We start from the raw sequence: 115,343 nt of genomic DNA on the forward strand, positions 1-115,343 counted from the left end.
CATAAGCGCCACCTCAAATCCCTCTACGTATGAAACAAGGTTTGTCCTCCTCGCGGAGGGCGATTTACGCGCTGCTGTTTGTCTGTGTCGTCATTGCCGTCACGGTTTTTACATTTCTTAGGCCCCGGCTCTCGTCCCCCCCCGCCTCTGAGAATCAAAGCGCCAGTGTCGGCAGCCACAAAGATCCAGCCCTGCTCGCTTCCAACCATGACAGTGCAAAGCCCGCATCGCCTCCGACCGCAGGCGCCGTGCCGACCCCGGGTGGGCGGGAGGCTCAGAGCGTTCCCACTCCTCAGCCAGCACCTTCGGCGAATAACGGCAGGACGGTGGAAAACCAAAAGCCCGAGCCGCTGAAGGAGATCACGCTCAAACAGATCGAAGCGCTCATGGCGGAAAAGGAGACGCGTACACCAGCGCAGATCAAAATGGATTCCGCGTTGATTTATCTCGTCAAAGATTCACGCGGGGAGAAGATCGCCGGCGCTCCGCAGCTGCAGCTGGATGTGCAGCCTGATGCTCGCGGTCTGGTGGAAGTGGACATCACCGCCACCGTCAGCCCCGAACTGCTTGCGGCCATCCAGTCCAGCGGCGGTGTGGTGGTCAATCATTTTGCCTCCGAAAGAGCCATCCGTGCCAGATTGCCGGTGGTCGCGATGGAGTCGCTGGCCGGGCGCAAGGATGTGCAGACGATCCGGCAGGCGGACAAGATGATCACCAATCTGGGCTCTGTCGTGACAGAAGGAGACAGAGTCCATCGAGCGGATACGGCCCGCACCACTTTTGGCGCGACCGGGGCCGGCATCAAAATCGGGGTGATGTCAAACGGGGTGGACACGCTGGCCGCTTCCATAGCCAGCGGAAACGTCAACAGCAACGTGAGCGTCCTGCCCGGACAGGCAGGCACCGGAGATGAAGGAACGGCCATGCTTGAGATCGTGCAGGATCTGGCGCCCGACGCACAGCTTTACTTCGCCACGGCCAATCCTTCCACGGCGCAGTTTGCCCAGAACATCCGGGATCTGGCCGCGGCAGGCTGCACGGTCATCGTGGATGACGTGGGGTATTTCAGCGAGTCGCCCTTCCAGGATGCCACCGTGGCAAAGGCGGTGGTCGATGTTTCCGCCGCAGGCGTCATGTACTTTTCCTCCGCAGGGAATTCAGGCAACAAGGATGTGGGAACCTCCGGCTGCTGGGAAGGGGATTTCGTCAGCGGCGGTACGGCGACGGTCGGCAGCAAATCCGCGCAGGTGCTGGACTATGGCGGCGGGGTGACGTCAAACATCGTCAACTCCGGCGGCACAAACTACCGCGTGGATCTCTTCTGGGCCGACCAGCTGGGAGCCTCCAGCAATGACTACGACCTCTTCGTCATCGACTCCACAGGGGCGGTGTTGCGCAGTTCCACCACAACCCAGAGCGGCACCCAGGATCCGTACGAGTCCTCCGGCACGCTGAATGCCGGGGAGCGTGTCGTGGTGGTGAAGACCGCCGCGGCCGCCAGTCGCTTCATTCATCTCGATACTGGACGTGGACGGCTGACGGTCACCACGCCGGGCAAGATCCGCGGCCACAATGGCTGCTCCGCCGTCAATGCCTTTGGCGTGGCGGCTGTCAGCGTGGCCAGCGCCCCCTCTCCGGCTGTTTTTGTCGGAGGTGCCACCAATCCCCTCGAAACCTTCAGCACTGACGGCCCGCGCCGCATGTTTTATTATCCAGACGGGACGGCGATCACTCCCGGCGATTTTTCCTCAACGGGAGGGCAGGTTATCCAGAAGCCGGATATTGCCGCGGCGGATGGAGTGACCACTACAGTGCCGGGCTTCGCCCCGTTTTTTGGCACGTCGGCGGCTGCTCCTCACGCGGCGGCTATAGCAGCCCTGATCAGATCCAGCAATCCGGCTCTGACTCCAGCGCAGGTGCGCCTCGCCATGACTTCCACCGCTCTCGACATTCAGGGGCCAGGGGTGGATCGCGACTCTGGAAGCGGCATCGTCATGGCGTATCCCGCGCTGCAGGCCGTCTCCACCCCTGCCATCAGCGGTTTCAGCCCGGCCAGCGGTCTGCCCGGTTCGTCCGTGGTCATTTCAGGCATTGGCTTGTCCACCGTCACCAGCGTCAAGTTCAACGGCGTCAGCGCGACGTTCACGGCCAATTCTCCTTCGCAGATCACGGCCACGGTTCCCGCCGGCGCCACCACAGGTCTCATCACCGTGGCCGGGCCGCTTGGCAGCGCCAGCAGCGCGACTCCTTTCACCGTGTTTGGCTTCAGCCCCGCCATCGGCATCGCCGGCACGAATGTGGTGCTGACGGGGAATGGGTTTACGGGCGCCACCGCAGTCAGCTTCAACGGCACCAGCGCCTCGTTCACCGTCGATTCCGACTCCCAGATCACGGCCGTTGTGCCAGCGGGTGCCACCACCGGGACCATCAGCGTCACCACGCCGGGAGGCATCATCACCGGCAGCAGCACTTTCACCGCACTCAGCGGCGACGGCACGCCCACGATTGCATCATTCACACCTTCCAGCGGATTTGTCGGATCCAGTGTCACGATCACTGGCACCAACTACGTCAATGTCACCAGCGTGGCCTTCAACGGCGTTTCTGCCACCTCTTTCACGGTAAACTCACAGAGCCAGATCACCGCCACGGTGCCGGTGCCTGTTGGAAGTGTGACGGGCAACATCACTGTCACCACGGGATATGGCACCGCCACCAGCAGTTCACCGTTCACAACGACGGCTACACTGGCCTCCTTCAATGCGGCGACGGATGTGACAGTGGCCGGGAACGGCTTCACGGCTTCCGGGAACGTGTATGTGTCGCTTAATTTTGCACCTCCCACAGGGACAAACCTGACCCTGGTTAACAACACAAGCCTCAATTTTATCAGCGGAGCCTTCAGCAACCTGTCCCAGGGGCAGCAGCTCACGCTCAACTACAACGGCGTGGCCTACAACTTCGTCGCCAACTACTACGGCGGCACCGGCAACGACCTGGTACTGCAGTGGGCCAGCAACCGTGCTGTCGCCTGGGGCCTGAACAACAACAGCCAGCTCGGGAACAACAGCCCGAGCAGTGTGACGCTGCCGACAGGTGTCACCACCACGGGCGCACTGGCGGGCAAAACGATCAGCAAGATCGCGGCAGGGGGAAATCATACGCTGGCCTTGTGCACGGATGGCACGCTTGTGGCATGGGGTCTCAACTCCAGCGGACAACTGGGCAACAACTCTACGATCACTGCGGGTGATGCGGTCACCGTCACCGTGAGCGGCACCCCGCTGGCGGGCAAAACAGTGACGGCCATCGCGGCTGGAAACAGCCACAATCTCGCGCTGTGCTCTGACGGCACCCTGGTCGCCTGGGGAAGCAACAACAGCGGTCAGCTCGGCAACAATTCCTCGACCCAAAGCTCGGTTCCTGTGGCAGTGATCTCCTCGGGTGTCCTCTCCGGGAAGACGGTCACCTCCATTGCGGCAGGCAGCACTCACAGTCTGGCACGCTGCTCTGACGGCACGGTGGCCGCCTGGGGGCTGAACAGCAATGGTCAGCTCGGCAACAACGGCACGACTCCAAGCCTGGTGCCGGCGCTGGTGACGACGACGGGCACGGCCCTGGCGGGCAAGACGGTGACAGCAGTGGCCGCAGGCGGCACCCACAGTCTGGCGCTGTGCTCTGACGGCACCTTAGCGGCGTGGGGGCAGAACACCAGCGGCCAGCTCGGCAATAACAGCACCATACAAAGCCTCGTGGCGGTGGCAGTCAGCACTTCTGGTGCGCTGTCGGGCAAGGTGGTCTCGGCGGTTTCCACAGTCGAGGGGGCGTCACATAACCTGGCCCTGTGCACCGATGGCACTGTCGTGGCCTGGGGACTGAATGTTTACGGCCAGCTTGGTATCAACAGCACCACGAACAGCCTTGTTCCGGCGGCGTTCACCACCACTGGCACAGCGCTGGCCGGGAAAAACGTCACGGGGGTGTTTGCCGGGACCTCCCATAGCCTGCTTCTTTGCTCGGATGGCACCGTGGCGGCATGCGGCTTGGGTGTGAACGGCCAGCTTGGCAATGGCGGCATCTCCCTAAGCACCACAGCAGTGGCGGCTTCCACCGCACTCTTCTCCGGCAAGACGCTTGCATCCTTGAGCGGTGGCGGCTCGCATAGTGTGGCTCTGTGCACGGACGGTACGGCGGCGGCCTGGGGTTATAATTTCTATGGCCAGCTCGGCAACAGCACCGTTTACGCTCTGACACCGGGGCCTGTCAGCACCGCAGGCACGCTGCTCTCGGGGAAAACGCTTTTGGCGGTAAGCACGGGCAGCAGTCACAGTCTGGCGCTGTGTTCGGACGGCACTCTGGCCGCCTGGGGCAGCAACAGCAACGGCCAGCTTGGCAACGGAACGGTCGTCAGCAGCTACGTGCCCGGTGCGGTGACTATGACCGGCGCACTTGCGGGCAAGACCGTGATCGCCATTTCGGCCGGGCAACTGCACAGCCTGGCGCTGTGCTCGGATGGAACTGTGGTTGCCTGGGGGTACAACGCCAATGGTCAGCTGGGCAACGGCAGCCCAACGCAAAGTTTGGTTCCTGTTGCCGTCACGACCACTGGGACGGCGCTTGCCGGTAAAACGGTCGTCGCCATCTCCGCCGGTGGATCGAGCAGCATGGCGCTGTGCTCTGACGGCACCGTCGTCACATGGGGACTCAACAGTAGCGGCCAGCTGGGAAACAACAGCACGACCGTGAGCCAGGTGGCCGTCGCTGTCAGTACCAGCGGAACAGCGTTGAGCGGCAAGTCCGTGGCTGCCATTTCCATGGGGCAGGCCTACAGCCTGGCTCTCTGCTCCGACGGCACGGTGGTCGCCTGGGGCTTCAATTTCTATGGGCAGCTGGGCAACAACAGCACCACGCAGAGCACCATCCCGGTTGCGGTCAGCACCAGCGGTGTTCTGAGCGGCAGGTCGGTGGCTGCTGTCAGCGCAGGCCTTTACCATAGCCTGGCTCTGTGCACGGACGGCACCTCGGTCGCCTGGGGTAACGACTCATATGGCCAGCTGGGCAACAACAGCCTCACCAACAGCCTTGTGCCGGTGGCAGTCACCACCAGTGGTGTGCTCAGTGGCAAGTCAGTGACCGCCATTTCTGCAGGTCAGTATCACAGCCTGGCCTTATGCTCGGACGGTGCGGTGACCGCCTGCGGCAACGCCGTTGACGGTGAGCTGGGCAACAACAGCCAGGTGCAGAGCAAGGTGCCCGTCCTTGTGAACTCCGCGTCTTTGGCGGCGGGCGAGCGCTTTGTTCAGGTCTCCAGCAGCGGGACGGCCTCCCACACTCTCGCCATCGTGGCCGGGCCCCCCGCTCCGCTGCTCGCGGTGCAGCAGCCGGCGGGAACCAGTCTGAGCAATGGCAGCAGCGGGGTCGATTTTGGCAGCTGCACCGTCGGAGCCTCCACCAAACGCACCTTTACCCTTCTCAACAACGGCACTGCGCCCCTGACGGTTGCAGGCATCACCTTTGATGGTGCGAACGGTTCCGATTTTGCTGTGACATCGGCTCCGGCCAGCACAGTCGCCGTGGGGGCAAGCACCACGTTTGCAGTTACCTTCACTCCTGGTGCGGCGCTGGGCCGCGGCGGAGTGCTGCACCTCAGCAGCAATGATCCTGTCAACGGCTCCTTTGCCATCAATGTCTCAGGCACGGGCGGGGGCACATTGGCCGCAGTGTACAATTCAGGGGCCGCCGTCCCCATCAGCGCCGCCAACTTTACCGCCACGGGCAGCACCGTGAACTTCAGCCTCAACTATGCCCCGGCCACAGGCGCGAGCCTCATGGTGGTGCGGAACACCGGCCTGAGTTTCATCAACGGCGCATTTGACAACCTGACGCAGGGCCAGACCGTCTCCCTCAACTACAACGGATACATCTACAGCTTCGTCGCCAACTACTATGGCGGCACGGGAAACGACCTCGTGTTGCAGTGGGCCGGCAACCGCCCCATGGCCTGGGGGCAGGACGTTTACAGCCAGCTTGGCAACAACAACCCGATCAACTTCCTGGTTCCCACCGGGGTCGTTACCACGGGGGTGCTGGCCGGCAAGACGGTGACAAAGATTGCCGCGGGAAGCTCACACACTCTCTTCCTATGTTCGGACGGCACGCTCGCTGCGAGCGGACTCAACTCCAACGGCCAGCTGGGAAACAACAGCACCACCCAGAGCATGGTGCCGGTGCTGGTGACGACGAGTGGCGTGCTCGCTGGCAAGACCGTCGCTGCCATTGCCGCGGGCACCTACCACAGCCTCGTACTTTGCTCGGACGGAACGCTGGCCGCATGGGGCTACAATTCCAACGGCCAGCTGGGCAACAACAGCACGACCCAAAGCACGGTGCCCGTGCTGGTGACGACAAGTGGTGTCCTCAGCGGCAAGACCGTCACGGCGATATCTTCCAATGGCTACCACTGCGTCGCCCTGTGTTCGGACGGCACGGTGGCCACCTGGGGCTACAACAACTATGGTCAGCTCGGCAACAACAGCACGACCCAAAGCACAGTGCCCGTGCTCGTCACCACCACCGGCACGCCCCTGGCTGGAAAAACCGTCACCTCAGTTTCTGGTGGCTTATACCATAACCTGGCCCTGTGCTCGGATGGAACCACGGTCGCCTGGGGCTACAACTCCAGCGGCCAGCTGGGCAACAACAGCACCACCAACAGCTCGGTGCCGGTCGCTGTGACCACGGCCGGCACGGGACTTGCGGGCAAAACCGTCACCGCATTGTCTGCCGCAGGCAGCCACAGCATGGCCTTGTGCTCGGACGGCACGGTGGCCGGCTGGGGAGACAACTTCTATGGCGTGATTGGCAACAACACCACGACTAATTCCAGCGTGGCAGTGCTGGTCAGCTCCTATGGCGCTCTGGTGGGCAAAACGGTGACGGCGATCGGAGGTGGCAACGTACACTGCCTCGTGCGCTGCTCAGACGGTTCGCTGGTATCCTGGGGCTACAACAGCAGCGGTCAGCTGGGAAACAGCAGTGTGATCGTGCAAAGCAACCTGCCTGTGCTCGTCACGACAGCGGGCACTCCTCTGGCGGGCAAAAGCGTGTCCTCCATCGGCGTCGGACAAAACCACAATTTCGCCATCTGCTCGGACGGCACGCTTGCCGGTTGGGGCGGTGACTTCAATGGTCAGCTGGGGAACAATACCCCGCAGTATTTCTCTGCTCCGGTGGCCACGGTCACGGCGGGCACTCCGTTGGCCGGGGTGTCTGTCATTGCGGAGGCGGCGGGGCTGTATCACAGTCTGGCGTTGGGTTCTGATGGCGTTATCAGTGCTTGGGGCTCCAACACCGCCGGCCAGCTGGGTAACGGCAGCACGACGAGCAGTCTGATCCCAACAGCGGTTTCGCAGCTTGGGGTGATGTCTGGCAAGACGGTGGTCGATCTTGCCGCAGGGCCGTCACATAGCCTGGCTTTGTCTTCGGATGGCATGGTGTTCGCCTGGGGCTACAATTTCTACGGCCAGCTGGGCAACAACAGCACCACCAACAGCAGTGTGCCGGTGGCAGTTATCACCACCGGAGCGCTGGCGGGAAAAACAGTCGTCGCCATTTCTTCCGGGCAGGGTCACTGCATGGCACTTTGCTCAGACGGAACTGTGGCCACGTGGGGGTATAATTCAAGCGGTCAGCTGGGCAATGGCACAACTACCAACAGCCTCGTGCCCGTGGCAGTGACCACCAGCGGTGCGCTGGCTGGGAAAACGGTCATCGCCATCGCCGCAGGGCAGTATCACAGTCTGGCGCTTTGCTCTGACGGCACCCTGGTGGCCTGGGGCTACAACACGTATGGCCAGCTCGGAAATGCCAGCACCTCCCAGAGCACGGTGCCCGTTGTCGTGACACCCATCGGAAAGACCGCAGTCGCCATCGCCGCAGGTCAGTCTCATAGCCTCGCTCTATGTGCCGATGGCACCGTCTTCGCCTGGGGCTACAATTTTTACGGTCAGCTGGGAAACAACACCACCAGCAACAGCTCAGTTCCAGTGGCTGTCAGCGTCGGCGGCACGGCGTTGTCTGGAAAGTCCGTGGCGTCGATCACGGCTGGAACGTACCACAGCACGGCTCTTTGCTCAGATGGCAGCCTCGCCTCCTGGGGATATAATCTGGAAGGAGAGCTGGGCAACAGCGATATCACCAACAGTTCCGTGCCGGTGGCCGTCAGCACCGCCTCGTTGGCCGCCGGAGAAGTTCCCGTGCAGACGGTCAGCGGCCAGAGCGCCTACCACACGCTGTCCGTGGTCGCCACCCCGCTGACACCACAGATCGGCGTGCAGCAGCCTGTGGGAACCAGCCTGGCCAGTGGCAGCAGCACGGTGGACTTTGGTGCCAGTCCCACAGGTACGGGCACCTCGCAGGTTTTCACGCTTCTCAACTCAGGCGCAGCTCCGCTCAATATTTCCGCAGTCACCATCAATGGCACCAACGCTGCTGACTTCGCGGTGACTACGGCGCCTGCCTCCGCCATTGCCGCCGGCGGCAGCTCCACCATGACCGTCACCTTCACCCCTTCGGCCACTCTTACCCGTACCGCCGTGCTCCACATCGTCAGCAACGATCCCGCGACCGGTTCTTTCGACATCAATCTCACCGGCTACGGCGCCCTGGCTCTGGCAGCCACCTATAATTCCGCCGCCACCGTCCCGCTCACCGCCGCCTCCTTCCTGGCCACCGGCAGCACCGTCAGCTTCACCCTCGGCTACGCCCCTACGGTCGGCACCAGCTTCACCGTCGTCAACAACACCGGCCTCGGCTTTATCGGTGGGCGATTCAGCAACCTGGCGCAGGGACAGGACGTGACCATGGTCTATGGTGGCAGGACCTACCACTTCGCTGCCAACTACTACGGCGGCACCGGCAACGATCTCGTCCTCCAGTGGGCCTACAACCGACCCATGGCATGGGGCATGAACATCTACGGACAGCTCGGAAACAATGCTCCCTCGACTTACACCTTGCCTGTGTCAGTGATCGGAACGGGTGCGCTTGCTGGCAAGAGGGTGGTCTCTGTTTCCGCCGGCGAAAATCATACGCTGGCACTCTGCTCCGACGGTACGGTGGCAGCCTGGGGACTCAACTCCAGCGGTCAGCTGGGCAATAGCAGCACGACGCAGAGCGCCGTTCCCGTGGCGGTCAATACCAGCGGAGTGCTGGCTGGCAAGACAGTCATTGCGATCTCTGCCGGAACTGTCCACAGCATGGCGGTTTGCTCCGACGGCACCTTGGTCACATGGGGCAACAACAGCAGCGGCCAGCTTGGCAACAACACCACCACCCAGAGCCCCTCACCGGTGCTGGTGACCACCACGGGGGTGCTGGCCGGCAAGACCGTCACCGCAGTAGCGGCGGGCTATTTTTACAGTCTGGCGCTGTGTTCGGACGGCACGGTGACTGCATGGGGATCCAACCCCTACGGCCAGCTGGGCAACAACAGCACCACCCAAAGCAACGTGCCGGTGGCAGTCGTCACCACCGGTGTGCTGGCAGGCAAGACCGCTGTGTCCATAGCTGCGGGCACTTACCACAGCCTCGCGGTGTGTTCGGACGGCACGGTGGCTGCCTGGGGCTACAATGCCTACGGCCAGCTAGGAAACAGCACCACCACCAACAGCTCGGTGCCAGTGGCGGTGACCACCAGCGGCGTGCTGTCTGGCAAGACCGTCACGGCAGCATCAACCGGCAGCTACCACAGCCTGGCGGTATGCTCGGACGGCACCACGGCTGCGTGGGGATACAACAACTATGGTCAGCTGGGCAACAACAGCCTCTCCTCCACCAGCAGCATTCCTGTGGCGGTGACCACCAGCGGGACGGCGCTGGCCGGCAAGACCGTCATCGCAGTGTCCGGTGGCAGTTACCACAGCGTGGCATTGTGTTCGGACAGCACCGTGGCCGCGTGGGGTAAGAACTCCACAGGGCAGCTCGGCAACGGCGGCTTCGGCACCAGCCTGGTACCTTTGAGTGTGAGCGCCGCGGGTGTTCTTGCCGGGAAAACCGTCACCGCTGCGGCGGGCGGGGGCAGTCACAGTGTGGCGCTGTGTTCTGACGGCTCCGTCGTAGCCTGGGGCAGCAACAACAACGGTCAGCTGGGCAATGACGGCTCCATCATTCCCATCATGCCCATACCCGTTGCCACTGCGGGGACGCTTTTGAGTGGAAAAACGGTCATCGCTCATGCAGTTGGCGGCAATCATTCACTGGGCCTGTGTTCGGATGGAACCTTGGCTGCGTGGGGCCTCAATGCCAACGGCCAGCTGGGCAACAATTCCACAATCAATACCAGTGTGCCGGTGGCGGTGACCACCAGCGGAGTCCTGGCCGGCAAAACTGTCATAGCGGTGTCTGCTGGTGCCTCGCATAGTTTGGCACTCTGTTCTGACGGCACCGTGGCTGCCTGGGGTCTTAATTCCACCGGCCAGCTTGGCAATAACAGCACGACGCAAAGCCTGGTGCCGGTTGCGGTCACCACCAGCGGTGTGCTGTCAGGAAAGACTGTCGTCGCGGTATCAGCCGGCTCTTCATACAGTTTGGCGCTGTGCTCGGACGGCACCGTGGCCGCCTGGGGCTTCAATTCATCGGGTCAGCTGGGCAACAACAGCACGACGCAGAGCCTGGTCCCGGTGCTCGTCAACACCAGTGGGGTGCTGTCGGGTAAGACCGTTGTTTCTTTGTCAGCGGGTTCTGCCCACAGCATGGCTCTGTGCTCAGACGGAACCGTGACTACCTGGGGCTACAACGGCTACGGTCAGCTGGGCAACAGCAGCACCACCCAGAGCTCCGTGCCAGTGGCGGTCACCACCAGCGGCGTGCTTTCTGGCAAAACCGTCACTGCGGTGTCTGCAGGCTATTATCACAGTCTGGCCCTGTGCTCAGACGGCACGGTGTATGACTGGGGCTACAATGTTTCCGGCCAGCTGGGCAACAACAGCACCACCAATAGCAGCGTGCCGGTGGCTGTGGTCACCACCGGAGTGCTGGCCGGCAAAACCGTCGTCTCCATCATAGGCGGGTATAACCACAGCACCGCCCTCTGTTCAGACCGCACGGCGGTCGCGTGGGGGTCCAATACGAATGGCGAACTGGGCAACAGCACCCTCGCCAGTTTTGTGCCTTCGGCTGTGACAGCCACTCCTTTGGTGCAGGGAGAGCAGTTTGCTCAGATCTGCGCCGGATCGAATGCATACCACAATCTAGCCATCGTCGCGCAGCCGCAGATGCCGGCCATTTTTGTGCAGCAAGGTGCCGGAGCCAACCTCGTCAGCGGAGCAAGCACCATCGATTTTGGAAGCACCACGGTGGGGGCTGGATTGACCCAGTCCTTCACCGTCGGCAACACCGGCAGGGCCGATCTGTCCATTGCTGCCATCACCATCGATGGCGCAAACGCCTCGGAATATGCCGTCACCACTGCACCAGCCAGCACTGTGACCGGTGGTGCCACCACCACGTTTGTGGTCACGTTTACGCCAGCAGGGCCGCTCAGCCGCAGTGCGGTGCTGCATCTCGCCAGCAATGATCCTAACACGAGCTCCTTCAATATCAATCTCGTGGGGACGGCTTCCGCCACTGTCACGGCAGCCTACAACTCGGCGGCGGACCTTTTGACTTCCGCACCATCCATCAACCTGACCGGCAGCTCGGTAAACTTTGCGCTCAACTATGCGCCTGTTCCCGGCACTGCCCTGACGGTCATCAACAACACTGGCGCCAGCTTCATCACCGGGCGCTTCATCAATCTGCAGCAGGGCCAGGATGTCGCCATGACCTATGCTGGCAAGACCTATCACTTTGTGGCGAACTACTACGGCGGCACGGGCAATGACCTCGTGCTCGTGTGGGCCGCCACCCGGCCCTTTGCGTGGGGACAGAACAGCTTTGGTCAGCTCGGAGAGAATGTGTCATCGACCTCCCTCGTTCCCGCGACGGTGAGCGCCTCCGGCGTCCTCGCGGGCAAAACAGTCACCTCTGTTTCTGCTGGAAACAACCACACCGTCGCGCTGTGTTCAGACGGCACGGTAGCCGCCTGGGGTTCCAACTCCAACGGCCAGCTTGGCAACAACGGCACGACGCAAAGCTCGGTGCCGGTGGTCGTCACCACGGGTGGAGCACTGGCGGGCAAAACCGTGACTGCAGTGTCAGCCGGTGGTTTTCACACGCTTGCGTTGTGCTCGGATGGCACGGTGGCGGCGTGGGGCTACAACCTCTACGGCCAGCTGGGCAACAACAGCACCACGCAAAGCAGCGTGCCAGTGACGGTGAACACAGGTGGCGCGCTGGCAGGCAAGTCCATCGTGGCGGTGTTTGCTGCCTATTACCACAGCGTGGCGCTGTGCTCAGACGGCACCGTGTTTACCTGGGGCTACAATGGCAACGGTCAGCTGGGCAACAACAGCACCACCAATAGCAGCGTGCCGGTGGCGGTGACCACCAGCGGCGTGCTGGCTGGGAAAACAGTCAGTGCGCTCGCTGTGGGGCAGTATCACAATCTGGCCTTGTGTTCGGACGGCACTTTGACTTCCTGGGGTTACAACTTTTACGGTCAGCTGGGCAACAACAGCACCACCAACAGCCTGGTGCCGGTGGCTGTGACTACCAGCGGAGCGCTGGCAGGCAAGACGGTGACCAAAGTGTCGGCCGGCTTCTCTCACAGCCTGGCGCTCTGTTCGGACGGCAGGCTCGTCTCCTGGGGCTACAACAACAACGGCCAGCTGGGCAACAACAGCCTCGTCCAGAGCACGGTGCCCGTGGCCGTCATCACCACCGGAGTGCTGGCGGGGAAGACCGTGACCCGCATGGCGGGCGGATTTGCACACACCCTTGCGCTTTGTTCAGATGGTACCTTCGCCGCCTGGGGCAACAACAGCAATGGCCAGCTGGGCAGCAACAGCAGTGCCACCAGCCTGGTCCCCGTGGATGTGAGCGGCGCGGGTGTGCTGGCCGGCAAATCCATCGCCGTACTCTCCGCTGGCAGCATTCATAGTGTGGCGCTCTGCTCAGACGGCACCGTGGCTTCCTGGGGCAGCAATTTCAACGGCCAGCTGGGCAGTGGCGGCGGCACCAGTTTCCCGGTGCCTATGCCCGTGACCATCACCGGTACACCGTTGAGCGGCAAAACTCTCATCTCTCATGCCGCAGGGGGCGCGCATTCTCTGGGGCTTTGCTCGGACGGCACCCTCGCCGCCTGGGGCAGCAACTCCAACGGCCAGCTCGGCAACAACTCCGCCTCCGACTCCAGCACGCCTGTGGCCGTGAGCAGCAGCGGAGTGCTGGCTGGCAGGACTGTGGTGGCCGTGGCCGCCGGCACCAGTCACAGCCTGGCCCTGTGCTCAGACGGAACCGTGGCCGCCTGGGGATACAATTCCAATGGACAGCTGGGCAACAACAGCACCACCGACAGCAGGGTGCCCGTCGCGGTCAGCACCAGCGGAGTGCTGGCTGGCAAGACAGTCGTTGCGGTCGCAGCTGGCAGCAGCCACAGCCTGGCACTTTGCTCAGACGGCACGGTGGCCGCCTGGGGGGCCAACTCCAACGGCCAGCTAGGCAACAACAGCACGTCGCAAAGCACCGTCCCCGTGGCCGTCAGCACTGCGGGAGTTTTGTCTGGCAAAACAGTCGTGGTGCTCACCGCCGGTTCGGGTCACGCCCTCGCCTTATGTTCAGACGGTACGCTCTACTCCTGGGGTTACAACGGTTTTGGCCAGCTGGGCAACAACAGCACTTCCAGCAGCAGCGTGCCCGTGGCCGTCATCAGCAGCGGCATCCTGTCAGGCAAAACGGTCTTGTCGGTCAAGGCGGGCACTTATCATAATCTGGCTTTGTGTTCAGACGGCACCATCGCCTCATGGGGCTATGGCGGCAACGGCCAGCTGGGCAACGGCACCACCACCAACAGCAGCGTGCCCGCGGGGATCGTCAACATTGGCGCGCTGGTGGGCAGGACGGTCACTGCAGTGTCCGCCGGTCTGACTCACAGCCTGGCGTTATGTTCGGACGGCACGGCCGCGACCTGGGGTTACAATCTCAACGGTGAACTGGGAAACAACAGCCTTACCACGAGCAGCGTGCCCGTTTTGGTAAGCACCTCTTCATTCGCCCCCGGCGAGCAGCCGGCTCAGCTCTTCTCCGGATCAAGTGCCTCTCACAATCTCGCCATCGTCGCGCAGCCTCTGCCATCGCCCCTGATTTCCGTGAAGCAGAGCGATGCCACCAGCCTCATCAACGGAGCCACGGTGGATTTTGGCGGTGCCACAACGGGGGCGAGCGTGACCCAGACTTTCACCGTGGGAAATTCAGGCGCCGTGGACCTCTCCATCACCGGCGCAACCATCGATGGGGTGAACGCCTCAGACTTCACCATCACCACTGCTCCTGCCAGTACGGTCGCCGCCGGTGCCACCACTGCGGTGGCCGTGACGTTTGCCCCCGGAGCCTCGCTGGGCCGCAGTGCGGCACTTCACCTTGCCAGCAATGATCCCTACACCAGCGCGTTCAATCTCACTCTCGTCGGCACCGGCGCCAGCAGCATCACCGCCACCTACAGCTCAGCGACGGACGTGCCCGTGACGACCCCTCTCATCAACGCGACCGGCACCGTGGTGAACCTCTCCCTCAACTACGTTCCCGTTCCAGGCACTCAGCTGATGGTGGTCAACAACACCGGTCTCGGACTCATCGGCGGCGCCTTCAGCAATCTGGCGCATGGGCAGGCCGTGAATCTCAGCTACAACGGAGTGACCTACAAGTTTGTCGCCAGCTACAATGGCGGCACCGGCAATGATCTCGTGCTCCTTTGGGCGGGCAGCAGGCCGCTCTCCTGGGGCTGGAACAACAGTGGGGAATTGGGGAACAATTCCACCACGGACAGCCTCATTCCCGCAGCGGTGACTACGGCAGCCACGCCACTGGCCAGTCGCACTCTCCTGGCTCTCGCGGCTGGCTATCAGCACAGTCTCGCGCTTTGCAGCGATGGTACTCTCGCCGCATGGGGCATGAACGCCAACGGCCAGCTCGGCAACAACGGCTTTGGCAACAGCAACCTGCCGGCGCCCGTGACCACCGTGGGCACTGCACTGGCTGGAAAAGTGCCGGCCGCCATCTCGACAGGCTACGGACACAACGTGGTTTTGTGCACGGACGGTTCTCTTGCTGCCTGGGGGCTGAATTCTTTCGGCCAGCTGGGGAATGGAACCACCACCAACAGCGGTCTCCCCCTGGCCGTCACCACGGCAGGCACGGCGCTTGCGGGGAAATCTGTCGTGGCCGTCAGGAGCGGTTTTTATCACAACCTTGTGCTTTGTCAGGATGGCAGCCTTTCCACCTGGGGGTACAATTTTTACGGGCAGCTTGGCAACAACACGACCCTCAACAGCGGACTGCCAGTGGCGGTGATCACCACCGGCACGCCGCTGGAGGGCAAATCCATCGTGGACATCGCATGTGGCTACACCCACAATTTGGTTTTGTGCTCAGACGGCACCCTCGCGGCCTGGGGTTACAATGCCAACGGCCAGCTCGGCAACAACAGCACCAGCAATAGCAGCCTGCCGGTCGCTGTGACGACAGCTGGCACCCCTCTTGCGGGGAAAACCATCGTGGACATGGCATGCGGCTACTGCCACAACGTGGTTCTGTGCTCAGACGGCACTCTTATCACCTGGGGCTACAACAACAACGGCCAGCTTGGGATCGGCAGCACCACCAACAGCCTTGTGCCCGTGGCGGTGACCACGGCGGGAACTCCGCTGGCCGGCAAAACCGTCATCTCAGTTTCGGCAGGCTATTACCAGTCTGCTGCCACCTGCTCAGATGGAACCGTGGTCACCTGGGGCTACAACAGCAATGGCCAGCTGGGCAACAACAGCACCACCACCAGCACGGTTCCCGTTGCGGTGAACAACAGCACGCTCGCCACGGGAGAATCCTTCATGCTCGTTGCCGGTGGCCCCGCTGCCTATCACGCTCTGTCTCTGGCAGCCGTGCCAAACCTTTCCTCCGCCGCCACGCTTGCCGCGACTTCAGTCACTGGCACCACAGTCACTCTTAATGGCACGGCCAATGCCAACGGTGGCGCTGCTGCGGTGTCTTTTGACTATGGTCCGGACACCTCCTACGGCAGCACGATTGTGGCAGTTCCCGCCACCATCACGGGCAGCACCAGCACCGCTGTGAGCGCGGCTCTCACCGGCCTCACTCCCGCCACGACCTACCACTTCCGCGCCATCAGCACAAACGGCGCGGGCACGGTCAACGGTGCAGACATGACCTTCACGACGCCAGACACCAATGCCAGGCTCTCCGGCCTTGCTCTGAGCACAGGTGTGCTCTCACCAGCCTTCAGCAGCAATGTCCTGGCCTATTCAGCGGGAATGCCGAATGCCACCACCACGTTCAGCGTCACACCTGCCGCAGTCAGCAGCAGCGCCTCCATCACGGTCAATGGCATTGACGTAACTTCAGGAGCCGCCAGCTCTTCCATCACGTTCGCTGGCACCAGCACCTCGGTTGCTGTCGTCGTCACAGCCCAGGACGGCACCACCACGCAGACTTACACGCTGAACGTCACCCGCAACACGACGTTCCAAGACTGGGCGTATGCCAACAATCTCAACGGCGCCACCGTCACTGCTTCCACGGACTCAGACGGCGATGGCGTCACCGACATGCTCGAGTACGCCTTTGGCTCCAATCCGACGACTGCCAGCAAGAACATCCTGCCCACCGCGGGCACCGGCCTCAATCCTGCGGATGGCAAGCACTACCTCTCCTACAGCTACCGCAGGCGCATTGCTCCAGGCAGCATGACTTACAGCATCGAGACCTCTGCCAGCCTCACCGGTTGGTCGGCCATTCTGCCGCAAAATCTTGAACAGGTCGGCTCCGCCACACCCACCGGAGACGGCGTCACCGAAGTGGTCACCTTCCGCCTGCTGCCCTCCATCGAGTCAGCACCGGCTGCCAGGTTCGTCCGCTTGAAAGTCACCCCTTGATCGGAGGCGGGTCGCCCCGTGCTTAGGCCGGCGTCTTCACATCCGCCATGTATTCGCGCACGGCTCGCATCGTCTCGCCAGCTACGTCGGCGCGTGCTTTGGCAAACGGTGGTCGAAACCACGGGAAGCTGCCCAGCAGGTCAGGCGTCACCAGCACCTGCCCGTCGGTTGCCGTCCCTGCGCCGATGCCGATGGTGCAGGCTTTCACCAGGCTTGTGATCTGCGTGGCCACGTCCGGCACAATGCTCTCCAGCACCATCGCCACGGCTCCGGCTTCATCCAGCGCCTTCGCATCCGCGATCAGATGATCGATCGACTCGGCGGTCTTGCCTTTCTTCTTGTACCCTCCTTCCTCCTTCACGCTTTGCGGCAGCATGCCGATGTGTCCCACAAACGGAATGCCTGCCGCGATGATGGCGCGCACCTGCGGCAGCACGCTGACTCCGCCCTCCAGTTTCACACATGCAGCACCGCAGTCCATCAGCCGCTTGGCATTCGCCACCGCCATCTCCGGCGTGGTGTAGCTGGCGTAAGGCAGATCGGCGATCACGGGCGCGCGCTTCACACCCCGGCACACGGCGCTGGTGTGGTGCAGCATCATTTCCATCGTCACACCGGTCGTGTCCGGCAGCCCCAGCACCACCATGCCGAGCGAATCGCCCACCAGCAGCAGATCCACGCCGGCCTCATCCAGCATGCGCCCCGTGGGGTAGTCATAAGCCGTGAGCACGGCCAGCTTCGGGCCGTTTTTTTTGTACTGGGGAAGTTCGTTGAGAGAAGTGAGCATGAACGGTCGAGTCAAAATGGAGAGCGCACCTTCGTGCGAAGGAGCAGGATGAAGGCAGTTAGAGGATACAGCACACCGAGCGCCACGCCGATGTAGCCCGAGGCGAGGGTGACGTTTCGCGTCGTGTTCACCATATCGGGATTTTTCACCTGCTCCAGAGTGTAGGCCAGGGTGAAGGGCAGGGTATAGCTGACGGTGAGCCAGCCCGTGAAGACTGCGGCCACGATGCCATAGAAAGCGCAGCCGATGGCGGCTTTGCGCGCAAGCCTGCTGGCGCGCAGCAGGCCCACGCCGGAAACGAACTGTACCACCGCGTAGAGCGCGCCCGGCAGAAAGAGCGCCCGCATCGTCGCGGCATAGCTGTCATTCCCGCGCATCATCTCCGCCATCAGCCCGGTCTGTCCTTCCAGCGGAGCAAAGCACAGCGCCGCGTTCCTGAGCAGGCTCACCAGTCCAAAGCTGCCAAACAGGATGAATACGCCGCCGATGATCTGCAGGAGGGCGTTGGGCTGGGCGGAAGACGGCGGGGAAGAATCCATGAATGCCGCACTAGGGCAGGCACGGCATTCTCTGTCACGCTGAAAATCATGCGTGACATATCAGAGCGTATGCGTTGAATAGTGCGGCTGCCTGTTTTTACCCAGCCCGACCAACCATGAAAACACTGCTTACCCTCCTCGCCTTCACGGCTTCTCTGACCCTTAACAGCATGGCCGCAGATGCGCCGGTGAACTCTGAGTGCCCCGTCTGCCACAAGGATGCCCGTCTGATTTTCCGCAGTAATACGAAGGACGGCCGCGTCATTTTCGCCACGTCCGAGTGCAAAGAAAAGTTCGACAAGACTCCTGGCAAATATCCGGTGAAGAAGAAATAAGCGGCCATAATCCGCGGCGTGGCGGCTGATCCCCTCAGCCGCCTTTTTCAAAACATCACTCCGCCCTTGAGTCGCTGGCAGGCTGGCGCATAGACTGCGGATTCTCTTCTCATGTCATCCAGCCTCACGGACACACTTCCTCATTCTGCAGCGCTCGACCGCGCTAGGCGCAAGGCCTACTGGCATCTCCTGCCACTGCTGTTCGTCAGCTACATGATCGCTTATGTGGACCGCCAGAATGTGGCGGTGGCCAAGCTGACGATGACCAAGGATCTCGTCGGCTTTGACAATGCGGTCATTGGTTTCGGTGCCGGCATCTTTTACATCGGCTACGTGCTGCTGGAGATCCCCGGCACGCTCATGGTGGAGCGCTGGAGCGCGCGGAAGTGGATCTGCCGCATCATGATCTCCTGGGGCCTGATGGCGGCGCTCACCGCAGCGGTCACCTCTCCCTGGCAGTTCTATTCGGTGCGCTTCCTGCTGGGACTTGCTGAGGCGGGCTTCTTCCCAGGCGTGATCGTTTACCTCACCCACTGGTTTCCCAGCCGCGACCGCGCACGCGCGCTGGCCATTTTCCTGGTGGCTGCCCCGCTGGCGCAGATCCTCAGCCCCTGGCTCTCCTTCAAGCTGCTCAAAATTGGCGCGGATGCAGCGCATCCGCCGCTCCTTGGCATGGTCGGCTGGCAGTGGGTGTATGTCTTCTGGGCGCTGCCCGCCATCGCCTTGGGAGCCATCGTCTTCTACAAGCTGGTGGACCGGCCCGGGCAGGCGGCATGGCTGACGGCAGAGGAGAAGACCGCGCTCGAAAACGAACTCGAGCGCGAGCGCGGGCTGACCACCAAAGGCAAACGCATGACGGTGCTCGAAGCTCTGCGGAATCCCAAGGTGCTGATGCTGGCGCTGGCGTATTTTTGCATGACCACCGGCAGCATCGGCATGGAGCTGTTCATGACCAGCATCCTCAAGGACTGGTATAAACTGAAGGATGAAATGCTGCAGTGGCTCATCATCTTGCCGCCCGCCGCAGCGCTGGTGGGGCAGTTGGTGGCCGGTTGGAGTTCGGACCGGTATAAGGAACGCCGCTGGCATGCCATCGTACCCATTGTCCTTGGCTCGGCCTCCATGGGCCTTCTGCCGCAGACGCAGGGCAGCCTGGTGCTGACGGTCATCTGCTTCATGGCCGCATTCACCGGGTTCAAGAGCTACATGCCCGCCTTCTGGGCACTGCCGAGCATGTTCCTCACTTCTGCCGCGGCTGCGGGCAGCATTGGCCTGATCAACTCACTTGGAAATCTCGGCGGCGCCTTTGGTTCCACGCTGCTCGGCACCGTGCAGACCATGACCGGGTCTTATGTGGGCGCCCTGTACTACATGTGCTGCTCCGCGCTCGTCTCAGCCTCCATCATCTTCGGCTTCTTTGCTCTGAGGAAAAAGGAGGCGGAATCAGATCGCTCATGAGGCGAGTGATGCGCCTCCTTCCCAATGAAACCCGGCCAGCATAACAAGCCAGACACGCCGCTGGAGCGCGACATCGCCATTCACATCTTCACCGCCTCCGCGGCCATGGTAGGCGTCTGCCTTACCGTCATCAGCATCGTGCAGACCTTCACCCGCTCCCACATGGTGCAGACGGTGGTGGACGAGATTCTCGCTGTGAATGCCATGCTGTTTCTCTGCGCCTGCTTTCTCTCCTACTGGGCGCTGCGTACCCGCAGCGTCAGGCGCATGCACCGCGTGGAGTCTGCGGCAGACGTCATCTTCCTGCTCGGCCTCTCCGGCACCGTTCTGGCCTGCGGCATGATCGTCTGGGCCGCCGCGGGTTGAGTGATTTGCTTCCTTTATTGGGCGGTCGCGTTACATTCTGCCCGCCTCCTTGATGCTTGGTGATAACTCACAAGCCTTTGCGAGGTTTAATGTCTGTCACCGTCCATGCGCTCCAACCCCGAGGATTTTGAAAACCTGCCGTCTGCGGATGACGAGTTGGGGAAGGGGATGCCACACGCCGCGCACCGGCAGCAGACTGACTTCAAAAAGAATCGCCCCACCGAGAAAGTCCCCGCGACTCGCGGCGCACCAGCCACTCCGCGTGACACGATCAAAAAGACGCCCAAGCTGCCTCCACTGCCTGCGCGCAAAGCACCGGTCAGACGCCACAACATCGCCCACGTGGATGCCTCCATCCTTCCTGCGGAGTCATGGCGCCAGCGCTGGGAAAAGTGGGGCGGACGCTCGCTCGCGCTGAGCATTGGTATTCATCTTCTCATTTTGACCGCCGCGGCGCTGATCGTGGTGCATCAGGTCACCGACCGGCAGATGGATTTCATCCCCGGTGGCAGCACGGTGCAGGGACAGCAGGCGGAGGAGGCCCTGCAGCACAAGATTCAGCAGAAGAAAAACCCCTGGTTGAAGCAGCCCGTGCCCAATCGCAAACTCGCCGTGGTCGGCAGCCTGAACAAGATCGTGCTGCCGACGGATATGCCTGACCTGCTCGACATGTCTCAGACGCCCAAGCTCCTGAGCGCTGGCGGCGCTCCCAGCAGCGGGACCAGCGGACTTGCTGGCGCGGCAGGCAGTTTTGGCAAGGGCATGGGCCTCGGTTCTCACAGCGGCACCACCCTCGGTCCTCTGTTTGGCCTGAACCTCAAATCGAAAAAGCTGGCTGTGGTGCTGGACGTCTCCGCGTCCATGACCCCGCACCTGGAGCGTGTGGTGAAGGAGGTGGACAAGGTGGCCAGAGGCAGCGTCGTCGTCCTGTATTTCGGCTGCGGTTTGGACGAACCCAAGAAGCCGCTCGTGGGCACGAAGGTCTTCCGCACCAACACCGTCGAGTTTGAAAAATTCTGGCGCATGGGGGGCGCCACCTTCATGGAGACGGCGGCCTACAAGATCAAACCCAATGACCCCATTCCCAGCAAGGATCTCTTCCTCCAGCTCTCCCGCCGCCCGCAGACCTACTTCATTCACAACGTCGGTGTCGGCTACGCCTGGCTGGCCCTGCTGAGCGATGAAGTTCGCAATGCCGACGGCCTCTACTGGTTCTCCGATTTTCAAGACACCGTCTCCTTCAAGCAGGTCTCCATCGTTCTCGAAAACCTGAAACGCCGGAAGCAGCGCCTCTACATTCACTCCTACGGCCGGGGGGCCAACTTTGACCTCATCAAAAACCAGCTCGTCATTCCCACCGAAGGAGATTCCTATGCCGAGGAGTGAGGAGGAGAGGTCTGCTGCCAGTTCAGGTCATCAAAGACGCGAGCGCCATCATGAGCATGAGGCCGTCCTCAATGATGGTGACGGTGGACATGGGAAGATTGAAAACCGTGCCGAGACATGCGCAGCGGATGCTCTTCTTTGACGCCACCGCCCTTAGCACGCCCACCAGGCTCACGAGCATGACCACTGCCGCAGCCACATTGACCCAGCGCGGCTGCCAGTCTGCCAGATAGGCAAGCCCGAGGGCAAATTCGATGAACGGATAAACAAGACCATAGGCTGGCACAGCCTGCGCCACCAGATCGTAGCTGCGATAGGCATCGCTGAAGCCGCGCAGGTCCAGCATTTTGAAAAATGAAAACGCGACGAAGAATCCGCCCATGAAGAGGCGCATCGACATCGCAGGATCAAAAACGCCGCGCGCAATGTTTGCTGCGGCGATGACCAGCAGCAGGTATCCAAGCAGAATGAGAAGCGGGCGGTAAGTCTGCGCGTTTTTTGCAGGCGCTGCCGGCGAGGCATCCGGCACGGGTTGGTCCACGCGGTATTTGCCGAGGGGTTTCAGCCAGTCGTTCATGGCCTCATCGCTCAAGGCCGAACGTGTGGTGATGCGGGCCTCCGAGGGCTGGAGCGTGACTGCGGCGTCCAGGATGTCCGCGTGTTCGAGCAGACGGGCAGTGACTTTTTGCACGCAGGACCCGCAGGAAAGTCCGGCAAGAGGGAATGTTTGAGGAAGTGACATGGTTGTTAGAGAATGGTTGGTCTGGATGCCGCCGAACGCGGCGCATCTTGTCTGGGCCGCCCTTGGCCGCCTGCGCGAGTGCGCAGGCGGCGGTGGCAGGGGCGTGGCTATTGAAGCTTGCTCAGATACTTGGAGGGATTGGCCTCAAACTTTTTGAGGCAGGGCTTGCAGCAGAATTTGATCTCCTGGCCGTTGTGCACGGTGCTGACAGGCCCGCCCATGCTGTTGAGGTCATTGCCCGTCACCAGACAGACTTTGAGCGGATAGGGCTTGCTCCCGCCAGAGGCGGAAGAGCCCGGCGTCGCCGCACAGGAGGCAAGGCCAAGCAGAAGAGTGATGAGGAAGAGGCGGGTGTTCGTTTTCATGGGTCGTTGTTGTGTTTGGTTTTGGTGTGTTGCGTAGGTTCGATGGTTTGTTGCCATCAAAAGCGGATGATCAGGCCGAGGCCGGGGCCGTAGTCGCTGTGGTAGCTGGCGGAGAGGGAGATGTTGCGCTTGAGCGTGTAGTCCGCCCCAGCACTCCATTCCCAGCGGCTGCCGGTGTCATAAAAGGCGTAGCCTGAGGTGCCCAGACGTGGCGTGAGCTGAAAGCGCTTGGAGATTTGAAAGCGGCCGTTGCCGTTGCTGTCCACCGTGACGTCTGCCAGAAACATGAGCGGCAGCCGGTAGTTGAATCCAGCGATGGCCCGGTTGCCTCCGCCGTGGTTTGCAAAGCGGAATCCCGCGTAGGCCTGGAAGTTCATATTGAAGTAGCGCTGATAGATGGCGTCCACTTCGTGCTCGGTGGTGGGCGTGCGCCGCCAGCCCAGCTCCCAGGAGAGGAGCAGGTTGTTCTTCGGATTCATCCAGGAGAGCAGGCCGTTGCTCATCTGCGTTTGCAGCGAGGCCGCACCCCAGAAGTAGCTCATGTCATGGCTGTGCTCGCCGAGTCCGCTTGAGTGATGGTGAGATGCCATGCCAGGAGTGGCTGCCTTCATGTCCGGCGTCAATCCCGCCGCATGGCCCAGGCTTTCCGCCGCAGTCGCGTGGGTGGGCTGGTCATCCTCATAACGAAACACACGGGCCATGCCGCTCATCATGTGATAGAGGATGTGGCAGTGGAACATCCAGTCCTTGTCCTCGTTGGCCTCGAACTCCAGAGTCCGTTTGCTCATCGGCGGCACGTCCACCGTGTGCTTGAGCGGGGAGCGCGCTCCATTGCCCACGAGCAGCCGGAAGAAGTGCCCATGCAGGTGAATGGGGTGGTGCATCATCGTGTCGTTCACCAGTTCCAGTTCGATGACCTCGCCCTTTCTGATCTTCACATAGGGGGCTTCGGCGATGGTTTTGCCATCGAAGCTCCAAACGTAGCGCACCATGTCTCCCGTGAGGTGGAGCGTGATTTTTCGATGCGGCAGCTTTGCGGGCAGCGTGGTGTCGTGGGTGGCCTTCAGCAGTTTGTAGGGAGAGCCGGGCCGCGCGAGCTTCAGCGGCGCGCGGGGATCGCTCTCCTGCTCTTCCAGTGAGAGTGAGAGCATCTGGTCCATCTGATAAAGATTCGGTCGCGGAGGGCTTGTGGCCGGGTGGGGCGCTCCCTGTCCCATCAAAGCGGAGGCATGGCCGCTCCCATCCTGCGCCGTGGCACGCAGTTCATACTCACCACTGGCTGGGATGGTGACTATGAGGTCGTAGGTTTCAGCGATGGCCATGAGAAAACGGTCCACCTGCACCGGCTGCACAGGCGGCCCGTCAGCGGCCACAATCGTCATCGGCCCGGCGCTGGAAGTCAGATGAAAATAGCTCGCCGCGGAGGCATTGATGACCCGCAGCCTCACGCGCTCCCCGGGGCGTCCTCCGATGCGGGTCTGCCGCTGTCCGTTGATCAAGAAGGCGTCATAGCCCACGTCCGAGACATCCATGGGCACCATGCGGCTCCACTCGCGGCGGAAATAATCCTTTAGATTCCCACGCTTCCAGGCGCCGAGAATGGATTGCGAATTGTGGCGCATGATGCCGAAGTAGTCGCTGCCCCGCATGAGCATGCGCATGACTTCGTATGGCTCGATGTTCGTCCAGTCGGAGAGGATGAGCACCTGCTCCCGGTCCGCCTTCACCGGTTCTCCGCCGCGTGGCTCCACCACGATCCCGCCATAGACGCCGCTCTGCTCCTGCAGGTGCGTGTGGGAGTGAAACCAATAGGTGCCGCTCTGCCGCAGCGTGAACTGAAAGGTGTGCGTCTGCCCTGGCAGAATAGGCGGTGTGGTGACGTAGGGCACGCCATCCTCCTTGTTCGGCAGCAGCAGGCCATGCCAGTGCGTGGATGTTTCTTCATCGCGCAGGTCATTGTGCACGCGAATGCGTGCGAAGTCGCCCTCGCGGAATCTTAGCACGGGGCCTGGGATGGTGCCGTTGATCGTCAGAGCGCGGACTTTCCGACCCGCCGGGGCAAGGCGCTGCTCGGAAATGTGCAGATCGTATTCCACGACCCGCTGGCCGGGCGAGGGCCTGCTGTCCGCAGACGCGTCGCGGGCATGGGTTGCGGTTTGCGCCATGAGCATGGCGCAGCCAAGAAGGGAGAGAGCTTTCACTGGAAAATTGAATCAGGTCGTTGTCACGGGAAACCACGTCCGGACATGGCGGTGCCTGTGAATCAGGCGCACGATGCGCGGACACAATGCGTGTGTGTCAGACCTGACTTCAAGTCAGCAGGGAGCAGAAGAGGACCGTAAGCCGGACCTGCGTTCTCGCAGGCGCCTGCATGTCCCATGTGGGCCGATTCGTGCGGCCCTGGACGGCTGAGAAAAGCTTGGCTTGCGGAGCAGCCGTGCCGGCCTCCACCCAAATAATCTGTGGCAGAAGATCGCGTCCCGTTGCCGGAGGCTGGCTACTGGAGCTGGGCTGCGGAGTCTCCCCGGCATCGCTGATGCACCCACAGGCCGCGGCACAACACGGCATCATGCAATGCTTCTCTGGCGAAGCCACACAGGTCGATGCAAACAGCGGTACCGTCTGCGAAAGCAGCAGCACCACGGTCATCAAAGCCTGAAGAAGCGTTTTCATCGACGTAACTTCATTACGTCGCCCGAGGCCTGTCTTCAAAATTTTTTTTGCTTGGAATGTGCGGCAATTGCCACGTGGCGATCCATCCATGCCATCACCGCACCGGCACAAAACGCACGATGTTCCGGTGATACACCTCGCACTCCTTCTTGTGCATCCAGATGCTGAACCAGAACAGGAACGCACCAAAGATAACGACCACAAAGACGGGCACTCTGCCCTTCGGCGAGCGGGTCATAGCCAGCGCCGTGGCGCTGCACAGTGACATCAGGTAGTACGGCCATGACCAGTCCTTGCGCCGCTGCGTCTGCTCCTGGATCAGAGGCGCAAAATCCGGCGAACGCGTGGCAATGATGCGCGGCGTGGCCTTGTCGCGCAGATCAATGTAAGGCCACACACTCGCGCAAGAGACGCAGATCACCGCCAGCGCCAGCATGCGGCACTTCTTCTCGCCAAACAGGAAGGAGACGATCAGGAACGTCAGCCCGATCCCCAGCCCATACAATGGCAGCGGCTCCAGCAGCAGGTGCAGGTACTCGGGGTCGCAGATGCTCTGCCAGAGGGTGGTGAGTTCGCGCCACATGGTTGGGAATGGCGGATGCTGAATGACGAATGGGGCTGGTGCAAGAGCTTGCTCAATTCAGCCCGGCTTCCGCCAGACGCTCCTTCAGGTCACTCGCCAGCAGGGACTGCAGAATCTGCTCCACGCGGCCTTCCATGAACTGATCCAGATTGTACAGCGTCAGCTCGATGCGGTGATCGGTGACGCGGTTCTGCGGGTAATTGTAGGTGCGGATCTTTTCTTCACGACCACCGCTGCCAATGAGGCTCTTGCGGTTGGCGGAATACTTCGCGGCCTCCTCCTGCTGCTTCTTTTCCAGCAGGCGGGAGCGCAGGATGCTCAGCGCCTTCTCCTTGTTCTTGATCTGGCTGCGACCGTCCTGGCAGCGCACGATGGTGCCGGTGGGGATGTGCAGCACCTGCACGGCGGAGTCCGTGGTGTTCACGCCCTGTCCACCCGCGCCTGAGGAGCGGCAGACCTCGATGCGGACTTCATCGGGCTTGAGTTCGAAATCGACTTCCTCGGCCTCCGGCAGCACGGCCACCGTGGCAGCGGAGGTGTGGATGCGCCCCTGCGCCTCCGTGGCAGGCACGCGCTGCACGCGGTGCACGCCGCTCTCATACTTCATGACGCGGTAAACATCCTCACCGCTGATTTTGACGATGACTTCCTTCAGCCCGCCCACCTCGGAAGGGCTGCTGTCCAGAGGCTCGATCTTCCAGCCGCGCCCTTCCGCATAGCGCGTGTACATGCGCAGCAGGTCGGCGGCAAACAGAGAGGCCTCATCTCCGCCCGTCCCGGCGCGGATTTCCAGAATGACGTCGCGGCCTTCCAGCGGATCAGGCGGCAGGATGGACTCCTGAATGGCCTTCTCCAGATCCACCAGACGCTGCTCCAGCACCGGGATTTCGGCTGCCGCCATCTCGGCGAACTCCTTGTCCTCCTGCGACTTCGCCATCACCTTGTTCTCGGCCAGTTCTGCCTGCGTCTTTTCAAAGGCATCCCAGCTCGTGAGCAGGTTTTGCAGGCTGCGGTGCTCGCGCAGCATCTCGCCCGCCTTCTTGGCGTCGTCGTAGAAATTGGGGCGGCCGATGATGTCTTCGAGATCCGCGAAGCGGGTGCGTTTGCCGGCAATGACGCCTGAGTAGTCCATGGAAGAAAAGGGAAGGAAAAAGGAAGAGCTGAGACAAAAAGAAAACGGTGCCCAGCACGAGGCATGGGCACCGTTTGACTAAAAACAGGGAACTGGGAGCTACGCTTCGGCAGCGGCAGGAGCAGCGGACTCCAGCTTCGGAGCCGTGCGGCGGGCGCGGATGGAGCCGTAGCGCTGTGCGAACTTGTCCACGCGGCCGGCGGTGTCGATGAAGCGCTGCTCACCGGTGAAATACGGATGGCAGGCGGAGCAGATGCCGATACGAAGGTTCGGCACGGTCGAGATCGTGTTATACACAGCACCGCAGGTGCAGGTGATGGTCGTCTCTTGGGTTTTGGGATGGATGTTTTCTTTCATGGTGGTGGGGTCCCACGTGGTTCGACGAGGCGCGGTACGCAGCTTTCGCCGGGGCGTGGGGGCATTCAGAGTAATGGATTTTGAGGTTTGGTCAAGGGGGAGGAAAAGGGAATGCGGAGTTGCGGACTGCACTCTGTTTGATAGCTCGGACTTTTCTCCCGCGTTACCGCGCACAACCATGATCCACCGCTTCTGTCTCTTCCTCGCCTGCCTCGTTTTTTCCCAGCTCCAGGCGGCTCCGCCAAACGTGGTGGTCATGCTGGCAGATGACTCCGGCTGGGGGGATTACTCGATCAATGGTAACACCAATCTTAAGACCCCCAACATCGACTCTCTGGCGAAATCAGGAGCACGCTTTGACCGCTACTTCGTCTGCGCCCTGTGCGCCCCCACGCGGGGTGAATTCCTGACCGGGCGCTACCACTCGCGCGGCGGAGTGCTGGGGGTCTCTACGGGCCTGGAGCGGCTGAACACGGACGAAAAGACCATCGCCGACGCCTTCCTCGCCTCCGGCTACGCCACGGGCGCCTTTGGCAAATGGCACAATGGCAGCCAGTGGCCCTACCACCCGAATGCACGCGGCTTTCAGGAATACGTGGGATACACCTCCGGTCATTGGGGCGAGTACTTTGACCCGCCGCTTGAGCATAATGGCGTGATGTTTCGCGCCAAGGGCTTCATCGTCGACGTCCTCGTGGGCAAGGCCCTCGATTTCATCGAGACGAACAAGGAAAAGCCCTTCTTCTGCTACATCCCGCTGACCACGCCGCACTCCCCCTTCAGCGTGCCGGACGAGCATTGGAACAAATTCAAAGACTCCCCCGTCTCCCAGCGTGGCGAGGAAGGGGATAAGGAAGACCTCGCCGTCACCCGCACAGTCCTGGCCATGATGGATAACATCGACGTCAACGTGGGCCGCGTGCTCAAAAAGCTCGATGACCTGAAGCTGAGCGACAACACCATCGTGGTCTATTTCAGCGACAACGGCCCGAACAGCTTCCGATGGAACGGCGGCATGAAGGGCAAAAAAGGCGTCACCGATGAAGGCGGCGTCCGCTCCGCGCTTTTCATGCGCTGGCCCGGCAAGATCAAGCAGGACACCCTCATCACCCCCATCGCCGGAGCCATTGACCTGCTGCCGACCCTCTCCGCCCTCGCAGGCGTGAAGCCTGTGAGCACCAAGCCGCTGGACGGCCTGGATTTCTCCACGCTGCTGCTCGGCGGCGAGTGGAAGCGCGCCCCGCGCGAACTCATGAACTACAACGGCGGCCGCCTCAGTGTCCGCACCCAGACCCACCGCCTGGACGCCAACGGCGGTCTGTTTGACATGATCGCCGATCCCAATCAGACCAAGGACATTGCCGCCGAGCAGCCCGAACTCGCGGCCAGGCTCTCCGCCAAGGCCACTGCCTGGCATGAGGAGGTTTTTGGCAAACCTTACACTCCCAAGCCGGCAGGCGCGAAAGGGAAAGGGCAGGGGAAACCCAAAGGCAAAAATCCCGGCGCAGAACCGTTCGCTGATGACCGTCCCTATCCCGTCGGCTACACCGAGTTTCCCATCACCATGCTCGAAGCCCGCGATGGCGTCCCGCACGGCGAGGTCAAGCGCAGTTCCAACGCACCCAACTGCTCCTACTTCGTGAACTGGAAAACCAAGGAAGACTCCATGACCTGGGACATCGATGTCCACACAGCCGGCGATTACGAAGTCACCATCGACTACGCCTGCCCCGAGGCATACGCGGGCTCCACCGTGGAACTGAGCTTCGAAGGCGGCACCACCTCCGGAAAAGTCACCCCGGGCTGGTTCCCCCGCTTGCTGGACGATCAAGACCGCGCCTCCCGCAAAGGCGAAAGCTTCATGCGCGATTTCCACACCCTCTCCCTCGGCACGCTCAAGATGCCAGCCAAACGCGGCCTTCTCACGCTGCATGCCCTCGAAATCCCTGGCCAAACGGTGATGGAGGTGCGGCGAGTGACGCTGACTCTCAAGTCGAAGTGATCATGGCATGAATCATGTTGTGCGTTCCAACTGCCAGCCCAAGGAGTGACATCACTCCGGCACCCCAACCACAATGAAATCCTCCCGCGTTTTTTGCCTGTTCCTCTCCTCCCTATTTATGACCGCCTGCGGCTCCGTCGCACCCGCTCCGAAAGACTCGGCAGCCATCGTGCTGAGTACCACCGAGGAACGGGAATGCGGGCAGGGGGTGGTGAGATTTCCGGCGGGGGTGTATGTGGCGGATGTGGTGTCTCCCAAAGGCACCTACTATCTTGCGCCTCAGAGTCTTAGGACGGTGGGAGTACTGCTGGGGCGGAGCGAGCGTGGGGGCATTTTTGTCTCGAACGCAGCGGGCAATCCCCAGGCGGCATGGTTTGGCGATACGACGGATGTGGGGACGGGGAAGCCAAGCACTTTGTTTGGAGCCATCGGCATCAATGAGCCGAAACTGTGGCCTTACAGCCCGAGAATTCCGTTTCAGGTGAAGAAATAACGTGGATTTCCCACCCTGCAGCGGGGGGCTTCCCCCCAACTGCATGCATGGACTGTAAGGACTTTGTCATGGACAGGGTTTCTATTGCGCATAACATTATAAAAACTATAATTCGACGCGTATGAACAGCCGTCTCATCACCTGGTTAATCGCCTCCGCCGTCCTGCTGGCGGGGGGGATCGCCGCACTCAAGGAGGGGTGGCTGAACGGGTGGAAAATGCGTCTGACGGAGCTGATGACCAGCCCGGGAGCCCAGTATAGCGCGGCGAAATTCCGCCTCGATCTGGTGGACCAGTTCAACTATTCCCGCATGGCGCACAAGACGCCCACGCTCCGGGTGGACCCCGAAATGGAGGCCTGGCTGGACAAGGAGTTTCCCAAAATCGACACCACCGACCTCAACAAAGTCACGGAACTGGTGCAGGAGGGGATGCCCCGCTACTACCGTGTCTCCGTCTGCTCCGCCAGCAGTCCCAGCCTGCGCGAGCTGCTCCAGCGTTTCCATGAGTACGCGCATCGTGCCCAGCCTGAAATGACGCACATGGCCATCGCCCTGCGTCCCCGTGCCAGCGGATTGATGCACGAAGCCCTGCTTGTGCTGGGCCAGCGCCTGCGGGATTTCACCCCGGAAGCCCTCTCCCAGTCTGGCGACGAGCCCTTCTTCAGCACCTGCGTGCACTGCAAGCAGCCGCACTTTATGAAGCTCTCCCGCGCCCAGCGCAGCATGGCGTTGGAGTGCCCCAAATGTCACCGCAAGTATGCCGTGATCGCCGCAGACAGCGCCGGCCGTTTCCATTATGTGAACGAATTCCTGACCGGCTACGCTCCGCCGGCGGTGTTTGCCAAAAACCAGTCCCGCGTGCAGCAGCTCTTCACCATCTGGTCTGCCGTGCATGCAAACTGCCGCTACACCAATGATCCAGGTGCCAAGGCGGGCAGCAGCTTTGCCAAGCCGGAGCAGACCGACTGCTGGCAGTTTGCCGATGAAACGCAGCGGCTCCAGCGAGGCGACTGCGAAGACTCCTCCATCTTTCTGGCAGACTGGCTGATGTCCCGCGGCTTTCAGGTGCGCGTGGCCCTCGGACGTTACGGGGACCTCGGGGGGCACGCCTGGTGCGTGGTGAAGATCGACGACAAGGAATACCTGCTGGAGTCCACCGAAAGCCGGCCCGACCCGAGCGACCCGCCGCTGGCCAGCCGCGTGGGCAGCCGGTATGTGCCCGAAGTGTTGTTTGACCGCTTTGCCATCTACGTGCCCACCAGTGCCAACCGGGCTTGGAAAGGTGACTACTGGTCCGCCAATGCCTGGACCCGCGTGGAGCCGCGCGCAGAGCTGGGGGGAGATCCCATCCTCGCCCGCGCCCCCGCAGGAGGCCTGGTCAAGATGGGCACGCAAAACCTCATCGAATCCGGCTCCGGTGCCGAAGCCTCGCGGCTCTCCCGCACCGGGTTTGCCAGCCCCGCCTCCCCCACGTTTCTCAATCTGGGCACCATCCCGGCAGGCTCCAAAGACTGGCGGCAGTCCATGGTTCCCCAGCGGACTCCCTGAACGAAATTCAAGCAGCAGATATTTGCTCCGCCAAAAGCCTTGCAATCCTTGCGCGATCTAGCTATCTAAAGGAATCTTCTTTGAGACATGCCGGCGTGGTGAAATTGGTAGACGCGCTAGACTCAAAATCTTGTATCCGTGAGGATGTGTCGGTTCGAGTCCGACCGCCGGTACTCAGAGAAGCTACCCAAAAAGTCGGTCTTTTGTCACATGCCTAGGGCCGGAGCCGGCCACACGTGCTCCGTCGCCTGTTTGTTGGGATCTACAGGCTCCAGCGGGGCCTCTGCCGGACCGTTGACCACCTTGCCCTGGGCGGTGAAGGTGGAGCCGTGGCAGGGGCAGTCCCAAGTCTGGTCCGCGTGATTCCACCCCACCACGCAACCCATGTGCGGACAGATGGCGCTGAGGAGGGTGAGTTTGCCGTCCTTGTCTTTGCTGGCGGCGACTTTTTTCCCATGCAGCCGAAGGATGGCTCCCTCGCCCGGTGCCAGCTCTTCGGGCTGGCGATTGTTCCCCATAAACAGGCTTTTCGTGAGGTAGTAGGGGTAGTCTTTGTTCTCCTTGAGGTAGCTCCAGGTGCTGGAGAGCTCCTTCCGCTCGATGCGGAAAAGGTCCTTCCAGGGACTGGCGATGCCTTGAGCGTGTTCTGCAAACATGATGCCCGACAGCGTGCCGAACGTCATGCCGGTGCCGGAAAACCCGGTGGCCACAAACTGGCCGGCATATTCGCCGATGTAAGGAAGGCCGTCCACGGTCTCAATGACCTGCCCGGACCAGCGGCGGAGAAAACGTGCGGAGGGAAAGAGCTTCTGCACGCGCTGCTCCAGGGCCGCATACTTTCCGTCCGTGTCTTCTTCCTGCCCGGTCTTGTGGTCTTCACCGCCGGCGATGATGCGCGCCCTGCCGTCCACCTTGTCGATGCGGAAGTAAAAATAAGGATCTGCGGTGTCCCACCACAGGGCCTCCGGCACGATCTCCTCGGCGAGCTCCGCCTCCACCGCGTAGGTGGTGTAGCCGGCCAGCTTGGTCTGCAGCAGGGTGGAGCTCAGCATGCTGGCGGCGCCCTGCAGCGGGACGTGCGTGGCGATGAATACCTGCTGGTAGGAAATATGATGGCGTCCGCAGCGTACGGTGCGCTTTTCCGCATCAAACTCCCACACCTCGCTGTCTTCGTGGATCTGCGCCCCGAGTTTCTGCGCCGCCTGCGCCAGCCCCCGCACATACTTGGTGGGATGAAACTTCATCAGGTTGGAGAAATGCACCGCTGGCTGCTGCGTGATGGGGCACTGGGGAATGAAACGCGCATCAAAGCCGGTCTCGGTGGCCAGGCGCGCGTCTTCCCGCAGGGAGTCCGCCTCATCTTTCTCCGCATCTGAGGCTGCGTAGAGATATGCGGGCACATGAGTGAGCTCGCAGTCGATTTCTTCCTGGCAGACAGTGCGGCGGATGTGGTCGGCGGCTGATTTGCAGGCATCCCAGACGGCCTCGGCATGATCACGGCCAAACGTTTTGACCAGGGAGTGGAGCCGTTCGTCCGTGGGATAGCTGATATGCGCGGTGGTGCAATGCGTCTGCCCGGCGCACAGTTTTTCCTTTCCACCAGCACCACGGAGCGGCCCGCCTTGGCAAGCAGCCAGGCCGCGGTCACTCCCGCGATGCCGCCACCGATGATCAGCGCATCGGTGCTAACATCCTGGGACAAGGCCAGGAAGGCTGGCGGATCAGGAAACTGCCAGGGAGTTTCATGTTTCATAGAATGCGCGAAAGGGGCAGGACGAAGTTTGCCACGGGCAGGCGCGAAGAAGATCTGCGGTCTGCGGGGTTCAGAGCGCTCTCAGAAACTCCGCGAGGTCCTGCTTCTCTGCTTCGGTGAGATGGGTCTGCAGGACGAGATTGAAGAACTCCACCGTGTCCTCCAGTGTGAGGCAGCGGCCGTCATGCAGGTAAGGCGGGCTGTCTTTGATGCCGCGCAGGGTGAAGCTCTTGATGGGGCCGAGGGGGGCTTCATTGAGGAAGCGCTCCGTTTTCAAATCGTGGTATTGCTGATCGAGATAGAAGGGCGCGGGATGGCAGTTGGCGCACTGAGCCTTGCCAAAGAAGAGCTGTTCGCCGCGCAGTTCGGATTCAGAGGCTTTCGTTTTGTCCAGGCGGCCCGTGACGGGGTCCAGCTTCGGCGCGGGCGGGAAGTCGAGCATGTTTTGCAGCTGCGCCATGTGGCTGACCTGCACGCGATCCAGAATGACGGCGCCTTTTTTGAAAGCGTGGATCTGGTCGCCATTGAAATAAGCCGTGCGCTGCTCGAATTCGGTGAAGTCCTCCACCGAGCGCAGGCTGCGCTTGGAGCCATGAACCTGCTGATTGAAAAGACCGCGCAGGCTCACGGTGTCCAGGCGCATGCGCCGCTGCTGCGGACGTGTGTCGGGATTGAGATGGAACTGGCCTGTGGTGTGTCCGTTCAAATGGCAGTCGAAGCAGGTGACGCCGAGGCTTGGCTGCTCGCTTTTGCGGTCGTCCGTGGGATTGAACTCTTCCTGCGGCATGGGAGTGAGGAGAAGGCGCAGTCCGTCCAGCTGCACAGGCGTGAGGAGGTCTTTGAAGAGCTTGTAGTAGTTGTTGATGGAAACCACTTCACCGCGCGAAACGTCTCCCAGCTCCGGACGATTTTGCAGGAAGATGGCGGGCGGAAACTCAGGCAGGAAAGCGTCAGGGATGTCGAAGTCCACGTCATAGCGTTGCAGGCGCGGAAACATGTCGGTCTGCATCGCGGGAAAGACCTGGCCGCCCGCCACTTGCTTCGGATGCGGCAGGGCAGGGTAGGGGAAGGCGTCCGCCTGCTTGATGTCCTCGGGCTTCATGGCATCCAGGTCCGCCCACTTTTTTCCCTCCTTGAGCCTGGCGGTGGGCCCCACGGGCACCGGCTTGCCCCGGCTCATCGTTACGTTGGGGTGGGACTTGGGTTCAAGATTGTACCGCGCCGCCAGAAGTTTGTGCTGCGCCTCCATGATGGCCGCCTTGTCCTTTTTGTCCGCAGTCATGATCTCGCCGAGAGTCTGCATGGGCTTTTCTGCATTCAGCGGGTCACGATAAAAATCAAAGCCTGTGATGGCGCCTTCCTTGGGCTGGTCCTTGATGACGGCATTGGTGAGCGGGGCCTTCTCGGGTTTGAACTTGTCCGCATCGGCATCATGCGTGGTCTTGTTCTGCTCCGGGCGGGCTGACTGCGCCACACGCGGTGTCTGCGCCTCCTCGACGGCGTCAGGCAAAGGATGCGCCGCCTTCTTGTCCGCGGCTTTTTTGTTTTGCGCCAGCAGCGTGCCGACCGTCAGCAGGCTGATGACAACCACGGGACGCAGCGAAGGAAAGGGGAAGGTTTTCATGCCCCGGTTTCGAATGGAGCCCATGAGATGGTTGTTATGAATCCCGCTTGGAAAAGCGGATTACCATCCGGTCATCCCGGAGCCTGATGAAAACGGAGATTGTTTCTGGAGAAGCGTCAGGCATTGGGAGCTCTGTGTCATAGGAGCAGCGCCAGTGCGTGTGTTTGCGGCGATCAACGGCACTTATGAAAGCCGCCGTATTCCATCGCCCAGGCTGGCGCATTTTTTCCGAATCCGCCCAGGCTGCGGCCAATGCAAAGTTCCATGTAGAACTGCCGACCCACCAGTGGAAGCGCAGGCGTGGTGATGTGGAAACAGAAGCAGCCCTGCGCTCCTGATGCAGCGTCAGTGCTCGTTGTGTGGCCGTGCTTCCGTCTTCAAAACTTGACGGGGCACGGCTCTTTCTTGTGACATCAGGCAGGCGTGCGACCGGATCACGCATGGTAAACGATTGGTGCTTCAACAACCAGCACCCACCCTATGCCACGCGGAGACAAATCCAAATACACCGACAAGCAGAAGCGCAAAGCCGAGCACATTGAGGAGGGCTATGAAAAACGCGGCGTCTCCAAAAAGGTGGCGGCAAAGCGCGCCTGGGCGACCGTCAATAAAACTTCCGGTGGCGGCAAGAAGAGCGGCTCCGGAAAAGGAAAGGCTGAGAACAAAACTCCGGCCCGCAAGGGTGGAAAGATTGGCGGAAAAACCGCAGCCAGCAGGTCTGCCACCAAGCGGTCCGCCTCCGCAAGCAAAGCAGCGGCGACGCGGAAGAAGCGCGCCGCAAAGTCTTGACACTGCAACGTGGAGATGGCGCCATGAAGCGAAGCCACGATCGCAATGCTGAAAACAGCCGCCGCCTGAAAATGGCCGCATCCTTGCTCGTCAGCGGAACGGCGGGTGTTTTCATCGCGCGCAATTTCTTTGAGACGGACAAGAAGATTCAGCATGCCATCCACACTTCCTATGCGGTGGGGGATGACTCCTTCTGCCGCACCATGAGCCATCTGCTCGGTCCGCCGCTGCTCGATGGGAACACCGTCGAGACTCTGGAAAACGGGTGCCAAATTTTCCCTGCGATGCTGGAGGCGATCGCCAGTGCGCAGCGAACCATCACGTTCGAGAATTTCGTCTTTGCCGAAGGGGAGGTCAGCCGCCGCTTTGCCCGCGCACTGGCCGAGCGTGCGCGTGCTGGCGTGAAGGTGCACTTCCTGCAGGATGCCATGGGCTGCAACTGCCTGCACGGCGCGGAAATGGAAATGATGAAACGTGCGGGTGTCGAGGTGGAGATCTACCGCTACATGAAGCTCACCCGTTTCAATCAGCGCACGCACCGCAAGATCCTTGTGGTCGATGGCCGCGTTGGCTTCACCGGCGGTGTGGGCATATCTGACGACTGGGATGGCGATGCGGACAAGCCCACGCGCTGGCGTGACACGCATTACCGCCTGGAGGGGCCGGCAGTCGCCCAGCTTCAGCAGGCTTTCATGGACAACTGGATGGAAACCCGCACCGTCGTTCTCCATGGCGATGACTACTTTCCCCATTTGCCGCCCGTTGGAGGCACCACCTGCCAGGTCTTCAAGAGTTCGGCCGGCGATGGCGGCGAGAACGCACGTCTGATGGTCCTGCTGTCGATCGCCGCCGCGCGTCGTTCCATCCGCATTGGCAACGCCTACTTCATTCCCGACGATTTGATTATTCGGACGCTGGTGGCTGCGCGCCGCCGCGGAGTTGAGGTTGAAATTGTGGTCCCCGGTCCCTTGATCGATGAAAAGCTTGCCCGCATGGTTAGCGTTTCACACTGGGGCCCCTTGCTGCGTGCAGGTGTGCGCATTTATGAATACGGCCCTGCGCTCTACCACTGCAAATACATGGTGGTGGACGGCTGCTGGTCCTCCGTGGGTTCCACCAATCTGGACAACCGCTCGCTGCGACTGAATGCGGAGGCCAATCTGAATGTGCAGGATACCGCCTTTGCCGAGGAGCATGAGCGGCTCTTTGCCAAAGATCGCGCAGCATCGCGTGAGATCACACTGAAGGCCTGGCGCCGGCGTCCCATGCGGGAGAAAGTGTGGGGCTTGATCGGATCGGTGCTGCGCACACAGATGTGAGTCACGTGAACTCCAGGTCAGCGATCACCGGCAGATGGTCGGAGGCCAGCCGCGTCAGCGCATTGCGTGGGGCCCTGACGTCCAGCACACGGATGTCTGGAGAGACGAAGAGGTAGTCCAGCCGCATCAGCGGAAAGCGTGAGGGGAAGGTGGCGCGGTTTCGCATGCGCACCTGCAGCGCTGCATCTCGCAGCACGCGGCGGAAGGTGCGATAGGCCGCGAGGCAGGGTGGTGTGTTTAGATCTCCGCAAAAGATCACCCGCTGCTGGCAGTTGGGATGGCCGAGCCACTCAGGCCCGACGAGCGCTGCAGCCTGCGCATTGCGCTCTCGCAGGCTCAGGCCAAGATGCGTGTTGATGAACTGCACCTCATGCTCACCGCATTTCGCAGTCACCCAAAGGGCGCCGCGTGGCTCAAAGGCCAGCCGCGCCTTCACGGTGGGCAGTTCCCCCGCATGCCGCAGCGTCAGCGGCCACTTGCTCAGGATGGCGTCTCCATACATCTCCTCCTTCACCCGCAGGGCAGGGTGGAAGTGAAATCTCATTTTCAACTGCTCCGCAATCACCGCCGCCTGATCCAGCCGGCCGCTTCGCATGCGCGCCAGATCCAGCTCCTGGATGGCAACGATGTCCGGATCTTGCGAAGCGATCACTTCCGCGATGCGCCCATGACTGAGCTCACCATCCGTGCCCACGCAGCTGTGCGCATTGTAGGTCATCACACGCAGCCCGGATTTCATGCCCAGACATCGCCTCAATTCGATTCGGTGGATGCTGAAAAAAGGAAGTGATTCCGCTTCCACGCATTCCTCGCACTACTGGCCGATAAGGGTCGGCACTTAGCCGCCGCAGGCACGTCCCCACCACGGCCTGCATCACGGTCATGACCCGCTGCGCCTTCACCGCCGCCTGGAGAGCGTGGTCTTTTTTGGGATCTGTCAGCAGCAGGTGGATTTCCGGCCGGCCGCATTTCGCCACCACTTGGGAGAATCGTGCTGTTTTCATGACAGCATGGAAATCGCATCATTCCGCGACAAGGTTCTGCGCAAGTTCATGCGTCCGTTTGCCACCCTCTGGCGAAACCTACGCGCCCCCATGCGTTCCCGTTCCATGACGACACCCCACCTCATGACTCTGAAGGAGAGAGCCGGATGAAATCTTTGTGGTCTGCCTGGTTTAAAAAGCAGCGCTGGAAACCGTTTCCCTTTCAGCAGGAGGCCTGGGATGCCTATCTGTCTGGCGAGAGCGGGCTGGTGCATGCGCCGACGGGGCTGGGAAAAACTTATTCGGTCTGGGGCGGCCCGGTGCTGGAGTGGCTGGCGCAAAATCCAAAGAAGGCGGCGTGGCCGAAAAAGACGGAGCCGCTGCGCGTGCTGTGGCTCACGCCGCTGCGCGCGCTGGCCAATGACACCGTGGAGTCTCTGAGCGCTCCACTCAAGGATATGGGCCTGCCCTGGACGGTGGAGCTGCGCACGGGAGACACCAGCTCTGCAATGCGGCAGAAGCAGCGCCATCGCTTTCCCACCGCGCTGGTGACGACGCCGGAAAGCCTCTCCTTGCTGCTCACGCATGCGGACACGCGGGAGAAGTTTGCCGACCTGCGCTGTGTGATCGTGGATGAATGGCACGAGCTGCTCGGCACGAAGCGCGGCGTGCAGACGGAGCTCTGCCTGGCGCGGCTGCGGCAGTGGGCGCCGGGCCTGCGCATCTGGGGGCTGTCCGCGACTTTGGGAAATCTCGGGCAGGCGCTGGAGGTCCTGCTGGGCAGCGCGGCGCATGCGGGCAAATCCAGGATGGTCTCCGCGGAGGTGAAGAAAAAGTTTGAGATCAAGTCATTGCTGCCGCGCAGCATGGAGAGCTTTCCCTGGAGCGGGCACGCGGGGCTGCGCATGCTGCCGGACGTGATTCGCCGCATCGAGAAATCTCCCACCACTCTGCTGTTTGTAAACACGCGCTCGCAGGTGGAGATCTGGTATCAGGCGCTGTGTGTGGCACGGCCTGACTGGGACGGGGACATCGAGCTTCATCATGGCTCGGTGGATCGCAAGAAACGTGAGGAGGTGGAGCATCGCCTGCGTGGCGGCACCGTGAAATGCGTGGTCTGCACGGGCAGTCTGGATCTCGGCGTGGACTTCTCACCGGTGGAGCAGGTCATTCAGGTGGGCGCGCCCAAAGGGGTGGCACGCATGCTGCAGCGTGCGGGGCGCAGCGGCCATCAGCCGGGCGCGGTCAGCCGCATTTACTGTGTGCCGGCGCATGCGCTGGAGCTGGTGGAATTTTCCGCGGTGCGGGATGCTATCAAACGCGGAGAAATGGAGGCGCGCGAGCCTGTGGACCGGCCGCTCGATCTTCTGGTGCAGCATCTGGTCACGCTCGCGCTTGGCGGCGGATTTCACGAAGCGCAGGCGCTGGCGGAGATCCGCTCCACGCATGCCTTCCGCGATTTGAGCGATGAGGAATGGCAGTGGGTCATCGACTTCGTGACGCGGGGCGGGAAGAGCCTGAAGGCCTACCCGCAGTTCCGCCGCGTGCGGCAGGAGGGCGACTTCTTCACGGTGGATCAGCCGGACATCGCGCGCTTTCATCGCATGTCCATCGGCACCATCACCAGTGATGCCATGATGTCCGTGCGGCTCATGCGCGGAAGCCACCTCGGCAGCATCGAGGAGTCCTTCATTGCCCGGCTCAAGGAAGGGGACGGTTTTTCCTTTGCGGGATATCAGCTCGAATTTGTCCGCGTGCATGACATGACCGCCTTCGTTCGAAAAAGTCGCAAAACGTCGCGTCTCGTGCCGCAATGGATGGGCGGCAAGATGCCGCTCTCCACACAGCTGGCCCGTGCGGTGCGGCTGAAGCTCTCCGAGGCCAGGCGCGAGATTTTTGATTCGCCCGAAATGCAAGCGGCAGCCCCGGTGCTCAAGATTCAAGCGTCCTGGTCGCTCATTCCTGAGCCGGACGAACTGCTCATCGAGTGGACGCGCACGCGTGAGGGCGTGCTGTATTTCATCTATCCCTTTGCCGGGCGGCTTGCGCATGAGGGGCTGGCCGTGCTGACGGCGCACCGCATCGGCAGGGCCTCTCCGCGCTCCTTTGCGCTGACCATGAACGATTATGGATTTGCGCTGGCGACACCCACTCCGCTGGATCTCGATGAGAAGGCCTGGCGCGAGATGCTTTCTCCTGAGATGCTGGTGGAGGACATCCTCGAGTGCCTGAACTCCACCGAGCTGGCGCGGCGGCAGTTTCGGGAGATCGCGCGCATCGCGGGACTGGTGTTTCAGGGGTATCCCGGGAGCTCCAAATCGACGCGTCAGGTGCAGGCTTCGAGCGGTTTGTTCTATGACATGTTTTCCCGCTATGAGCCGGACAACCGCCTGCTGGATCAGGCGCGGCGCGAGGTGATCGAACGTCAGCTCGAGGTGCGGCGGCTGCGCGATACCCTCAGTCAGGCGCAGGGCATGAAGCTGATCCTGCGGGAGACGGAGCGCCTCACGCCGCTGTCCTTTCCGCTGTGGGCCATGTGGGTGCAGGGGCAGGTGAGCTCTGAAAAATGGGCGGACCGCGTGCGCCGCATGAGCGAGCAACTGGAGGCTGAGGCGCTGCGAGCATGAGAACCGATGTGACTTTGGAATGGGGCGGCGAAACCCTCACGCTGCTGCATGAGCGCGCGGTGTGGTGGGCGGGCGAGAAGACGCTTTTCATCGCCGATCCGCATTTCGGCAAAGCGGCGACCTTTCGCTTTTCAGGCATCCCCGTGCCGGACACTTCGCATGAGGACGATCTGGAGCGGCTGTCCCACATTCTGAAACTGACGGCAGCGCTGCGGCTGGTCATCCTGGGAGATTTTTTTCATGCCAGAGCGGGCAGAAATGAGGAGATGTTCAAGGCGCTCACGGCATGGCGGGAAAGGCACGCGGAGATCGAAATCGTGCTTGTGGAGGGAAATCACGATCGTCATGCCGGTGCGCCGCCGGAGGATCTGCGGATCACCTGTGTGAAAGGTCCGTGGCGGCTGGGCTCATTTCATTGCCGGCACGAGCCGCAGGAAGATGTGGAGGCGCACGTCCTCGCAGGGCATCTTCACCCGGCCTTCCGCTTGTCCGACCGCATGGGGGCTTCGCTGCGTGCGCCCTGCTTCCACTTTTCCACCCGCGTGGGCATCCTGCCCGCCTTCGGCTCCTTCACCGGCACTCATAGCATGTCGAGCACTGAAAAAGACCGCGTGTTTCTGGTGGGGCCAGGCTCGGTGATGGAGGTTCCTTCTCGTGGATAAAACGGTGGCCAGTGCTCATTGAAACGGACCGCAACCTAGCGAGAGGCGCTGGGTTGATGGGGACGTGCCCGTCCGGGCCCGCCGCTGGAACGTCAAAGAAGCGTGCAGGAGGCACGGAACGAGCTACGTTACATCCCACGCATGCACACTCCGCGAGCCGCCACCGTCCTTGTTTTAGCCGCAGCACTCATCGGCTGTGTCGTCTGGGCGGCCGATCAGGACAAGGAGGGCGGCAAGCCCACTAACTTCGGCGTGAAGGACGGCTCCGTGCCGGAAGATCCGCGTGATTACCGCCGTGGCGGCTACGGCAATGAGTACCCCACCTGGCCGGTCAGCAAAGAACTGCCGAACGACACCTTCACCTTTGCCCGCATCCGCTACAACTCCACCAGCCGTGGCGGGCGCGGCGGCTGGGGCCGCAACAACCGCAAGTGGTCCACCGATTATCCGGACTCGGACATGAACATGAGCTACCGCCTGCAGCAGCTCACGTCTCTACAGGTGAATCCGAACGGCGCCATCGTGGACATCGACCCCGAGCAGTTCCGCCATTATCCGTTTCTGTACATGATCGAGGTCGGCGACATCGACATCACCGATGTCGAGGCCAAAACCATGCGCGACTACATGCTCAACGGCGGCTTCATCATGGTCGATGATTTTTGGGGCACGCGCGAGTGGGAGAATTTTGAAGTCGCTCTCAAGCAAATCTGGCCGGACCGCAAGATGGAGGAGATTCCCCTGGAGCACGAGATCTTCCACATGGTCTTTCCCATCAAGGTGAAGCCGCAGATTCCGCACATCCGCTTTGCCGAGTATGTGATCAACCAGGGCATCACCTATGAGTTCGACAAGCCCGGCTCCGAGCACGTACACTATCGTGGCTATTTCGACGACAAACGCCGCCTCATGATGGTCATCTGCTGGAACACCGACACCGGCGAAGGCTGGGAGCAGGAAGGCACCGACCCCTGGTACTTCCGCGAATTCTCCGAGAAGTATGCGTATCCGCTGGGCATCAACATTATCTTCTATGCGCTGACGCATTGAGGAAAGTACTCCCGAGCTTCAGCTCGTTCCGGGCGCATGGCGCTGCGCACGGCCCAAAGAGGCAAAGAAACCGCCCTTCAGTTTTCGAAAGCGCTGTCCAGAGCGAGCTAAAGCTCGCGAGTACTTTCTTTTCAGACAGCCGCGCTGCGCATTGTCTCAATCGGCAGAGAAATCCTGCCTTTCGTCTCTCGAATGCGCGGGAAAGAAAAAGGTGGAAGAAGAGAATGGGAAGGAGCTGGTGTAGAACCAACCTAGGTGGGTGAATTATTTTGTGGTCAACGCAAAATGGAAGTGTCATAGTCGCGGGATGAACCCGAATGAGATCAATCCTTACGCGGCGCCTCAGTCCAACGTGGCGGCTTATGATCAGAGCATCCCGACCGAGGCTCCGAGCGCGGGGCAGGGCAAGCGCTTCCTCAATTTCCTGATCGATCGCTTTGCCGTGATGGTCATGTTCTTCGTGCTCGCCGTGGTCCTGGGGGTTCTGGAGGGGCTGGGCATGCTTCATGGGGGCGTGGCCCTCTTTGAAAACATCAGCACCCTTGAGGACATCCTCTTAACAGCTGTCGGCAGCCTCGTGTACTACACGTTCTTTGAGGGGCTGTTTGGCCGGTCGCTTGGCAAACTGATCACCGGCACCAAGGTGGTCACGGTATCGGGCGAACCTCTGACCTTCGGCAGCGCTTTCATGCGCAGTCTCAGCCGCATTGTGCCGTTTGAACCCTTCTCCTTCCTGGGCGACAATGGTCAGTCGGGCTGGCATGATTCATGGACGGGCACCCGAGTCGTGGATCTGCGCGCCGCGCCAGTGCCGAAGCCAAGGCCGATGAATCCCGGCCAGATGCCGAGAATGTACGTGCCGCCGCAGCCCCCTCGGTAAGAGAGAGACGCGAACGCGGACGGAGTAAATTGGGAGTGCGGTCGCGCAGATGCGAGGCGCAGGCCTTGCATCGGAGCTACCGCTTTCGAGAGGTTTGTGCTCTTGGAGTGACAGGGGGCTTTCGTGCGCCGTGAGGGTGTGGTGTTCGCTGGGGAAGTGGAGGCGCGCGAGCCGTCCTGCCTGCGAAAGCGGTAGCTGCGGTCGTTCCTCCCTTCGCGACCGCACTCCATATGCTGCTGCGAACGCGGACGGGGTAAATTTGGAGTGCGGTCGCGCAGATGCGAGGCGCAGGCCTTGCATCGGAGCTACCGCTTTCGAGGGGTTTGTGGCTCTCGGAGGGACAGGGGGCTTTCGTGCGCCGTGAGGTGGTGTGGTGTTCGGTGGGGAAATGGATGCGCGCACGCCGTCCGGCCTGCGAAAGCGGTAGCTGCGGTCGTTCCTCCCTTCGCGACCGCACTCCATAGTCTGCTGCGAATGCGCCGGGGCAAATTTGGAGTGCGGTCGCGCAGATGCGAGGCGCAGGCCTTGCATTGGAGCTACCGCTTTCGAGGGGTTTGTGGCTCGCGGAGACGCTGGGGGGCTTTCGTGCGCCGTGAGGGTGTGGTGTTCGGTGGGTGTGTGTTTCATGCGAGCCGTCCTGCCTGCGAAAGCGGTAGCTGCGGTCGTTCCTCCCTTCGCGACCGCACTCCATAGTCTGCTGCGCGAGATCGAGGGAAAGTCACCAGTCAGGAGCCACGGGGTAGTCGTCATCGACCTTGATCTGGTCGTGTTTGAACGCATAGACGGTCTGGACCCTGGCTGGGGTGACGACTTCCTCAAACCAGCGCGCGGAGCACCAGGGGTAGTCGCGGGCGGTGTGGACGATTCCGTGCCTCACGGCGTTTTGATGCGTGTAGTTCAAGCGGGCCAGATAGCTCTCTTCATACGTGAGGTGAGTCTCACGGAAGTTATGCCAGACCTTGCGTCCAGGTGTGGCATCCAGACGGTTCACCCATGTGGAGAGCTTGGAGTGAAACGTCTTGAGCAGCAGGCCCAGATTGTCGGGAGCGGGAGTGGAGGCCACAAAGTGATAGTGATTGGAAAATACCGCCCAGGCTTCGAGCTGCCAGCCGCCTTCATGCAGGGTCTTGAGCAAACCACGATGCACCACCTCCAACCTCTCGCGACTGCGAAAGTGGTGCTCTTTTTCATAGGTGCCCGCTGTGACAAAATAAGCGCCCCCTGCCGTGAGCCGATGCGGCGGGGCATGCGGCCATGCGATGGTGCTTTTCGGCATGCGGTGATGATTTGCGGAGAGCAAAGAGCAGGCAAGAGGAAAACGGATGTTCGAGGGTAAATTTGGAGTGCGGTCCCGCAGATGCGAGGCGCAGGCCTTGCATCGGAGCTACCGCTTTCGAGGGGTTTGTGGCTCTCGGAGGGACAGGGGGCTTTCGTGCGCCGTGAGGAGGTGTGGTGCTCGCTGGGGATGTGGAGGCGCGCACGCCGTCCGGCCTTCGAAAGCGGTAGCTGCGGTCGTTCCTCCCTTCGCGACCGCACTCCAAAAGGCTCCGCGTTCGTGTCGGCTGCTGCTCTGGGCTGGGAGCGCCAGTTTTTAACGGGCTCTGGCGACGCGCCGTTGAGCTGTGAGATGATCGATTGGCTTTCTTTGTGAAGGGGGCATGGGGACGTTCGCCCGGAGCCGGTTAAAAACCGGCGCTCCCAGCAAAAAGGCCAAGGCATTGCGCCCTGGCCTTTTCGATGATTCTTGACTGCTGCGATGGCTTACGCTGCCGCGCCTTCGAGCTGGGCTTCGCTCTTCTTCTTCTCGCGCTGGCGCACGTTGCTGTCGAGGATGCGCTTGCGGATGCGGATGCTCTTCGGAGTGCACTCGGCGAGTTCATCGGGGGCGATGTACTCGATGGCGCGCTCGAGGCTGAAGCGGATCGGCGGGGTGAGCTGGATGCCCTTGTCGTTGCCGGCGGCGCGGAAGTTGGTGAGCTGCTTGCTGCGGGTGGGGTTCACGGGCAGGTCGTCGGCGCGTGGGTTTTCGCCGATGATCATGCCGTCATACACCTGCTCGCCTGCGCCGATGAAGAGCTTGCCGCGCACCTGGATGGTGTCGAGGGCGTAGCTGGTGGCTTCGCCGGCTTCAGTGCTCACCAGCGTGCCGGTGCTGCGGGTCTGCATCGGTCCGGCATGCGGGGCGTACTCGCGGAAGAGATGGCTGTGAATGCCGTGACCGCTGGTCAGGTTCATGAGTTCAAACTCAAAGCCGATGAGGCCGCGAGTGGGAACATAGGCCTGCAGGCTGGTGCGGCCGTTGTGGGCGCTCATGTCTTCGATCTTGCCTTTACGCTCGGAGATGGATTTCATCACGCCGCCGAGGTAGTCGTCTGGCACGTCCACGTAGAGGGTTTCAAAGGGCTCGACGAGCTCGTCATTCACGCGCTTCATGATGACCATCGGGCGGGAGACGAGGACTTCGAAGCCTTCACGGCGCATCTGCTCCACGAGAACGGCGATCTGCATGGCGCCACGGGCGCTGACGTCAAAGATACCGGCGGTGTCGGTGTCCTTCACACTGATGGTCACGTTCATCTTCTGCTCGCGGTCCAGGCGGTCGCGGATCTTGCGGGAGGTCACGTGGTCGCCTTCGCGTCCGGCCAGCGGGCCGTCGTTCACCGCGAACTGCATGACGATGGTCGGAGGATCGATGGCGACGAAGGGCAGGGCAGGGGCGTCTGCGGCACCGGCCACGGTCTGGCCGATGTCCACGTCTTCAAAGCCGGAGATGCCGACGATGTCGCCAGCGGTGCCTTCCACGGAGTCTGCGGTGGTGAGCGTGGTGTATTGGAAAACCTTGGTCACCTTGACCGGGATGGCTTTTTCTTCGGGGGTCTTGCCGAGAAGGAAGACGCGATCGCCCAGCTTCACGGTGCCGCGGGTGACTTTGCCGATGGCCACACGGCCGACGAAGTTGTCCCAGTCAATGTTGGAGACGAGCATTTCAAAGACGCCGTCGATTTCCGCTTTCGGGGCGGGGATGTGCTCGACGATCTTGCCAAGGAGGAAGGTCATGTCGTGCTGCTCGCCGGTGGGGGAATCGGTGACCCAGCCTGCGCGGGCGCTGCCATAGACGAAGGCGGCGTTGAACTGGTCTTCGGTGGCGTCGAGTTCGAGGAACAGCTCCAGCACCTTGTCGTGCACCTTCTGCGGCTCGATGTGCGGGCGGTCCATCTTGTTGATGAGCACGATGGGCTTGATGCCCTGCTCCAGAGCCTTCTTCAAAACGAAGCGCGTCTGCGCCTGCGGGCCTTCATAGGCGTCCACCACGAGCATCACGCCGTCCACCATCTTCATCACGCGCTCCACTTCACCGCCGAAGTCGGCATGGCCGGGGGTGTCGACGATGTTGATGATGTGGTCGTTCCAGTGAACGGAGGTGTTCTTGGCCTTGATGGTGATGCCCTTTTCGCGTTCGAGGTCCATGGAGTCCATGGCGCGTTCGGCGATGGCCTGGTTTTCGCGGAAGTTGCCACTGGCGCGCAGCAGGCCGTCAACGAGCGTTGTTTTGCCGTGATCGACGTGTGCGATGATGGCGATGTTGCGAATTTTGTCTGGGGTCATGGGCGGAGGGCGGGCGTTTTTGGGGGAAGGGGGCCGCGAGGGTAGCAGCGTCTGGGCCATAGGCAACCAATTCGCTGTGCAGGTTTCGCCCCTTTTGAAAGATTTGGGCCGCCCCAGCCCCCGTCCCGCCCCCTTCTTCGGCGGGTGCGGCCCCTGCCAAACCTGCGGCGGGCAGTCGGGCGAAGGTGCTTTTGGCGCGGGGGCGGCACGCGCAGCGGTTGTGATGCAGGCCGTCAAACACGGGCCAGGCCTTTCCCGTTCTGGCTGGGTCATCCGTGATCCTCCGTGCCATCTGTGGTCAAAGAATCCAGACTTGGAACCACGGATTTCACGACCAGCACGGATCAGATGCAGTTCGTGTTTGAAACCTTGCGGCAAGCAGGCGGGCGAGAGTGCTTTGGGCGCGGCTATGGCAGCGCTTCAAAAAAGCGTGATGTCTTCCAACGCTTCATCTTGGCGCGTCAGAGCATGCCACCTGGAAGAACCATTGAGTGACGGCTTTGACCCATGGTTGAGGATGAGAAGATTGTGCAACGATATAGTCACCACGCATGAATGGCTGGCTGCAACAAGGAGCGGTAACAACAAGTCCCCCCTCCTTTAAAAAATGCCCCATCTTAGTCTGCAAGCGGCCCGCGCGCGCCGCCTGACGGCCCTGAGCCGTTATCGCGCCCTCATGCCCACGCTGCCCCTGAATTTCCTGCGCAGCATGTTTTGTCTCCTGACCTGTCTGGCCCTGATCCTCGCGGTTCAGGCCCAGGCGCAGGCCCAGTCCACCTGGAACACCACGGCCGGCACCTGGAACACCGCAGGCAACTGGTCACCCGCGAGTGTCCCTCTCAGCAGCAATGCGACATCGCTTCTCTTTAAAGGAAGCACGACGTACACCACCACGAACGACATCGGCAATTTCGTGCTGAACCAGCTCACGTTTGCCAACACGGCGGGCACCATCACCCTCGCGGGCTCGCCCACGACGAACGTGCTGGACTTCACCAATTCGACCTCAAACGGCGCGATGCTTTCCGGCATCACGCTCACGGGTGCGGGCAATGCCACGGTCTCCGCGCCGATCACCTTTGACGGTGAAACAACGGTGACGAATTCCGGCTCCGGCACGCTCACGCTCAGCACCGGCGCGCAAACGTACACGAACGGCACGAAGCAGACCTTCATCAACAGCGGCACCGGCACGCTGACCCTGGGAGACGGCGTCACGTATGCAAACAGTGGCAGCAACACGGGCCTGGTGATCAACCTCATCAACAACTCCACGACCGGTAAATTTCTCAATATTGGAGATCTCGGCGGATTCTCCAACACCACGATCAACGTCAGCGGCGCGGGCACGGTGCGCTTCAGCGGCTCGGCGGGGGACCTGTTTGGCAACTCCACGGTCCTCAATGTGCTGGGCGGCGGCACCTTTGACTTCAACAGCAACGGGGAGACCTTCGGCGCCTTGTCTGGCGGCGGAAACATCCTGATGTCCGGGACCGGCGCCTCCAATGTGGGCCTCTCCATGTCGCTGGCGGGCTACTATGTGTTTTCAGGAAAGCTCTCCGGCACCGATCCCAATGCAGGGTTCACGCTGGCGGGCTCCACCCAGACGCTGGTGCTCTCCGGCTCCGCCAGCGACTACGCGGGAGCCACCATCGTGAATGCGGGCAGGCTCATCGTGGCCGCCAGCGCGCCGAACGGTGCGGCGGGTGCCCTGGGAAATGCCACCACGGACGTGCTGGTGGGAAATACCAGCGGCACCAGCGTGGCTTCGCTTTTGCTCAACACGGACGCGACCAACGTGGGCAGAAATGTGCGCCTGCAGTCTGGCAACACCGCCGTGATGACCCTCGGCGGGCTGAACTCCTCCGGCACGGTGACTTACAGCGGCACTGTGACCCTGGGCAGCGACGGCGGTGTGGCAAAGGGGGTGACAATCACCTCCGCCAGCGGCGGCACGGTGGAGTTTACCACCGGCCTCCTGCGCGCCGCCTCCGCCACGGGCAGCACGGATGCGGTGACGCTTATCGGCGGCGGCACGGTGGCGTTTCGCGGTGCCAACACCTACACCGGCACCACCACCGTCAGCGGCGGCACTTTGCTGCTGGATGACACGACCAACAACGGCACCAAACTCAGCTCCACCGCAGCGCTCACGCTCAATGGCGGCTCGCTCACCCTCACGGGCAATGGCAGCGCGGCTTCCGCTGAAACCGTGGCCAGCCTCACATTAGGAAATACCAGCGGCATTCTCGGCGGCGGTGCACGCATCTCGGTGACGAGCGGCACGAACCAGAACGCGACCCTCACGCTCAATGCCATCACGCGCAACACGGGCACGACGGTGAATTTCAATCCCGTGAGCAGCGGCAGCGGCGTGGCCAGCATCACCACCACGACTGCCAACAACACCAGCGTCAGCAGCGGCAATGACGCCATGAACATCCTCGGCGCGTATGCCACCTACAAGTCGAACGACTGGGCGGTGAATGACGGCAGCGGCAACATCGTGGCGCTGGCAGCGGGCAGCTACACCACCTCTCTGGCCACCGGCCTGCACACCAGCCTGAGCGCCGCCACCACCACCGTGACGAGCAGCGGCGTCACCACCGCCACCACCAACACCCTGCGCCTCACCGGCACCTCCGCCGTGGCCTTCAATGTGGGCACGGACACGCTCACATTGGAGAGCGGCGGCCTGCTCGTGGCCTCCACTGCGGGTGCCACCAGCATCGGCACCACGAGCAAGCGCGGCGTGCTCGCCACTTCCACCGGCGAGCTGATTGTGCAGCAAAACAGCGCCTCCACGCTGACGATCAACTCCGTCATCAGCGGCACCACGCTCACGAAGTCCGGCGATGGCGCGCTGGTGCTGACGGGGACGAACACTTTCACCGGCGCCACCATCATCAATGGCGGTTCCGTTTCCGTCAGCGCGACGGGAAATCTGGGAGTCGCAGCGGCGGGCGTCACGCTGGATGGCGGCACGCTCACCATCACCGGAACTACTGGTATCGGCACCGTCAGCGCGACGAATCATCCGCTCACCATCGGCGCGGGCGGCGGCACTTTTAATTTCGCCACCGCGCAGACCGTCCAGGGCGCGGGCATCACCGGCACTGGCACGCTCACCCTCACCGGGGCCGGTGGCATCACCGTGGGCACCAGCGTCAGCACCTTCAGCGGCGACATCGTGATCAACAACGGCGTGGTGCGCATGAACAGCCAGCAGTTCACCAGCGTGCCAAGCATCACCGTGAACAGCGGCGGCACCTACGAGGTGAATGACGACGCCACGGGCACCTTTGGCGCGAATTCCACCAACGGCCGCATCTTGATCAATGGCAACGGCTTCGGCAGCAATGGCGCCATCCGCATCACCGATCAGACCACGGGTTCCGCGTTTGCAGATCCAAAGACGACCATCGTGAATGAAGTGGTGCTGCAGACGACTTCGCGCATCCAGGTGGACCCCACTGCCGCCACGGCTGGCAGCACAGCGCAGCTCACCATCACCGGCAATGTCACGGGCGCGGGCGGCCTGGACAAAACCGGTGCGGGCACCCTCATCCTCACCGCGCGGGACAACACCTACGCCGGCAGCACGCTCATTGAAAACGGCACGCTGCGCATCGACCTCGGCAATGACCGCCTGCCCACCGGCACCAGCGTCACGCTCGGCACCGGCACGACCTCGGGTGTGCTGCAGCTCAATGGCTATTCGCAGAGCATCACCGGACTCACCACCGCTGGCACCGGCACGGCCAATGCCGTCATCGGCGGCAGCGCCACATCCACCAGCCTGCTGGATGTGACCGTCGCCTCCGGCTCGCAGACCTATGGCGGCACTTTGGGCGGTGGCACAGGCGCGGCCAATAACCATGCGAACAACAACGTGGGCTTCATCAAAGACGGCGCTGGCACCCTGACGCTCTCCGGGGCCAATACCTATGACGGCGCGACGACGGTCAATCAGGGCACCCTGGCGCTGGGCAGTGCCGCGGCCCTCGGCAGCGGCGGTGCCTCGCTTGCCTCCGGCGCGGCGGGCACCACGGTGAGTGCGGGAGCCACGCTGGACCTCAATGGACAGAGCAGCGTGCAGGAGGTCATCACGCTCAATGGTACGGGCGTGTCCGGCGCGGGCGCGCTGGTGAACAACAGCGCCACAGCCGCCAGCATCGGCAGTGGCGTGGCCTCGCTGAGCTTTTCTGGCGTGAGCACCACCGGCTGGTCCGCAGGGGCCACGGTCACCCTTGACTCCTCCCCGGGTGGAAATGCGACTGCCACCGCCCAGCTCGGCCTCAGTGCAGGCAGCCTCTCGCTGACGAGTGGTGGTGCGGGTTACGGCCTGGCTCCGGTGGTCACGGTGAGTGGTGGCACGGGCTCCGTGGTCATCGCCTCGGTGGGCGTCACCAGCGCATCGTATGTCGTCACATCAAATACCACGACCTACAGCTCCGGCCCGACGGTGACGCTTACCAACGGAGCCACCGGCGTGGCCAATCTGGACACGAATGGCAAAGTCGTCAGCATCACGGTGACGAATCCCGGCACCGGCTTCACCGGCACGCCCACCGCCACCTTCAGCGGCGGCACCGTGCTGGTGGCCGGCACCGCCCCGACGGTCGCGGGAAACAACGCCAACTACACCGTGGTGGGGCTCACGATTGTGAATCCGGGAACCAATTTCACCTCCGTGCCAACCGTGACCATCAGCGGCAGCTCCAGCACTTCCGCGACGGTGGCGGGCAATGACGGCGCGTTTGTGCTGAACGGTGTCACCCTGGACAGCAGCGGTGGCGGCTATGCCACGACTCCGGGCGTGAACGTCATCGGCGGCACGGCCACTGCGACGGCCAATCTCAGCAGCGTGAATCTCGCCACCGACTCCAGCGTGGGCGGCAGCGGCGATCTCGCCATCAATGCCGTCGTCACCGGCGCCGGTGCCCTGACCAAAGTGGGCGCTGGCACCACGACTCTCGCAGCGGTGAACACCTACACCGGCACCACCACCGTGAGCGCAGGCACGCTGCAGGTCGGTGCATCCAGCGTGGGCCAGACCGGCACAGGAAATACGACCGTCAATGGCGCGGGCGCTGTGCTGGCAGGCACCGGCACCATCGCAGGGGCCACTACCGTCATCCAGGGCACCATCAAGCCCGGCGACAGCGCAGGAGCAGCCACCGGCACTCTCAACACGCAGAGCCTCACCTTCGTTCCCGTTGCCACCACTACCGTGGCCGAGCTGCAGATCACCGGCTCCACCGCGGGCGCCAGCCTCGCCTCCGACCAGATCAACATCACCGGTGCGCTCACACTCAACAGCCTCAGCAACATCCTCGTCAACGGCAGCGGCTACACCGCCGCCGTCGGCGACACCTTCAAAATCCTCGACTGGAGCGGCCTGCTGACCACCAACGGATTCAGCACCGGCACCGACCTCCGCACTGGCGCGAACTCCGCTGGCAACGAAGGCAACCTCGACCTCCCCGACATCACCGGCATCGGCCTCTGGAACATCAGCAACTTCTCCGGCAGCGGCGATCTCACCCTGACCGTCGTTGCAGTGCCGGAGCCCACGCGCGGCCTTTTGATGCTCTGCGGCCTCGCCATGCTGATCTTCCGCCGCCGCAGGCGGTAGGGCGGTCAAGAGGTCAGGGCATGCCGCCGAAGCACACCCATCCATCCCCCAACGCCCACGCAAGGCACATGCCCCCACTGGGAGCGCCGGCATCTTGCCGGCTCCGGACGCGCCTGCAGCCAGATTGCGGGTAAACAAACGAGCGCGAAACATTCCGCCAGCCCACGCCTTGGAATCGACCGAGTAGCCTGAAATGCTTCTTCCTGGTATGAGGCGCAATTCGGGGAAGTACGACAGACACTCCTGTCTGTCGGCCAGCGCTCTCTCAGGCCGACTCGCCATCGACTGACCTCACACGATGCGAAGCAGGCCTCTGTGGGAATTCCGTGCACCAAGCGTGTCTGCGCGGGCGCTGATCGACAGACAGGAGTGTCTGTCGTACCCATCAGAGGCGGCGCGCTGATCAAATTTCGAGTGCACCCAAAGCCGCCGACGAATCAAGCTCCGCCAGCGTGAAACTTGAAACTCCTTCCCGCCATCGAGTTCGTGCAGGAGGGCGTTCAACCAGAAGACCACATCCTACCACGCCATACCCATCCCTGCTTCTCCGCTCATCCTCGCGCAGCCTTTTGCATTTTCCCGCAACTTTTTCTTTGACTCCTGAAAAACGGGCCCAATTAAAAACATCGGCATGAACAACTCATCACCGATACCCAGCACCGCTTCCAGCCTTCAGGCCAGGAAGATCACCCGCAAGGAACTCGCCGCCTACTGCGGCTTTTCCGTGCGCACCATTGACGAACTGACACGCACCGGCGTGCTCCCTTACTTCAAGATCGGTGGGGGTGTGCGCTACGACCTCGCCGAGGTGGAGGCCACGCTGCGCGAGCGTTTCCACGTGCAGGCCCGTGTGCCCGCTCCTGAGCAGCAGCAAACGCAGAGCGACAGCCCCGGCACGTCCGCCACCAGCACCGCCACCACCGCCTAAAAGGAAACGAAATACCACAAAATACCACTCCGAACACATTCGCCAGACCACCCTTCCACCCCCCTGACCACACCATGCACTACCCAGCCGAAAATGTCGGAGCCATGCTGACGGCACCCGATTGCGAAATACAGATCATCGCCGCCGTGATGGACGATCACGCGGACTGGCTGCCCGGCATCGCCGCCATCATCCAGCACCCCGAGGCCTTTGTGGATCCCGGGCGCCGCAGCGTGTGGGAGCTGCTGCTGGACATGCACAGCCGGGGCGAGGCCATCAGCGTGCAAACCGTCTCCGTGGCCCTGCGCCGGCAGCATGCCGTGCCAGACGCCAATGAGCGCATCTGCCTGCTCACCGAGCAGCATGGCATCTTCAATGTGGAACTCGCGCACTGGCATGCGCGGCAGGTCGCCCAGGCGCACGCGCGCCGCATCCTTGCAGAAGTAGGAGAGATGGCGCAGACGGCGGACGCCGGGCCGCAGGAGATGGCGGCGACGCTGCGGGAAAATTTGAAACGGCTGGAACAGATCGCCTACTCCACCGGGGAGGATGCCCCGCGCCCGCTGCCACTCGGCGCGGCGCTGCCCCCCGTGAAGCCCTTTGACACCGCCTGGCTGCCCGCGCCCTTTCGCCCGTGGATCTCAGACATCGCCGAGCGCATGCAGTGCCCGCCGGAGTTTCCTGCCGTGGCTGCCATGGCCGCGCTCTCCAGCATCGCGGGGCGCCGGTTCTGCATCCAGCCCAAGGAGAAGGACGACTCCTACACCGAGTTTCCGCATTTGTGGGCCATGCTCATCGGCAGCCCCTCGCTCATGAAATCTCCCGCCATGCAGGCCGTCATGCGCCCGCTGCGCGAGCTGGAAAAAATGGTCTGCAAAGAGCACGAGCTCGAGGTGGGGCAGCGCCAGGCGAATGAGATCGAGGCACGCATGAAGCGCGGTGCTTTGGAAGCCGCCGCGCGCAAGGCCGCGAAGAATGGCGAGGCCTTTGACTACGCGCAGCTCGTGGAGCCCGTGGGCGGCGAGCCGCCGCCGCTGCGCCGCTTCATCGTGAATGACGCCAGCATCGAGGCGCTCGGCGAAGTGCTGCGGGACAATCCCACCGGCACCCTGCTTTATCAGGACGAGCTCGCGGGCCTGTTCGCGCTTTTGGAAAAGGATGGCAACCAGTCTCTGCGCGCCTTTTTGCTGCAGGCCTGGAGCGGCAAGGAGGGCTACACTTTCGACCGCATCGGGCGTGGCCGCCGCTACATCGAGTCCTGCGTGCTCAGCCTGCTCGGCAGCATTCAGCCCGGCGTCATCGCCGCGCACGTGCGCGAGGCCAATGGCCACAGCGCCGGAGCCGATGGCTTCCTGCAGCGCTTCTCCCTCATGGTCTGGCCGGACGTGAATCCCAACTGGCAGGACGTGGACCGCCCCCTGTGCCGCGATGCCGAATGGGAGGCCTCCGATGTCTTCCACGCCTTTGAAAACATCACCAACGCGCAGCTTCTCAAAAACGGCGTGCAGACCAACCGCGACAACATCCCCACCTTCCATTTCGCGCCGGATGCGCAGGAGCTTTTCAATGACTGGCGCCGCGTGCTGGAGCTGCGCCTCCGCAGCGGCGTCATGACTCCCGCCATCGAAGCCCACCTCGGCAAATACCGCAAGCTCGTCCCCGCCCTCGCCCTCCTCACCCACTTCGCCGAGCAGCCCGGCGGCGGCGTGACCCTCTCCGCCCTCCAGCGCGCCATCTCCTTCGCCGACTGCCTAGAATCCCACGCCCACCGCGTCTTCACCTCCGCCCGCGTGGCTGAGAGCGATGCCGTGAAGACCCTGCTGAAAAAGCTGTGCGATGGCAGCGCGGGGCTGCCGGAGGAGTTTAAGGCGCGGGATGTGCGGCGGAAGGGGTGGACCGGGCTCATGTCCACAGAGGATTCTGAATCAGCCTGTGAAATGTTGGCGGAGCATCGCTGGCTCATTCCCACGCAGCAGTCCGCCAATTCCAAAGGCGGCCGTCCTACCACAAGCTACCAGATTAATCCACTGGCGAAAAAGACGCTCGAAATTCAAGGGACCGCTTCGCTGCGGTGAAACGGACGGTGCCGGGGAGGTTTCGTCGGTTTCGTCGGTGTGTTTTGAGGGGTGAAGCTTTTTTTTGAAGACGCGGGCGGAGAGGGGAGAGGTGATGCAGTTGGTGCGGGGGAGGTTTCGTCGGTTTCGTCGGTGTATTTTGAGGGGGGAAGGTTTTTTTTGAAGAGCGGATATGCATTGGGGTAGTGTGTGTTTTCACCCTGGCCGCACCCTGTGCGGGGGGGACTATCGCCATCATGGACAAAGGGCTGGAGGTGGCGCGACTGGTGCCGCCGCAGAAGCGCGCCATGACTGATTCCATGGCTGACAGGAAGCCTGCAGCAGACGCCGCGTGGATGAAGCACCGACTGGAAGAAATCGAAGCCATCTTTCCCGAGCCAGTCATCGGTGCATCCGAAGAGCTGGAAGCCTCACGTGCTGACATCGTTTGATCCATGGTCTGTGTGGATTCCAGCCTGCTCTTAAAGCCATCTGGCGGTACGCTCCCTGGATCTCCTGCATGTAGCCCTGGCCTTGGAGGAAACTATTCAGGGCCGTGGTAATGGGATGGAAGATGCTGGCGTAAGGAGGCTTTGGGAGGCCCCTCACCCTAACCTCTCCCCGAAGGATGCACAGAGCTGCGAGGTCTAGGGCGGGGAGAGGAGGTTCGCGTTGTGACTCCGACTGAGTTTTAAAGCGTCCCAGCGCCAATCCCCTCTCCCCGTCCGAAGCTTGATAGCTGAATGCTGACTTCGGGGAGAGGGTTAGGGTGAGGGGCCTCCCAAAGCCACCGAGACGCCGCTGCCAGATTCTCTACGAACATCAATAGTTACCCTTGGAGCTTGATACCACCGAGTTCCTGACCTTCGATGACCGCCAGAAGCAGGCCGCCATCTTCGAAGGTTTGAAGGCGTGGCCATGAAATGCCACCTGCTGGTATCGTTTTCCACCCCTTGCCTCCCTTTTCCATTGCCGTTCAGTTTCAGGTTCTGCTGACGGAGCGCGAAAAAAAGGTGCCCCTCCCAAAACACACCGACGAAACCGACGAAACCGACGAAACCGACGAAACCGACGAAACCGACGAAACTGGAATGACTCGCGAAGCTGAGAAAGCTCATGGCGAGGGCTTGTGCGGCTGGCGGCGCCGTGCGGCTGCCGCTTTCGAGCGTCTCGAGACGGGCGAGGGCTTGTGCGGCTGGCGTAGGCCGTGCGACTGCCGTGTTCGGGGGGCTCGCTGTTGTCCGCATGCTGGCACCGCCTGCGGAAAGCGGTAGCTGCGGTCGTTCCTCCCTGCGCGACCGCACTCCATAGTCTGCTGCGAACGCGCTGGGCAATTTTGGAGTGCGGTCGCGCAGATGCGAGGCGCAGCCTTGCATCGGAGCTACCGCTTTCGAGGGGATTGTGGCTCGCGGAGGGACAGGGGGGCTTTCGCGCGCCGTGCGGTATGGGGTGCTCGGTGGGTGGGTGTCTCACGCACGCCGTCCTGCCTGCGAAAGCGGTAGCTGCGGTCGTTCCTCCCTGCGCGACCGCACTCCAAATTGGTGCAGTGGCCTCGCGTCGCCCCGTGGCAGTTTTTTACCCGCTGGGCTGGGCGTCGAGTTTCGTATTGGATCAAGCGGGTGCATGCGGTAACGCTTGGCATCAGACGGCACCTCATTCACTTTTTCGACCATGAACACATCGCTCAAAGAGTTTCTGATGGGCCTGCCGCCGGGGGCGCAGCTTGACGTGGGGCAGGTGGAATTTTTGCTGGAGGAGGCGTGGGGGTCTTTGCGCGGGGCGAGGGATGGCGGGATGAAGGCGCACAAGATCCGCGGACGGACGGAGGGGATGAGCTGGGAGCCGCCGCTGCTGAGTTTTGAGATCGAACGGCATGGTGGCACGGTGAATGGATCGACCCGCGCGGAGATGCAGCGCTGGTGTGTGGACGTGGTGGCGCACACGGCGGAAATCGTAGGCACCCGCAAACGCCAGCTCCACGCCATGGCGAAGCGGATGAACGTCAAAGGTCCGGCAGCGGAAGTGGCCGAGGCGATTTTAAACAACCAGGAGAGCGCCTTTTTCAAACGGTCTCCGGACGGCCGGGTGAGGATCCTGATCAGCGATGTCGTTCCCTCCGAAGGAGCCTTCAAGCAAACCGTCTCAGGCCGGCGCAAGCGCTTCCGCGCCGCCCTGGAAGCCCTGATCAAACCGCACGGCTGGTCCGAGATCTCGACCAACACCTACAAGAAGAGCGAGCCGGGGGCTTGAGCTTCGCGAAGCGTCGGCGGCATGTGCCAGCGAAGTTTTTGGAAAAGGTGGTGCACGTCGTTTTACGGCAGCGTTTTTCCAGGCTACCGCTCCCACCCCACCCCCATCAATCAAACACCACCGTCTTGTTTTTCACCACCAGCACGCGGTCGCTGACGTGCCACCAGAGGGCTTTGGCGAGGACGGTTTTTTCGAGGTCGCGGCCGAGGCGGACGAGGTCGTGGACGTCGTCTTCGTGGCTGACGCGCATGACGTCCTGATGAATGATGGGGCCTTCATCGAGATCCGCGGTGACGTAGTGGCTGGTGGCGCCGATGATCTTCACGCCGCGCTGGAAGGCCTGATGGTAGGGCTTGGCACCGACGAAGGCGGGCAGGAAGCTGTGATGAATGTTGAGGATGCGATGCGGAAACTCCGCGATCATCGCGGGGCTGATGATCTGCATGTAGCGCGCGAGCACGACGGTGTCGATCTTGTGCTGACGCAGCAGCTCGATCTGCGCGGCCTCCTGCGCGAGCTTGTTCTCCTTGGTGATGGGGAAATGGTGGAAGGGGATGCCGAAGCGCTCGGCGGCAGGACGCAGGGTTTCGTGATTGGCCACGATGAGCGGGATGTCCACCGCGAGGTCGCCGGATTCATGGCGGGCGAGGAGATCGTAGAGGCAGTGGTTTTCCTTGGTGACGAAGAGGGCGATGCGTTTGCGCTGGCTGGCAAAGCTGAGGCGCATCTGCATTTCATGCCGGCGCGCCATGGGCTGCAGGCGTGACTCGATCTCCTCTTTTTCGAGCGTGAAGTTTTCCAGGCTCCATTCCAGGCGCATGAAAAAGGCGTTCTGCTCCTCATCGATGTGCTGCTGCAGATCGATGATGTTTCCCTGATGCGAGAAGATGAAGCCGGTGACGTCATGCACGAGGCCGGGGCGGTCCGGGCAGTGAATGAGAAGGGTGGCGATGTCTGCGGAGGCCATGACGGGGTTTAAAGTTGGAAGGTTAAAGTTTAAAGTTTGAAGCTGTAACGCTGGCGCGGGAGTTCGGGTTGAACTTGAAACCTTAAACTTAAACTTTGGAACCCGGTGCAGCGGGGAAGCGCGTGCAAATGCCTTCGCCATCGATCAATGAGGGGATCTGCTCGGCGTGACGGCCGGAGGCGATGATGCACTCCACGCCGCCGTGCACGGCGTCCTGCACGGCGCGCAGTTTTGAGATCATGCCGCCGGTGCCGAGGGTGGATTTTTCCTCCTCGGCGTGGTGGATGACCTGATCCACATCATGCACCACGGGGATGGGGCCTTCAGCGGGGTTTTTCATGTCGCGCAGCAGACCGGGGGCGCTGGTGAGCAGGATGAGGACATCGGCACCCCAGAAGCGGGCCACGCGGGAGGAGAGCTTGTCATTGTCTCCGTAGCGCAGCTCTTCGATGGCGACGGAGTCGTTTTCATTGATGACGGGCACCACCTGGCTGAACTCCAGCAGGCGGTCCAGCACGGCCTTCACGCGCGGCGCGCGGTCGGCGTTTTCAAAGTCTTCATGCGTGACCAGAAGCTGGGCCACGTGCAGGCCGTGATCGCGCAACAGGGACTCGTAGGCGTGCATGAGGTGCGTCTGTCCCACGGCGGCGAGCGCCTGCAGGGTGGTCACATCGGTCGGGCGCTGGCTGAACTCCAGCGGCTTCAGGCCGGAGGCCACGGCACCGCTGCTGACGACGACCACGGAATGCCCGGCGCGCCGCAGCAGCGCCACAGCCTCCACGAGCTTGCGCAACTGCACGGGATCGGGTTCCGGTGCGTCTTTGCGCGTGAGAATGCCGGAGCCGAATTTGAGTACGATGCGCTTGGAGGCCATGAGGGGGTAGGGAAACGAGGGGCGGCGAATATGGCGGGCTGCGCAGTGATGCAAAGGGCAAATGGGTGCTGTGAAGCGGGAAATGAGAGGCGTGGGGATGGAAAGAGGCAGGCGTGGGGCTGCAAAAAGGCGCAAAGAGGCGCAAAAAACGGGGGAGGGGTGCAGCGCGGATGGAACTGCGGAGCGGCTGGACTCTTGGGAGAAGGATGGTGGAAAGAAGATGAACTCGCAGGTCCCACGCCGCCGGGAGAATTTGCTGAAAGCGGGTGGCGCGGGTGGTGTAGCGCGGTATTCCGATACCGCGACGGTGCCGACTCGGTATCGGAATACCGAGCTACAATCTCGCACGTTCGCGCAAGGAGTGACTCGGGAGAGCGCCTGGACTAGTGGCGGCTTGAGGGTGAACAGAAAATACGCTCTCAGGCTTCTCTCCCGGAGAATTGGCTCACAGCGGGTGGCATGGGAAATGTAGCGCGGTATTCCGATACCGCGACGGTGCCGACTCGGTATCGGAATACCGAGCTACAACTCCGCACGTTCACGCAAGGTGCGATTCGGGAGAGCGGATGGACTAATGGCGGCTTGAGGGTGAACAGAAATACGCTTTCAGGATTCTCTCCCGGAGAAATTGCTCAAAGCGGGTGGCATGGGAAATGTAGCGCGGCATTCCGATACCGCGACGGTGCCGACTCGGTATTGGAATTGCCTTCGGCTGTCTCCGCTTCGCTTCGGCTCCGAGCTACAACCTCGCACGTTCGCGCATCGAGTACTCGGGAGAATTGGAGAACGCAGAGTTCTTTTTGGATTCCTTTCTGGAAATCTCTGCGGCGTTCCAGCCTCTGCGGTGTAAGTATTCTGGAGAGGTGTTTCGATCTGCCCCCGCGAGACGTATTGAAGAGATGCAGCCGCATTCCTCGTCTCCTCCAGCGCTGTCTTTGGCAAGAGCCGCGCAGGTGCAGCCGTAGTTGTTTCACCCCCATGATTCGCAGCCGCCATGTTCTCGCTTTCGCATTGCTCACCACCCCGCTCGCCGCGGAGGTGGCCAAGGTCCATCCGGCTCAGGCCATGGGACTTCTGAAGACGCAGTGCCTCGGCTGCCACAATGCGGACAAAAAGAAGGGCGGCCTCTCCCTGGAGACGCGCGATCTCGCCCTCAAAGGCGGTGAAAACGGCGCGGCCATGGTCTCGGGCGATGCCGACCACAGCGCACTCATCAAGGCTCTCAATGACCCCGGCGATGCGCACATGCCGCCGAAAAAACAGATGCCGGAGAAGCAGATCAACCTGCTCAAGGCCTGGGTGAATGCGGGCGCGCCGTGGGATGACGCGGCGCTGAAGAAATTCGGCGAGCTCACACCTGCGGACAAGCTCACTGCTCTGCCCGCGAGCCACACTCCCGCCGCCGCCATGGCCCTGAGCCCGGACAGCAAGCGGCTGGCCGTGGGGCGGGGGAGTCAGGTGCTGATCCGCGATGTCTCGGCGAAGGACGCGCCCGTGATCGCCACGCTGGAAGGGCACAAGGATGTGGTGCAGTCCCTCGCGTGGAATGCGGATGGCTCGCTGCTGGCGGCGGGTGGTTACAGGAGCGTGCTGGTGTGGAATGCGGCCGACTGGAAGGTGGCGCACACTTTGACCGCACCGCTGGAAGGCCGCGTCACAGCGCTGACTTTCCTGCCGGACAAGACCACGCTCGTTCTTGCGGACGGCGCCATCAGCATGAAGGGCCTGCTGCACCGCTGGAAGCTCGGCGAGCCCAAGCCTGCGCAAACCGTGGAGGCGCATGCGGACAATGTTTTGAGCCTGGCCCTCAGCAAAGACGGCAAACAGATCGCCACCGGCGGCGCGGACAATCTCGCGAAGGTGTGGGACGCCGCCACGCTGAAGGAAGTGGCGAAGATCGAGGGGCATGTGGGTCACATCGTGGCCGTCGACTTCAATACGAATGGCAAATGGCTGGCCACCGGCAGCGCGGACAAAGACCTCAAGGTGTGGGACATCGCCAGCAAGGAGATGATCATGCTGCTGGGAGACAAATCCGCGCCGGTGAATGCGCTGCTGTGGTCTCCGGACTCGACCAGCCTGACCTATTTCATGGACAACGGCAGCGTGCACAGCGTGACGGAGCTCAAGGAGCACGACGGCGTGCGCCTGGCCTTCACCTCCGGCAAGGACAAGCGCACAGGCACTGTGGAAGGCGTGCCCAATGCCGCCGTGATGACGGCGGATGGCAAGAACGTCTTTGCCGCCACGGACGCGGGAGACGTCTTCCTGCTCGATGAAAAGCAGCAGCTTGCCAAGCTGCCCGGGCCGGCGGTCGCGGCTGCACCTGCCACGCCCAATCCGAAGGCGCTGTCTTTTACACAGGACATCCTGCCCGTGCTGAGCAAGGCAGGGTGCAATCTCGGAAGCTGCCACGCGAAGTCTTCGGGTCAGGCAGGCTTCAAGCTCTCCATCTTCGCCTTCGATCCGAAGGGCGATTACATGGAGCTGGTGAAGGACTCGCGCGGCCGCCGTGTTTTCCCCGCATTGCCGGAGGACAGCCTGCTGCTGCAGAAGTCTGTGGTGCGCGTGCAGCACGAGGGCGGGCAGCGCTTTGAGCCCGATTCCGAATCCGCCAAAACCATCGCCGAATGGATCCGCCAGGGCATGCCGTATGAGACGCCCGGCCAGCCCGCGCTCACGGGCATCGAGGTGCAGCCAGCGGAAAAGACGTATCGCAAAAACGAAGCGGGCACCTTGAAGGTCACCGCGAAATACAGCAACGGCACCACGCGCGATGTGACGGGCCTCACGGACTACATTTCCTCCGAGAAATCCATCGCCTCCGTTGATGAAGAAGGCCGCATGAAGACCACCAGCGAGAGCGGCGAGACCGTGATCGTGGCGCGTTACATGGGGCAGGTGGCCATCTCCCGCGTGGCGGTGCCTGCGGACAAGCTGCTGCCTCCGGAGCGCTATGCCGGGCTGACGGTGCGCAATGAGATCGACAAGCTCGTGTATGCACGCCTGCAGAAGCTCGGGCACCTGCCCAGCGAGAGCTGCACCGATGGCGAGTTCCTGCGCCGCAGCACGCTCGATGCCATCGGCATGCTGCCCACGGTTGAAGAGGCGCGCGCCTTTGCTGCAAACAAAGATCCCAAGAAGTACGAGCAGTGGATCGACGCCCTGCTGCAGCGCCCCGAGTGGGCGGACCATTGGGCCGTGAAATGGGGAGACCTCATCCGCCCCAATCCCTCCCGTGTGGGCGTGAAGCCCGTGTATCTGCTGGACCAGTGGATCCGCCAGAGCTTCCGCGACAACAAGCCCTGGGACCAGTTTGTGCGCGAGCTGCTGACGGCGCAGGGAAACACGCATCAGTACGGCCCCATGGCCGTGTGGCGTGACAAGCGCGAGCCCGTGGACGCCGCCACCTTCATCGGCCAGATTTTCCTCGGCGTGCGTCTGGAGTGCGCGAAGTGCCACCACCACCCCACCGAGAAGTGGGACCTCACGGACTACTACCAGATGGCCGCGTTCTTCACGCAGATGAAGCGGAAAGGGCAGGGCATCTCCGCACCCATCAGCGGCGAGCCGGAGCAGATGTGGTTCACGCCCGGCACAGCGGGCATCGAGCATCCCGTCACCAAGGCCACGCTCAAGCCGCGCCCGCCTGCGGACAAGGAGATCGCCATCGGAGAAACGCAGGACCCGCGCGCCGTGCTGGCAGACTGGATGACCGATCCGCACAATCCTTACTTCGCGCCCGCCGTGGTGAACCGCGTGTGGTCCAGCTTCATGGGCCGCGGCATCGTCGATCCGGTGGATGACTTTCGCGCCTCCAATCCGCCCAGCAACGCCGCGCTGCTCGACTGGCTGGCGCAGGATTTCGTGAAGCACGGCTACGACCTGAAGCACCTCATGCGCACCATCATGCTGTCACAGGTGTATCGTGAAAGCAGCCTGCCCAATGAGACCAACATCGCCGACCTGAAAAACTACAGCCGCAGCTACCGCCGCCGCCTTCCAGCCGAGACGCTGCTGGATGCCGTGTGCGCCGTGACGGAGGTCAAAGAATCCTTCTCCGGCACGCCCGCCGATACGCTGGCCAAGCAGACGTGGAATCACAAGCTGGAGAGCCAGTTCATGGACGCCTTCGGCCGCCCGAACGCCAGCTCCGAATGCCCCTGCGAGCGCGATGCCAAGCCCAGCGTGGTGCAGGCCCTGCACCTCATGAATTCCACCAAGCTGCAGGAAATGCTCGTCAGTGCCAAAGGCCGCGCCACCCGCCTCGCCAAGAGCGATCTTCAGCCCGCGCAGATCGTGGAAGAACTCTACCTCGCCAGCTACTCACGCCTGCCCACCAGCGAAGAAGCCGCCATCGCCGGCAAAGCCCTGGACGTCGGCGCACAGAACCGCCAGGCCGCGATTGAAGACGTGATGTGGAGCCTGCTGAACTCGGCGGAGTTTGTGTTTAATCATTGAGGACTCGGCTGGTCGCAAAAACACGATCAATGGAGAAATCCATTCAACAGCAGGACATCTGCCATCAATACGGGGCTGAGCTGACTCCTCCAACGGCTGGGTCTCGCGTCGGCATTGCGCTTCAGAGTCTTCATCAATCGCCGGTTTATGGTGTTCGTCTCAAACCCGAAAACGGCACCAATGGCTGGTATGTTTGGGCTGGAGAGAAATCAGATGACGAGGATTTTTTCCAGCCTGTGTGCGTTGAGCATCTCCTTGAGGTGTGTCCTCTGGCCTGGCCGTTTCTATCCTTGCCTCCTGGGTGGAAATTTTTGACCGATGGCGACTACATCGACGTCTGGCATGATGCCAGCCTTCTCGAAGTGGCATGAAGAGAAATAACTGAATCTGATACTTTTGTTCGCTTTCGTAAGAACTACGGATGGGCGGCGTAATTTCCACGTCCCCACACCCCAAAAGGAATGTCTCGTATCACCCACAACTGCGCCGGTCACATGCGGCGCGATTTTCTGAAGCTCGGCCTCACCGCTGCGGGCGGCGGGCTGGGCTTTACGGATCTGCTGCGGGCGCGGGCCATGGCGGCGCAGGCACCTCAGCCTTCGCTTTCGCGCCCGGTGAACTGCATTCTGGTATGGCTGGACGGCGGACCCTCGCATTACGAGATGTTTGACCCGAAGCCGAACGCGCCGAGCGAGATCCGCGGCGAGTTCAAAGCGATCCCCACGAACGTGCCGGGCGTGCATTTCTCCGAGAGCGTGCCTTACCTTTCCAAGGTGGCGGACAAGTTCACCGTGCTGCGCAGCGTCACGCACAAGGACCCGAATCACGGCGGCGGCAATCATTACATGATGACCGGCGCGCCCACTCCGGTGCCCGTGGGCTGCGGTGCCTTCGTGACCTTCCACCCCTCCTTTGGCAGCGTGGTCAGTTACAAGCGCGGCGTGCAGAACGGCCTCCCCGCCTACATGACGCTGCCCAGCATCACCCGCAGCGGCGGCCCCAATTTCCTCGGCGCGGAGCATGCGCCATTCGTCGCCGGTGGCGATCCGAACTCCAAGGGCTTCAAGGTGCGCGATGTCGTGCTGCCTTCCGATATTTCTGAGGCACGCGGCCTTTCCCGTCGTGATCTGCGCCACTCGCTGGACCGCATGCAGCGCCTCAACAACGCCGTGGCGGAAGACCCCGCCGTGAGCTTTGACACCTTCTACGGCCAGGCGGTGGATCTCATCGCCTCCAAGCCCGCGCAGGAGGCCTTTGACATTTCCCTCGAAGACGACAAGACCCGCGAGCTCTACGGCCGCAACGATGTGGGCCAGCGCATGCTGCTGGCGCGCCGCCTCGTGGAAGTGGGCGTGCCCTTCGTCACCGTGAACTACGGCGGCTGGGACCACCACCGCGAACTCTTCAAGACCTGCAAAGGCGAGTTCATGCAAAAGTTTGACCAGGGCATGGCCGGTCTGCTCACGGACCTCGACCGCCGCGGACTGCTGGAAAGCACGCTCGTCGTGGCCCTCGGAGAATTTGGCCGCACGCCGAAGATCAACAAAGACGGCGGTCGCGATCACTGGCCTGGCGCGATGAACATTCTTTTCGCAGGCGCGGGAGTCCCACGCGGCGGCATCATCGGTGCCACCGACCCCAAGGGCTACTATGCCAGCGACAACATCTACTCCCCGGAAGACTTTGCCGTGACGCTTTACACCAAGCTGGGCATTGATCCGCATCAGATCCTTCACACCAACACCGGCCGCCCCGTGCAGCTGATCAATGGTGGCAGGCCCATCCGCGAGCTGTTTGCGTGATGGCTGGGGAAATGAGGAATGCGGAATGACAAAAGCGGAACGGAGCGAGACAAACGAGCGACGTAAGTCCTGAGGGTGAGCCAAGCGAATCAATGCAGATTAAAGAATGAAAAAGAGTCCACGCCTTCTGGCATTTGTCATTCTGCATTCGGCATTCGTTCTTCCTTCTTTCGCTGCACCCCCCGGCTTTGAAAGCCTCTTTCCCGCAGGCGGGCAGGCTGGTGTGCGCGTGGAGACGACGGTGAGCGGCAAAGGGCTGGAGAAGGGGACTTTTCTCGGCTGGTGCAGCTCTCCGCAGGTGGTGGTGCTGGGCGGAGACAAGCCGAAGAAGTTCTTTCTGAACATCGCCAAAGAGGCCGCGCCGGGGCCCTGCCTCGTGCGCATTTACAATGACACCGACGCCTCGCCGCCGCGCATCATCGAGGTGGGCAAGTTTGAGGAAGTGCTCGAAAAGGAGCCCAACGACACCGTGGCAGACGCCAAAACGGCCGAGGCCCGGATGAATGTGACGATCAATGGCGTGTTCGAAAAAGCCGGCGATGTGGACACTTTTGCACTGCGTGCGCAGAAGGGAAAACGCATCACGCTGGAGCTGCACGGCTACTCGCTGGGCTCACCGATGGACCCGGCCATGCGCCTGCTGAATGACCGGGGCGTGGAGATCGCCGGCGGGCATGACAGCACCAATCTGGACCCGCGCATCGAATACACGCCCACGGCAGACGGCACGCTCTACGCGCAGCTTTTTGCCTTTGTGCATCCACCCGCGGCAGACGTGTCCTTCAAAGGCAGCGCGAACCATGTGTATCGCCTCATCGCGACGGACGAGGCCCGGCCAGCCCTCGTTATCGATGAACCCAAGACCCTGACGCCGCCCGCCACGGTGAACGGCTGTCTCAGCAAGGCGGGCGAGGAAGACACCTTCACCTTCCCGTTGAAAAAGGGCCTCAGCGTGCAGATCAGCGTGCGTGCGCAGTCCCTCCACAGCCCCGTGGATCCCACCTTGCGCATCGAGGATGCCAAAGGCAAAACTCTGCAGGTGGCGGACGACGCCGACAAGGACAGCCTGGACGCCGTGCTGCGCTTCAAGTCCGCTGAAGACGGCGACTACAAACTTGTCATCGCAGACCGCTTTCACCACGGCGGCGCGGATCATGTCTATGAGCTTTCCGTGAAGCCATCCGTGCCCACGGTCACCGCCACGCTGGACACCCATGCCTACCATCTGGACGCCGGCAAAAGCGTGGAGGTAAAGCTGACCATCAAGACCAACGGCACCTTCACCGGCAAGATCAAGGCCCAGGCGGCAAACCTGCCCATGGGCGTCACCGCCGAAGCCGTGGACGTGCCCGCCAAAGGCGGCGAGGTCAAGCTCACCCTCAAAGCCGCCGCCGAGGTGGCGGCCAGTCAGTCACCCTTCGCCGTTGAGATCCTCACCAGCGCACCGGATGCCGTGGAAACCGTGACCGCCAGCTATGCCGTGCCGTTTGTCGAACCACGCGGAGACCTGCTCATCACCACAGACACGCACCCCTGGCTGACCGTGGTGGCAAAGAAGCCGTGAGGAGGAGTACGATGGACACTCCTGTCCGTCGATCGACGCGTTGCAAAGACCCGAGGTATGCGCGCTACCCCACATCGTCTGCTTGGCGAAGCCTGAGATCATTCGAAGGCATGCCGGCCTGCGAGAGCGCTGACCGACAGACAAGAACCGAAGCGCAGCGAAGATAGCCAGCCGCAGGCTGCCCGCAGGGCGAACAAAGTGAGGCAATGTCTATCGTACTTCTTGCGGTGCATTCGGCCGTCGCAGGCTTGCTCCGGAAAGTGGATCGGTCCTCACCTCAGTTACGAATCTCTATTGCCATGCGTTCGCGCCTTCATTATTCTGCGACGCATCGCGATCAAAGTGCATCCCACCACCATGACTCGGACCTTGCTTGCAGCCTTGGGCATCCTGGCGTCAGCCATGGCAGCCTATTCCGCAGACGTCAACGTCAGCGACCGCACCTTTGCGATCAAGACTGTTCCCACATTCTATCGAGGGGTGCCGCTCATCTTTTTCCAGTCTCATTTTTCGTCCACTCGAACGGAGCTACGAAGGATTTTGCTGGAGAGGTCCTCTGGAAGCTTCCTCAAAACGGAAGAACTGGCTGTTCTGCCGCCCATGATGGCAGGCGGGCGGGACATCTCACTGGCCTCGATGATAGACATCATCTGGCAGAATCACAGGAATGAAGATATCCTGTGCCTGACGGCTCAGGACTCCTTCCCCTATTTGAATTTCCAACACACTCTGAACATTTGCAGACCCTCGGCGGCAGGCCTTCCGTGTTTTGACAACGACTACGACAGGACCATGGCCAAGACCCAGGAGTTGTATGCCGTCTGCAAAGAGTATTATGTCACACGCTATGTGATGTCTCTGGAAGTGCCTGACAGGTGCGTTGTCTTCTAGATCAGCTCTCAAAAATCTTGTCACATTGCCCGGGCGGCGGAGCGGCCCCATTGGCTGCGTTAGTCGCTTGCCTGTTATGTTCCAATAGCAGGCTGCGCTCCCGCCTTGCCACTGGGGCCGCTGCGCTCGCCGGTCAAAATGACAATCTTTTCGAGAACTGGCCTAAAAAGGGATGACGTGGCTGGAGGTGTCAGGTTGAAGCTCCCCACCCACCACCACCCGGCGTCTCCATCACCACGCGGTCTCCCGCTTCCACGGCAAAAGACGTGCAGCCTTCCAGCAGTGTGGAAGCACCCGCGCGCACCAGTGTCTGCCGACCGCACTCACCAGCGCCGCCTCCGTTCATGCCAAACGGTGCTTCGACACGATGCTGCGTGAGAAGGCTCACCGTGAGCGGTTCCAGAAACTCAAACTCGCGCACCACACCATCGCCGCCGCGCCACTGGCCGTTGCCACCGGAGTCGCGACGGATCGCGAACTGCCACAGGCGCACGGGGTAGCGCTGCTCGATGATCTCAGGATCGGTGATGGCGGTGTTCGTCATGTGCGTGTGCAGGGCGCTGGCACCGTGATATGCCGCGCCTGCTCCCGCACCTCCGGCGATGGTTTCGTAGTAGCCAAAGCCTGCGCCGCCGAAGAGGAAATTGTTCATGGTGCCCTGGCTGCAGGCCTGGAGGCCGAGCGCCTTGATGAGCGTATCGACCAGTCGCTGGCTCACCTCCACATTGCCACCGACGACGGCGGGATCGCGCGCTGCATCGCCGGTGAAGGTGGGGTTGAGCAGGGACTCGGGGCAGAGGATTTCCACCGGCTCGGTGAGCCCCTCGTTCAGCGGCAGGTCTTCCTGAAGCATGAGGCGCATCACATACAGCACCGCGCTGCGCACGATGGCGGTGGTGGCGTTCAGATTCCGCGGATGCACGCCGGAGGTGCCGGTGAAATCGAGCACGAGCTTGCCCTCAGCTTTGCGCATGGAAACCGCGATGACGGCGCTGTCATCGAGCTTTTCCTGCGCGGAGATGGAGTCGGGCAGGCGTGCAATCTGCGTGCGCATGACCTCGGCGGAATGTTCCAAAATGCTCTGCATGAGGCCCGCCAGCGATTCGTCCGCCAGCGTGCGCAGGCGCTCGGCGCCGTGCAGATTGGCGGCGAGCTGCGCGTGCAGATCCGCGAGGTTGTCAGCGAGGTTGCGCGTGGGATGCGCGGCACTGGTCAGCAGCCTGCTGATTTCCTCAAAGCAGGAGACACCACCACGAATAAGATGACGCGGCGCGATGACCACGCCCTCCTCGATCAAGCGCGTGGCATTCGCAGGCATGGAGCCAGGCGTGATGCCGCCGATCTCCGCATGATGCGCACGGTTGGCGATGTAACCGATCAGCTTGCCGCATCCATCATGCACCGGCGTAATGAGCGTGACGTCCGGCAGATGCGAGCCGCCATAAGCCGGGTGATTCGTGATGATCGTATCGCCCGGCTGCAGCGCGATGGCCTTTGCCACTTCACGCACGCACACGCCCAGCGCGCCGAGATGCACGGGAATGTGGGGTGCGCTGGAGAGCAGCCGCCCATGCGCATCCAGCAGCGCGCAGGAGAAGTCGAGGCGTTCGCGGATGTTCGTGGAAATGGAGGTGCGGCAGAGCAGCGCGCCCATGTCGCTGACGATGGAGTGAAAGCGGTGCCGCAGCAGGTCGCGCTCCAGCGTGGGCACGGCGGTGGCCGCCTCCTGCCTCCGCAGCACATGACCAAAGCCCGTGACTTTTTCCACCTGCCACCCGGGCGCGATGACGATGGTGCTGAAGGCATCCTGGATCAGAGCTGGCGCGGGATCGAGCACCTCTGCATGGAGCGCGGACTCGGGTGCGCTGCTTGCCGCCTCGCGGGTGATGATGCGCACGCTCACCAGCTCCACCACACGGCTGGCCGGTGGCGGATAGCCAAACAGGCGCTCGTAGGCGGTGGCGTAAAGTCTTGGCAAATCGTCTGCTGTTTCAAACTCCACCTGCAGCGGCGTATCCTGCCCTTTGAGCCGCAGCTCCGCGATCTGTGTTCGTAGCCGGGGCTGCAGCCCGTCCGGAAGCACTGATTTCAGTGCGCCACTCACCAGCGCCTCACTCAGCGGCATCCGGAACTCTTTCTCCACAATCTGCTCCGGCACGGCCTCCTGCAAACCCACGGCGCTGAGAATGCCGGCATGTCCGGGCACAAGGATGGTCTGCATGCCGAGCGCCTCCGCCACGGCACAGGCATGCTGCGGGCCGGCACCGCCAAAGGCGAGCAGGGCATGATCTGCAGGTGCATAGCCTTCACCAATGGAGATGCGGCCAATGGCATCCGTCATGTGCTCCACGGCGAGGCGCAGCAGCGAATGCAGCAGATCGGCCTCCGTGCCGCTGCCATCCGTCTGCGCATGCAGTTCGCTCAGCCGGCGCTGCGCGGCAGCGAGATCCAGCGGAATCGGAGCGCGTGCGGGGTCAAAGCGGCCGAGCAGGAGATTGACGTCCGTGATGGTCAGCGGGCCGCCTTTGCCATAGCAGGCCGGGCCGGGATTGGAGCCAGCGCTTTGCGGCCCCACCGCCAGGCCATGGTGCGTCATCTGGCAGATGGAGCCACCGCCTGCGGCCACGGTCTCGATGGCCACGCAAGGTGCCAGCAGCTGCATGCCCGCCACATTCTGCGTGAAGCGGTAGCCGGGTCGTGAATCGATGCGCGCTACGTCCGTGCTGGTTCCCCCCATGTCGAAGGTGATGATCTTGGAAATACCCAGGCGACGCGCTGCATTCGCCGCACCGATGGCACCGCCCGCCGGGCCGCTGAGCAGCATGTCCTTGGGCCGGATGTCATCGGCGGTTTTGAGTCCGCCCGCGCTCGTCATCACCTGCATGGCGGCGGACACATGGCGGATGCCGTTGAGAAAAGACTGCACTGGCGCGTGCAGATACGCGTCTGCCACCGTGCTCTGCGTACGCGGCAGCAGCTTGGCAAACGCGGCCGTCTGATGCGAAAGCGTCAGGTGCGTGAAGCCGCACTCCCGCAGAATCTCCGCCACGCGTAGCTCATGCCGCGGATGTGCATGCCCATGCAGCAGCGCGATGGCCGCTGTGGTGATGCCTTGTGAAAGGCAGCTCTGCGCCGCAGTGCGCACGCTGCTTTCATCCAAAGCCTCCAGCACCTCTCCGGACACACTCACACGCTCCGGCACCTCGCAGGCGATCTCATGAAAAAGAACGCGCGGTGTGTGCTTCAGCGCAAAGAGGTCGCTCCGGCGCTGATCGCCGATTTGCAGCAGATCCCCAAAGCCCCGCGTAATGAAGAGTGCTATGCGCCCGCCTTTGTGCTCCAGCAGGGCATTGGTGGCCCGTGTGGTGGCGATGCGCAGGTCCAGCGGTGGAAATTCGCGCCCGGGCGGTGTGTTGGTTAAGATACGTGCCCCCAGCACCGGCGCTTCTTCACCCGTGGAAAGCTCCAGCAGCGTGCCGACAGGCCATGACGCAGGCGCATCCAGCACGACTTCGCCGCTGCTGTCATCAAAGGCCGTGATGCTCCGCTCCGCAGCACCGCCCACATCATTCAAACGAAAGCCGACGAGCAAAGCAGAGGGCAGGGGAGGCAGGCCGGAAAGCCGATACCTCATGCCGTCACCACCCGCCACCACGGCTCGCAGATGGCCGGTGGAGAGCACCTTGCAGCGTGACTCACGCCCCTGCGGATCCAGCGCGTGGCAGTCCGTGAAGGTGCCGCCCGTGTCTGCTGCGACGCGCCACTTCACGGCTTTTTGGGCGCAGCCGCATCAGGGGCAAAGTCCAGGTCAGGCACCCAGCGCAGCTCCTTGAAGGCATCGTAGTAGGCCTCGCAGTTTGCGGGCTTGAAGGCAGCCACGCCGCGTTTGACCCAGTCGGCGGCGCTGGCCTGATTGCCCGAGTCAAAGGCGAGTGCCGCCTTGCTGAAGTAATAGGCGGGCGTGTCGTCCATGAAGGTGAAGTTATCCGCGATGATCTGCTCCGCCGCAGGGCGGTGGCCCAGCTTCAGCTCGCACAGCGCCCGCTTGTAATGCACCAGATGGCGGATCACCATCGGCAGCTTGGGGAAGTCTGTCGTCAGCTTCGTGAAGCGCTCCAGCGCGGTGCCAAACTCGTGCTTCACGAAATAGAATTCCGCGAGGTTGAACTTCGGCAGCGGGCTGTCCGGCTGGAGCTGCGCGGCCTTTTCAAACTGCTGCAGCGCCATGTCAAAATCACGCCGCCGGGGGGCCAGGTAGATGTCTCCGCGCAGCGCATAGAGGTCGGCCAGGTTGGGGGCTATTTTTTCGATGGCCTCCAGCTTTTCCAGCGCGTCTGCGTAGCGCTGCTTCAGGCGCAGGTCGCGGGCTTCCAGCAGCATCTTGCGGACTTCCTCGGACATGGGGGGCGGGGCGCCGGCTTTCGGGTCTTGCGCAAGGACAGCAGAAAGGCCGAGGGACAGGATCAGAAGGGTGGGGAGCAATCGCATGGCCGCACGATAAAGCGTGAATCGGAATCAGGCAAGGCGGGCGCGCATGCTGGTTTCAGCGCCGTCGCACAGGCTGCGCAGGATTTCCGGGCTCACCCAGTCCGCGCCAAGTGACAAAATCGTTTCACGCACCATGCCATCGGCGGAGACCACGCGCATGGGGCGGTCCTGGATGTATTTGGCCACGAGACGTTCGATGATGGTGTCCGCCGTGGTGCCGGGGTCGGCGTAAATGATCTGCAGTCCCTGCGGCTCGCGTTCCTCGTTGGTGCCTTGTTTCGCACCGTCAAAAACCACCACCACCTGCATGCCGCTCATGTCCTGCAGATTGCGCAGGCGCTTGAGCAGCTCCGTCCGCGCCAGATGCCTGCGCGATGCGACACGATGCTCCTTCTTCAGCTCCGGCCACGCGTGAATGACATTATGCCCGTCAACAAGAAGGTAGGTCAGCGGGGCGGGCATGGGACCGAGTTTCAGATGCCAAGGTACTCGCGGGCTTTAGCCCGCTTTGGAAAGCTTCGCATCTTCCAGAGCGAGCTAAAGCTCGCTAGTACTTTATTTAAACCGGCACCGCCTTGGCCTTTTCGTACTCTTCATTGATGAGACACAAGTCCCCGAGCGCCTCTTTGAGCGGGTCGATTTCCTTGGAGCTGAACCCCAGGTGCAGGTGTCTGCGCCAGCCTTCGGCGTATTCAAATTTGCCTGAAAGCCTTCCCATGGCCCGTGCGGACTCATCCATGCTGATCAGGTAGGAGTCCATGCCCTGGCTCACATCCAGCCAGTGCTTCTGGCTTTCGTGCGCGGCCAGCGCCTCTCGTTTGCGCGCATGCACGGTGGTGGTGTCCACGTATTGTCCGGCCTGCAGCTTCTGGCGCAGCGGATCGCACTGCCCATGCGGCATGGCGTGGTAAACGGTCACGTCATGGGAATAGGAGGGGAGGTGCGGGTCGGTCTGGAAATTGGGGATGCAGTGGGAGAAAGCAGCCGTCACCGCCAGCCGGCAGGCCTGCATGTGGTCCTCCATGTAGTCCGCCGGTGCATGCGTAAGCACGATGCTCGGCTGCGCCATGCGCACCACGGCCGCCACCTTGCGCAGATACGGCACGGAATACGTCAGCTCCAGGTCATCGCAGATCGTCGGGTAAAACGTGGCTCCCAGGATGCGCGCCGCCTCCTGGGCTTCTTCCAGACGCTTCTGCGTCGTCGTAGCCCCGTCCATCTGCACTGAGCCGCCATTTCCCGTGCATAGATTGATGTAATGAATGTCCCAGCCGCGCTCCTTGAGCAGAAGCAGAGTTCCGGCGGCGACGAATTCAATGTCGTCAGGATGGGCGAAGATGGCGAGGGCGGAGGGCATGGAGAAAGTAGTTCAGAGCTTTAGCTCGTTCTGGAGGCGCAGGCGCGATGCATGAACGAATGATCTATGTCCGGATCACATCGCAAAGATCTTGTCCATCCGCTCCGTCAGCATTTTGAGGCCGTTGGGGTTGATGCCGCCGCGCTGCTCACTGATGGCCCAGCCGCTGTAGCCTGCGGCATCAAGCGCTTTCATGATGGCGGGCCAGTTGTTGTCGCCTTCGGTGAGGTCGCAGTCAAAGCCCTTCCACACGCCTTCGTCCTTCATCTTCTTGGTGCTGTATTCTTTGACGTGGATGCGGTTGATGCGCTTGCCCAGCACCTTGATCCACTGCTCCGGCCAGCCGTAGCGCAGCACATTGCCGATGTCGAAATGCCAGCCCACGATGGGATCGCCCACTTCATCGAGATAGCGCACCGCCTCCAGCGGGCTGAGGATGAAGTTGTTCCAGACGTTCTCGATGGAAATCTTCACGCCGAGTTCCTTGGCCAGCGGCACGGCCTTCTTGATCTCCGTGATGCTCCGCTCCCAGGCCACATCATACGGCACCGTCTCGCTCACCACACCGGGCACCACGAGAATGGAGTCTGCGCCGTAGGCCTTGGCATCGCGCAGCGTGGTCAGCACGCCTTGCAGCCCCTCCTCGCGAACCTTCGGGTCATCATGCGTCAGTGTCTGCTTCCAGTGCGTGTGGCAGCACACGCTGGCCGCCTGCAGGCCCGACTGGCCCAGGGCGTCGATGACTTCCTGGTTGTTCATTCCGCCACTTGGCTCCACGCCTTCGTAGCCTGCTTCCTTGGCAGCCTTGTACCTCTCGATCAGCGTGCCCTTGATGCCCAATGTGCCACCCATGATGGCTTTGCGCAGCTTGCGTGCAGGCTTGGCGGCATCTTGGGCAGGGAGGACACCGGTGGAGGCGAGGAGCGCGGTGGATGAAAGCGACTGGATGAAGTGACGGCGGGAGGTCATGGCGGGAGAATACGCACGGATGTGGCGTGAGTTGTCACAAACCATTGCTTCTGAAACAAAGCATTCAGCAGGGACTAACGCCTGCCTCCCTTAGAAGCGCGCCGGCATCATTGTAAACTGAGAACTGAAAACGGAGAATTGAAAATTGCCAAGACGGGATCGCGCCCATCCAGTCTGCAATTTTCAGTTCCCAGTTCTCAGTTTACAATCCCAGGCAGCGTCGGGAGGACTCATGGCGTCACTCCGGCCATGTCGTGCGAGGAGTGGCGCTGGCACGGAAGCCACCGCCAACCACTGCAAACAACCGCGAGCTATGGCAAACTTCCGTTTCAGCCATTCTTCGCCAGCAGCGCCTTGGCCGCCTTCTCGACCTTCGTCAGCACGTTCGCTGGAAGCTCGGTCAGCAGCGGCAGCACGGGGCCGGTCTGGGCCACGCCGGCAAGTTCGACGGCATGGTGCAGCACGAGGATGGGGCTGTGGGCATTGCGCAGGTCTTCCAGAGCCACGAATTCCGCGCGAATCTTCTCGGCGGCGGCCCAGTCCTTGTTCAAAATGGCCTGCAGCATGGCGGTGGAGCGGGAAGGGGCGATGCACACGCAGCCTGCGGTGAAGCCGGTCACGCCGAAGTCGCGCAGGTGGACGATGGCCGGCTGCTCGCCGATGCCGCTGACAATCATCTTGGGATCCACCAGCTTGATGAGCTTCTTCAAATAGGGATCCTTCTTCGGATCTGGCTCGACGATGGCGTATTTGATCCAGGAAATCAGGCCGTCATTCACCAGCTCGGCCGCGATCTCAGGGGTGATGTAGGCGCCGTCCTTGATGTAGAGCACGGCCTTGATGCCGGACTTTTCCACGAAATGGCGGATCGCCGTGGCCACGCCTGCGGGCTTCGAGGGGAACAGCGTCGGAAGCAGCATCGCGGTGGGGAAGGCGAACTCGCTGAGGATCTTGGCCTGGTCCATCGCCGTGCCGTACATGGGGCCCACGGAGGGCACCACCCACATGTCATCGGGAGAAACGTCCACCAGCATCTTCAGCAGCGCATGGTATTCGCTGGGGGCGATGTTGTAGAGATTGGCATTGCCTCCGTAAAGCAGGGTGCGGATGCCGCCCTTGTACATGTGCTTGATCAGCCGGCTGTTTTGCGACTTGGCCAGAGACAGATCCTTGTTCCGGCACAGCGGAGGTACGGCAATGACGGAGGACTGCAGATCTTCAAAGGTGACAGGGGTGGTCTTCATGGAGCTGTCATGTGAGCGCAGAGAACGCCCGCTGCAAAGGAAAAACAATTCCTCAATAAGGGGGGATCACTGTCCCTCAATAAAGCTAAGCAAATCCGCCATGTCCTGCACGCTCATGCCGGTTTCCAACCCCTCTGGCATGAGGCTTTGACCTGTGGAGGTGCTGCCTTTGATTTCGGAACGTTGCAGCGTTTTCTCTATGCCGCCCATCATCTTCAAGGTCATGCTGGACGCGGTGTCGTTAGTGATGATGCCTGCGAGAGTCTGGCCGTCCTTGGTCACCACCGTGTAGGCGATGAACTGTGGCGCCACTTCCTTGTGCGGCTCCAAGATGGCCGTCAGCAAAGCATCGCGCCCCTTCGTCTTGACGGTGATCAAATCCGGCCCCACCTGCATGCCTGTGCTGCCTGCACGGTGACAGGCCACGCAGCGCGCCAGGTACTGCAGCTGCCCCTTTGTGGCGTCTCCTTTGGCGGCGATGGCGGGCTTGAACTTGGCGGTGACGGCCTCGCGTGAAGGCGGGATCACAGATGCCAGCGCCGTCCTGGCGGACTGAGCCACTTTGGCAGATTTATGATTAATCAGCCCCTGCACCTGCGATGCCGAAAAGGCCTCGGGCTTGACCGCCCCAGATTCCAGCAGGGCCAGAGTCCGGTCTTCGCGTGCCAGCAGTGCCTCCATCGCCGCTTCCTTCGCTTTAGGTCCGTAGCCTAGCCATTCGGCCAGCAAGGCCTGGGTCACTTCAGCAGAGCTGGACTGCGCCAGCGTGCGGATGGCGGCTGCCTGGATGCTGTCGGGCTGGCCTTTGGCAAGACATTGCGTCAGAGCGGCGGTGGCATCCTTGGATGAAGTGAGGCCGAGGAGTTCGATGGCTTCAAGTCTAGCAGCGGGTGCGGCCCTGCTGTCTGGCGCAGTGGTGGTGGCCTTGCTGAATACGACCGCGAACTGGTCTTTGGGATCCACCTGGGAAAGTTTAAGGCCTGCGCGACGCACACCGGCCAGATAGGACTGAATGAGGCTGGTGTCCTGCCAGTCGGTGGTCAGGTGTTTGACCCACTGATTGTCGGTGCGGTCCTGCGGATTTTTAGCCACGGTCTCAAGAAGCTGTCCCACCAGCTTGATCGTGTCCGGCGACCTGTCCGTCTCGGTGCGCAGGATGTGATGAAGCAGCAGCGCGTCGCATGCGCCCGGCGCGGAAAGAATGGCGCTGATCTCCCGCGGACTGGAGAGGTCCTTTTTCAGGCCTGCCCAAATTTGCCCGATGCTCCCCTCCCACGCACTTCCCAAGCCTTCGCTTGGGGCAAGGATCGGCGGGAACAGCGCTGGCAGTGACAGCGTGGCTTGAAAGCTCACCCGAGCGGAATCATCCCTCAGCATCGCCAGCACCTTGCTCGTCAGCTGCGGTGTCCGCAGCTTCGCTTTTTCGAGTGTCACGATGGCTCGTTCCCTGACCTGCGCATCTTTGTCATCCAGCAGCGCAAGAAGGGTGTCTTTTGAAACGACGCCAAAGCCCTCCAGCGCTCCCAGCGCATGCAGCTTTGCCAGCGCATTGTCTCCGCTCAGCAGCTTCTCCAGCAGCGGCACGGCCGCTTTGTCATTGCGCTCATAGAGCAATCGCTGCGCGGTGTCACGGTGCCAGCCGTTCGGGTGGCCCAGTGTTTTCACCAGTTCTTCCGTGCTCGCTTTTGCCAGCGCCACCTTCTGCCCGATGCGCTCCACGCCTTTCTCCGGCACGATGCGGTAGATGCGTCCGCGGTCGTTGCCGTTGTTGAGATCGATATACTTTTTGATTTCATCGGGGATGCTCCACGGGTGCTCGATCACCTCGCGGTACATGTCGCAGATGTGCAGGCAGCCGTCGGGAGCATTGGCGAAGTTGACCACCCGCACCCAGGTGTCCTTGCTGGCCGCGAATTCAAAGCCGTGCTCGTCCGCCGGGCGCTCGCCCACGAGGCTGATGCCGTCCGCGCTGGGCTTGATGATTTTCCGGTGCACCAGCTGGCCGCCGGCATCTCCGGTGAAGCTGTTGTTCACGAATTCATCGCCGTAGGCATCGCCACGGAAAATGGTGGTGCCCGTGGCTCCGGTGAAGTAGCCGCTCACCCGGCCGCCGCCTTCCACCCCGCCTTTCACCACACCGGCGATGCGCCAGCGCGTGCGGATGATGCGCCAGGGTTCATCCGGGCTGATGCGAAACACCTCCGCCGCGCCGCCGTCTGCAGCGATGCTCTGGCGGGCAGGAGGCATGGGGTAGTAGGGATTGCGAGCGGCGTATCTGTCATCGTAAACCCAGTGCTGCAGGTGGTCGCTGTTCGAGCAGCCAAACTTGCGCCCGTAGTTGTCAAAGCTCATGCCATACTGCGCGCCGCCGCCTTCCAGGCCAAACTCAAACGTGCGCGGATCAAACCAGAAGTCCTTGCCGCCCAGCTCCACGCCTTTGTCATCCGGCCGCTTGAGGCAGGTGACCACGCCGCGGTTTCCACCACCCGCGAGGATGTGGATGCGGTTGTCCTGCCCCCACATGGGGCTGTTGGCGAGACCCTGCACATTCAGCAGCTTCAGGCCGGTGCCGAAGCCGGTGAAAACCTTTTCCCTCACCTCGGCTTTGCCATCACCATCGGCATCTTTGAGAAACCAGATGTCAGGCGTGGCAATGACAAACACACCACCGCTGGCATAGATCAGGCCGGTGGGCCAGGCGAGATCCTCGGCAAAGACCTGGCTCGTCTCAAAGTGGCCGTCGCCGTCCTTGTCCTCGAGCATGGAGATGCGGCCCAGATGCGGCGTGACATCGCGCATCTCGCTGTAGTCGATCATTTCGCAGACGAACATGCGGCCGTTTTCATCAAAGCTGACCGCGATGGGGCTGCGCACCTGCGGTTCGTTGGCGGCGAGCTGGAGCTTGAAGCCTTTTTTCACCTGCCAGGTGCCGATGGCATCCTTCGGCTCCACCGCAGGATAGCGCGGCAGGTCCTTGCTGGGATCGATCGACGCCCCACCCACGGTCTTGCCATAGGCCTGCGCATAGGTCGTTTTGGATTTCAGACCGTCAGCCTGCGCGAGGAGCGCGGAGCAGAATGCGAAGGGCAGAAGAAGGGCGAGGCGAGTCATGCCGAAAGCATACGAAATCCTCCGCCAGCATGAACAGCCGAAAGTGGCCCATGGTGGTATTCTTGTGATGGAGCAGGCGCAGCAAAAGGCATTTGCTGTGAGCAGCGTTGCCATTATTTTAGGGCATGTCCGCAGCCGTCCCTGCATGCCCGGAGACTCCACCTTTGAAACCCGCCGCCAAGCCTCAGAAGGCAGCGCAGCCGGTGAAGCCGTGGATTACGAGGGAAGCCGCAGCAGCTTTGGCCTCCAGGCAGCGCTTGATGTCCTGGGAGGAGAAGGTGGCGCAGATCAACCGCAGCCTTGGACGCCCGCAGGGTACGCCGTAGTTCGCGATCAGCAAATTTCCATCCTTTCAGACTGGGCGACCAGGGACAACCTTTGGATTTCAACGGAGGCGCTGGGCGCACGAAATAGCGGGCGTATGGAGCACGCTGTTTTTGGTGGGAGCACTGCGGGAAAGGGGGCATTTAAGGCCACCAAAGGTGCCAAGTTCGGCTTTTGGCCATTCATTGACGCCGTGGTTGTTTCCACTCGGCTCGATGAGTATTTGGTGATGAGACCTGCGACTCCAGCCCAGTATTTTTTGCGTCTCACGATTCTGAACACGCTGCATCCGGGTCTCAACAGTCTTAAAGGCTTCTCGCTGCTCGACGGTCACTTTTCCATCGTCACTTCGCAGCCTTGGTACGATGCCCGCAACGCCACCTGGAAAGAGATCTCCCAGTGGCTGGGCGGGCTCGGTTTCAAACCGGTGCGCGACGACATCTATGCCGACCCCACGCGCTGGTATCACGCCGAGCAAAATCTTGCCTTGTTTGATGTCGGGGAGAGCAACGTGCTTTTCAGCGAAGGGCTGCTCGTCCCCATCGACATTATTCCGATGCGGCCGCAGGGACTGCTACGCGAGACTCTGGAGCGTGTTTAAAGCTCACAGCACCGTGTCATTCACCACCTCATTCTTCTCATTGAGAAGGAGGCGTTTCGGAATGATCGGGTTCTCGCTTTCGCCCCAGGCCATGATGGTGACGCGGTGGCCGGTGTTGATGAGATGCGCTGCGGCGCCGTTGACGACGATCTGGCCGGAGCCGTGCACGCCGGGAATGACATAGGTTTCCAAACGGGCACCGTTGGTGATCGAGGTCACCAGCACTTTTTCGCCGTTCCACAGGTCGGCTTTTTCCATGAGGTCTGTGGGGATGGTGATGCTGCCTTCATAGGCGATGTTGGCATCGGTGATGACGGCGCGGTGGAGCTTGGATTTGAGGAGGGTTCTGAGCACTGGGCAGAGTGCGTCATCTGGGCCGGGGGTCAAGTAATGGCTGCCTCCATGATTGGATTGATGCAGGCGCAGATCCGTGGCAGATGCTGCCAATGAGATACCGCGACCAACGCAGCTCCGCAGCCCCGCCCGCCCGCCAGAATTTCACCCCGCGCAAGAGCATGGGGCAGAACTTCCTGCAGGACGAGGAAATCTCCCGCTGGATTGCCGACCAGGTGCAGCCGGACGGAGCGGATCTCGTGGTGGAAATCGGCCCCGGCATGGGTGCGCTGACCAAGCACCTCGTGGGCAGGCCCAAGAAGCTCATCCTCATCGAAAAAGACGCCCAGCTCGGCCCGGAGCTGCAAAGCCAGTTTGCCAGCCGTGGCGATGTGGAGGTCATCCACAATGACGCCACACGCATCGATCTCCGCCCATGGTTCCGCCACGGCCCGCTGAAGCTTGTTGGAAATCTGCCTTATTCCGTCGGCGGAGAAATCTTGAAGCACTGGCTCACGCCGCCCTCTCCCGTAGGCTGCGCCGTCTTCATGCTGCAAAAGGAGGTGTGCGACCGCCTGGCCGCCACCTGCGAGGACGACTCCTACGGCGCGCTGAGCCTGCTGGTGCAGAAGGACTGGAATGTCGAGATGCTGCGCATCGTGCCGCCGGAGGTTTTCAACCCCAAGCCCAAGGTGGACAGCGCGGTCATCCGCCTCACGCCGCGAGATCCCGCCACGCTCCCGGTGTTTGACCACAGCCTCTTTGACCGCCTCGTCCGCATGGGCTTCTCCCAGCGGCGCAAACAGTTAAAGAACCTCCTGCCCGAAACGCCCGGCGGATGGGATTCTCTGGTGCAGGCGCTCAATGTCTCGCCCACCGTGCGTGCAGAGGCGCTGTCTCTGGCACAGTGGATTCAGATCGCCCGTCACTACGAGCAGCGCCACGAAGCCGATGCCGGCCAGAAGGCCAGCGAGATGTTTGACGTGGTGAATGAGAGCAACGAAGTCATCGGTCAGCTCACCCGCGGGGAAGTGCACAAGCGCAAGCTGCTGCACCGCGCCGTGCACATCTTCGTCATCAACAAACGCGGCCAGATATACCTGCAGCAGCGCTCTCATCTGAAAGATGTTTCACCCCTGAAATGGGACAGCAGCGCCGCCGGACATCTCGATGCGGGAGAAGGCTACGCCAGCGCCGCCGTGCGCGAACTAGGGGAAGAAATTGGCATCCACGTGGAGTCCACCGAACTCGCCGCGCAAATCCCCGCCGGAGACAACACCGACCACGAATTCGTCGAGCTTCGCCTCGCCCACCACGACGGCCCCATCCGCTGCCTCCCCGAAGAAATCGCCACCGGCGAATGGTTCAAACCCGAAGACATCACCGCCTGGGTCGATGCGAGGCCGCAGGACTTCGCCAAAGGCTTCGTGACCTGCTGGAAGGCGTGGAGGGAAGAAAAGTAGTCCAGAGCTTCAGCTCGTTCTGGAAAGCTCCGCCACACACCCATTTCCAAACCCGAGCTAAAGCTCTAAACTACTTTAGTCATGCCCTTTCAGCCGTTCAATCCCAGCAGGACGGTGCACAAACACCGCGGCAGCCTGCCCCATTGGCGGCAATGGGACACCACCTATTTTGTGACCTCCCGACTTGCGGATTCTCTGCCAGCAGACGTGCTTTCAGCATGGCGTGCAAAGAGGGATGCATGGCTTGGTGAACGTGGCATTGCCTCCGCACAACAGCTCGATCAACTCCCTCAAGATCAGCGCCACGCATACCACCGCGAGTTTACAGCACGATTCCACGAGTTGCTGGATTCAGGCCATGGGGAATGCGTGCTTGCTGACCCGGGTTATGCCGCGATCCTTTCAACTAAGCTCATCTCGGGCCATGGCACCGACTACCACATCGAGGCCTGGGTTATCATGCCCAATCACTTGCACGCACTCGTGCAACCGGCCAAAGGCAGACAACTCGGCGGCATCGTGCAGCGCTGGAAAGGCGCCAGTGCCCGCGAGATCAACAAAGCACGAAAGACTTCCGGGCAGCTTTGGCAGCACGAGCTTTTTGATCACATCGTGCGCAGTGAGGCTCAGATGGATCATTACCGGCATTACATCGCCCTGAATCCGACCAAAGCGGGCTTGAAAAGCGGCTTCATACTTGGCGTAGGAAACGAAACTGGCCTGAGCGCCGAGGTCGTCTTGGAGCGCTTCGGGCTTCGGCGCGGACCAAAGTAGTCCAGAGCTTCAGCTCGTTCTGGAAAGCTCCGCCAGCTCCCAAACTCCAGAACGAACTAAAGTTCTCGACCACATTTAAAGCGCTTCTGGCTCTGGCGGGGAGCAAAGTAGTCCAGAGCTTCAGCTCGTTCTGGAAAGCTCCGTCAGCTCCCAAACTCCAGAACGAACTAAAGTTCTCGACTACTTTCTACCTCAAACCCGGCGGCACAAACACCCACTGCATCCCCGCGGCTTTCGCGGCTTCAATACCGCTCTGGCCATCCTCCAGCACCAGGCATTCACTGGCCGCTATTCCCATCTGTTCGGCGGCAAGGAGGAACATGTCCGGCGCGGGCTTGCCATGCTTCACTTTCTTCGGTGTGATGATGATGGGGAAGAGGTCGATCAAACCTGTGGCGGTGAGGCAGCCGCGCACGGTTTTCTCCTCGCTGCCCGAGGCCACGGCGATGGGGAAGCGGCCAAAAAGCGAACGCGCAAAATCCGCCACCGGCTTCACCTCCTGCACCTGGGGGATGTGTTTCGCAAATAGCTCCATCTTGAGTTCGTCCACGCTCACGGGGTCCAGGTTGGTGCCGTGCTGGGCGTTGAGCTTCTTCACCACATCCTGCTCCTTCATACCCGCGCTGGCGTAGAATTCCGCCTCGGTGAAAACAAACGGCGCGTCGTGCTGCTGCAAGGACTCCGTCCAGGCCACGTAGTGCAGCGGCATGGAATCCACGAGCGTGCCGTCGCAGTCGAAGATGTAGGCTTGAAAGGGGTGGTCAGGGATTTGCAGAGACATGGGGCGCGTGCTTTCTTAAACCGCAACTGAGTGCGACGGGCAACCAAAAGTAGTACTGAGCTTTAGCTCGTTCTGGGAAGCTCCGCGAGCTCCCAGACTCCAAACCGAGCTAAAGCTCTCGACTACTTTACGCCGCTCGATTCACCGCGCTCAGCACCGCTTTGATGGATGCCAGTTCGATGTTCGTGTCCACGCCGGCGCCCCAGATCGTCTTGCCATTGGCGGTTTTGATCTGGATGAAGGACAGGGCGCTGGCCTCGGTGCCGGAGCTGAGGCTTTGCTCGCGGTAGGTGGCCACTTCAAAGGCGGGGGCTCCGCCTTCCTGGATGAGGGCCTGGGCGAAGGCGGCGATGGGCCCGTTGCCCCTGCCTGCGACGCCGCGCTCTTTGCCGTTGATGACGAGGCTGCAGCGGCAGGTGAAGACGCCGTCCACACCGTCGGCATGGAAGTGGTGGAGCGCGTAGGGAGTCTCGCGCTCGATGTATTCCTTCCAGAACATGTCCTTGAGCTCGGCGGCAGTGACTTCGCGGCCCAGCTTGTCCACGATGTCGTTGGCCAGCGGGCCAAACTCGCGCTGCATGTCCTTCGGCAGTTCGATGCCAAACTCGCTTTCCAGCAGGTAAGCCACGCCGCCCTTGCCGCTCTGCGAATTCACCCGGATGACCTCGCGGTACTCGCGGCCGATGTCTTCGGGATCAATGGTCAGATAAGGCACATCCCAGATGGATTTGTGTTCTCCGTAACCCGCCAGGCCCTTCTTGATGGCATCCTGATGGCTGCCGCTGAAGGCGGTGAAGACGAGCTCTCCGCTATACGGATGGCGCGGGGCCACGGTCATGCCGGTGGTGCGCTCGTACATGCTGATGAGGCCGCTCATGTCGCTGAAGTCCAGGCCGGGGGAGATGCCGTGCATGTACAGATTCATGGCCACCTGAACGATGTCCAGATTGCCGGTGCGCTCGCCATTGCCAAACAGCGTGCCTTCCACGCGGTCGGCTCCGGCCAGCAGGCCCAGCTCCGTGGCGGCGGTGCCGGTGCCGCGGTCGTTGTGCGTGTGCAGGCTGATGATGAGGCTCTCGCGGTTTTTGATGTTCGTGCAGATCCACTCGATCTGGTCGGCATACACGTTCGGCATGGCCACCTCCACGGTGTCGGGCAGATTGAGAATCATCTTGTGCTCCGGTGTGGGCTGCCACACGTCCATCACGGCCTCGCTGATCTCCTTGGCAAACTCCACTTCCGTGGCGCTGAAGCTTTCCGGGGAGTACTGCAGTGTCACATGCGTGCCGCCTTCGGTCAGGCGGTGCAGGCGCTCCTTGATCATCTGCGCGCCTTTGACGGCCACACCGATGATCTCTTCCTTGGTCTTGCCAAACACATACTTCCGCTGCGCGGGCGAAGTGGAGTTGTACATGTGGATGACCACCTTCTTGGCACCGATGAGGCTCTCCACGGTCTTTTCGATCAAGTCCTCGCGCGCCTGCACCAGGCACTGGATGGTGACATCCTCGGGGATGCGCTTTTCTTCGATGAGACGGCGGTTGAAACTGAACTCGGTGTTGGAGGCGGAGGGAAAGCCGACCTCGATTTCCTTGAAGCCGCATTTTACCAGCGCATCAAACATCTCCAGCTTTTGGGAGACGTTCATCGGCACGGCGAGCGCCTGGTTGCCATCGCGCAGGTCCACGCTGCACCAGATGGGCGCGTGAGTCAGGTGGCGGGAGGGCCACTGACGGTTCGGGATGTTGATCAGCGGAAAGGGCTGATATTTGGAAGACGGATCTTTTAACATGAGAAGACGAAATAACAGAAGTGGGTAGGACCAAGGAGGTGCCTGAATGAAAAAGGAAACAGCCGTGACGTGACGGCAAGAAGCATGACGAGGGAACGCGGGCCGCCTACCCTAGCGTAAGTCGCAGGGAGAGAAGGAGCAGAGCCGTGGCTGGCGTGGTCATTGGGCTGGGAAGAAAGCAGAGATGGGGGAGTAGTCAAGAGGGGGCTGGGAGGGCATTCTGACCCTTCTGGGTGATATACCACCTTGAAGGGAGGAAGAGTCAGAGTAGGAGAAAGAGGAAGATCCTTCACTCCTCACCATGACCCAATTCCGCCCCTGCATTGACCTTCATGACGGCCGCGTAAAACAGATCGTCGGCTCGTCGCTGCGAGATGATGGCACCGGGCTGAAGACGAACTTTGTGAGCGATCGCGATGCGGCGTGGTATGGCGAGCTCTACAAGCGCGATGGTTTGACGGGCGGTCATGTCATCCTGCTGGGGAAGGGGAATGAAGCGGCGGCGAAGTCGGCTACGGCAGCATTTCCGGGCGGCTTGCAGGTGGGCGGCGGCATCCGTGGCAGCAATGCGGCGGAGTATTTGGAAGCGGGAGCCAGCCATGTGATCGTGACGAGCTATCTCTTTGAAGCCGACTGCACCTTCAGTCAGGCGAAACTGGATGAAATGGTGGCTGCCGCAGGCAAGGACCGGCTCGTCATTGACCTGAGCTGCAAGGCCACCGCCAAAGGCTGGACGGTGGCAATGAACCGCTGGCAGACGCTGACCACACTGGAGGTCACGCCAGAATCCCTGCGCTTCCTTGCGGGACATTGCGCTGAGTTTTTGATCCATGCCGTGGATGTGGAAGGGAAGTGCGAGGGCATCGATGAAGCGCTCGTGACTTTCCTCGGCGAGCACTCGCCCATTCCCATGACCTACGCGGGCGGCATCCGCCATCTGGACGATTTGAAGCGCATCGATGAACTCAGCCGCGGCCGTGTGGACGGCACCGTGGGCAGCGCGCTGGATCTCTTCGGGGGCAGCGGCGCGAAGTATGATGAACTGGTGGCGTGGAATCGGCGCAGCCAGTAAACGGGGCATTCCTGTCCCGATTGATAAAACGCTGGTGACGGGCAGGAATGTCCGGTCTAATGAGTGCCCATGAGAATCATCCGCTACTCCGACTCCCAGGGAAACATCGCGCACGCAGCGCAACAGGCCGACGGTTCGGCGCTGGTCATTGAGGGAGACGTCTACGGCGCGCATCGTGTGACGGATCGCAAGGCGGAGGTGGCCAGGCTGCTCGCGCCGGTGCAGCCGTTTGCGATCGTGTGCATCGGGCTGAACTACAAAAAGCATGCGGAGGAGACGAAGGCGGAGCTGCCAAAGCATCCGGTGGTGTTTATGAAGCTGCCCAATGTGGTGCAGCACCCCGGAGAGCCGATCCTGCTGCCGACGAAGCTCAAGAGCGACAAGGTGGACTACGAAGCCGAGCTGGCCGTCGTCATTGGTAAAACCGCGAAGAACGTCAGCAAGGCGGACGCTTTGAACTACGTGCTGGGATACACCTGCGCCAACGACGTGAGCGCGCGCGACTGGCAGAAGCATGGCGGTGGCGGCCAGTGGTGCCGCGGCAAGTCCTTCGACACCTTCTGCCCGCTGGGCCCGGTGCTGGTCACGGCGGACGAGCTTCCCAATCCGAACACCCTCGCCATCAAGACCGTGCTCAATGGCGAGACGATGCAGGACTGGAATACGAATGACATGATTTTCGATGTGCCGACGCTCATTGAATTCCTCAGCGGCAGCACCACGCTCATGCCCGGCACTGTCATCCTCACCGGCACGCCCCACGGCGTCGGCGCGGCGCGCACGCCACCCGTTTTCATGAAGGACGGAGACACCGTGAGCGTGGAGATCGAGAAGATCGGCACGCTGACCAATCCGGTGCGGAACGAGGCCTGAGCAAAGTAGTCGAGAGCCTTAGCTCGTTCTGGGAATAAAGTACTCGTGAGCTTTAGCTCACTAGTACTTTTCCAAACCCGAGCTAAAGCTCAGTACTACTTTGCCTTCTCCAGCTCGCTGATCAGCTTCTCGTAGCGGCGCTTGGGGCAGCATTCTTCAAGGAGGACGCGGAGAGCCGCTTTTTTGCGCACGAAGTGGAAGGCGATGATGTCGCACACGGCTTCGGCTTCATCCATCTCTTCAAGTTCCTGGCGCATCTGCTGCATGCTGGTGCAGCTGTCGTCCGTGGGCTCAGGCAGCAGATCGAGGGCGCGGGATTTCAGCATGCGCAGCACCTGGATGGGAGCATGCTGGGTGAGCACGGGCTCCACCTGCGCGATGCGGAAAGGCTTCAATTGCGTCCAGCCGGTGATGCGCACGCGGCAGACGCCATAGAGCATGACCTGGGAGGTGCCGTCGGGGTTTTTAACCGAGGCCCGGACCAGGCCCGCCGTGGTCACGGGCAGCACGTCATCGTCGCCGTCGGACACGCCCACACAAAACATGCGGTCCGTGTGCAGCGCGTAGTCCAGCATGCGCCGGTAGCGGTCTTCAAAAATGAACAGTGGCAGATGGCAGCCGGGAAAATGGTAGCAGTCGTCGAGCACGATCACCGGCAGGCTGTGCGGCAGCACAAAACCTTTGGCAGAGAATGTTTTCGACAAGATGTCCATGCGTTGTCTGATGGCACGGGATACGCGCCGTGGAAACGGATGGTTCTGCGATTTCCTGCCCTATTTTCACAGAATCATTCAAAGCGGAAGGAAAACACATCCGCGTCCCGCAGCACCCAGCGCAGGCGCACGGGCTTTCCGGCCAGCGCGGAGACATCGCTGCCAGCCTTCCAGCCAATGACGCGGTCGAGCGAGTCGTAGGAGACTGCCTGGCAGTCTGCCAGCGTGAAGCCGGGCAGGGGCTTGCCAGCGGCGTTGAGGATCTCCACGGCTACGGAACCTGCGGCTCCGGTGGAAAGGTTCAGGTGCAGGGCCTTGCCGGTAAAGGTGAAAGGCTTGGTGATCATCGCCGCCTCCGCATAGTCCGCATGCAGGGAGGCAAAGCCGTCCACTCTCAGCGTCTGGCGCTCCAGCCACGCCGCCGACTGGCCGTAGGAGCGTTCGACGTAGAAGGACATCTCCGCCGGGCCGGTGCTCACCACGCCGCAGGCAGGGTAGTTGCTGCGGCTGGTCCAGTTGTGCATGTCCTGGCCGGGGCGGACGAAGCCCTCCATGAAGCTGCGGTTGTAGGCGGTGGTGCCGGCACGGCTGGTCATCAGCACAGCCTCGGAGCAGTCTTTGATCAGGGCAGGGTAGGCCTTGGTGTCTGCGGCCAGTTCTTTCTTAGCCGCGTCATCCAGCACTGCCTTGCCGGGCATGTAGCGGGCCGCGGTGGAAATGTACAGGTGCGGCGCGTTGAAGTAGGGATTGGTCTGGCTGATGTAGATGTGGTCCACCAGCGGCTGGTCGCAGGTCATCTGCACGGCTTCGGTCCAGGTGAGGAAGTCTTTGCTGGTGGCGCGGCTGACCCAGCGCACGCCCTTTGGCTTCCAGGTTTTCTCGTCCACACCGCCGCCGGTGAAGACGCGGAAGTAGGCCACGTAGCACTGCTCCGCCTCGGACCAGAAGGAGACGTTCTGGGAATCAAACGCCCCTTTGGTGATGACCGCATTTTCCTGCATCTTCTGCCAATGCAGCCCGTCTGCCGAGACGAAGGCGCTGAGGCCGCCGTGCTTGCCGCCCAGACCTGCCAGAGCCTTGTAGCGCTGCTCCTTGGGCACCCCGGGTCGTTTGTCGATGAAGGGCGCAAAGTTGTGCGTGTAAGGCGCCAGATTGGCCAGCATGACGTTGTTGTCCTTGCTGCCATTCACTTCGTGCAGGCCCAGCTTCGGCTTCACCCAGGTCCTGCCATCGGCGGACTCCGCGTAGCAGGTCACTTCGCCGCTGGTGCCGTCTTTGAACCCCGCATTGCCGCGGTAGTACATCTGGTATTTTTTTGACTCATCGTTGTGGATGACCGTGATGTAGGCACTGAACCGCCCCTCCCAAGGCTGGTCAAACTTCACCGCCACCCCCGCACTCTCAGGGTGGTGCAGCCGCAGGGTGGCACCCTCCATCTGGTCGATGAGAAGCTTGTCCACAAACAGCTCACGGCGTGAGCCCAGGGCTATGGGTTCAACTCCAGAAGCGACACTGAGACAAATGGCGAGGAAGGGCAGGAGAGCGCGGCGCATGCCCAGTCATACAGACGCTGTCGCAAGGATGTTGCAGCGGAGCATGCGGCACCATTCCATTTACCAGCGCACCACGGAGCTGGCCCAGGTGAAGCCGCCGCCGAAGGCCACGAGCAGGACCACATCGCCCTTTTTGAGGCGGCCGGCCTTGTTGGCTTCGTCCAATGCCACGGGGATGGTGGCTGCGCTTGTGTTGCCGTATTTGTCCAGATTCATGAACACACGGTCCAGCGGCAGATTCAAGCGTTCGGCGATGGCGCCGATGATGCGGGCATTGGCCTGATGCGGAATGACGAGGCTCACATCCGAGGCGCTGAGTCCGGCGATTTCCAGCGCCTGCTGGGAGGCCTCCAGCATGCGGGTCACGGCGTGCTTGAAGGTCTCGCGGCCTTCCATGTGGATGGTGTTCGGATAGCTGGCCACGTTTTCCGGCGTGATCGGGCATGCGGAGCCACCACCGGGGACTTTCAGCACATCGGCCAGGGTGCCGTCCGTGCCCATGACAGTGGAAAGCACCCGCCCGGGAGCTTCCACAGATTCATCCGCGCGGCGGATCACCACAGCGCCTGCGCCATCGCCAAAGAGCACGCAGGTGTTGCGGTCCTTCCAGTTGATGAGGCTGCTGAGCTTTTCCGCGCCGATGACCAGGGCGGTGGTGCGGTTGCCAGTGTTGATGAAATGACGCGCGACCTGCAGCGCGTAGAGGAAGCCTGAGCAGGCGGCGGAAATGTCAAAGCACACGGCATTGCTGGCACCGATCTTCTTCTGTACAAAGCATGCGGTGGAGGGGAAGAACATGTCTGCCGTGACGGTGGCCACGATGATGAGCTGGATTTCCTCGGGGGAGACTCCGGCGTCTGCCATGGCGCGGCGGGCGGCCTCGGCGGCGAGATCGCTGGTGGCCTGGTCTGCTGCGGCGATGCGGCGCTCCTTGATGCCGGTGCGGGAAGTGATCCACTCGTCGGAGGTTTCGACCATCTTGGAAAGGTCGTCGTTGGTCAGCACTTTTTCAGGCATGTAACTGCCGGTGCCAATGATGCTGGAGGCGCAAAAGGGCTGGGAACTAGGAGCGGGCATGGAGGGAAATGGAGTGGGCGGTTGCGGCGGCTTCGATGTGCGGCCCCAGCTGATGCTGGATGGACTCACAGGCCTGCCGGATGGCGTTTTTCATGGCAAAAGGAGAGGCGCTGCCATGGGCGATGATGGTGATGCCGCGCAGGCCGAGCAGCGGCATGCCGCCGACCTCGTCGGGATTGGTGCGGGTGTGCACGCGCTTGAAGGCGGGCTTGGCCAGGAGGCCGCCGATCTTCGTCCAGAAGCCGCTCTTAATTTCGCTCTTCACCATGCTGAAAATGGTGTGGGCCAGCGCCTCGGCGTTTTTCAAGATGACGTTTCCAGTGAAGCCATCGCACACGACGACATCGGGCGGAGTTTCCCAGACGTCATGGCCTTCCACGTTGCCCAGGAAGTTGATGCCGGCGGTGTGGCGCAGGAGCTTGCTGGTCTCTTTGCAGAGGGCGTTGCCCTTTTCCTCTTCGGTGCCGTTGGACATGAGGCCCACGGTGGGGTTCTCACGGCCCAGCACGTGGCGTGCGTAGGCGCTGCCCATGATGGCATTCTGCACCAGATGCGCAGGCTCGCTGTCGGGGTTGGCACCGGCATCGATGAGCAGCCAGTGCTTGGTCAGCGAGGGCATGATGGCGGCGATGGCGGGGCGCTCCACATGGCTCAGCGTGCGCATCTTGATGAGGGATGCGGTGACGGCGGCACCGGTGTGGCCGGCGCTGACGACGGCGTCCGCCTTGCCCGCCTTCACGAGATCCACGGCGACGCTGATGGAGCTGTCTTTCTTTTTGCGGACGGCGTCCAGCCCGCTGTCAGCCATGTCCACCACCTGGCTGGCGGGGACGATTTCGAGCTTGGGGCTGGAGATGCCATGCTTCTGCAGCTCCTTTTCGATGGCCTCCGGCACACCCACCAGAAACAACTTGGTGATGGCAGGCAGCGACTCGAGGGCGAGTTTGACGCCAGCGATGGGGTTTTGCGGGGCAAAATCGCCCCCCATGACATCCAGTGCGATCTTCATTCCTGCGGTTGCGTGAGAGTCTTCAAAAGTATCGGGAAGGGAAGTTCTAAAGCGTGCGGAGCGGGGAATGCAAACGGGAGTTTTTGGGGCTGGGGGCAAAAACAAACCGGGGGCGCAATCGCTGCGCCCCCGGCCTGAAATAACTGGCTGTTGTGGCCCGACGATTAGTACACGCCTTCCACGATGGTCTTCTCCATCGCACCGAAGGGGCGCACGTCGGCCACGCCGTCCCAGGCGTAGGGGGCACGGGGCTTGCGGCGCATGGCTTCGTCGCGCTCCAAGAAGCGAGGCATGAAGAACTCCTTGGTCAGGGTGGTCAGCTCCACGCGGCCCCAGGTGTCGTACTCCACGGTCTTGTCCGTCTCCTTGGGATCGACCACACGCAGCACGGCGCGGGGCTGTGGGGCGTAGTAGGTGATGGAGAAGTTGTCCTCGGGCGTGAGGGGGACGCTGGCGGCCAGACCCATGAGGGTGTTGCCGTAGGTGGGGTAGAAGCCGATGCGGTTTTCCAGCACTTCTTCCACGATGAAACGCACGTACTGCGGGGTCATGGTGGTGCCGCCCACGAAGCAGCCGCGGATGCCGGCGGCATAGAGGTCCACCTTTTCAGCGAGGGCTTCGAGGAGCTTCGGGGTGGTGAAGATGGCGGAAATCTTGCGGTTTTTCAGCAGCAGCACGGCCTGATCGACCACGTGGTCCATGTACTGGCGGGCCACGTCTCCCTGCTTGTTGGAGATGAGCTTTTTCACAAAGCGCGGGTCGAGATCCACGAAATAGCAGGAGCTGCCGCGGTAGTTGGCCAGATGCTCCACAGCAAGGCGCAGGCGGCGGGGGCCTGTGGGGCCGACCATGATCCAGGATTCACCTGGCGGGAAGTGCTTGTCGTCGAGCTTGTGGCTGAACTCCTCGTAGTCGACGCGGAAGTCGTTCCAGCCGATGCGCTGCTTGGGCATGCCGGTGGTGCCGCCGGTTTCGAAGATGTTGAAGGGCTTGCCCTTGAAAGCGGCGGGCACCCAGACCTCGGGCTGCTGGTCGCGCAGCCATTCGTCCTGAAAGTGTGGGAAGTTTGCCAGGATGTCCTCGTAGCTGTTCACCTTGCCACGGGGATCGAAATTCTTCTTCGCCCAGTCGAGCCAGAAGGGGCAGCCGGTCTCCGGGGAGAAATGCCAGTTGATGATTTCGCGGACTTGGTTGTCGAGCTGGGCTTTGGCTACGTCTGGGGTCATGGAGGTCTAGGGTAGGGGAGCGGGACTTTGAAAAGGGCGGCAGTAAACGAAAGTGAAAAACGCTCCCTTTCGAGCAAACCACCGTGAATTTTTTTTCGGCGAAACCGCCAAAACATGCGAACACTCCTTCTCCAACCATGAAACTCAATCACCTGTTCCTATCTGCAGTCGTGTTGCTGGCCGTGTCTTCGTGCGTCGTTGCCCCTGGCTACCGCCGGCCTGTCGTGCGCGGTCCTGTCTACGGCGGCCCTGTGGTCCGCCCGGTCGTCGTGCCCGTGGGCGCACGTCCGTACTACCATGGCGGCGTCCGTTATTACAACCACCGCGGCGTCTGGTATCGCCCGCACGGCGGCGGCCACATCATCGTGCCCCGTCCGTTCTAAAAAAACGAGCTGCGCGGCACTCCGGGCGGCGTTTTCAAGGAATGCTGGCGTGGTGGCTGATTGATGCTCTCATGCGGGCCGCATGACGCCAACAGACGCTGAGGCCTTTTCCGCCGCCACCTATCGCAAGGTGGCATGGAGGCTCATCCCCTTTCTCTTTGCCTGCTACATCCTGGCCTACCTGGACCGGGTGAACGTAGGCTTTGCCAAACTGGGGATGAAGGTGGAGCCGTGGTTTTCGGACGCGGTGTTTGCCACGGGGTCGGGCATCTTTTTTGTCGGCTATTTTCTGTTTGAGGTGCCGGGAAACATCATGCTGCACCGGGTGGGCGCGCGGCTGTGGATCGCGCGCATCATGATCGGCTGGGGACTCGTCTCAGCGGGCATGGCGTACTGCTCCAGTCCGACGGCGTTTTACACCATGCGGTTCATTCTGGGCATCGCGGAGGCGGGGTTCTTTCCCGGGATCATCCTGTACCTGACCTATTGGTTTCCGCGCGAGCACCGGGCGCGCATGGTGGCGCTGTTCATGACGGCGATCGCTCTGGCGGGTGTGTTTGGCTCCCCGCTGTCCGGCTGGCTGCTGGAGCGTGCCACGAACTGGTATGGCCTCAAAGCCTGGCAGTGGCTCTTCATCATCGAGGGCCTGCCGAGCGTGCTGATCGGCTGCAGCGTGCCGTTTCTGCTGACGGACCGCCCGGCGCAGGCGAAATGGCTGACCCCGGAAGAAAAGGCCCTGCTGCATGCGCGGCTGGAGGCCGATGAACAGGCCAAGACCGGGGAAGGGCATGCCAACCACAGCGCGTGGGACGCCTTCAAATCGCCGCAGGTGTGGCTGTGCAGCCTCATCTACTTTGGCATCGTGGTGGGCATCTACGGTGCTTCGTTCTGGCTGCCGCAGATCGTGGAAAACACCTTCACGAAAGACAAATGGCTCGTGGGATTGTACTCCGCCATCCCGTGGAGCTGTGCCGCCATAGGCATGGTGCTGGTGTGCCGGCACTCGGACCGTACCCGCGAGAGACGCTGGCATGTGGGCCTCTCCGCGCTGGTGGCTGCGGTGGCCTTTGTGGTGAGCGGCTTGCCGGGCATGCCGCCAGTGGCGGTGATGGTGGCGCTGGCGTTTGCCATCACCGGAGTGATGGCGGCTGCGTCCTGCTTCTGGGCGCTGCCCACGGCCATCCTGTCTGGCACTGCGGCGGCGGCGGGCATCGCCTTGATCAATTCCCTCGGCAACCTCGCGGGCTACCTGAGCCCGGAAATGGTGGCCTATCTGAAAAAGCATTACGACATGAGCATGGCGCTCAATGGCATCGCCGCCATGGTCGCGCTCAGCGCGGTCGCGGTGCTCTGCGGCCGCTTTGGTCCTGAATCTCGCAAAACTACATGAGCCTAACCCTCACCCAAGACGACAACACCGCCCTTTTCCGCAAAGCCTGGACGCTCTACGACACGATCTCCGAGAAGAACTACATGTTCCACCGGGAAATCTACGCGCAGGTGGCTGACCTGCTGCGTCAGCGCCATGCGCAGGGGCCGTACCACATTCTTGATCTCGGCTGCGGCAATGCGCGCTTCCTTGCGCCCTGCCTGCAGGCTGCTCCCCCGGAGACTTACGACGGCGTGGACCTCTCCGCCTCGGCGCTGGAGGAGGCGCGGGGGTATCTGAAAGGCATCGCCAACGCCGGCCTGCACCACAAGGACATGCTGCATGCGGTGGAAAATGCGGACACGGCCTTTGACATCATCTTCACCGGTTTCGCCGTGCACCACCTGGATGCCGAGGGCAAGCAGCGCCTGCTCACGGCCTGCGCCGAGCGACTTGCTCCTGGAGGCAGTTTGATCATGGTGGATGTGCTGCGTGAGGAAGGCCAGACGCGGGAGCAATACATGGACGGCTACCTCGGCTTTATGCGCACGCAGTGGACGGAGGTGGTCCCGGATCAGCTCGCTGAAGCCTGCGCGCATGTGGAGGCGTACGACTTTCCTGAGACGCTGACGGACCTCACCAGCATGGCGAAACAGGCCGGGCTGTCGCAGACGGAGGTCGTCGGGCAGTTCTACCGGCACTACGTTCTGCGGTTCACGGTGTGAAAGACGCCGTAAACGCGCCTCGTTTGCTCCGGACCCCCTGATGATCCGACGCGCCCCCGCCTTCGTATTCGCCTTTCTGACGACCGCTGCCAGTGCCGCGGACATGACGCATTTTGAGCAGCGCATCCGGCCGCTGCTCATCGCCAATTGCATCGACTGCCACGGGCCGGACAAGCAGAAGGGCGGGTTGCGCCTGGACTCGCGTGCTGGCTGGCAAATGGGTGGCGACAGCGGGCCCGCCGTGGTGCCGGGCAAGAGCGCCGAGAGCAAGCTGTGGCAGGCCGTGTGCTACTCGGACCGCGATCTGAAAATGCCGCCGAAGCGCAAGCTCAAGGACAGCGAGATCGCGGACATCAAGCAGTGGATCGATGACGGGGCGCCGGATCCGCGCGATGAAGTGGCCAGCAGCGGGGGCAAATCGAAAAGCGCCCGCGCCGATGGGAGCTTCTGGTCCTTTCAGCCGCCCAAGGCTGCGCCGGTTCCCGCTGTCAAAAACACCGCCTGGCCTGCGAATGACATCGACCGCTTCATTTTGGCGAAGCTGGAAGAAAACAAGCTCACCCCGGCGCCGGATGCGAGTGCCGCCACCTTGCTGCGCAGGCTGGCGTTTGATCTCACCGGACTGCCACCCGAAAAGACAGAGGCGGCAAAGCTGACGGATGCGGCCTATGAAAAGAAGGTGGATGAACTGCTGGCCTCCACCGCCTTTGCGGAGCGTTTTGCCTCGCACTGGCTGGACATCACGCGCTTTGCGGAATCCTCCGGCGGCGGGCGCTCGCTGCCGTTCAAGGACGCATGGAGGTTTCGCGATTACGTCATCGAATCCATTCGCGACAACGTGCCGCTGGACCGCATGATCACCGAGCATCTGGCGGGAGACATCATGCCTGCCCAAGACGCCGCCGCACGTCGCCGCCAGGTCACTGCCACAGGCTTTCTGGCGCTGGGGCCCACCAACTACGAGGAGCAGGACAAGGGCATGCTGCGCATGGATATCGTGGACGAGCAGCTCGACACCATGGGCCGCGCCTTCCTCGGCATGACGATCGGCTGCGCGCGCTGCCACGATCACAAGTTTGACCCCATCTCCGCGCGCGATTACTACGCGCTGGCGGGCATCATGCGCAGCACCAAGACGCTGCGAAACTACACCGACAACGTGGCCCACTGGATCGACACCCCCCTGCCGCTGGATGGCGCGGCGGAGTCCGAACTGCAAAAGCACGAGAAGCAGGTGAACGAGCTCAAAGATCAGATCGCTCAGCTTAAAGACAGCCTGCGAGATGCAGGCAGCGCGGATCTGCGCACACGCAAAACCATCGCCCTGAGCGATCTCCCAGGCATCGTGGTGGATGACAGCGCGGCGCAGAAGGTCGGCATGTGGAAGCAGTCCACCAGCTACGCACCCTACATCGGCGCGGGCTATCTCAGCGACAACAACGAAGGGAAGGGCGAGAAGACCGTGACCTTCACGCCGAAGCTTCCCAAGACCGGACGCTACGAAGTGCGCGTGGCCTTTAATGCGGGACCCAATCGCGCCGAGAGCGCCACCGTGACCATCCTGCACGCCGATGGCGAGGACCTGAAAGCCATCAAGCTGAGCACGGACAGCCTCAGGGGCCTGCAGTTTGCCTCTCTGGGCACCTACCGCTTCGAAGCCAACGGGCAGGGCTTTGTGCTCATTTCAAATGCCAGTTCCCAGGGCTATGTCACGGTGGATGCGGTGCAGTTCCTCCCTGCGGAAGAAGCCACGCCGAACGAGCCGGTGGCAAAAAAGGAATCGCCCACCGCCACCAAGCTCAAGCGCCAGCTCGCTGAACTGGAGAAGGAACTCAAGGTCCTGCAAAAGGACCAGCCCGACCGCCCTGAGGCCATGTCCGTGGCGGACGACACCGCGCCGGAGGATGCGAAGATCCACATCCGCGGCAGCACACGCAATCTCGGTGCGACGGTGCCGCGTGGCTTCATTCAGGCTGCGCTGCATGGCAAGGCACCCACCATGCCGGCAGATGCGAGCGGCCGCCTCGAGTTGGCGCAATGGATCACCTCACCGGAAAATCCGCTCACAGCGCGCATCATGGTCAACCGCGTGTGGCACTGGGTTTTTGGTGCGGGCATCGTGCGCACCACGGACAACTTTGGCTCCACCGGGGAGGCGCCGAGCCATCCCGAACTGCTCGATCATCTGGCGCTGAAGTTCATCGAAGACGGCTGGAGCCTGAAGCACCTTGTGAAGCAGATGGTCATGAGCCACGCCTACCGCATGAGCTCCAGCGCGCCCACGCTCTCCCAAGATCCGGACAACCGTCTGCTGAGCCACATGAACCGCAAGCGCATGGATGCGGAGTGCCTGCGCGATGCCATGCTTTCCGCCGCCGGCACGCTGGACCGGGCCTTTGGCGGCCCGGGCGTGAGCGATGTGAAAACCGTCGATGCGAACGACCAGAAGATTCAAAACATCGAATACGGCTACCAGTTCCTCGACACCCGCCGCAGCCTTTACACCGCCGCCTTCCGCAACGTGCGCCACCCGCTGTTTGAAGTCTTCGACTTCGCCGACATCAACCAGCCCATCGCCCAGCGCACCACCAGCACCGTGGCGACGCAGGCGCTGTTTCTCATGAATTCGCCCAAGGTGATCGAGCAGGCGCGGTTTGCCGCGGATCGCGTGCTCAAGTCAGCGCAGGAAATGGACCCGCGCATCGACAACGCATTCCAGGAGTCCCTTCAACGCAAGCCCACGGCGAATGAGAAAACGCAGGTGCGGGAGTTCCTGGAGTCCAGCCTCTCCGGCAACGCGACCGCGGAGGACGTGCGGGACCTGTGGGCGAGGTTCATTCAGACCCTGTGGTCCACGCCGGAGTTTCGGTTTTTGGATTGAGGAGGGACGAGGCGGGGGGCGGCCTTCGGCGGCCGTCGTGCCAGGGAGAATGATGGAGGGGGTATTTGCTCTGGCTGTTCAATGTTCGCCGGCCACCAACCCCCAGCTTTAAGGTGTGGGAGGCTGAATCACTCCAAGCATGAAGAGTGTGCAAACGACGCCTGCCATCGTGGAGAAAAATACGGTTCTGCGCAGTGAAGAACGATTTTTTATGACCCATGCCTTTGAAAACCCCTGATCTCCAGGACGTATCAACATCCAACCTTTCAGCAGACTGATGTTGCCGAACGCGAGGGCGAAATTGAAGAGTGCGATGAGCCAGCCGATCATAAGCACGAGTGTTTGGGAGGGAGGCGATGGCCCCGTTCATCATGATTGAAAGCCCGTGGCAAGTTCATGAGAGGTGGCTTTCTGGGGCTGGCAAATTGCGCCACTCTCAAGGCGCAGCAAACAGTTTCACGACCTCCATCGCATCCAGCACGCACACGACGCCGGAGCCGGAGGTGAGCAGGGCGGTGAGCTTGGTGGTGTGGCGGTGTTTCTGGAGCCAGGCCTGCGAGTATTCCAAGTCCAGCGGATGCACGTGCAGCCAGCCCTTCAGCAGCGTGAAGTTGAAGAAGGCTATCGCGAAAAGAAGGAAGGCAACCAGCAAGCCGATCATGGAGGAGGAATGTTTTGTGGGGGAAAGCGAAACTAGCACAGATAGGCAAGGGGGCAAGGGATGGTCAAGAGACTGGGCCCAGCCCCTTGACGGCCTCACTCCATCGCGCCACGAATCCAGAGCTTCAGCGTTCCATCGTAGGCGGTCTCCGTGCAGGTGTAGCAGTCTGGCACCTCGGCGCAGTGGCCATAATAGGTAACGACGCGTGTGCCCACGGGCTTCTGTTCCAACTGCGTCTGCACGTGCAGGGTGTAGTCGTCGTAGAGCTGAGAGGCCATCTCGACTTCACGATCGATGCGCAGCATCGGAAGGATGTTTTCTTCAAAGGGATTGAAAAGGTAAAAGGCATCGAAGCTGTCAAACGGCATCGCGGTGATGTTGCCGTGAATGATTTCCGCCCGCGTGATGCGATGAAGGTGCAGCATCTCGCGTGCAGCTGTGGCGAGCCTGCCGCGCTGCTCCACGCCGGTGAAATGGCCCTGCGTGGTGGCTGCACCGATGGCACAGAATTTTCCGGGGCCACAGCCGATGTCCAGCACGCGGGTTTGCGGCTGTATTGCGAGCATTTGCAAGGCGGTGTGGCAGACCTCCACCGGCGTCCAGTGGCAGTCGGACTGCACGCGGATGTGCTCGGGGTAGTGCTGGTCAAACTCGTGGTCCTGCAGCGCGTGCAGAACTGCGACCTCGGAGTCGATAAACGAACTGTCTCTGCGCGGATAAAAAAGGGTGGACATGGTGGCGGCCTCCGCAGAGTGCAGCGGAAGCTGACGAAGCCAAACTGCTTCTCAGCCGCCTTCTGAGGACTCTGCATCCTACGCTCACGGTTTCCACCACGCATCGAGCTTGGCACTCAGCGCCTTCACTTTGTCGGTCTGACCCGTGGCGAGGTTTTTCTCTTCGGTGGGATCGGCTTTTAGGTCGTAGAGTTCCACCACGTCGTTGGGTTGGTTGGCGGCGTGGGGGACGATGAGCTTGTCGTAGCCATCCACAATCCAGCGCCACTTCAAGCTGGAGGCGGGCACATTGAGGTCCACGAAGTTGTGGGTGAAGCATTCGCCATAGAGCGTCTTGCGAGAGCTCACGGCGGAGTCGTCCAGCAGATTGATGCCGGGGAAGGTCTTGGTCGGCTCGATGCCCACAGCCCTGAGCAGCGTGGGCACGAGGTCGATGGACTGCGCGAGTTCCTCGGTCTTTTTTGGCTGCACATGGCCAGGCCAGCGGATCATGATGGGGGTGCGCAGGCCGCCGTCATACTGGCTTTGCTTTGACTTCTCGGCATAGCGGCCGGTCTTGGGATTGGTGATCCAGCCGTTGTCGCTGAGGTAAACGAAGATGGTGTTTTCCTTCAGGCCCTGGTCGTCGATGTGCTTGATTAGTTCGCCGCAGGTTTCATCAAACCACTCCACCATGGCCCAGTACTTCGCCACGGGAACGCTCGGGGTTTTGTCCTTGTACTTGTCAAACAGGCGCTGCGGTGGCGTGTGCGGATCGTGCGGCATCATGGGCGCATACCAGACCATGAAGGGCTTCTGCTGCTTTTTGGCTTCGGCGATGAAATCATAGATGGGCTTCATGGTCTTGCGACCGATGTCCAGGCCTGCATCGCCATGGCGCCCGCCGTGGGTCATGCCATGGGTGAAGCCACCACGCTCGTAGCTCTTCTGCCACCACTTGCCGGTTTGCAGGCTGAGGTAGCCCTTTTGTTTCAGCATGGTGGGCAGCGTGCCCGCTTCTTCGAGGTGCTTGCTCATCACCTCGCGCCCGGCTTCAAACTGCGGGCTGCCTGAAAATTCCCTGGGCTTCATGCCTGCGGGGATGGGCGGATCATTGCTGGTGACTTTGTGCTGATGCGGATACAGCCCGGTGATCATCGTGGCCAGGCTGGGGCAGCAGAGGCTGCAGGGCACGTAGCCCCGCGTGAAGGTACGGCTCTCCGCAGCCAGCCGGTCCAGGTTCGGCGTCTGCACCACGGTGTTTCCCATGAAGCCGTAGTCGCTGTACAAATGATCATCCGAAATGATCATGACGATGTTCGGCGGCGCATCAGCAGCGCTGAGGAGGCAGGGAAAGGCAAGCAGCGAGAGGAAAAGGCGGCGGATCATGAGCGTGGTTGGGGCGCATGAAAACGAACGCGCCGCAAAGCATCTTGCCAGAAGGTGGGGCGGGTGATTGAATGCGGGGCATGGGAGTAAATCACGAGCAACCTCAACCTGCGAAAAGTTCCTGGTGGTTTGTGTGGATTGCATCCAGCATCGTTCTGCCTGCCATTGTTGGAATACTGCTGTCTCAACCAAGCTATCCCAGGATCATCCTTGCTGTTTTCCTGATTTTTATAGGTCTAAGTTTGCACACGGCATCCTGCATCAAAATGAATCAAAAAGGCAGCCCCCCGCTTTTTCTCATGGCCCTTGGCGGCTGGGTGCTGATGGGGGCATTTATCTCTGCTGGCTGTGTGCTTCCCATGCCTCACATTTGATGAACGATGTCTGAACCCGAAGGCCCTTCATCACCACCTTCCGGTCCTCCTCCGGTTCCACCGCCCGCTCCAGCCGGTGGCGGCTGGTGGATTGCGTGGATCCTTAGCGTCTTGGTCCTGCCGCCCGTTGCGGTTTTTTTGGGTTTGAGCAACGGTGGGAAGATCTCCCAGGGCTTCGCGGTTGCGCTGGGGCTTTCCGCCGTGCTCCTTCACCTGCTGTCGTGCAGCCAGCTTGCCCCCAAAGGCTGCATGTTCCATGTGCTGTTTTTCGGCGGCTATGCGCTGCTGTTGCTAGTGCTGTTCTTCGGCTGCGCGATGAATGCTCCATACTGATCGTGATGACGCCTCAAACGGAAAGCGCCTTGCAGCGCGAGGGATTCGCGGTTGTATCCCCGGGATGGTTGAAGCGTGCCGCCTGCAGACATCACCACCTCGCATGGCTCTCGACCCAATTTTCAAGACATGAATGAAGCTCCTCCACCCATGTCACAGTCTGCCATTCTCCGCAGAGGGGCCTGGTGGATCAGTTGGATTTTGGCGGGCATCGTTCTGCCTGCACGAGGCTGGTGTCTGATGCCTGCGTCTTTTTTCGCCGGATGCACCCGAAACTTTTCCACTCATTGAGCCATGTCTGACTCCTTGCTGCCGCCCGCACCTGATCCTCCTCCGGTTCCACCGCCCGCTGCGGCAGCCAGTGGCGGCTGGTGGCTGGCGTGGATTCTTGCCACCGTGGTCATGCCCGGGGCTGCGATTCCGGTGGTGGATCATTTGCCGGATACGCCGCTCAGCGTGGCAATTTGCTGGGCTGGCGCGGCTGTGATCCTGATCTCGCACGTGGTTTCCTCCGTGAGGCTTGGCAGGAAGCGCTCGGGCTGTTTGATCGCGGCGCTGATCGTCGGCGGGTGGGGACTGATGCTGGTCTCCTTCTTTGTCGGCTGTGTGACGATCATGAACAACAGGAGTTTCCATTAATGACGGCCAAGCTGCTGAAACGCACCACCTCGCGCTGCCCGAAGTGCCACAGGCCATGCCCGGCGACCGTCGAGCAGCAGAGCGGCAAAGTGTACCTGAAGCGCCGCTGCATCGCGCATGGGGAATTCAGCGCGTGCATCGCCAGTGATGCTCGCTTCTACTGGCTGGCGCAGGGGAAGGAAGAGAACCGCTGCTGCTCCGGGGGCGCGTGCTGCACGGCGGAGGGAACGTCCGTCGGGACGCTGGGGCGCAACGCCGCAGGACGCGGCACCAATCCCATCGAGACGCTCTCCACCTGCCTGGCGCTCATCGAGATTGTGAACTCCTGCAATCTCGCCTGTCCGACGTGCTACGCGGATTCGCCAGTCGGCATCGGCTCAAAGGTGGACGCCATTCCCATGGCGGACATCCAGGCGCGTGTGGACGGCGTCATCGCACGCAAAGGGAAGATCGAAATTTTGCAGCTCTCCGGTGGCGAACCCACGCTGCACCCGCAGCTCGCCGAACTCTGCCGCTGGGCGAAGGCGCATGAGAAAATCGACTTCCTGCTCATCAACTCCAACGGCATCCGCTTTGCCAAAGAGCCCGCGCTTTGTCAGGAACTGGGCGAGATTTTTCACAACGGCGGCCTGCAGGTGTATCTGCAGTTTGATGGATTGCAGGAGGAAGGACACAGCGCATTGCGCGGTGCGGATCTGCGCGAGGTGAAACAAAAGGCGCTGGCCAATCTCGCGGCGGCCAACATCCCCGTCACGCTTGCCATGACGGTGACGCATGAAAATCTGCCGCATCTCTGGCAGACGGTGAGCCATGGCCTCGCGGACCGGAACATCCACGGCATCACCTTTCAGCCGGAGTTTCTCAGCGGACGCAACGCCGCGCCTTCCGCGAAGCAGCGCCTGAACACGGCGGACATCCTCATGGCCGCCGTGGAGCAGTCGCAGGGGCAGCTCCGCTATGAGGACTTCACGCCGCTGCCCTGCGGGGACCCGAACTGCGCCACCATCGGCTATCTCATCCGGCGGGAGGATCAGGTGTGGCATGTGAGCGACTTCCTGGACTTCAGCAAGCTGCAGGGCTTTTTGCAGGACAAGATCCACTACACCCTTGCGGATCTCGCGCAGTGCGGCTGTGAAAACGAGCCGCTGGGCGAACTGCTGAAGACCATGGAAAAGACGCGCAGCATGGCCTTCCGCCTGATGGTGAAACCCTTCATGGATGCGTGGACGTGGGATGAGGACCGCATCGACCGCTGCTGCACGCATGTCATCCGGCCGGACGGCCAGCTCGACTCCTTCTGCCGCTACTACTCCGGCTTTGCCGACACACGCCAGGCCCTGTGAATCCCTCTTCCTTCCCGCAGCACCAGTTTCTTCCCGGCAGCCCGGTTTATGCGCTATGCATGATGCTGGGCGTGGCAGTGGGTGCTGTGTTCTGGTATCGGCGGGCAAAGGGGCGCAGCGACATGCTGCTGATCTACCTCGGGGCGCTGATCGGCGGCTTTGCCGGGGCCAAGGCGGCCTACCTGATGGCGGAGGGCTGGCTGGAGTGGCAGCAGCCGGACCGCCTGCTGCGCTGGGCCACCGGCAAGTCCGTGCTCGGCGGCCTGCTGGGCGCGTATGCCGGGGTGGAGTGGGTGAAGCATCTCGTGGGCCACCGCAGCTCGACGGGAGATGCCTTTGCGGTCATCGTGCCCGTGGGCATCCTGCTCGGGCGCATGGGCTGCTATGTGAACGGCTGCTGCCTCGGCAGGCCGGCGGCGGGAGTCTTTGCCGTGCGCGATGTGCAGGGCGTGGCGCGCTGGCCTGCGCCGTTGGTGGAGGGCGCGTTTCAGGTGCTCATCCTCGCGGTCTTGCTGCTGCTGCAAAGGCGCGGGCTGCTGCGTGACCGGCTGTTTTTCCTCTACCTCGCAGCCTATGGAGTCTTCCGTTTTCTGCACGAGTTCATGCGGGACACGCCTAAGCTCTGGCACGGTCTCAGTGGCTACCAGTTCATCTCGGCGGCGTGCGTGGTGCTAGGGCTTTTCATGATGTGGCGGCGCACGAAATCAATGCTTGCGCACGCAGGTGGCGGTGACAGCCTAGCGCGATCATGATTTGGAATTCCCCCCGGTGTCTGCTGCCGGTTTTATGCCTTGCCCTCCCTGTTCTCTCCTCCTGCAAAATGCATGAGGGCTCGCTCGCTTACAGGGCTGTGCGCAGCGTGTCAGATCCGCTGACCTCGGGGCCGCTGGACCACCTGCCGTTTCCAGATTTGAAGCAGTGGGCTGCGCTTCCCGGCCCCATGCTGGAAGTGCAGGCCAACAGGCTCGTCTCGCGCAGCCTCTTTATCACCGATGCAGAGCTGCCCAAAGGCTCGCCGAAGGCCAGACGCGCCGGTTCGGGCATCACCGGGAGGGCAGGGGACCTCATGGGCATGGTCACCTACCTGCTGGCCATCGCCGCGGGCTCGAGCACGGACGGCACGCTCGGCTCCATCGATGACACGCGCCGCCAGCTCGCGCTCAATGAATTTCCCTTCGTGCTGCTGCAGGGTGAGGATCTTGTGTATGTAAAGCAGGAGAAGCAGGAGTGGCCTCTGCTCGCCCGTGCCAGCAACCGCAGCAAGGTCACCGTCATCACCAAAGACGGCACCTTCTTTGGCATCGCGCAGCGCATTCACTTCCGCAGAAACTCCTCCGAGATCGTGCTCGAAGGAGACCCCACCGTCCAGTCCGGAGAGCAGCACATCAAAGGCGCAAAGCCAGACGCCCTCATGATCCTCGACTTTGCCAAACGCCGCGTGCTGGTAAACGGTCCCGTGGTGGAGAAGAAACTCTTCCGGTAAATCTGCCCGCACCGGTGCAGCAGCGCTCTGGCACAGCAGCCCTCTCGTTCTACGAAAGGAGCATAGCTCATGACCCCGCAGCGCCCGTTTTCATCCCCGCGCCAGCCACGCAGGGCCTTTCTATCTCGCCATCCGCGAAAAAAACTTCCAAGATATTCCGGCTTCCGCCGTGATGCCCGCCGAACACACCCACATGAGCGACTCGCACGACCTCTTCCTCGAAACCCTGCAGCGCTACGAGCGGCCCCTCATCCGCTACGCGCACGGTTACACAGGTGACCTGGAAGACGCGCGGGACATCGTGCAGGACGTGTTTGTGAAGCTCAGCCAGCACATCGCCACGCTCGATACCGAGCGCCTTGCCCCCTGGCTCTTCACCGTGTGCCGCAATCGTGCCCTCGACCATCACCGCAAACATCAACGCCTCGTCGTTATGGAAACCGAAACTCTCGACCTCGAAACTTCCGCCGACCCCGCCCCCAGCGAAGCCCTGGAGCAGCGCGAGACGGCCACGGCCCTGCGCGAACTCATCGACACCCTGCCCGTGCGCCAGCGCGAGGCCGTCCGGCTCAAGTTCATCGCCGGACTCGACTACCAGCAGATCAGCGCCGCCATGCAGACGAGCATCGGCAATGTGGGCTACCTCATCCACCACGGCGTCGCCGCCCTGAAGACCAAATGGCATGCGCACGAGCAGCCTCCGCAGGCCGCGAAACTCAAGCATGCCCTCGCCTGAACCCACTCCCCCCACTCTTTTTTGCAGATCATGAAACCGGAACAAATCACCGCCTGGGCGCTCAATGAAGCCAGCGCCGAAGACCGCCAGCAGCTCGAGGCGGCGCTGCTCGAAAATCCCCAGGACAAACAGAAGGCCGATGAAACGAAAGCCTTCTGCGACTTCCTCCTCGCCGAACTGCGGGACGACTCCCTCGCTCTCACCGACAAACAGCGCGAGCGTCTCGTGGCACAAGCCTCCCGTCCCGCGGAGCAAGGGGGCCGGCCGCCCTCTGAAAAAACACCGCCCGCATCCCGGCCTGCTCCCAGGCCAGCGCAGACGCGGTGGAACTTCGGCGTCATCGTCCGCCTCGGCATTGCCGCCTGTGCCGTGCTGGGCGGCTTTTGGACGTGGCAGACCCTTTCCCACCGGAAGGCCGAGTCCCGTCTGGCTCTGGCTGCCACGCCTGCGGCCCCTGGGGAACCCAATTTTAAAGTGCAGGCCCCTTCGCCGTTGGAAGTCAAGAAGAAGGCGGGGCAGGCGGATCTGATCGCGAATGCAGACAAACAGGCCAGAGGGTCCGTGCTCCAGCCACAGCCCGCAGGCAAGCTGCCACCACCCGACCCCGTGGCCGCCGCCCCTGCGCTGCCGACGATCGTCCTCAAAAAAGAGCAGAGCGTCATGACCTCCGGAGACGTGACCAAGCTCAAGCAGATCCAGGATCAGAACGCCTACGCGCTGAACTTTGGCGGAAGTATGGACAAGACGCCCGCTTCGCCTGCGGTGCCGTCCTCCATCACCACAGCGGTGCCCGCACCTGCGGCCTCGAGTCTGGCTTCTGTGGACATGTCTCTGGTTCCGCAAGTCATCGAGTTCAATGGCTTCATCAACTATGGCAGCCCTGTTCTCACACCCACAGAAGGCGTCACGTTCGGCGGGGGCTCCGGCGCAGGCGGTATCGCGAAACAGGGCACGGGGCAGGGGACCTTGGCGGAGGCCCGTGCGGATGCTGGTGGAAACCTGCCGGTGGACCTGATGAAAAGCTCCACGATCACCGTCAAATCCGGCACGAAGTCCTCCATGACCGTCGTCCGTGAGTTCGCCTACCCCGCTGAATTCACGATGACTCCGCAACCCGGGCCGGTGATCCTGCCTGGCGGCAACACCCTCGGCGCAGGAGCAAGCTTCGGCACTGCAGTGAGCACGCCCGCTCCAGCTCCGGTGGGACCAAATCAAATCCAGGTGGGCAAGGTCGTCTCCGGCACCGGCATTCCTGTGGGTGCGATGGTGACGAGCATCACCACGAAAGACTCCTCCTCAAACAACTTCGCTGGCAGCGTTACGGTCAATGGCGGTCTTGCGGGCGGCACTGCCACCGCAGCTCCGGCTTCCCCCATGGCTGCGGCCGCGCCCTCATCTACACCCATGGCGGGTTCTTCCATGATCATCTCGGACGTCAGCGGCAGCGCGGCCATGACCAAAACCGGCGCTGGCACCCTGACCTTGTCTGGCGCCAACACTTACACCGGTGCTACCACCGTCAGTGCAGGCACGCTCAGCATCGATACCATCTCGTCCAGCGCCCCTGCCGCCAGCCCCGCGGCAGCCACGCCGATGGTCGCCGCTGGCAGCGGTGCACTGACCTTGAACGGCGCCAACACCTACAACGGCTACACGATCGTGAACGATGGCACCTTGAAGACGAGCGGAGCAGAAGCGGCCAAAGCCCCGTCCTCCTCCACGGCATCCAGTGGCTCCGGGGCGCTCCTCCGCTCTGATATCAAAAACTACATGGCAGCCAACAGGTTCATCGTAGGGGACAGTGTCAACGGTGGCACCTTGAGCGCGTCTGCTCCCCGCCCGGGTGCAGCCACGGCCGCCGGGGCCAGCATTTCTCCCACGATCTCCCCCACCACTTCAAATGATGATTTGGGCACCGCCAGCGTGAGCTTTGGCCACGCATTCGGAGGCATCCAAAACATCGGCCAGCTTGGCAACACTGGCGGCTACGGCATGAATGACATCCAGCAACTAACGCTGGGAGCAGCCACCCCTCTCTCTGCTGTGGGAGGATTTGACAAGAACGAGGCCGCCCGGGTCGCCGCCACCGCCATGAACTCTGGTGCAACGCTGGACCTCAATGGCACTGCGTCCGGAACTCCGGTGCCCACGGTCACCTTCAATATCAACGGGGCGGCCCCTGCCACAGTGTCAGCAGGTGCCGTCTTCGCATCCACCAGTTCCAACCTCACCACCGCCGCGCCATCGCGGCCACAGATGAACACCACCACCTTTAGTGGGGGCATTGCAGGCGCACCCGCACCCTTGGTGCAGAATCCTCAGCCTGCCCCAGCCCTCACGCTTGCCGGTGGCACGGTCATCACCGCCCCTGTCGGCACCTTGGTTGCAGCTCCCCAGCAGCCCACCGTCACGCTCTCCAGTGGTGGCATGGTCGTTACGCGCCAGGCAGGAGGAAACGTGACCGTCACCACCGCTGGTCCTGCAGGCCAAAATCCCCCGCAGCACACGATGCTTGACGGAACTAGGGCGGAGCCTGTTCCGGCCGCATCTACGGCCATCGTCACGGCCGCCACCGCCACACCGCCCGTTTCCCTCGTGGTCGACATGGATGTCGGAGACACGCGCTACTTCAGCCTCAACTCCACGGCATCCGACTCCAGTAAAGAACTCACGGAGCTAAAGGAGATCGCCGTCACCCGCAAATCTGACTCCTCCAACGAATCCTACACCCGCATCATCGAAAACGAGATGAAGGACGTGCAGCGCGAGCCGCTCTCCACGCTCTCGATTGACGTGGACACCGCCTCCTACGCCAATGTACGCCGCTTCCTGAACCAGAACATGATCCCGCCGCCCGATGCCGTGCGCATCGAGGAGCTCGTTAATTATTTCCCCACTTCCGAAGAAGGCCCTGCGCATGATGCCAAGGAACCTTTCGCCGTGCGTGTGGAGCTGGCCCCGTGCCCCTGGCAGCCCGTGCACAGGCTGGCCCGCATCGCCATCAAAGGCCGTGAGATGGACAAGAACCGCAAGCCCAGCAACCTCGTCTTCCTCGTCGATGTCTCCGGCTCCATGAACGAGCCCGCCAAGCTCCCGCTCGTGCAGCAGTCCCTGCGCATGCTCACCGAGCAGCTCGGGGAAGGGGACCGCGTGACGATGGTCGTCTATGCCGGCAGCAGCGGCGTCGTTTTGCCGCCCACCAATGGCCTGAAGCGCGCCGAGATCCTCGCCGCCATCGACCGCCTCGCCGCTGGTGGCAGCACCCACGGCAGTGCCGGGATCAAGCTGGCCTACGAGCAGGCAGTGGCCGGATTCATCAAAGGCGGCGTGAACCGCGTGATCCTCTGCACCGATGGCGACTTCAATGTCGGCGTCAGCTCCCCCGACGAACTGGAAAAACTCATCAAGCACAAGGCCAAGACCGGCGTCTTCCTCAGCGTCCTCGGCTTCGGCACCGGCAATCTGAAGGACCGCACCATGGAAACCCTGGCCGACAAAGGCAACGGCAACTATGCCTACATCGACAGCCTGAGCGAAGCCCGCAAGGTGCTCGTCGAGCAGATGGGCAGCACGCTCGAAACCATCGCCAAAGACGTCAAAATCCAGGTCGAGTTCAATCCCGCCGCTGTGCGCAGCTACCGCCTCATCGGTTATGAAAACCGCCTGCTTGCCAAGGAAGATTTCAATGACGACACCAAGGACGCCGGCGAGATCGGCGCCGGCCACAGCGTCGTCGCCCTCTACGAACTGGTCCCCGCCAATCTGCCCGCCGGAGCCGAAGGCCGCCCCGCTGTGGATCCCCTGAAATACCAGACCCAGCCCTCCGTCTTCACCCCCGCCCAGCTCGCAGAGGCTGCCAAGAGCGGCGAGACCATGACCGTGAAGCTGCGTTACAAAGCCCCCGACAGCGATCTCAGCAAGCTCATCGAACTGCCCACCAAGGACACAGGCAAAACCCTCACCTCCAGCACCGAGGAGTACAAATTCAGCGCCGCCGTGGCCGGCTTCGGCCTTCTGCTCCGCGACTCCACCTACAAAGGCACCCTTGGCTGGGAAACCGTCCGCCGCCTGGCCCTTGATGGCAAAGGCGCTGACAAACTCGGCTACCGCGGCGAGTTCCTCCAACTCATCGACAAAGCCCGCGGCTTGAAGGAGACGCGCTAACCAAATAGTCCCGTTCGCCTCAACCGGAGTCAGGGATGGGATGCCGTCGCAGTCTTACAGGACCAGAAATCGGGTAGAAAGATGGGTGGGTAGAAAATTTCAGAAATCAGAATTCTGAATCTTTTACCATCCATCTTTTACCATCCTCATCTGGATCCCCCAGCCTCTCTACACCCACCGCTTCCAAGCTCGACGCGCAGCCGCGCCACTGCCGGTGCCTCCGAGTAGCGAAGCTCCGGTAGGAGTGGGACCATCCTGGTCCCTCAAACTCTCGCGGGGTCTGCTGACTTCGTAGCCATTCGCGCGGGAAATTTCATCCTTCCTAATTCATCCTTCATCCTTTTCCCCGCTTGCTCCCACCTTCCCCGCCGCATAAAAGCAGGCACCCATGGACCTCATCAACAACACCCCCAATGTCCCCGCTGCTGTCGGCCCTTACTCCCAGGCTGTGAAGCATGGCGGCCTCCTCTTCTGCTCCGGCCAGATCCCCATCGACCCCGCCGCTGGCAAGATCGTCGCCACCGACGTCGAAGGCCAGACCACCCAGGTGCTTGCCAACATCCGCGCCCTCCTCGAAGCCCAGGGCCTGAAAATGAGCGACGTCATCAAAGCCACCGTCTTCCTGCAGAGCATGGCCGACTTTCCCAAAGTGAACCCCCTTTACGAAGCCGCCTTCGCCGGCCACAAACCCGCCCGCTCCACCGTCGCCGTCGCCGGTCTGCCCTTGGGTGCCTTGGTGGAAATCGAGGTCATGGCGGCATTGTCTTAAACCGTCATCAAGATCGGTGCTGCAGGTTGCCGGGTGAAAAATGTAACGATGAGGTAACGTTAAAGTAACGCGTTATCGGCATGGACCGAGGCGGTGCAAGTGGTTAAACAACTCGTTGTAGTGTCTTGAGTATCAAACCGTCGCGATAGCGTCGTGGAGTGCTCCAGTCCTCTGGAGCTTTCCGCGGGCAATTCATCGCTCGAAAGCGGCGGTAAACCGCACAGATGGATAGTGCGCCGTTCATTCATCTGTGGCATCGCCCTTCAACTCGGGCCCCGACCGCGCTTTCGCTGTTTGCCGCATGAGCAGGAGGTGAGGGGTGGGCAGTTGTCCTTAGTGCGTTGAGGGAAGGGTGGAAGTCTGGTGGCCGCTGGATTTGGAGTAATGACGCATTCAGCTGAGGCATGTAATGATGGCCTCCCTTTGCCGTCGGCTGCTCGCAACGACATAGTCTTGGCGCTTGCGGAACTTGCGTGCGTTCATCTTGAGACCTGGCTCAGCGGATCCCTGCCAGCCGGTGGTATGCGCGTGCGAAGTGGCGTGCCGAGGGGTGGGTAGGGATGCACTGTACGTGTCCCAAGAATGGGGCGTCCGATCGTGTGCTGCTGACAGCGCGCCTTCCCCCCTTTCTCAAAGCCCCCTTCAATCTTGGGACGAAGGCTTCGGAGTGCTGGCACGCGGCATGCACACACGGCCCCCTCACAGCGCTCGTTTCCGGAACTCGCGTTCCTCGGGCAGGAGGAGGCTGGGGGAGACTTGTTCCACCAGGCGGAAGGCTTTGCCGGGGTCTCCGCCGGAGAGCTTGAGCAGGCCGGCGTAAACCACGCGCTCGCCTGCGCTGAGGGATTCCGGTTTGGCCACCTGGCGGATGGGGGCCTCCATCGCCCCGAGCTGGCCGGAGCGGTAGGCAGCCAGGGCCTGGATGAGGTGGAGCTGGTCGGCGGACGCGGCGGTGTCCTGCAGGGCGGTCTGCATCTGCTGCTCCGCCAGTTCCAGCTCGATGCCGAGCAGGACCTGCAGGTAGAGCTTTTGTGCTAGGAGAGCGGGGTTGTCCGGGGTGCAGGCCAGGAGGCGGATGCTGGCGCTGAGCATCCCAGGGCCGTCCTGCTGGAAGGCGGCCATCTGGTAAAGCCTGGGCAGCAGCGCGGTGCGGGCCCTGGCGTGTTTGACGATCACTGCGGCATAGCATTTTTCTGCGAGGTCCCACAGGCTGAGCTGCTCGGCCAGGCTGCCCGCGTCCAGCGTGATGCCCGGGTCATCGCCACGGCCGGCTTCTTCAAAGATCCCCAGCAACTGGTGCCGGGAGCGGTCCGGGTCTGGGCGCAGGTGCATCTGGGCCTCCACCTGCCAGAGGCGGAGCCGCTGCTTCGAGTAGGCGGCGTCGATGCCTCCCGTGGTCAGCAGGGCATCGAGTTCCTTCCATTTACGGGTGGCTCTCAGGGCATCCACATAGGCGGGGAGGAGGTCGGTGTGCCGTGCGGCGGTCTGCGCGGGGACCAGGCGCAGGAGGCGGTCGTATTCACGCTCCCCAGCCAGCCACAGCACCAGAGGGGTGGCTTGCGTGGGCGTGTGGTTTTTCCAGCGCATGATTTCATGGTCGATCACTTCGTCCCGCAGATGCGGCTGAAGGCGCAGGCGGCCGGAAAGGACCTTGAGCCGCGCCGGTTCACGCTCGCCGGTCTGCTCTGGAAGCGCCTTCACCAGCACGGAGAGTTCCTCAAGCTGCGGCACGGTGAGGGCAGGGGCGTCGGACAGTATTTCGATGGCGGCGCCGGAGGCCGCTCCGCCAGCGCGTGCCACCTGCCAGAGGCGGGTGGTCATGGCTTCACGGCGAGACATGTCCGCACTGCGCAGGTCTATTTCAGCCAATTCGCGGAGGCTTGCGGGCTCGTCCGGCGTGCAGAGAAGGGCCTGGCGCTTCACGTTTTCGGCCTCGGCCATCTTCCCGGCGGATTGCAGGAGATCCGCCTGCAGCTCCAGCCCCTGCTGCTGCTGGCGCGTCTCAGGCGGGAGCTGCTCGTAGATTTCCCGCGCCCGGGCCGGCTCCCCCTGCCGCACGTGCATCCTGCCCATGAGCGTAAGGTCGGCGGGCGTGGCGGCGCCCATCTCCTGCAGGCGTCGCAGAATCGTGAGGGTTCCCAGGGTGTCCGCACCTGCGGCGGCGGTCACGAAGTCCAGGCTGGCGTGCAGCACCTCGGGGTCATCAGGAGCCCAGCGTCGGGCATCGCGCAGGGAGGTGGCGGCCTCCTGCCAGTTTTTCTGCTGAATCTGCCGCCGCGCCTCCGGCAGGTGGCGGTGGGCCAGCCACTTCTTCGTCAGCGGGGTGATGTGCGGGTAGGCATACCAGATGGCTGCGCCAAAGACCCCCATGCCGACTCCCAAAAGCAGCAGCAGCCGGCGCTCGCGGCGGAGATGGACTTTCTCCTCGACTCCTTCCTCAGAGCGAGCTGCGGGGCTGTTGATGGGAGACTGGCTCATGGCCATTCGTGGCAGCTCAAGGCGTGCCGAGATCCAGCATAACGCGGAAACCGAGGTCTGCACGCGTGACGCTTTTCAGCGCATGCGTGCGGGCGGAGGTCAGCAGCGCATCCTTGTCAAAACTCAACCAGCTGCCGCCGCGGATGACGCGCTCCTCCGCTGCGCCGGGCCAGGCATCCTCGCACCACTCGGAGACATTTCCGCCCATCTCAAACAGGCCCAGGGCATTGGCGCGGGCGCTGTCCACCGGGGCGGTGTAGGAGTAGGTGTCCGTGGTGCCGGGGATCTTGGTGGCGTCCAGATTGGCCGTGAGTGCCGGAGGCTTCCAGTCATCTGCCTTTGGCGTCCACGGGTAGTGGGTCTTGTCCTTGAGGTTCCGCTCCGCCGGGTCGGCTCCTTTTTCGTCCTTCAAACCGGCGCACAGGCTCCACTCCACATCCGTGGGCAGGCGGTAGGTGGCGCTGGCAGGGATGAGCTTGCTGGCGCGGTCGCGCTCCGTGAGCCAGGCGCAGAAGGCTTTGGCATCCTCCCAGGAAACACCTGCGGCAGGGTGATTTCCCCCCAGCAGGAAGGAAGGCTTCTGCGTCCAGGTGCGCTTCACGTCCGTCATCCACGTTTCCACATCGCGGACGCTGGTTTCCGTCACACACACGAGCGCGGTGTTTTTGTCCGGCATGGGTACAAAGCGCATGCCCAGGGCATTGACGAAGCTGCTGCCGTCTGCTGCGGCGGGCTTCAGGGAGGCCGGGTCCGGCAGTCCGCTGTCATCCTTTCCCTGCATCTTCTTGCGCAGGGCTTCCACTGCCGAGGCGTCCACCTTGCGGCTGTCTGCCAGGGCCTTCATGCGTGCGTCCAGCGCCTGCTTTTTCTCGGCATCAGACGCAGCCAGCAGGCTGGCGGTGCGGCGTTTGTCCTCGTACACCACGCGGAAGCCCGTGGTGGGAGCGCGCAGGTCCGCAGGCACCACATACTGGTAGGTGGAGGTCAGGCACTCCGGGCGGAAGTAGGCCCAGGAGCCGCCCCGGAGGATGCCCGTGGGCTGGGCGCGCACTTCTGCAGGCTGCGTCCATTCCCAGACGTTTCCAGCGAGATCGTACAGGCCCTCCTTGGTAGGGGCAAAACTGCCCACCGGGGCGGTGTAGGGGTAGCCGTCGTTGTAGCCGGGGATCTCGCCCTCGGCGAAGTTGGCGGTCTTTGCGGGTGGCGGCCAGTCTTCGCCCCAGGGAAAGACGCGATCGTCCAGCAGCTTTTCTTCGGCGCTGAGGCTGATCTTCTTGCGGCCGCGGGCCAGTCCCACTGCGGAGTCCCACTCTTCTGGAGTCGGCAGGCGGTAGCTCTGGGAGGTGTCGATCAGCCGCTTGGCGCGCTCCGTTTCCGTGAGCCAGTTGCAGAAGGCCACGGCGTCCTGCATGTTTACCCCCACCACAGGGTGTTCCGGCGTCTGCTGAAAGTGCGTCTGGTAGGACCAGGGATATTTCTTGTCCCGCAGAAATTCATTCCACTCGGAAAGCCTTGTCTCCCAGATGGCAAACATCACGGTGGTGCCGGGCACGCTGGCAAACTTGGTGCCCAGGCTGCTCACATGCTCCGCGCCCTCGTTTCCGGGCTG

General features: G+C 62.0%; 78 protein-coding genes, 1 tRNA gene and 1 pseudogene (1 of these 80 only partly in view). 43 read left to right on the forward strand and 37 right to left on the reverse strand.

Annotation, left to right across the window (positions count from 1 at the left end; all coding sequences use genetic code 11):
* The first annotated feature begins 29 nt into the window (after positions 1-29).
* Entirely contained in the window at positions 30-17,045 is a 17,016-nt protein-coding gene (locus ACILSO_RS20825) for a choice-of-anchor D domain-containing protein (protein ID WP_395739382.1), read from the forward strand.
* A 22-nt stretch (positions 17,046-17,067) separates the two neighbouring features.
* Here the strand turns inward: ACILSO_RS20825 and panB are convergent, their stop codons facing one another.
* Positions 17,068-17,832, reverse strand: a complete 765-nt coding sequence (gene panB, locus ACILSO_RS20830; protein WP_395739383.1) for a 3-methyl-2-oxobutanoate hydroxymethyltransferase — start codon at positions 17,830-17,832, stop codon at positions 17,068-17,070.
* A gap of 11 nt (positions 17,833-17,843) precedes the next feature.
* A complete protein-coding gene (locus tag ACILSO_RS20835; protein ID WP_395739384.1) occupies positions 17,844-18,371 on the reverse strand; it encodes a hypothetical protein in 528 nt (175 codons plus the stop codon).
* 116 nt (positions 18,372-18,487) lie between these two features.
* On the opposite strand from ACILSO_RS20835, the gene ACILSO_RS20840 reads away from it, so the two are divergent.
* The 4 genes from ACILSO_RS20840 to ACILSO_RS20855 all read left to right on the forward strand — a co-directional run bounded on the left by ACILSO_RS20840 (position 18,488) and on the right by ACILSO_RS20855 (position 21,916).
* Complete coding sequence (locus ACILSO_RS20840) at positions 18,488-18,706, forward strand: hypothetical protein (protein WP_395739385.1); 219 nt, start codon at positions 18,488-18,490, stop codon at positions 18,704-18,706.
* 111 nt (positions 18,707-18,817) lie between these two features.
* Positions 18,818-20,164: an MFS transporter gene (locus ACILSO_RS20845; protein WP_395739386.1), complete on the forward strand. Its 1,347-nt coding sequence runs from the start codon at positions 18,818-18,820 to the stop codon at positions 20,162-20,164.
* Positions 20,165-20,188: 24 nt separating this feature from the next.
* Positions 20,189-20,530, forward strand: coding sequence for a hypothetical protein (locus ACILSO_RS20850; RefSeq protein ID WP_395739387.1), 342 nt, complete (start codon positions 20,189-20,191; stop codon positions 20,528-20,530).
* Between the two features lie 105 nt (positions 20,531-20,635).
* Positions 20,636-21,916 carry a hypothetical protein gene (locus tag ACILSO_RS20855; protein ID WP_395739388.1) on the forward strand — a complete coding sequence of 427 codons (1,281 nt, stop codon included), beginning with the start codon at positions 20,636-20,638 and terminating at the stop codon, positions 21,914-21,916.
* A gap of 22 nt (positions 21,917-21,938) precedes the next feature.
* Here the strand turns inward: ACILSO_RS20855 and ACILSO_RS20860 are convergent, their stop codons facing one another.
* The 6 genes from ACILSO_RS20860 to rpmE all read right to left on the reverse strand — a co-directional run bounded on the left by ACILSO_RS20860 (position 21,939) and on the right by rpmE (position 27,768).
* Entirely contained in the window at positions 21,939-22,658 is a 720-nt protein-coding gene (locus tag ACILSO_RS20860) for a heavy-metal-associated domain-containing protein (protein WP_395739389.1), read from the reverse strand.
* 107 nt (positions 22,659-22,765) lie between these two features.
* Positions 22,766-23,023, reverse strand: a complete 258-nt coding sequence (locus ACILSO_RS20865; protein WP_395739390.1) for a hypothetical protein — start codon at positions 23,021-23,023, stop codon at positions 22,766-22,768.
* Between the two features lie 56 nt (positions 23,024-23,079).
* Positions 23,080-25,188 (reverse strand): multicopper oxidase family protein, encoded by a 2,109-nt coding sequence (locus tag ACILSO_RS20870; protein ID WP_395739391.1) that lies wholly within the window; start codon positions 25,186-25,188, stop codon positions 23,080-23,082.
* 602 nt (positions 25,189-25,790) lie between these two features.
* On the reverse strand, positions 25,791-26,279 hold the full coding sequence (locus ACILSO_RS20875) for a hypothetical protein (RefSeq protein ID WP_395739392.1): 489 nt from the start codon (positions 26,277-26,279) through the stop codon (positions 25,791-25,793).
* Between the two features lie 52 nt (positions 26,280-26,331).
* Positions 26,332-27,411: a peptide chain release factor 1 gene (prfA, locus tag ACILSO_RS20880; protein ID WP_395739393.1), complete on the reverse strand. Its 1,080-nt coding sequence runs from the start codon at positions 27,409-27,411 to the stop codon at positions 26,332-26,334.
* A 99-nt stretch (positions 27,412-27,510) separates the two neighbouring features.
* Complete coding sequence (rpmE, locus tag ACILSO_RS20885; protein WP_395739394.1) at positions 27,511-27,768, reverse strand: 50S ribosomal protein L31; 258 nt, start codon at positions 27,766-27,768, stop codon at positions 27,511-27,513.
* Between the two features lie 178 nt (positions 27,769-27,946).
* Here rpmE and ACILSO_RS20890 point away from each other — a divergent pair, with 178 nt between their 5' ends.
* The 4 genes from ACILSO_RS20890 to ACILSO_RS20905 all read left to right on the forward strand — a co-directional run bounded on the left by ACILSO_RS20890 (position 27,947) and on the right by ACILSO_RS20905 (position 31,985).
* Positions 27,947-29,770, forward strand: coding sequence for a sulfatase-like hydrolase/transferase (locus ACILSO_RS20890; RefSeq protein WP_395739395.1), 1,824 nt, complete (start codon positions 27,947-27,949; stop codon positions 29,768-29,770).
* A 73-nt stretch (positions 29,771-29,843) separates the two neighbouring features.
* The gene (locus ACILSO_RS20895) at positions 29,844-30,263 is read left to right on the forward strand and encodes a hypothetical protein (RefSeq protein ID WP_395739396.1); all 420 of its coding nucleotides are present in this window, start codon (positions 29,844-29,846) and stop codon (positions 30,261-30,263) included.
* Positions 30,264-30,384: 121 nt separating this feature from the next.
* Positions 30,385-31,812, forward strand: a complete 1,428-nt coding sequence (locus ACILSO_RS20900; RefSeq protein WP_395739397.1) for a hypothetical protein — start codon at positions 30,385-30,387, stop codon at positions 31,810-31,812.
* Between the two features lie 89 nt (positions 31,813-31,901).
* Positions 31,902-31,985: transfer RNA gene (locus ACILSO_RS20905), tRNA-Leu, on the forward strand.
* Between the two features lie 33 nt (positions 31,986-32,018).
* On the opposite strand, the gene ACILSO_RS20910 is transcribed toward ACILSO_RS20905, so the two are convergent.
* The 4 genes and pseudogenes from ACILSO_RS20910 to ACILSO_RS20925 form a co-directional block, all read right to left on the reverse strand.
* Positions 32,019-33,449: an FAD-dependent oxidoreductase gene (locus tag ACILSO_RS20910; protein WP_395739496.1), complete on the reverse strand. Its 1,431-nt coding sequence runs from the start codon at positions 33,447-33,449 to the stop codon at positions 32,019-32,021.
* Positions 33,404-33,565: pseudogene (locus ACILSO_RS20915) on the reverse strand (FAD-dependent oxidoreductase); the annotation flags it as partial. The pseudogene ACILSO_RS20915 and the gene ACILSO_RS20910, both read right to left, overlap by 46 nt.
* A 70-nt stretch (positions 33,566-33,635) precedes the next feature.
* On the reverse strand, positions 33,636-35,189 hold the full coding sequence (locus ACILSO_RS20920) for a cytochrome B6 (protein WP_395739398.1): 1,554 nt from the start codon (positions 35,187-35,189) through the stop codon (positions 33,636-33,638).
* Positions 35,190-35,223: 34 nt separating this feature from the next.
* Positions 35,224-35,631: a hypothetical protein gene (locus ACILSO_RS20925; RefSeq protein WP_395739399.1), complete on the reverse strand. Its 408-nt coding sequence runs from the start codon at positions 35,629-35,631 to the stop codon at positions 35,224-35,226.
* Positions 35,632-35,669: 38 nt separating this feature from the next.
* Between ACILSO_RS20925 and ACILSO_RS20930 the strand changes: the two genes are divergently transcribed.
* On the forward strand, positions 35,670-35,978 hold the full coding sequence (locus ACILSO_RS20930; RefSeq protein WP_395739400.1) for a plasmid stabilization protein: 309 nt from the start codon (positions 35,670-35,672) through the stop codon (positions 35,976-35,978).
* Positions 35,979-36,001: 23 nt separating this feature from the next.
* Positions 36,002-37,297 carry a phosphatidylserine/phosphatidylglycerophosphate/cardiolipin synthase family protein gene (locus ACILSO_RS20935; RefSeq protein ID WP_395739401.1) on the forward strand — a complete coding sequence of 432 codons (1,296 nt, stop codon included), beginning with the start codon at positions 36,002-36,004 and terminating at the stop codon, positions 37,295-37,297.
* 1 nt (position 37,298) lies between these two features.
* Here the strand turns inward: ACILSO_RS20935 and ACILSO_RS20940 are convergent, their stop codons facing one another.
* Positions 37,299-38,036, reverse strand: a complete 738-nt coding sequence (locus tag ACILSO_RS20940; protein ID WP_395739402.1) for an endonuclease/exonuclease/phosphatase family protein — start codon at positions 38,034-38,036, stop codon at positions 37,299-37,301.
* A 271-nt stretch (positions 38,037-38,307) separates the two neighbouring features.
* Here ACILSO_RS20940 and ACILSO_RS20945 point away from each other — a divergent pair, with 271 nt between their 5' ends.
* The 5 genes from ACILSO_RS20945 to ACILSO_RS20965 all read left to right on the forward strand — a co-directional run bounded on the left by ACILSO_RS20945 (position 38,308) and on the right by ACILSO_RS20965 (position 43,499).
* Entirely contained in the window at positions 38,308-38,451 is a 144-nt protein-coding gene (locus ACILSO_RS20945) for a hypothetical protein (RefSeq protein WP_395739403.1), read from the forward strand.
* Positions 38,448-40,907, forward strand: coding sequence for a ligase-associated DNA damage response DEXH box helicase (locus tag ACILSO_RS20950; RefSeq protein WP_395739404.1), 2,460 nt, complete (start codon positions 38,448-38,450; stop codon positions 40,905-40,907). The genes ACILSO_RS20945 and ACILSO_RS20950 overlap by 4 nt, the downstream gene beginning before the upstream one ends.
* Complete coding sequence (gene pdeM, locus ACILSO_RS20955; protein WP_395739405.1) at positions 40,904-41,569, forward strand: ligase-associated DNA damage response endonuclease PdeM; 666 nt, start codon at positions 40,904-40,906, stop codon at positions 41,567-41,569. The genes ACILSO_RS20950 and pdeM overlap by 4 nt, the downstream gene beginning before the upstream one ends.
* A gap of 141 nt (positions 41,570-41,710) precedes the next feature.
* Positions 41,711-42,619: a DUF4159 domain-containing protein gene (locus ACILSO_RS20960; protein ID WP_395739406.1), complete on the forward strand. Its 909-nt coding sequence runs from the start codon at positions 41,711-41,713 to the stop codon at positions 42,617-42,619.
* Between the two features lie 307 nt (positions 42,620-42,926).
* Complete coding sequence (locus ACILSO_RS20965; RefSeq protein ID WP_395739407.1) at positions 42,927-43,499, forward strand: RDD family protein; 573 nt, start codon at positions 42,927-42,929, stop codon at positions 43,497-43,499.
* Between the two features lie 718 nt (positions 43,500-44,217).
* Here the strand turns inward: ACILSO_RS20965 and ACILSO_RS20970 are convergent.
* The gene (locus ACILSO_RS20970) at positions 44,218-44,775 is read right to left on the reverse strand and encodes a transposase (RefSeq protein WP_395739408.1); all 558 of its coding nucleotides are present in this window, start codon (positions 44,773-44,775) and stop codon (positions 44,218-44,220) included.
* Positions 44,776-45,260: 485 nt separating this feature from the next.
* Complete coding sequence (typA, locus tag ACILSO_RS20975; protein WP_395739409.1) at positions 45,261-47,105, reverse strand: translational GTPase TypA; 1,845 nt, start codon at positions 47,103-47,105, stop codon at positions 45,261-45,263.
* A 607-nt stretch (positions 47,106-47,712) separates the two neighbouring features.
* Between typA and ACILSO_RS20980 the strand changes: the two genes are divergently transcribed.
* The 5 genes from ACILSO_RS20980 (at position 47,713) to ACILSO_RS21000 (ending at position 57,975) form a co-directional block, all read left to right on the forward strand.
* Complete coding sequence (locus ACILSO_RS20980; protein ID WP_395739410.1) at positions 47,713-52,743, forward strand: beta strand repeat-containing protein; 5,031 nt, start codon at positions 47,713-47,715, stop codon at positions 52,741-52,743.
* Between the two features lie 631 nt (positions 52,744-53,374).
* On the forward strand, positions 53,375-53,671 hold the full coding sequence (locus ACILSO_RS20985; RefSeq protein WP_395739411.1) for a helix-turn-helix transcriptional regulator: 297 nt from the start codon (positions 53,375-53,377) through the stop codon (positions 53,669-53,671).
* 74 nt (positions 53,672-53,745) lie between these two features.
* On the forward strand, positions 53,746-55,746 hold the full coding sequence (locus ACILSO_RS20990) for a DUF3987 domain-containing protein (RefSeq protein ID WP_395739412.1): 2,001 nt from the start codon (positions 53,746-53,748) through the stop codon (positions 55,744-55,746).
* 236 nt (positions 55,747-55,982) lie between these two features.
* Positions 55,983-56,177, forward strand: coding sequence for a hypothetical protein (locus tag ACILSO_RS20995; RefSeq protein ID WP_395739413.1), 195 nt, complete (start codon positions 55,983-55,985; stop codon positions 56,175-56,177).
* Positions 56,178-57,396: 1,219 nt separating this feature from the next.
* On the forward strand, positions 57,397-57,975 hold the full coding sequence (locus ACILSO_RS21000; protein ID WP_395739414.1) for a hypothetical protein: 579 nt from the start codon (positions 57,397-57,399) through the stop codon (positions 57,973-57,975).
* A 106-nt stretch (positions 57,976-58,081) separates the two neighbouring features.
* Here the strand turns inward: ACILSO_RS21000 and purU are convergent, their stop codons facing one another.
* Both purU and proB read right to left on the reverse strand, forming a co-directional pair.
* On the reverse strand, positions 58,082-58,942 hold the full coding sequence (gene purU, locus ACILSO_RS21005) for a formyltetrahydrofolate deformylase (RefSeq protein WP_395739415.1): 861 nt from the start codon (positions 58,940-58,942) through the stop codon (positions 58,082-58,084).
* Between the two features lie 88 nt (positions 58,943-59,030).
* Positions 59,031-59,816, reverse strand: a complete 786-nt coding sequence (gene proB, locus ACILSO_RS21010; RefSeq protein WP_395739416.1) for a glutamate 5-kinase — start codon at positions 59,814-59,816, stop codon at positions 59,031-59,033.
* A gap of 978 nt (positions 59,817-60,794) precedes the next feature.
* On the opposite strand from proB, the gene ACILSO_RS21015 reads away from it, so the two are divergent.
* From ACILSO_RS21015 to ACILSO_RS21035, 5 genes are all read left to right on the forward strand, one after another.
* Entirely contained in the window at positions 60,795-64,277 is a 3,483-nt protein-coding gene (locus ACILSO_RS21015) for a DUF1553 domain-containing protein (RefSeq protein ID WP_395739417.1), read from the forward strand.
* Between the two features lie 29 nt (positions 64,278-64,306).
* Positions 64,307-64,648 carry a hypothetical protein gene (locus ACILSO_RS21020; protein ID WP_395739418.1) on the forward strand — a complete coding sequence of 114 codons (342 nt, stop codon included), beginning with the start codon at positions 64,307-64,309 and terminating at the stop codon, positions 64,646-64,648.
* A 90-nt stretch (positions 64,649-64,738) separates the two neighbouring features.
* Positions 64,739-66,079, forward strand: a complete 1,341-nt coding sequence (locus ACILSO_RS21025) for a DUF1501 domain-containing protein (RefSeq protein ID WP_395739419.1) — start codon at positions 64,739-64,741, stop codon at positions 66,077-66,079.
* A gap of 106 nt (positions 66,080-66,185) precedes the next feature.
* Positions 66,186-67,643 carry a PPC domain-containing protein gene (locus ACILSO_RS21030; protein WP_395739420.1) on the forward strand — a complete coding sequence of 486 codons (1,458 nt, stop codon included), beginning with the start codon at positions 66,186-66,188 and terminating at the stop codon, positions 67,641-67,643.
* Between the two features lie 357 nt (positions 67,644-68,000).
* Positions 68,001-68,534 carry a hypothetical protein gene (locus tag ACILSO_RS21035; RefSeq protein ID WP_395739421.1) on the forward strand — a complete coding sequence of 178 codons (534 nt, stop codon included), beginning with the start codon at positions 68,001-68,003 and terminating at the stop codon, positions 68,532-68,534.
* 190 nt (positions 68,535-68,724) lie between these two features.
* On the opposite strand, the gene ACILSO_RS21040 is transcribed toward ACILSO_RS21035, so the two are convergent.
* From ACILSO_RS21040 to ACILSO_RS21070, 7 genes are all read right to left on the reverse strand, one after another.
* Positions 68,725-72,303, reverse strand: a complete 3,579-nt coding sequence (locus ACILSO_RS21040; RefSeq protein WP_395739422.1) for a hydantoinase B/oxoprolinase family protein — start codon at positions 72,301-72,303, stop codon at positions 68,725-68,727.
* Positions 72,300-72,935 (reverse strand): hypothetical protein, encoded by a 636-nt coding sequence (locus ACILSO_RS21045; protein WP_395739423.1) that lies wholly within the window; start codon positions 72,933-72,935, stop codon positions 72,300-72,302. Before ACILSO_RS21045 ends, ACILSO_RS21040 begins: the two co-directional genes overlap by 4 nt.
* Positions 72,936-73,049: 114 nt before the next feature.
* On the reverse strand, positions 73,050-73,484 hold the full coding sequence (locus tag ACILSO_RS21050; protein ID WP_395739424.1) for an NYN domain-containing protein: 435 nt from the start codon (positions 73,482-73,484) through the stop codon (positions 73,050-73,052).
* A gap of 97 nt (positions 73,485-73,581) precedes the next feature.
* Positions 73,582-74,379: a PIG-L deacetylase family protein gene (locus ACILSO_RS21055; RefSeq protein WP_395739425.1), complete on the reverse strand. Its 798-nt coding sequence runs from the start codon at positions 74,377-74,379 to the stop codon at positions 73,582-73,584.
* Between the two features lie 75 nt (positions 74,380-74,454).
* Positions 74,455-75,348, reverse strand: coding sequence for a sugar phosphate isomerase/epimerase family protein (locus ACILSO_RS21060; RefSeq protein ID WP_395739426.1), 894 nt, complete (start codon positions 75,346-75,348; stop codon positions 74,455-74,457).
* A 329-nt stretch (positions 75,349-75,677) separates the two neighbouring features.
* On the reverse strand, positions 75,678-76,592 hold the full coding sequence (locus ACILSO_RS21065; RefSeq protein ID WP_395739427.1) for a dihydrodipicolinate synthase family protein: 915 nt from the start codon (positions 76,590-76,592) through the stop codon (positions 75,678-75,680).
* Positions 76,593-76,658: 66 nt separating this feature from the next.
* On the reverse strand, positions 76,659-79,703 hold the full coding sequence (locus tag ACILSO_RS21070; protein ID WP_395739428.1) for a PVC-type heme-binding CxxCH protein: 3,045 nt from the start codon (positions 79,701-79,703) through the stop codon (positions 76,659-76,661).
* Here ACILSO_RS21070 and ACILSO_RS21075 point away from each other — a divergent pair.
* The gene (locus ACILSO_RS21075; protein WP_395739429.1) at positions 79,702-80,628 is read left to right on the forward strand and encodes a hypothetical protein; all 927 of its coding nucleotides are present in this window, start codon (positions 79,702-79,704) and stop codon (positions 80,626-80,628) included. The genes ACILSO_RS21070 and ACILSO_RS21075 overlap by 2 nt on opposite strands.
* 3 nt (positions 80,629-80,631) lie before the next feature.
* Here the strand turns inward: ACILSO_RS21075 and panD are convergent, their stop codons facing one another.
* The gene (gene panD / locus ACILSO_RS21080) at positions 80,632-80,982 is read right to left on the reverse strand and encodes an aspartate 1-decarboxylase (protein ID WP_395739430.1); all 351 of its coding nucleotides are present in this window, start codon (positions 80,980-80,982) and stop codon (positions 80,632-80,634) included.
* A 92-nt stretch (positions 80,983-81,074) separates the two neighbouring features.
* Between panD and rsmA the strand changes: the two genes are divergently transcribed.
* The gene (gene rsmA / locus ACILSO_RS21085) at positions 81,075-82,424 is read left to right on the forward strand and encodes a 16S rRNA (adenine(1518)-N(6)/adenine(1519)-N(6))-dimethyltransferase RsmA (protein WP_395739431.1); all 1,350 of its coding nucleotides are present in this window, start codon (positions 81,075-81,077) and stop codon (positions 82,422-82,424) included.
* A gap of 81 nt (positions 82,425-82,505) precedes the next feature.
* On the forward strand, positions 82,506-83,198 hold the full coding sequence (locus ACILSO_RS21090) for a transposase (RefSeq protein WP_395739432.1): 693 nt from the start codon (positions 82,506-82,508) through the stop codon (positions 83,196-83,198).
* A gap of 187 nt (positions 83,199-83,385) precedes the next feature.
* Here the strand turns inward: ACILSO_RS21090 and ACILSO_RS21095 are convergent, their stop codons facing one another.
* Complete coding sequence (locus tag ACILSO_RS21095; RefSeq protein ID WP_395739433.1) at positions 83,386-83,979, reverse strand: HAD family hydrolase; 594 nt, start codon at positions 83,977-83,979, stop codon at positions 83,386-83,388.
* Between the two features lie 127 nt (positions 83,980-84,106).
* Positions 84,107-85,771 (reverse strand): 2-isopropylmalate synthase, encoded by a 1,665-nt coding sequence (gene leuA / locus ACILSO_RS21100; protein ID WP_395739434.1) that lies wholly within the window; start codon positions 85,769-85,771, stop codon positions 84,107-84,109.
* Between the two features lie 301 nt (positions 85,772-86,072).
* On the opposite strand from leuA, the gene hisA reads away from it, so the two are divergent.
* Positions 86,073-86,843: a phosphoribosylformimino-5-aminoimidazole carboxamide ribotide isomerase gene (hisA, locus tag ACILSO_RS21105; RefSeq protein ID WP_395739435.1), complete on the forward strand. Its 771-nt coding sequence runs from the start codon at positions 86,073-86,075 to the stop codon at positions 86,841-86,843.
* Positions 86,844-86,912: 69 nt separating this feature from the next.
* Complete coding sequence (locus ACILSO_RS21110) at positions 86,913-87,716, forward strand: fumarylacetoacetate hydrolase family protein (RefSeq protein ID WP_395739436.1); 804 nt, start codon at positions 86,913-86,915, stop codon at positions 87,714-87,716.
* A gap of 95 nt (positions 87,717-87,811) precedes the next feature.
* Here the strand turns inward: ACILSO_RS21110 and ACILSO_RS21115 are convergent, their stop codons facing one another.
* From ACILSO_RS21115 to ACILSO_RS21135, 5 genes are all read right to left on the reverse strand, one after another.
* Entirely contained in the window at positions 87,812-88,429 is a 618-nt protein-coding gene (locus ACILSO_RS21115; RefSeq protein WP_395739437.1) for an LON peptidase substrate-binding domain-containing protein, read from the reverse strand.
* Between the two features lie 74 nt (positions 88,430-88,503).
* On the reverse strand, positions 88,504-89,982 hold the full coding sequence (locus ACILSO_RS21120) for a hypothetical protein (protein WP_395739438.1): 1,479 nt from the start codon (positions 89,980-89,982) through the stop codon (positions 88,504-88,506).
* A gap of 60 nt (positions 89,983-90,042) precedes the next feature.
* Entirely contained in the window at positions 90,043-91,059 is a 1,017-nt protein-coding gene (locus ACILSO_RS21125; protein ID WP_395739439.1) for a beta-ketoacyl-ACP synthase III, read from the reverse strand.
* On the reverse strand, positions 91,046-92,068 hold the full coding sequence (gene plsX, locus ACILSO_RS21130) for a phosphate acyltransferase PlsX (protein ID WP_395739440.1): 1,023 nt from the start codon (positions 92,066-92,068) through the stop codon (positions 91,046-91,048). The genes ACILSO_RS21125 and plsX overlap by 14 nt, the downstream gene beginning before the upstream one ends.
* Positions 92,069-92,232: 164 nt before the next feature.
* Positions 92,233-93,294 (reverse strand): hypothetical protein, encoded by a 1,062-nt coding sequence (locus ACILSO_RS21135; RefSeq protein WP_395739441.1) that lies wholly within the window; start codon positions 93,292-93,294, stop codon positions 92,233-92,235.
* Positions 93,295-93,431: 137 nt separating this feature from the next.
* Here ACILSO_RS21135 and ACILSO_RS21140 point away from each other — a divergent pair, with 137 nt between their 5' ends.
* The 4 genes from ACILSO_RS21140 (at position 93,432) to ACILSO_RS21155 (ending at position 98,652) form a co-directional block, all read left to right on the forward strand.
* Positions 93,432-93,677, forward strand: coding sequence for a hypothetical protein (locus tag ACILSO_RS21140; protein WP_395739442.1), 246 nt, complete (start codon positions 93,432-93,434; stop codon positions 93,675-93,677).
* Between the two features lie 82 nt (positions 93,678-93,759).
* Positions 93,760-95,067, forward strand: a complete 1,308-nt coding sequence (locus tag ACILSO_RS21145) for an MFS transporter (protein WP_395739443.1) — start codon at positions 93,760-93,762, stop codon at positions 95,065-95,067.
* Positions 95,064-95,771, forward strand: a complete 708-nt coding sequence (locus ACILSO_RS21150; protein WP_395739444.1) for a class I SAM-dependent methyltransferase — start codon at positions 95,064-95,066, stop codon at positions 95,769-95,771. Before ACILSO_RS21145 ends, ACILSO_RS21150 begins: the two co-directional genes overlap by 4 nt.
* A 40-nt stretch (positions 95,772-95,811) precedes the next feature.
* Complete coding sequence (locus tag ACILSO_RS21155; protein ID WP_395739445.1) at positions 95,812-98,652, forward strand: DUF1553 domain-containing protein; 2,841 nt, start codon at positions 95,812-95,814, stop codon at positions 98,650-98,652.
* A 436-nt stretch (positions 98,653-99,088) separates the two neighbouring features.
* On the opposite strand, the gene ACILSO_RS21160 is transcribed toward ACILSO_RS21155, so the two are convergent.
* The 3 genes from ACILSO_RS21160 to ACILSO_RS21170 form a co-directional block, all read right to left on the reverse strand.
* The gene (locus ACILSO_RS21160; RefSeq protein ID WP_395739446.1) at positions 99,089-99,313 is read right to left on the reverse strand and encodes a hypothetical protein; all 225 of its coding nucleotides are present in this window, start codon (positions 99,311-99,313) and stop codon (positions 99,089-99,091) included.
* 95 nt (positions 99,314-99,408) lie between these two features.
* Positions 99,409-100,047, reverse strand: coding sequence for a class I SAM-dependent methyltransferase (locus ACILSO_RS21165; protein WP_395739447.1), 639 nt, complete (start codon positions 100,045-100,047; stop codon positions 99,409-99,411).
* An 84-nt stretch (positions 100,048-100,131) separates the two neighbouring features.
* Positions 100,132-101,415 (reverse strand): sulfatase, encoded by a 1,284-nt coding sequence (locus ACILSO_RS21170; RefSeq protein ID WP_395739448.1) that lies wholly within the window; start codon positions 101,413-101,415, stop codon positions 100,132-100,134.
* A gap of 485 nt (positions 101,416-101,900) precedes the next feature.
* Here ACILSO_RS21170 and ACILSO_RS21175 point away from each other — a divergent pair, with 485 nt between their 5' ends.
* The 8 genes from ACILSO_RS21175 (at position 101,901) to ACILSO_RS21210 (ending at position 111,256) form a co-directional block, all read left to right on the forward strand.
* Positions 101,901-102,122 carry a hypothetical protein gene (locus ACILSO_RS21175; RefSeq protein ID WP_395739449.1) on the forward strand — a complete coding sequence of 74 codons (222 nt, stop codon included), beginning with the start codon at positions 101,901-101,903 and terminating at the stop codon, positions 102,120-102,122.
* A 294-nt stretch (positions 102,123-102,416) separates the two neighbouring features.
* Positions 102,417-102,761 (forward strand): hypothetical protein, encoded by a 345-nt coding sequence (locus ACILSO_RS21180; RefSeq protein WP_395739450.1) that lies wholly within the window; start codon positions 102,417-102,419, stop codon positions 102,759-102,761.
* Positions 102,761-104,104 carry a radical SAM protein gene (locus ACILSO_RS21185; RefSeq protein WP_395739451.1) on the forward strand — a complete coding sequence of 448 codons (1,344 nt, stop codon included), beginning with the start codon at positions 102,761-102,763 and terminating at the stop codon, positions 104,102-104,104. Before ACILSO_RS21180 ends, ACILSO_RS21185 begins: the two co-directional genes overlap by 1 nt.
* Complete coding sequence (locus tag ACILSO_RS21190; protein WP_395739452.1) at positions 104,101-104,856, forward strand: prolipoprotein diacylglyceryl transferase; 756 nt, start codon at positions 104,101-104,103, stop codon at positions 104,854-104,856. Before ACILSO_RS21185 ends, ACILSO_RS21190 begins: the two co-directional genes overlap by 4 nt.
* Positions 104,857-104,963: 107 nt before the next feature.
* A complete protein-coding gene (locus tag ACILSO_RS21195) occupies positions 104,964-105,587 on the forward strand; it encodes a hypothetical protein (RefSeq protein ID WP_395739453.1) in 624 nt (207 codons plus the stop codon).
* Positions 105,588-105,780: 193 nt separating this feature from the next.
* Positions 105,781-106,323 (forward strand): RNA polymerase sigma factor, encoded by a 543-nt coding sequence (locus ACILSO_RS21200; RefSeq protein ID WP_395739454.1) that lies wholly within the window; start codon positions 105,781-105,783, stop codon positions 106,321-106,323.
* Between the two features lie 30 nt (positions 106,324-106,353).
* Complete coding sequence (locus ACILSO_RS21205; protein WP_395739455.1) at positions 106,354-110,487, forward strand: von Willebrand factor type A domain-containing protein; 4,134 nt, start codon at positions 106,354-106,356, stop codon at positions 110,485-110,487.
* A 388-nt stretch (positions 110,488-110,875) separates the two neighbouring features.
* The gene (locus ACILSO_RS21210; RefSeq protein ID WP_395739456.1) at positions 110,876-111,256 is read left to right on the forward strand and encodes a RidA family protein; all 381 of its coding nucleotides are present in this window, start codon (positions 110,876-110,878) and stop codon (positions 111,254-111,256) included.
* 699 nt (positions 111,257-111,955) lie between these two features.
* Here ACILSO_RS21210 and ACILSO_RS21215 read toward each other — a convergent pair.
* Together ACILSO_RS21215 and ACILSO_RS21220 are read right to left on the reverse strand one after the other, a co-directional pair.
* A complete protein-coding gene (locus ACILSO_RS21215; protein ID WP_395739457.1) occupies positions 111,956-113,734 on the reverse strand; it encodes a hypothetical protein in 1,779 nt (592 codons plus the stop codon).
* Positions 113,735-113,750: 16 nt separating this feature from the next.
* On the reverse strand, positions 113,751-115,343 hold the 3' portion of the coding sequence (locus tag ACILSO_RS21220) for a formylglycine-generating enzyme family protein (protein ID WP_395739458.1). Its footprint extends 78 nt past the window's final position; the window shows 1,593 of its 1,671 coding nt (coding positions 79-1,671); the start codon falls outside the window, past its right edge — the gene reads right to left on this strand; its stop codon occupies positions 113,751-113,753.

It is taken from the genome of Prosthecobacter sp., assembly GCF_044226605.1.
Classification (GTDB): Bacteria; Verrucomicrobiota; Verrucomicrobiia; order Verrucomicrobiales; family Verrucomicrobiaceae; genus Prosthecobacter.

Coding starts and splice junctions, on each gene's coding strand:
- ACILSO_RS20825 (WP_395739382.1), top strand. CDS start 30: ATGAAACAAGGTTTGTCCTCCTCGCGGAGGGCGATTTACGCGCTGCTG.
- panB (WP_395739383.1), bottom strand. CDS start 17,832: ATGCTCACTTCTCTCAACGAACTTCCCCAGTACAAAAAAAACGGCCCG.
- ACILSO_RS20835 (WP_395739384.1), bottom strand. CDS start 18,371: ATGGATTCTTCCCCGCCGTCTTCCGCCCAGCCCAACGCCCTCCTGCAG.
- ACILSO_RS20840 (WP_395739385.1), top strand. CDS start 18,488: ATGAAAACACTGCTTACCCTCCTCGCCTTCACGGCTTCTCTGACCCTT.
- ACILSO_RS20845 (WP_395739386.1), top strand. CDS start 18,818: ATGTCATCCAGCCTCACGGACACACTTCCTCATTCTGCAGCGCTCGAC.
- ACILSO_RS20850 (WP_395739387.1), top strand. CDS start 20,189: ATGAAACCCGGCCAGCATAACAAGCCAGACACGCCGCTGGAGCGCGAC.
- ACILSO_RS20855 (WP_395739388.1), top strand. CDS start 20,636: ATGCGCTCCAACCCCGAGGATTTTGAAAACCTGCCGTCTGCGGATGAC.
- ACILSO_RS20860 (WP_395739389.1), bottom strand. CDS start 22,658: ATGTCACTTCCTCAAACATTCCCTCTTGCCGGACTTTCCTGCGGGTCC.
- ACILSO_RS20865 (WP_395739390.1), bottom strand. CDS start 23,023: ATGAAAACGAACACCCGCCTCTTCCTCATCACTCTTCTGCTTGGCCTT.
- ACILSO_RS20870 (WP_395739391.1), bottom strand. CDS start 25,188: ATGGCGCAAACCGCAACCCATGCCCGCGACGCGTCTGCGGACAGCAGG.
- ACILSO_RS20875 (WP_395739392.1), bottom strand. CDS start 26,279: ATGTGGCGCGAACTCACCACCCTCTGGCAGAGCATCTGCGACCCCGAG.
- prfA (WP_395739393.1), bottom strand. CDS start 27,411: ATGGACTACTCAGGCGTCATTGCCGGCAAACGCACCCGCTTCGCGGAT.
- rpmE (WP_395739394.1), bottom strand. CDS start 27,768: ATGAAAGAAAACATCCATCCCAAAACCCAAGAGACGACCATCACCTGC.
- ACILSO_RS20890 (WP_395739395.1), top strand. CDS start 27,947: ATGATCCACCGCTTCTGTCTCTTCCTCGCCTGCCTCGTTTTTTCCCAG.
- ACILSO_RS20895 (WP_395739396.1), top strand. CDS start 29,844: ATGAAATCCTCCCGCGTTTTTTGCCTGTTCCTCTCCTCCCTATTTATG.
- ACILSO_RS20900 (WP_395739397.1), top strand. CDS start 30,385: ATGAACAGCCGTCTCATCACCTGGTTAATCGCCTCCGCCGTCCTGCTG.
- ACILSO_RS20920 (WP_395739398.1), bottom strand. CDS start 35,189: ATGAAAACCTTCCCCTTTCCTTCGCTGCGTCCCGTGGTTGTCATCAGC.
- ACILSO_RS20925 (WP_395739399.1), bottom strand. CDS start 35,631: ATGCGTGATCCGGTCGCACGCCTGCCTGATGTCACAAGAAAGAGCCGT.
- ACILSO_RS20930 (WP_395739400.1), top strand. CDS start 35,670: ATGCCACGCGGAGACAAATCCAAATACACCGACAAGCAGAAGCGCAAA.
- ACILSO_RS20935 (WP_395739401.1), top strand. CDS start 36,002: ATGAAGCGAAGCCACGATCGCAATGCTGAAAACAGCCGCCGCCTGAAA.
- ACILSO_RS20940 (WP_395739402.1), bottom strand. CDS start 38,036: ATGAAATCCGGGCTGCGTGTGATGACCTACAATGCGCACAGCTGCGTG.
- ACILSO_RS20945 (WP_395739403.1), top strand. CDS start 38,308: ATGGAAATCGCATCATTCCGCGACAAGGTTCTGCGCAAGTTCATGCGT.
- ACILSO_RS20950 (WP_395739404.1), top strand. CDS start 38,448: ATGAAATCTTTGTGGTCTGCCTGGTTTAAAAAGCAGCGCTGGAAACCG.
- pdeM (WP_395739405.1), top strand. CDS start 40,904: ATGAGAACCGATGTGACTTTGGAATGGGGCGGCGAAACCCTCACGCTG.
- ACILSO_RS20960 (WP_395739406.1), top strand. CDS start 41,711: ATGCACACTCCGCGAGCCGCCACCGTCCTTGTTTTAGCCGCAGCACTC.
- ACILSO_RS20965 (WP_395739407.1), top strand. CDS start 42,927: ATGAACCCGAATGAGATCAATCCTTACGCGGCGCCTCAGTCCAACGTG.
- ACILSO_RS20970 (WP_395739408.1), bottom strand. CDS start 44,775: ATGCCGAAAAGCACCATCGCATGGCCGCATGCCCCGCCGCATCGGCTC.
- typA (WP_395739409.1), bottom strand. CDS start 47,105: ATGACCCCAGACAAAATTCGCAACATCGCCATCATCGCACACGTCGAT.
- ACILSO_RS20980 (WP_395739410.1), top strand. CDS start 47,713: ATGCCCCATCTTAGTCTGCAAGCGGCCCGCGCGCGCCGCCTGACGGCC.
- ACILSO_RS20985 (WP_395739411.1), top strand. CDS start 53,375: ATGAACAACTCATCACCGATACCCAGCACCGCTTCCAGCCTTCAGGCC.
- ACILSO_RS20990 (WP_395739412.1), top strand. CDS start 53,746: ATGCACTACCCAGCCGAAAATGTCGGAGCCATGCTGACGGCACCCGAT.
- ACILSO_RS20995 (WP_395739413.1), top strand. CDS start 55,983: ATGGACAAAGGGCTGGAGGTGGCGCGACTGGTGCCGCCGCAGAAGCGC.
- ACILSO_RS21000 (WP_395739414.1), top strand. CDS start 57,397: ATGAACACATCGCTCAAAGAGTTTCTGATGGGCCTGCCGCCGGGGGCG.
- purU (WP_395739415.1), bottom strand. CDS start 58,942: ATGGCCTCCGCAGACATCGCCACCCTTCTCATTCACTGCCCGGACCGC.
- proB (WP_395739416.1), bottom strand. CDS start 59,816: ATGGCCTCCAAGCGCATCGTACTCAAATTCGGCTCCGGCATTCTCACG.
- ACILSO_RS21015 (WP_395739417.1), top strand. CDS start 60,795: ATGATTCGCAGCCGCCATGTTCTCGCTTTCGCATTGCTCACCACCCCG.
- ACILSO_RS21020 (WP_395739418.1), top strand. CDS start 64,307: ATGGAGAAATCCATTCAACAGCAGGACATCTGCCATCAATACGGGGCT.
- ACILSO_RS21025 (WP_395739419.1), top strand. CDS start 64,739: ATGTCTCGTATCACCCACAACTGCGCCGGTCACATGCGGCGCGATTTT.
- ACILSO_RS21030 (WP_395739420.1), top strand. CDS start 66,186: ATGAAAAAGAGTCCACGCCTTCTGGCATTTGTCATTCTGCATTCGGCA.
- ACILSO_RS21035 (WP_395739421.1), top strand. CDS start 68,001: ATGACTCGGACCTTGCTTGCAGCCTTGGGCATCCTGGCGTCAGCCATG.
- ACILSO_RS21045 (WP_395739423.1), bottom strand. CDS start 72,935: ATGTCCGAGGAAGTCCGCAAGATGCTGCTGGAAGCCCGCGACCTGCGC.
- ACILSO_RS21050 (WP_395739424.1), bottom strand. CDS start 73,484: ATGCCCGCCCCGCTGACCTACCTTCTTGTTGACGGGCATAATGTCATT.
- ACILSO_RS21055 (WP_395739425.1), bottom strand. CDS start 74,379: ATGCCCTCCGCCCTCGCCATCTTCGCCCATCCTGACGACATTGAATTC.
- ACILSO_RS21060 (WP_395739426.1), bottom strand. CDS start 75,348: ATGACCTCCCGCCGTCACTTCATCCAGTCGCTTTCATCCACCGCGCTC.
- ACILSO_RS21065 (WP_395739427.1), bottom strand. CDS start 76,592: ATGAAGACCACCCCTGTCACCTTTGAAGATCTGCAGTCCTCCGTCATT.
- ACILSO_RS21075 (WP_395739429.1), top strand. CDS start 79,702: ATGCCGAAAGCATACGAAATCCTCCGCCAGCATGAACAGCCGAAAGTG.
- ACILSO_RS21070 (WP_395739428.1), bottom strand. CDS start 79,703: ATGACTCGCCTCGCCCTTCTTCTGCCCTTCGCATTCTGCTCCGCGCTC.
- rsmA (WP_395739431.1), top strand. CDS start 81,075: ATGAGATACCGCGACCAACGCAGCTCCGCAGCCCCGCCCGCCCGCCAG.
- ACILSO_RS21090 (WP_395739432.1), top strand. CDS start 82,506: ATGCCCTTTCAGCCGTTCAATCCCAGCAGGACGGTGCACAAACACCGC.
- ACILSO_RS21095 (WP_395739433.1), bottom strand. CDS start 83,979: ATGTCTCTGCAAATCCCTGACCACCCCTTTCAAGCCTACATCTTCGAC.
- leuA (WP_395739434.1), bottom strand. CDS start 85,771: ATGTTAAAAGATCCGTCTTCCAAATATCAGCCCTTTCCGCTGATCAAC.
- hisA (WP_395739435.1), top strand. CDS start 86,073: ATGACCCAATTCCGCCCCTGCATTGACCTTCATGACGGCCGCGTAAAA.
- ACILSO_RS21110 (WP_395739436.1), top strand. CDS start 86,913: ATGAGAATCATCCGCTACTCCGACTCCCAGGGAAACATCGCGCACGCA.
- ACILSO_RS21115 (WP_395739437.1), bottom strand. CDS start 88,429: ATGGACATCTTGTCGAAAACATTCTCTGCCAAAGGTTTTGTGCTGCCG.
- ACILSO_RS21120 (WP_395739438.1), bottom strand. CDS start 89,982: ATGCGCCGCGCTCTCCTGCCCTTCCTCGCCATTTGTCTCAGTGTCGCT.
- ACILSO_RS21125 (WP_395739439.1), bottom strand. CDS start 91,059: ATGCCCGCTCCTAGTTCCCAGCCCTTTTGCGCCTCCAGCATCATTGGC.
- plsX (WP_395739440.1), bottom strand. CDS start 92,068: ATGAAGATCGCACTGGATGTCATGGGGGGCGATTTTGCCCCGCAAAAC.
- ACILSO_RS21135 (WP_395739441.1), bottom strand. CDS start 93,294: ATGACCCCAGACGTAGCCAAAGCCCAGCTCGACAACCAAGTCCGCGAA.
- ACILSO_RS21140 (WP_395739442.1), top strand. CDS start 93,432: ATGAAACTCAATCACCTGTTCCTATCTGCAGTCGTGTTGCTGGCCGTG.
- ACILSO_RS21145 (WP_395739443.1), top strand. CDS start 93,760: ATGACGCCAACAGACGCTGAGGCCTTTTCCGCCGCCACCTATCGCAAG.
- ACILSO_RS21150 (WP_395739444.1), top strand. CDS start 95,064: ATGAGCCTAACCCTCACCCAAGACGACAACACCGCCCTTTTCCGCAAA.
- ACILSO_RS21155 (WP_395739445.1), top strand. CDS start 95,812: ATGATCCGACGCGCCCCCGCCTTCGTATTCGCCTTTCTGACGACCGCT.
- ACILSO_RS21160 (WP_395739446.1), bottom strand. CDS start 99,313: ATGATCGGCTTGCTGGTTGCCTTCCTTCTTTTCGCGATAGCCTTCTTC.
- ACILSO_RS21165 (WP_395739447.1), bottom strand. CDS start 100,047: ATGTCCACCCTTTTTTATCCGCGCAGAGACAGTTCGTTTATCGACTCC.
- ACILSO_RS21170 (WP_395739448.1), bottom strand. CDS start 101,415: ATGATCCGCCGCCTTTTCCTCTCGCTGCTTGCCTTTCCCTGCCTCCTC.
- ACILSO_RS21180 (WP_395739450.1), top strand. CDS start 102,417: ATGTCTGACTCCTTGCTGCCGCCCGCACCTGATCCTCCTCCGGTTCCA.
- ACILSO_RS21185 (WP_395739451.1), top strand. CDS start 102,761: ATGACGGCCAAGCTGCTGAAACGCACCACCTCGCGCTGCCCGAAGTGC.
- ACILSO_RS21200 (WP_395739454.1), top strand. CDS start 105,781: ATGAGCGACTCGCACGACCTCTTCCTCGAAACCCTGCAGCGCTACGAG.
- ACILSO_RS21205 (WP_395739455.1), top strand. CDS start 106,354: ATGAAACCGGAACAAATCACCGCCTGGGCGCTCAATGAAGCCAGCGCC.
- ACILSO_RS21210 (WP_395739456.1), top strand. CDS start 110,876: ATGGACCTCATCAACAACACCCCCAATGTCCCCGCTGCTGTCGGCCCT.
- ACILSO_RS21215 (WP_395739457.1), bottom strand. CDS start 113,734: ATGAGCCAGTCTCCCATCAACAGCCCCGCAGCTCGCTCTGAGGAAGGA.